Genomic DNA, 82,384 nt, shown 5'->3' on the forward strand with positions numbered 1-82,384 from the left:
GGTTACTTGGGGCTCTTCCAAGTGACTCGCCGTAAGGGCGAAACCAATAGCCGCCGTTACCGCAGCAATGGATATGCACCCCATCAAAAAACTCGTCAGCCGAAACACAGCCATCGCCGGCAAGCCGGCTCCTACAGGGAATGTTCGCTCCCCTCAAACCCGGCTTTCATGCTGCCGGGTATCACTGACAATCAACCCCCTGATCCCCTCAAACAACTCATCGCTCTGCGCCTCGGTGCAATCCTCGCCATAACGCTTACGCACCCCGTAATGACTCAGAATCAAATGCACATCCGCATGCAAACCATGCTGCTTCAGACAGTTCTCGACACATTGCAGCGGGCAACCATCCAGCGCAAAAATCCGCCGCCCCGACCGCGCCTTGTTGACCAGCGCGGCCACATGCCCGCCGACACCGGCAATGCAGGACATTTCAGCAACGCCACTGCGATCCAGGCGCACAGCCAATGTGTTGGCCAGTTGCGCAACATTGGAACAGCCGGAACAGGCATAGACCAGAGGCAAAGTCGAAGGGGGCATTGATGCTCTCCGTTGATGGGGTGTTCAAGTGTGCAAGGCACAGGGCATTGCGCATTGATGGCAGTCAATTCCGGTTACTGGAACGCCGCCAGGTCCTCTTCCGCGAGGATGCTGATGTGGCGTCGCTCCATGGCGATCAGGCCGCTGTCCACCAGTCGATGCAAAATCCGCGAAAAGGTTTCCGGCTGAATCCCCAGCTTCGACGCCACCAGGCGTTTGGACATCTGCAAGACAATCTGGCCGGTGACCGGGTTGCGTTCCTGAAACAGGAAATTGATCACCCGACGGCTCGCGCTCGCCATGGTCAAGGTGTCGATGTCCCGCAGCCGCAAGTGCAGGTGCACGCTCATACTCGCCAGAATCGCCAGGCAGACTTTCGGCTGGTCCTCCAGCGCATTGCGATAGTGGGTGCCCTCGATGCTGACCAGCACGCTGTCCTTCAACGCGGTGGCGCTCACCGGGTAGAGCCGGGCCTGGCTGAAAAGCAGCGCTTCGGCAAAGGTTTGTCCAGGCTGGATGATCTCCACCAGGTTTTCCTGGCCTTCGCCAGTGAGCCGGTACAACTTGACCTGGCCGCTGACCAGCAGAAAAAAGCGTTTGGCCGGATCGCCCTGATGCATGAGCGTGCTGTGACAAGGCAGGCGCTTGAGCATGGCCAGGGCACAGACTTCCTCGAAGACTTTCTCCGGCAATTGGCTGAACAGATGATGACGACGCAACGTTAAAACGATGGAAGGGTGGGTCAGCATGGCGTACCTCCGCTGACGGTCATAGTAGAGAGCGCAGGCCGGTTGACCTATGCCTCTGCAGGCCTACCTCCAAGGAGGCATGGCCGTCAACCCGCACTGCGCAGATGCTCCATGGCCCACACCGCCGCCTCGACCCGCGAGCGCAAACCGAGTTTGTGCAGCAGGTTCTTGACGTGAACCTTGACCGTCCCTTCGGTGATGCCCAGCTTGTGCCCGATGACCTTGTTGCTGAAGCCGCTGGCGATGGTTTTCAACACCTGGCGTTCGCGGTCGGTCAGTTCGACCACCGCCTGGCGTGGCGGCGAGCGCAACGCCTGGGCCATGACCTGGGTCAGGCCGGGGCTGATGACCAATGCACCGTCCAACGCTTCGCGGATGTACTGGATCAACAGTTCGGGCTCCATGTCCTTGAGCAGATAACCGTCGGCATCCAGGCGCAACGCGTCGCGAATATCGTCTTCGGCGTCCGACACGGTGAACAGCAACACCTTGCCGGTGTAGTGCATCGCGCGCAGTCGACGCAGGGTTTCAATGCCGTTCATTTGCGGCATGTTGTTGTCGAGCAACACCAGGTCCGGTTGCAGCGGTTCGATCAGGCTGAGTGCTTCTTCGCCGTGGTTGGCTTCGCCGACGATCAGGAAGTCATCTTCCAGTTCGAGCATTTGACGGATGCCGCGACGCATCATGGGATGGTCGTCTACCAGCAGGATTCTATGGTGTGGGGACGGGTTCATGTGACGCTACCTTCTGTGTGCTGTCCGAGAAATTCCGGGTGGAATTCCAGCTGGACGAGGGTGCCTTGAGGCTCCCTGGAAAATATGTGCAAGTGGCCGCGCAAGCTCCGCGCCCGCTCATCCATGATGTTCAGGCCGTGATGTTCGCGCTGGTCGACGTCGCCGCTGAAGCCGCGCCCGTCATCCTCGACCGAAAGCCTCACGGTTTCGCCGTCCTGACGCAGTTCCAGCCAGGCGTTTTGCGCGTGAGCGTGGCGCAGGCAATTGGAGAGCGCCTCGCGGGTGATCTGCAAAATGTGGATCTGCTCGCTGGCCGAGAGTTGAAAGGCCAGCGCATCGACGTGCAGGTGCACCTGGAATTCGCCGCGACGGGAGAATTCTGCGGCGGTGTCCTTGAGCTCCTGCACCAGCCCGGCATCGTGAATCTGCAAGCGGAAAGTGGTCAGCAGTTCGCGCAATTGGCGGTAGGCATTGTTCAGTCCTTCGCGCAGTTCGGCGGTGACGTTTTCCAGGGTCTGCACCGGTTCGCCCCGGCGCATCAGGGTCTGCATGCGGCTGACTTGCAGCTTCATGTAGGACAGGGCCTGGGCCAGTGAGTCGTGCAGTTCGCGGGCGATGATCGTGCGCTCTTCCAGCAACAGCAGCCGATGATCCTGTTCCCGTTGGCGCTTGAGTGAGAGCGAAGTGCCGATCAGGTTGGCCAGGGCCTGGATCAGTTGGGTTTCCCAGGCTTGCGTGGGGTGGCCGTCGACAAAGTAGGCCTTGAGTTCACCCAGTTCGCTGCCCTGGTTGCTGATGCTGAAGGATTGCGGTCTCGCGTCGTGGTGTTTCTGGCACGTGGCGCAATCGCTGCTGGCGCAGACGTCGCGGATGTTGGCGCCATGCAGGGCGATCAGTTGCTGGGCAGGCGCCTGCGCCTGGCCTTGCAAGCACAGCGACAGGCGCAGGCCCGGCAGGCGTTGCTGGAAGCGCCGGATCAACTCGTCCAGCCCTTCGGCATTGGCCAGGCGTGTGGCCAGGCTGCGACTGCTTTGATACAGCAACTCCAGCGCAGCGTTGGCCTGTTGCAGGTTCAGGGTTTTTTGCCGGACCTGACTTTCCAGCGTGCGGTGCGACTCTTCTATCGTTTCGGCCATGGCGTTGAAGCTTGTGGCCAACTGGCCCAGTTCGTCCTGGGACTGATGGTTGACCCGCACCTTGAAATCACCGCGTCGAAAGCGCTGGGTTGCGTCCACCAACTCCTTGAGGGGCGTGACGACGCCGTACTGCAACTCATACAAACCGATCAGCAGGACAATCATGGTGGTGAACAGCGCCATGCCCTGGATCACTTGTTGCCAGCCCTGCTTTTGCTCGCTCTGGCGCTGGAGCAGGCTGACGAACTGGTTCAGTTGCTCAACGAACGGCCGGGCCTGGGCTTGAAACGCCACGGCATCGCCGCGTTCCAGCGCCGGGCGCAACGCTTCGTTCCATTGTTGCTGGAGTTGCCCATAGCTGGTTTGCAACGCGGTGGTCGGGCCATCTTCCAGCACGGCCTTGAGTGACTGGCTGTTGAGGCGACGTTGCAGGCTGTCGGTGATGCCGATGATTTCTTCATCGGTGGCACCGGCGGCGAGTTTCCAGCTCAGGTGGTAGGTTTCCATGCGCACCGAGCCCGCGGTATTGATGGCGGCGGCATCGCCCTGGCTGAACCAGGCGATCAACCCGGCGCTCAACGAGCTGGCGAGCGCGAGCACGGCGATCAGGATCACCGCGAGCCCGGCGCGGGCGGGCAGGGAGCTGCGCAACCAGCGAATCATCGGCGCAGGTCCCGGGGGTAAAGCAGAAAGCAGAGCATGTACAGCTCCAGAGTGAGGTTGTTTGTTATGGCCTCTTCGCGGGCAAGCCTCGCTCCTACAGGTTAGGTATCGATCACTGAAACGCCGGCAACCTGTAGGAGCGAGGCTTGCCCGCGAAGGCGATCTAAAGAAAACCACCGATCCCGGGCGCGCTACCTCTAAAGAGTTGTCGACGGCTCCCTGTCGACAGAACACTGGGTGGAAAAAGTTAAAACGCTGATAAACAAGGGGTTTTAAGCATTCTCCGGTCTACCTCCTTGGAGGTAGGCAGTGCAAGCATAGGCTTGGGCCCGCTTGGGCTTCGTTGACGTGGATCAAGTTTTTACGGGGTTGCTCTCTCTAGTCTGCCGCCATGGCTAACTGACTGGAGAGCATTGTGACCCAACCCCGTGTACGACAAGGCTTGGTGCTGGGCATGAGCACGCTGGCCTTCACTGTATGTTTCATGGTCTGGATGATGTTTGCCGTGCTCGGTGTGCCGATCAAGGAACTGCTCCAGCTCAACGAAACCCAGTTCGGCCTGCTGGCCGCTACCCCGGTCTTGACCGGCTCGCTGGTGCGTTTGCCGCTGGGGCTGCTGACCGACCGCTTTGGCGGGCGCAGCGTGTTCTTTCTGCTGATGCTGTCTTGCGTCGCACCGCTGTACCTGATCAGCCACGCCACCGCTTATTGGCAGTTTTTGCTGCTGGGCCTGTTCGTCGGTTTGGCCGGCGGCTCGTTCTCGGTCGGGATTGCCTACGTCGCCAAATGGTTCGACAAAGAGAACCAGGGCTTCGCCATGGGCATCTTCGGCGCCGGTAACGCCGGGGCTGCAGTCACCAAATTTCTCGCCCCGGCCCTGATCGCCGTCGGCAGTTGGCAGCTGGTGCCGAAAGTCTTCAGCGCCATCCTCTTTATCACTGCGCTGTCGTTCTGGTTCCTCAGTGCCGAAAACAAGGACCACCGCAGTGCCTCGGGCGCCACGCTGCGTGAGCAACTGCGTTCGCTGAAAGATCCTGCGGTGTGGCGCTACTGCCAGTACTACTCGATCGTCTTCGGCGGCTATGTGGCCCTCGCGCTGTGGATGACCAAGTACTACGTGCAGGAATACGGTTTCAGCCTGCAAAGCGCGGCGCTGCTGGCGGCGTGTTTTTCCCTGCCCGGTGGCGTGCTGCGTGCCGTCGGTGGCTGGATGTCGGATCGCTGGGGCGCGCAAAGCGTGACCTGGTGGGTGTTGTGGGTCAGCTGGATCTGCCTGTTCCTGCTCTCGTACCCACAGACCCAACTGCAAGTGCAGACCATCAACGGCACCGTGGATTTCCACATCGGCCTCAATCCCGCGCTGTTCACCGTGCTGCTGTTCGTCATGGGCATTGCCTTCGCGTTCGGCAAGGCCTCGGTCTTCAAATACATCGCCAATGACTACCCGAAAAACATGGGCGCGGTGTCCGGCATCGTCGGTCTGGCCGGTGGCCTGGGCGGTTTCGTGTTGCCGATCATGTTTGGCGCCCTGGTGGACCTCACCGGCGTGCGCTCGTCCTGCTTCATGTTGATGTACGGCGTGGTCTGGGTCTCCCTCACCTGGATGTACTTCAGCGAAATGCGCAAAAGCCCGGTGCTTGGTAAAGCGCCGACGCTGACCCCGTCCCCGATTTCCAGCATTGCCCAAGGAGAACAACATGTCCGTTCTGCAAAAGCCTGATAAAGGGCCGGTCATTCATGACTGGCGCCCCGAGGACCCTGCGTTCTGGGGAAGCAGCGGCAAACAGACCGCCACGCGCAACCTGTGGATCTCCATTCCCGCGCTGCTGTTGGCCTTCGCGGTGTGGATGGTCTGGAGCACGGTGATCGTGCGCCTGAACGCCATCGGCTTCACCTTCACCACCGACCAGTTGTTCTGGCTGGCGGCGTTGCCGGGCCTGTCCGGCGCGACCTTGCGCGTCTTCTATTCCTTTATGGTGCCGATCTTCGGTGGCCGGCGCTGGACCGCCCTGAGCACCGCATCGTTGCTGGTGCCATCGATCTGGATGGGCTTCGCGGTGCAGGACCCGGGCACCCCGTACAGCGTGTTTGTATGGATTGCCTTGCTCTGCGGTTTTGGCGGCGGCAACTTCGCCTCGAGCATGTCCAACATCAGCTTCTTCTATCCAAAGTCCCAGCAAGGCACGGCCCTGGGCCTCAACGCCGGGTTGGGTAACCTGGGCGTCTCGGTGATGCAGTTCTGCGTACCGCTGGTGATCACTTTCGGCGTGTTCGGCGTCATGGGTGGAAATCCGCAAACCCTGCCGGACGGTGGCCAATTGTGGCTGCAGAACGCCGGGTTCATCTGGGTGCCGTTCATTGTCCTGGTGACGGTGCTGGCCTGGTTCGGCATGAACGATTTGTCCAGTGCGCGGGCCTCGTTCAGCGAGCAAGCGGTGATCTTCAAACGCAAGCACAACTGGCTGATGTGCTGGTTGTACCTGGCGACCTTCGGTTCGTTCATCGGTTTTTCCGCTGCGTTTCCATTGCTGATCAAAACCTCGTTCCCTGATGTGATCGCACTGAAATTCGCCTTCCTCGGCCCGTTGGTGGGTGCGCTCGTGCGTCCATTGGGCGGCTGGCTGGCGGACAAGCTCGGCGGCGCGAAAGTGACCTTGTGGAACTTCGTCGCGATGATCGTGATGGTCTTCGGCGTCATGCACTTCCTGCCGCAGAACGGTACAGGCGGCAACTTCTACGGCTTCCTCGGCATGTTCATGCTGCTGTTCATCACCACCGGCGTGGGCAACGGCTCCACCTTCCGCATGATCCCGGTGATCTTCCGCACCCAGCATGAAAAAGCCGCTGCCGGAAAATCCCCGGCCGTACGCGAACAAGCACTCAAGAATGCCGGCAAAGAGTCCGCCGCCGTCCTGGGCTTCAGTTCGGCCATGGGCGCCTTCGGTGCGTTCTTCATTCCCAAATCCTTCGGCACTTCGATGGCCCAGACCGGCGGACCGGAGATGGCCTTCTACATGTTCGTCGGTTTTTACCTGAGCTGCATCGTCGTGACCTGGTGGTGGTACGCGCGCAAAGGCGCTGCGACACCCTGCTGAGACGACCCGAATCCAACCATTGCGTGGGCGGGGCACAGAACCCCGCAGCAAGCCTGAGAGGACTACACCGTGAGTCATTTACTGGATCAATTGCGGTTTTTCAATCGCAAGCAAAACGAGTTTTCCGAGGGTCATGGAGAGACCCGCAAAGAGTCGCGCGACTGGGAGAACGTCTACCGTTCGCGCTGGCAGTACGACAAGATCGTGCGTTCCACCCACGGGGTGAACTGCACCGGGTCTTGCTCGTGGAAGATCTACGTGAAGAACGGCCTGATCACCTGGGAAACCCAGCAGACCGACTACCCGCGTACCCGCAACGACCTGCCCAACCATGAGCCTCGTGGCTGCCCGCGCGGCGCCAGTTACAGCTGGTACATCTACAGCGCCAACCGGCTCAAGTACCCGAAAATCCGCAAGCCGTTGCTCAAGCTCTGGCGCGATGCGCGCCAGACCATGGCGCCGGTCGAAGCCTGGGCCAGCATTGTCGAGGACAAGGCCAAGGCCGACTCCTATAAAAGCAAGCGCGGCATGGGCGGCTTCATTCGTTCCAGCTGGGACGAAGTCAACGAGATCATCGCGGCGTCCAACGTCTACACCATCAAACAGTACGGCCCCGACCGGATCGTCGGGTTCTCGCCGATCCCGGCCATGTCGATGGTCAGCTACGCCGCAGGTTCGCGTTACCTGTCGCTGATCGGCGGCGCCTGCCTGAGCTTCTACGACTGGTACTGCGACTTGCCACCGGCCTCGCCGATGGTTTGGGGCGAACAGACCGACGTGCCGGAATCGGCCGACTGGTACAACTCCAACTACATCATTGCCTGGGGCTCCAACGTTCCGCAGACCCGTACCCCCGACGCGCACTTCTTCACTGAAGTCCGTTACAAGGGCACCAAGACCGTGGCGATCACCCCGGACTATTCGGAAGTCGCCAAGCTCACCGACCTGTGGCTGAACCCCAAGCAGGGCACCGACGCGGCGCTGGCGCAAGCCTTCAACCATGTGATCTTCAAAGAATTCCACCTGGATAAACCGAGCGCCTATTTCACTGATTACGCCAAGCGCTTCACCGATCTGCCGGTGCTGGTGCTGCTCAAGCAAATGGCCGACAAGGCGCCGGGCGCCGGTTACCAGCCGGACCGCTTCCTGCGCGCCAGCGACTTGACCGACAACCTCGGCCAGGAAAACAACCCGGAATGGAAAACCATCGCCCTGGATACCAGCGGCGAACTGGTGTCCCCTCAGGGCTCCATCGGTTATCGCTGGGGCGAGAAGGGCAAGTGGAACATTCTGCCGCGTGAAGGCGGCGAAGGTCGCGAGATCGATCTGAAACTGAGCCTGATCGGCGATGACGTGGCCGAAGTGGCGTTCCCGTATTTTGCCGGCGAGTCTCACGAGCACTTCCAGCACGTGGCCGGCGATGCCGTGCAATACCGTCGTGTGCCGGTGCACAGCCTCGTTCTGGCTGACGGCAGCGTGGCCAAAGTCGCCACCGTGTTCGACCTGTCGGCCGCTAACCTGGCGATCGACCGTGGCCTGGGTGGCGAAAACGTCGCCAAGGATTACAACGACGCCTCGGTGCCCGGCACCCCGGCCTGGCAGGAGCAGATCACCGGCGTCAGCCGCGAGAAAGCGATCCAGATTGCCCGTGAGTTTGCCGATAACGCCGACAAGACCAAGGGTCGCTCGATGATCATCGTCGGCGCGGCGATGAATCACTGGTACCACATGGACATGAACTACCGCGGGCTGATCAACATGCTCATGCTCTGCGGGTGTGTCGGCCAGACCGGTGGCGGTTGGGCGCACTACGTCGGCCAGGAAAAACTCCGTCCGCAATGCGGCTGGCTGCCCCTGGCGTTCGGCCTGGACTGGAACCGTCCGCCACGGCAAATGAACGGCACCAGCTTCTTCTACGCCCACAGCTCGCAGTGGCGCCACGAGAAGATGAGCATGCACGACGTGCTCTCGCCATTGGCCGACAAGTCGCAATTCCCCGAGCATGCGCTGGACTACAACATCCGCGCCGAACGCGCCGGCTGGTTGCCTAGCGCACCACAACTCAACACCAACCCGCTGCACATTTGCCGTGATGCCGCTGCTGCCGGCATGGAACCGAAAGATTACGTGGTCAAGTCGCTGCAGGACGGTTCGCTGCGCTTCTCTTGCGAGCAACCGGACAGCCCGGTGAACTTCCCGCGCAACATGTTCATCTGGCGCTCCAACCTGCTGGGCTCCTCGGGCAAGGGCCACGAGTACATGCTCAAGTACCTGCTCGGCACCAAGAACGGGGTGATGAACGAAGACATCGGCCAGGTCGGCGACTGCAAACCGGAAGAAGCCGAATGGGTGGACGAGGGCGCCATCGGCAAGCTCGATCTGGTGACTACGCTGGACTTCCGCATGTCCTCGACCTGCGTCTATTCCGACATCGTCTTGCCGACCGCGACCTGGTACGAAAAAGACGACATGAACACCTCGGACATGCACCCGTTCATTCACCCGTTGTCGGCCGCGATCGACCCGGCGTGGGAATCGCGTTCCGACTGGGAAATCTACAAAGGCATCGCCAAGGCGTTTTCCAGCATGGCCGAAGGGCACCTGGGCGTCGAAAAGGATCTGGTGACCATTCCGCTGATGCACGACAGCGTCGGCGAACTGGCCCAGCCGTTTGGCGGCACCGACTGGAAAAGCGAAGGCGTGGCACCGGTGCCGGGTAAAAACGCACCGAACCTGCACGTGGTCGAGCGCGACTACCCGAACATCTACAAGCAGTTCTCGTCCCTCGGGCCATTGCTGGAGAAACACGGCAACGGCGGCAAGGGCATCAACTGGAACACCGAAGCCGAAGTGAAGTTCCTCGGTGAGCTCAACCACCACGAACGGGACGCTGGCATCAGCCACGGCCGTCCGAAAATCGACTCGGCCATCGATGCAGCGGAAGTGATCCTGTCGCTGGCACCGGAAACCAACGGCCACGTAGCGGTCAAGGCCTGGGCCGCGCTGTCGGAATTCACCGGCATCGACCACAGCCATCTGGCGGTGGGCAAGGAGCATGAGGCGATTCGCTTCCGCGACATCCAGGCGCAGCCACGCAAGATCATTTCCAGCCCGACCTGGTCGGGGCTCGAAGACGATCACGTCAGCTACAACGCCGGTTACACCAACGTTCATGAAGCCATTCCATGGCGCACCATCACCGGTCGCCAGCAGTTCTACCAGGATCACCCGTGGATGCAGGCGTTCGGCGAGCAGCTGATGAGTTACCGGCCGCCGGTCAACACCCGGACCATCGCCGGGGTGAAAGGCAAGCGCAGCAACGGCCACAAGGAAATTGTCCTGAACTGGATCACGCCGCACCAGAAGTGGGGCATCCACAGCACCTACAGCGACAACCTGTTGATGCTGACTCTCAGCCGTGGCGGCCCGATTGTCTGGCTCTCTGAGAACGACGCGAAAAGCGCCGGCATCGAGGACAACGACTGGATCGAGTGCTTCAACGCCAACGGTGCGCTGACCGCCCGTGCGGTGGTCAGTCAGCGGGTCAAGGACGGCATGGTGATGATGTACCACGCCCAGGAACGGATCGTGAACGTGCCCGGATCGGAAACCACCAAGACCCGTGGCGGCCACCACAACTCGGTGACCCGCGTCGTGCTCAAACCGACCCACATGATCGGTGGCTATGCCCAGCAGGCCTACGGTTTCAACTATTACGGCACGGTCGGTTGCAACCGCGACGAGTTCGTCGTGGTGCGCAAAATGTCCAAAGTCGACTGGCTCGATGGTTCGTCCGGTGATGACCTGCCGCGTCCTCTGCCGACCGATATCGAGGAGAACTGAGATGAAGATTCGCTCACAAATCGGCATGGTGCTGAACCTGGACAAGTGCATCGGTTGCCACACTTGCTCGATCACCTGCAAAAACGTCTGGACCAGCCGTGAAGGCATGGAATACGCCTGGTTCAACAACGTCGAAAGCAAACCCGGGATCGGCTACCCGAAAGAATGGGAAAACCAGGACAAGTGGAAGGGCGGCTGGATCCGCAATGCCAACGGCTCGATCAACCCACGCATCGGCGGCAAGTTCCGCGTGTTGGCCAACATCTTTGCCAACCCGGACCTGCCGAGCCTCGACGACTACTACGAGCCGTTCGACTTCGATTACCAACACCTGCACACCGCACCGCTGGGCGAGCATCAGCCTACGGCGCGCCCACGCTCGCTGGTCTCCGGCAAGCGCATGGAGAAAATCGAGTGGGGCCCGAACTGGGAAGAAATCCTTGGCACTGAATTCGCCAAGCGTCGCAAGGACAAGAACTTCGACAAGATCCAGGCGGACATTTACGGCGAGTACGAAAACACCTTCATGATGTATTTGCCGCGCCTGTGCGAGCACTGCCTCAACCCGGCGTGTGCGGCATCGTGCCCGAGCGGGGCGATCTACAAGCGTGAAGAAGACGGCATCGTCCTGATCGACCAGGAAAAATGCCGTGGCTGGCGCATGTGCATCAGCGGCTGCCCGTACAAGAAAATCTACTTCAACTGGAAAAGCGGCAAGTCCGAGAAGTGCATTTTCTGCTACCCGCGTATCGAAGCCGGGATGCCGACCGTGTGCGCCGAAACGTGCGTCGGTCGTATCCGTTACCTCGGCGTGTTGCTGTACGACGCCGACCGCATCAGCGAAGTGGCGAGCACCGCCAATGAGCAGGATCTGTACGAGAAACAACTGGAGATCTTCCTCGACCCGAATGACCCGGCGGTGATCCGTCAGGCCCTGGCAGACGGTGTGCCGCAGTCGGTGATCGATTCCGCCCAGCGTTCGCCGGTCTACAAAATGGCCGTGGACTGGAAGCTCGCGCTGCCACTGCACCCGGAATACCGCACCTTGCCGATGGTCTGGTACGTACCGCCACTGTCGCCGATTCAAAACGCCGCAACTGCTGGCACCGTCGGCATGAACGGGGTGATTCCGGACGTCGACAGCCTGCGTATTCCACTGAAGTACCTGGCCAACCTGCTGACTGCCGGCGATGAAAAACCGGTCAAGCGTGCGTTGAAACGCTTGCTGGCGATGCGTGCCTACAAGCGTTCCGAGCAAGTCGATGGCGTGCAAGACCTGCAAGTGCTGGCGGACGTCGGTTTGAGCGTGGACCAGGTCGAGGAAATGTACCGCTACCTGGCCATCGCCAACTATGAGGACCGTTTTGTGGTACCGACCGCCCACCGCGAAGACGCCATGAGCGACGCCTTTGCCGAACGCTCCGGTTGCGGTTTCAGTTTCGGCAGCGGTTGCAGCGGCAGCTCCGACACCAACATGTTCGGCGCGAAAAAGGCCAACCGTCGCGACGTCCTGAAAACCGTGCAGTTGTGGGAGGAATGAGCATGCAAATTCTCAAAGTGATTTCGCTGCTGCTCGATTACCCGACTGAAACGCTGATCAGCGGCCGCGACGAACTGGAGCAGGCGATCATTCAGTCGCGGGAAATCAGCCCGAAGCAGCGCGGTGCGTTGTTCGAGTTGCTGGAGCTGATCTGCGCCAATGACCTGATGGACGGGCAGGAGCACTACGGTGCGCTGTTCGGTCGGGGGCGCGCGCTCTCGTTGCTGTTGTTCGAACACGTGCACGGTGAGTCCCGCGACCGTGGCCAGGCCATGGTCGACATGATGGCGCAGTACGAAGACGCCGGTTTTGCCATCGGCGTCAAAGAGCTGCCGGACTACATCCCGCTGTACCTGGAATTTCTGTCCACTCGCGAAGACATCGAGGCCCGCGAGGGCCTGGCGGATGTCTCGCACCTGCTGGCCTTGCTCGCGGCGCGTCTGGAGGAGCGTGAAAGCGCCTACGCCAGTTGCTTCCGGGCGCTGCTGCAGATTGCCGGCTCCGAACCGCATCAGGCCGTGGCCGACCTGCGTGAGCAGGTCGCGGCGGAAGTGCGCGACGACTCGCTCGAAGCCCTCGACAAGATCTGGGAAGAGGAGGCCGTGGACTTTCTCCAGGCCGAACAGCAGGACCGTTGCGGTTCGCTGCCAAGCGCACCGGGCAAGGCCCGGGAAGAAAGCGCGGTGCCGTTGCACTGGGTGGATTTTCAGCATGAAGGACTGGCCGCCGCGCCAGCCCAGGAGGTAGGCAATGTCTAAATGGAACCTGTTGTTGTTCGGGATTTATCCCTATATCGCTTTGGCCATTTGCCTGATCGGCAGTTGGGCTCGCTTCGACCTGTCGCAGTACACCTGGAAGGCGGGCTCCAGCCAAATGCTCAATCAGCGCGGCATGCGCGTGGCGAGCAACTTCTTCCACATCGGTGTGTTGTTCGTGCTGGCCGGGCATTTCGTCGGCCTGCTGACGCCCGCGTCGGTTTATCACCATGTCATCAGCACTGAGAACAAGCAGTTGCTGGCGATGGTGTCCGGCGGGTTCTTCGGCCTGTTGTGCCTGATCGGCCTGCTGATGCTGGTCAACCGGCGCCTGAGCGACCCTCGGGTCCGCGCCACGTCCAGTACGTCGGACATCCTGATTCTGCTGGTGCTATTGGCGCAGTTGCTGCTCGGCCTGCTGACCATCGTTGCGTCCACCGCGCACATGGACGGTTCGGTGATGGTGATGCTCGCCGACTGGGCGCAGAACACCGTGCTGTTGCGGCCGACGGAAGCGGCGGCCTCCATCGCGCCGGTCGGGCTGACCTACAAGCTGCACGTGTTCCTCGGCCTGACCCTGTTTGTGCTGTTCCCCTTCACCCGTCTCGTACACGTGATCAGTGCACCGGTCTGGTACCTGGGACGCCGTTATCAAATCGTTCGGCAGAAATTCTGAGGAGACAATCATGTCAGGTGGATGTGGATGTGGCGGTGGTAACGGCGGCAGCGGTGGCTGCGGATCTTCCAAACAAGTAGAGGTTGCGGTGCCGGACGATGTCGCACCGTTTGAAGAGCTCGCGGTTGAGCCTCCGGCGGCCGATGACGCGCCCGCGCAGTTGATCGCCAGCAGTGAGCAGGAGTGGCCGATCATCAGCGTCAACGAGGTGGTGATCACCCCGGAAGCGATGGCCCAGGAGCTGCAATATCACCCGGCCGAAAGCCGCGAAGAGGCGGTGTATCTGGCCGCCAAGGCGCTGGTGATCCGCGAGTTGTTGCAGCAGCGCATTGCCGAACTGGGCGTGTCGCTGGAGGTCGGTGCCGGTGAGAACGAAGAGGAAGCCGCCACGCGCTTGTTGCTCGAACGCGAGGTGATCGTGCCGCAATGCGACGAGCAAACCAGCCTTCGTTACTACGAAAACAATCGCGGGCGCTTTCACAGCGCGCCGTTGCTGGCGGTGCGGCACATCCTGCTGGAATGCGCGCCGGACGATGCCGAGGCTCGCGAGCTGGCGCATGCCCAGGCAGAAATCCTGCTGCAACGGCTGGAAGATTTCCCCGGCAGCTTCGCCGAGCTGGCGGTGAAATATTCGGCCTGCCCGTCGAAGGCACAAGGCGGTTCTCTGGGGCAGATCAGCAAAGGCCAGACCGTGCCGGAACTGGAGCGGCAGCTGTTCACGCTGGCACCGGGGCTGGCCAGCAAACCGTTGGAAAGTCGTTATGGCTGGCATGTGGTCAGTGTCGATCAGCGGATCGAAGGCATGCCGTTGCCCTATGAAGCGGTGTCGACGGCAATCCGCACGCAGTTGCAGCAGGGCGTCTGGCAAAAGGCCCTGGTGCAATACCTGCAAACCCTGATTGGCGCGGCGGATGTTCGCGGTATCCATTTGCAGGGCGCTGACTCACCGCTGGTGCAGTGAGCCTCAAGGCTAACCGGGAGATGTGATGAACGCTGTGATGCAGGATGGTTTTGGGCGGCAGATCGATTATCTGCGGATGTCGGTGACGGACCGGTGTGATTTTCGTTGTGTGTATTGCATGGCGAAAAACATGACCTTCCTGCCGCGTCAGCAGGTGCTCACGCTGGAGGAATTGCAGCGCCTGGCAACGTTGTTCGTTGGCCTGGGCGTGCGCAAGATTCGCCTTACCGGCGGCGAGCCGTTGATCCGTCCCGGCATTGTCGATCTGTGTCGCAACATCGCCGCGTTGCCCGGTTTGCGCGAACTGGTGATGACCAGCAACGGCTCGCAGCTGGGCCGCCTGGCGCGGCCGTTGGTGGAGGCGGGTGTTAAACGGATGAACATCAGCCTCGACAGCCTGGACGCGCAGAAATTTCGCGCGATCACCCGCAACGGCGATCTCGATCAGGTGCTGGGCGGCATCGAAGCGGCGCGGGATGCGGGGTTTGAGCGAATCAAGCTCAACTGCGTGGTGATGAAGGGGCGCAATTTCGATGAGGTCCCGGCGCTGGTGCAATACGCTATCGACCAGCGCATCGATATCAGTTTTATCGAAGAAATGCCGCTGGGCGATGTCGGGCGATCTCGGGGCGAATCGTTTTGTTCCAGTGATGACGTGCGCACGTTGATTGCTCAGCGTCATCGCTTGCTCGACAGTACGGAAAACAGCGGCGGGCCGGCGCGTTATGTGCGCCTGGAACGCCATCCCGAGACCCGGATCGGTTTCATTTCACCCAACAGTCACAACTTCTGCGGTACTTGCAACCGGGTGCGGATGACCGTGGAAGGCAAGCTGCTGTTGTGTCTGGGGCAGGACGATGCGCTGGATTTGAGAGGGTTGCTGCGGCGTTATCCGCTGGATGATCAGCCGGTGATCAATGCGGTGCAAAAGGCTTTGCGCGGTAAACCGCTGCGCCATGATTTCACTCCGGAGGGGGACGTGCAGATTGTTCGGTTCATGAATATGAGTGGTGGTTGAGCAAGTCTGTGAAGCAGAAAACCCACTGTGGGAGCGAGCCTGCTCGCGATGGCTTTGTGTCAGGCGGTCGGTTTTTTGAGGGTGTACATATCCATTCCTGCGGTAACGGCCGCTAATGGTTTCGCTTTTACAGCGAGTCACTTGGAGAAGCGCCAAGTAACCAAGCGCTTTTGCCCCTGTCGTTCGGTGCCTCGCTAATGCTCGGCATGCCCTCGCTCCGGTCCTGCTCCGTGGGCCCGCCGCGATCGGCCATCCTTGGCCGTGCGCGGCTAACCCGGCATCCATGCCGGGTTGCCCACTGCGCAGAACCTGCGCTCAGCCTCTCGAGGGGGCGACTACCGCCACAGCCGCCGAGGCGGCCTGAAAGCCGACCTGGCTCTTTGGGGGTACGCGTTGTCCTTCTCTGATGCGTTCACTCATTCCCGACATGTACACCAATCCCCTGTAGGAGCCGGCTTGCTGGCGATAGCGTCGTTTCAGGCGATAGGTGTGTCGACTGACCCACCGCTATCGCCAGCAAGCCGGCTCCTACGCGGGATTGGGTTCACACGATTCAAAATTGTAGGAGCCAGCTTGCTGGCGATGGACGTCAACGATAACGCGGGCTGTCTGAATGAACGCGGTGTCTAGACGACTTTCGCCGGCAAGCTGGCTCCTACAGGGAATCGCGTTTGCTTTTGATTTTCACCACTCATCAGGCCGAGCGTTAGCTCGCCTTCAGCTTTTGATCTGGCTTTTGAGGTACACGCCCCCTCGAGAGGCCGAGTGGAGGTTCTGCGTAGTGGGCAACCCGGCATGGATGCCGGGTTAGCCGCGCACGGCCATGGATGGCCGATGGCGGCGGGCCCACGGAGCAGGACCGGAGCGAGGGCATGCCGAGCCACAGCGAGGCACCGAACGAAAGGGGCAAGAGCCCTTGGTTACTTGGGGCTCTTCCAAGTTACTCGCCGTAAGGGCGAAACCAATAGCCGCCGTCACCGCAGAAATGGATATGCCCCCAGATCAAATCCCGCCCAGCTACCGCATTCACAACATCCGCTTCTTCTTGCGCCGAGCCCACTGCCGACTCACCCACCACCGCCAATACATCATCACCAGGCAATAAGCGAGGGCCCCCAACACCAGCCCCACCACAACCGACCCCAGCAAAAACGGCTGCCACAGCGTAGACAGCTCCCCGCTGATCCACTCCCAGGTCAACTCATCCGGCAGATGACGAGCCGGGACATCCATCAACCACGCCCCGGTCTGATACGTACAAAAAAACACCGCAGGCATAGTGATCGGATTAGTCAGCCAGACCAGACTGACCGCAATCGGCATATTGCCGCGTACGACAATGGCCAGAACCGCCGCCACCAGCATCTGCAACGGAATCGGCAGGAACGCCGCAAACAAACCCACCGCCATCGCCCGTGCGACCGAGTGACGGTTGAGGTGCCAGAGGTTCGGGTCATGCAACAGCGTGCCGAGAAAGCGTAAGGATTTGTGTTCCCTGATGCTGATCGGGTCTGGCATGTAACGTTTGAATAAGCGCCGGGGCATAGGGCTTCTCGGTCGGTTAAGGCGGCAAGTATGTCTGGATTCTATGAGCCGCCTATTCAGACTTTGTGACAATTAATAACGATGCACGTGCCGCGCGCCGGCTATGCCTAGGAGGGGACTCTCAAGGACGGGCGTATGCGCACAGGGATGATGGCGCTGGCGTTGGGTCTGCTGGCCCTGCGTTTTTTGCCGGTATTACCGCCGGTCTGGTTATGGCTGGTGTTGCCCGTAACGGGTTTGATGGCGCTGCCGTTTCGCACGTACCCATTGGCGTTTTTTCTGTTCGGCATCAGTTGGGCCGGCGCAAATGCGCAGTGGGCGCTGGATGATCGTTTGTCAGCGAATCTCGATGGCGAAACCCGTTGGGTCGAAGGGCGGGTGACCGGTTTGCCGCAGAACAATGACGGTGTTGTGCGTTTCGAACTGGCAGACGTCCGGTCGCGACAGGCCAGGGTGCCGCAACGGATGCGCCTGGCCTGGTATGACGGACCGCCGGTCAACAGTGGTGAACGCTGGCGGCTCGCGGTGAAGCTGAAACGTCCTGCCGGGCTGCTCAATCCTCATGCCTTCGATTACGACGCCTGGCTGCTGGCACAACGCATCGGCGCTACCGGAACGATCAAGGACGGTGAGCGGCTCAGGGAAGCCCGATGGGCCTGGCGCGACAGCATCCGCCAGCGTTTGCAAACCGTGGATGCCCAAGGGCGAACCGGCGCGTTGATTGCGCTGGTGCTGGGGGATGGCGCCGGGCTGAGTCGTGAGGATTGGCAGGTGCTGCAAGACACCGGCACCGTGCATTTGCTGGTGATTTCCGGACAGCACATCGGTTTGCTGGCGGGGGTGGTTTACCTGCTGATTGCCGGGCTCGCTCGTTATGGGTTGTGGCCGAACCGCTTGCCGTGGCTGCCATGGGCCTGTGCACTGGCATTCGCCGCCGCCCTTGGTTACGGACTGCTGGCGGGGTTCGAAGTACCGGTGCGGCGGGCCTGCGTGATGATCGGCCTGGTGCTGTTGTGGCGCCTGCGATTTCGTCACCTCGGCGCCTGGTGGCCGCTGTTGCTGGCGCTCAACGCTGTTTTGTTGCTGGATCCGCTGGCGAGCCTGCAACCGGGTTTCTGGCTGTCCTTCGCCGCAGTGGCGGTGTTGATCTTCACCTTCGGCGGTCGCTTGGGGCCGTGGCGATGGTGGCAAACCTGGACCCGTGCTCAGTGGCTGATCGCGATCGGCCTGGGCCCGTTGCTACTGGTGTTGGGATTGCCGATCAGTCTCAGCGGGCCGGTCGCCAATCTGCTGGCGGTGCCCTGGATCAGTTTGCTGGTATTGCCACCGGCCTTGCTGGGAACCCTGTTGTTACCGCTGCCTTATGTGGGCGAGGGCTTGTTGTGGCTGGCGGGTGGTCTGATCGACTGGCTGTTCAAGGGCCTTGGGTTGATGGCCGGTCAATTGCCCGCGTGGGTGCCCGTGGCGATTCCATTGTCGATATGGGCACTGGGCATGCTCGGCGCGTTTCTGCTGTTAATGCCTCGCGGTGTACCGCTGCGCCCGCTGGGTTGGCCGTTGTTGCTGTTGCTGGTTTTTCCACCACGGCCACTTTTGCCAGAGGGCATCGCCGAAGTCTGGCAACTGGATGTCGGCCAAGGGTTGGCGATTCTGGTGCGAACTCGCCATCACACGCTGCTGTATGACACCGGACCACGCTTCGGCGACTTCGATCTAGGCGAGCGAGTGGTCCTGCCAGCGTTGCGCAAACTCGGCGTGAGCGAACTCGACCTGATGTTGATCAGCCATGCCGACGCCGATCATGCCGGTGGTGCGCGAGCGGTTGCCAATGGTTTGCCGATAAAGCTGGTGCTCAGCGGTGATCCCTTGGCGCTGCCCGCCGAATTGCACGCCGATGCCTGCGAGAGTGGCCAGCAATGGACCTGGGACGGCGTGAGGTTTCAGCTCTGGCAATGGCCTTCGGCCATGGACCGCAATCAAAAATCCTGCGTGCTGCAAATCGAAGCCAATGGCGAGCGATTATTGCTGACCGGAGACATCGACAGCGCCGCCGAGCGTGCCCTGCTCGACAGCCCGCTCGCAGTGCCCACCGATTGGTTGCAGGCGCCGCACCACGGTAGCCGCAGCTCGTCGTCGATGGCGTTGCTCACTGCGTTGCAACCCAAAGCCGTGCTGATCTCTCGCGGCAACGGCAATTCGTTCGGTCACCCGCACCCCACGGTCATGGCCCGTTATAAAAAACGCGGTATGGAAATCCATGACAGCGCCGAGCAGGGCGCCATCCGTCTGCACCTCGGACGCTTCCATCCCCCGTGGACGATGCGTCAAGAACGGCGTTTCTGGCGTTCCACGCAATAACCGCGAGTTATGAAAGCCCGACCGGATGCGACATCACGGTCTTCGGTGCATCGACCCCCTATGTTAGAGTGGCGCACTTTTTCGAGGGGACTGTCACTGTGTGGGAATTGGTCAAATCCGGCGGCTGGATGATGCTGCCGATCATTCTGAGTTCCATCGCGGCCATGGCGATCGTCGCCGAGCGTCTCTGGACCCTGCGCGCCAGTCGTGTGACCCCGGAGCACTTGCTCGGGCAGGTCTGGGTGTGGATCAAGGACAAGCAACTCAATAAAGAAAAACTCAAGGAATTGCGCGCCAATTCGCCGTTGGGCGAGATTCTGGCGGCAGGCCTGGCCAACTCCAGACATGGTCGCGAGATCATGAAAGAGTGCATCGAAGAAGCCGCCGCGCGGGTGATTCACGAACTCGAACGCTACATCAATGCGCTGGGCACCATCGCCGCCATGGCGCCGTTGCTGGGTTTGCTCGGCACCGTGCTGGGCATGATCGATATTTTCAGCGCGTTCATGGGGACGGGCATGGGCACCAATGCCGCCGTGTTGGCCGGTGGTATTTCGAAGGCCTTGATCACCACGGCTGCTGGTCTGATGGTCGGTATCCCTGCGGTATTTTTCCACCGTTTCCTGCAACGCCGCATCGATGAGCTGGTGGTGGGCATGGAGCAGGAAGCGATCAAGCTGGTCGAGGTGGTACAGGGTGATCGTGACGTGGACCTGACCGAGGGCAAAAAAGCGTGAAATTCCGCCGCAAACCGCGGGAAACGGTCGACATCAACCTCGCGTCGCTGATCGACGTGGTGTTTATCCTGCTGCTGTTTTTCGTCGTGACCACTACCTTCACCCGTGAAACCCAGTTGCGCGTCGATCTGCCCGAAGCGGTCAGCGGTTCGCCTGCCGAAGACCAGCAGGTTAAACACCTGGACGTGGCCATCAGCGCCGAAGGCGTGTTCTCGGTGAACAATCAGGTCTTGCAGAAGAACGATCTGACCGCGCTCATGGACGCGTTGCAAAAAGAATCCAACGGTGACACCAACCTGCCGCTGTCGATCAGTGCGGACGGCAAGACCCAGCATCAATCGGTCATCACCGCCATGGACGCCGCCGGCAAACTCGGCTTCAGTCACCTGCGCATGACCACTGTCGAGGCGGCGCAGCCCGCGCCCTGATGGCCATGTCCGATCGCTTGCTCGCCGCGTGGTACCAAGGTCATCCGGCCCTGAAGCTGTTGCAGCCGCTGGAGTGGCTGTACCGGCGCGTGGTGATGAACAAGCGCAAACGCTTTCTGGCGGGTGAGGGCGAGATTTATCAGCCACCGGTGCCGCTGATCGTCGTCGGCAACATCACGGTGGGCGGCACCGGCAAGACGCCGCTGATTCTGTGGATGATCCAGCATTGTCAGCGCAGCGGTTTGCGGGTCGGCGTGGTCAGCCGTGGTTATGGCGCCAAACCGCCGCAACTGCCATGGCGCGTCGAGGCCGATCAAAGTGCCGACATCGCCGGCGATGAACCGCTGCTGATCGTCCAGCGTACCGGCGTTCCGTTGATGATCGACCCGGACCGCAGCAGTGCGGTCAAAGCGCTGCTGGCGAGCGAACCTCTGGACCTGATTCTCTCCGACGACGGCATGCAACATTACCGTTTGGCCCGCGACCTTGAACTGGTGCTGATTGACGCCGCCCGAGGCCTGGGCAACCAGCGCTGCCTGCCTGCGGGACCGTTGCGCGAACCGGTCGAACGCCTGCAAAGCGTTGACGCGGTGCTGTACAACGGCGCCACGGATGATCGCGACAACGGTTTTGCCTTCCAGCTGCAACCCACGGAACTGGTTAACCTGCACAGCGGCGAACGCCGTCCCCTCGACCACTTCCCAGCGGGCCAGGCGCTGCACGCCGTGGCCGGGATCGGCAATCCGCAGCGTTTCTTCACGACCCTTGAAACGCTACACTGGCAGCCAGTCCCGCATGCATTTGCCGACCACGCCGAGTACAGCGTGCAGGCCTTGAATTTCACACCGTCATTGCCGTTGGTGATGACCGAAAAGGACGCGGTGAAGTGCCGTGCCTTCGCCGCTGCCGATTGGTGGTACCTGGCGGTCGATGCTGCGCCATCGCCGGCCTTCGTGGCCTGGTTCGATACGCAGTTGATGCGCCTGTTGCCGGCTCGACTTTTGCCTTAAATCGTTTATATCCAGGGAATGCTCATGGACACCAAATTGCTCGACATCCTCGCTTGCCCGGTCTGCAAAGGCCCGCTCAAGCTCAGCGCCGACAAAACCGAGCTGATCAGCAAGGGCGCCGGCCTGGCGTACCCGATTCGCGACGGCATCCCGGTGATGCTCGAAACCGAAGCTCGTACCCTGACCACCGACGAGCGTCTGGATAAATGACCACAGCCTTTACCGTTGTCATTCCATCGCGTTACGCCTCGACCCGCCTGCCGGGCAAACCGCTGCTGCTGATCGCCGGCAAGCCGATGATCCAGCACGTCTGGGAACAAGCGTGCAAAAGCAGCGCCGAGCGTGTGGTGGTTGCCACTGACGATGCGCGCATTGTCGAGGCGTGCATCGCGTTTGGTGCCGACGTGGTGCTGACCCGCGAAGACCACAATTCCGGCACGGACCGTTTGGCTGAAGTCGCCGCGAAACTCGGTCTGGCGTCCGACGCGATCGTGGTCAACGTGCAGGGTGACGAACCGCTGATCCCGCCAAGCGTGATCGATCAGGTCGCGGCCAACCTCGCAGCCCACACTGAAGCGCGCATGGCCACGCTGGCCGAGCCGATCGAAGATGTCGAAACCCTGTTCAACCCCAACGTGGTCAAGGTGGTCAGCGACCTCAATGGCCTGGCGCTGACGTTCAGTCGTGCGACGTTGCCATGGGCTCGGGACGCGTTCGCGAAAAGTCGCGACGTGTTGCCGGAAGGCGTGCCGTATCGCCGCCACATTGGCATTTACGCCTACCGCGCCGGTTTCCTGCATGACTTCGTCAGCTGGGGCCCGTGCTGGCTGGAAAACACCGAATCCCTGGAACAGCTGCGTGCGCTGTGGCACGGCGTGCGGATTCACGTCGCCGACGCGCTGATCGCACCGCCCACCGGCGTCGATACGGCTGAAGACCTCGAGCGCGTTCGTCGCCTGCTGGAGGCCTGATGCGGGTTTTGTTCGTTTGCCTGGGTAACATCTGCCGTTCACCCACGGCCGAAGGTGTGCTGCGGCACAAATTGCGCGAAGCGGGGCTGGCCGATCAAGTCGAAGTCGCCTCCGCCGGCACCGGTGGCTGGCACATTGGCAAGGCTCCGGACAAACGCAGCCAGGCCGCGGCCAAGCTGCGCGGTTACGACCTGTCGATGCAGCGCGCCCAGCAAGTGACCCGCGCCGATTTTTCCACGTACGACCTGATCCTGGCGATGGACAACAGCAACCTGAGCGACCTCATGGCGCTGCAACCTGCCAAGGGCAAGCCCAAGGCCGAATTGGACCTGTTTCTGCGCCGCTACCAGTCGCCAGTCGATGAAGTGCCGGACCCTTACTACGATGGCAACCAGGGCTTTGAGCAGGTGCTCGACTTGATCGAAAGCGCCTGTGATCTGCTGGTGATCGAATTGAAGGGCCGGTTATGAGTTTGCAGGTTCAGCCACAGGTTTCGCTCAAGCCTTACAACAGCTTTGGCGTGGACGTTCAGGCGCGCTTGTTTGCCGAGGCTCACAGCGATGCCGACGTACGCGAGGCGCTGGCCTATGCGGTGGAGCATGACGTGCCGTTGCTGGTGATCGGTGGTGGCAGCAACCTGCTGCTGACCGCCGACATCCAGTCGCTGGTGTTGCGCATGGCCACCCGCGGGATTCGCATTTTGAGCGACGACGGCAGCAAGGTCGTGATCGAAGCCGAGGCCGGCGAGCCTTGGCATCCGTTCGTGCAACACACCCTGGCGCAGGGGTTGTCGGGTCTGGAAAACCTCAGCCTGATCCCCGGCACCGTCGGCGCGGCACCGATGCAGAACATTGGCGCCTATGGCGTGGAGATCAAGGACGTGTTCGCCGGCCTGACCGCGCTGGACCGCCAGACTGGCGAGCTGCGCGACTTCACGCTGGCCGAATGCAACTTCGCTTACCGCGACAGCCTGTTCAAACAGGAACCGGGGCGTTGGTTGATCCTGCGGGTTCGTTTCGCCCTGGACCGTGCCGAGCACTTGCATCTGGAGTACGGCCCGGTGCGTCAGCGTCTGACCGAGCAAGGCATCGATCACCCGACCGCCACCGACGTCAGCCAGGCGATTTGCAGCATCCGCAACGAAAAACTTCCGGACCCGGCGGTGCTCGGTAACGCCGGCAGCTTCTTCAAAAATCCCTTGGTCCCGGCTGCACTGGTCGCTCGGCTCAAAGGCGAATATCCGGACCTGGTGGCTTACGCGCAACCCGACGGGCAGATGAAACTGGCTGCGGGCTGGCTGATCGAGCGGGCAGGGTGGAAAGGTTTTCGCGAGGCCGACGCGGGCGTGCATAAATTGCAGGCGCTGGTGCTGGTCAACTACGGGGCCGCGACCGGTCTGCAGTTGCTGAACCTGGCACAGCGCATCCAAAAGGACATTTCAGAACGCTTCCATGTCGATCTGGAAATGGAGCCCAATCAGTATTGAGGCTACGCTTTCAAGGCTGATCTCAAAGCCCTGCACATCTTCGATTGTGCAGGGCTTTTTTGTTAATGCTGGGTTAACTTAGCCCCCTAACGATGCAAGCATTTGCTCCACCAAGGGCCCGATGCAGACATCTCCGTCCGCATAAGAGAGCCTCATTAGCCTGAGTCGATCTGCGTGATGCCAACCGCTAATCCCCCAGCGGCAGATTGCTCGACCCCATAACCCATACCACTATGCGGGCGTGCCCATGATTACCCTGAAACTCAATGGTCAAGACCATCAACTCGATGTCACCGAGGACATGCCGCTGCTCTGGGCCATCCGCGACGTGGCCGGTTACAACGGCACCAAGTTCGGCTGCGGCATGGGCCTGTGCGGCGCCTGCACCATTCACATCGAAGGCGCCCCGGCGCGCAGTTGCATCACGCCGATCGGCTCGGTAGTCGGTCAGAACGTCAGCACCATCGACAACCTGCACGCCGACCCGGTCGGGCAAATCGTGCAGCAAGCCTGGCTCGACACCGCCGTCGCCCAGTGCGGTTACTGCCAGGGCGGGCAGATCATGTCCGCCACGGCATTGCTCAAGACCAACCCGAACCCGAGCGACGAACAGATCGAAGAGGCGATGGTCGGCAATATTTGCCGTTGCGGCACCTACAACCGCATCAAGACCGCCATCCGCCAGGCATCCACTCACCTGAAGGAAGCCAAGGCATGAGCCAGTTCCCGAATGATTTCGCCCTGAGTAACCTCAGCCGCCGCGGCTTCCTCAAAGGCGTCGGTGCCACCAGTGCGCTGGTGGTCGCCGCGAGTTGGGGCTGGCAGGACGCGTTCGCAGCCGAGAAGGAAAAGAAATTCGGCGCCGAGGGCATGCTCAACGGCTGGATCGATGATCCGAAGGTGTACGTCAGCATCGCTGCGGATGGCACCGTGACCGTGGTTTGCAACCGTTCGGAAATGGGCCAAGGCGTACGCACCAGCCTGACCATGGTCGTGGCCGATGAACTTGAAGCCGACTGGGCGCAGGTGAAAGTGCAGCAGGCGCCGGGCGATGAAGTGCGCTTCGGCAACCAGGACACCGACGGTTCGCGCAGCATGCGCCACTGGTACGAGCCGATGCGCCGCTGCGGTGCAGCCGCGCGGACCATGCTCGAACAGGCGGCCGCCGAACAGTGGAAAGTCCCGGTCGGCGAGTGCCATGCGCAATTGCACAAAGTCATCCATAAACCGAGCGGTCGTGAACTGGGTTACGGTGCGCTCGCCGTCGCTGCCGGTGCGCTGGCGGTACCGGCACGTGACAGCCTGCGGCTCAAGGAACCGTCAGAATTCCGCTACATCGGCAAGGAAGGCACCAAGGCCATCGACGGTGCTGACATCGTCAACGGCCGCGCGATCTACGGTGCCGACGTGCATATCGACGGCATGCTTTACGCCGCAATTGCACGTCCGGCGGTGTACGGCGGCAAGGTCAAATCCGTGGATGACAGCGCGGCGCTGAAAGTCCCCGGGGTGGTCAAAGTCATCCAGATCGAAGGCCGTCCGCTGCCCTCGGAGTTTCAGCCGCTGGGCGGCGTGGCGGTGGTGGCCAGCAATACCTGGGCGGCGATCAAGGGTCGAGACGCGCTGAAAATCGAATGGGACGACGGCCCCAACGCCAGCTACGACTCGATCGCCTACCGCAAGGAAATTGAAGCGGCGTCGCTCAAGCCCGGCAAAGTGGTGCGCAATACCGGCAACATCGACCAGGCCATGAGCGGCGCCGACAGCACCCTCGAAGCCTCTTACTATCTGCCGCACCTGACGCAAGCGCCGATGGAGCCGATGGTCGCCATCGCCCGTTTCAAGGATGGCGTGTGCGAAGCCTGGGCGCCAAGCCAGGCGCCGCAGGTCACCCGTGAACGAATCGGCGAACGCCTGGGCATTCCGTTCGATAACGTCACCTTCCACGTCACCCTGCTCGGCGGCGGTTTCGGCCGCAAGTCCAAGCCGGACTTCATCATCGAAGCGGCGATCCTCGCCAAGGAATTCCCCGGTAAGGCGGTGCGGGTGCAATGGACTCGTGAAGACGACATCCACTGTTCGTATTTCCACACCGTCTCGGCTGAATACTTGAAGGCCAGCCTGAACAAGGACGGCCTGCCGTCGGGTTGGTTGCACCGCACGGTAGCGCCGAGTATCACCGCGCTGTTCGCGCCGGGCATGAACCATGAGGCCGCTTTCGAGCTGGGCATGGGCTTCACCAACATGGCTTACGCGATCCCCAACGTGCGCCTGGAGAACCCGGAAGCGGCGATTCATACGCGGGTCGGCTGGTATCGCTCGGTGTCGAACATTCCTCACGGCTTCGCGATCCAGTGCTTTGTCGATGAGTTGGCGCACAAGGCCAAACAGGATCCGCTCAAGTACCAGATCAAATTGCTCGGCCCGGACCGTCAGATCGATCCGCGTACGTTGAGTGAAGAGTGGAACTACGGCGAGTCGCCCGAGCGTTACCCGATCGATACCGGGCGCATGCGCACTGTCCTTGAAACCGCCGCGAAAGCTGCGGGTTGGGGCCGAGAGTTGCCGAAGGGCCGAGGCCTGGGACTGGCGGTGCATTACAGCTTCGTCACTTACGTGGCGGCGGTGATCGAAGTCGAAGTCAAAGATGACGGCACGTTGATCGTGCACAAGGCCGATATAGCGGTGGATTGCGGTCCGCAGATCAACCCCGAGCGAATTCGCTCGCAGTTCGAAGGCGCTTGTGTGATGGGGCTGGGCAACGCGGTGCTGGGCGAGATCAGTTTCAAGGACGGCAAGGTCCAGCAAGACAACTTCCATATGTACGAAGTGGCGCGCATGTCCCTGGCGCCGAAGGAAGTTGCCGTGCATCTGGTCACGCCGCCGGGCGTGGTGCCGTTGGGCGGTGTCGGTGAACCTGGCGTGCCGCCGATTGCGCCGGCGCTGTGCAATGCGATTTTCGCCGCCACCGGCAAACGCATCCGCAACTTGCCGGTTCGTTATCAACTGCAAGGTTGGCAGAAGGCCGAGGCTTGATGGACAGCGTCGATCTGAATGTCCTGCGCAGCGTGCTGGAATGGCGCCGCGCCGGTCAGCGAGTGGTGTTGTACAGCGTGGTCCAGACCTGGGGCACCGCGCCCCGGGCGCCTGGCGCGATGTTGGCCTTGCGCGAAGACGGGGTGGTGATCGGTTCGGTGTCTGGTGGTTGTGTCGAGGATGACTTGATAGCCCGGCTGCACGATGGCCGGATTCCGGCTGACGGGCCGCCGGTGCAGTTGATCACTTATGGCGTTACTCGCGAGGAGGCCGCACGGTTTGGTTTGCCGTGCGGCGGCACGTTGCGCCTGACCGAGGAGCGAGTCGGCGACCCGGCTTGGGTTGCCGGGTTGCTGGCGAGTTGCGAGGCCCATGAAATCACGGCGCGCTCGCTGGATATCGCGAGCGGTGAAGTGACGTTGCAGCCGGCGACCAAGAACGATGCGCTGAGTTTTGACGGCACCACGCTGCGCGCCATTTACGGTCCGCGTTGGCGGTTGTTGTTGATCGGCGCGGGGCAATTGTCCCGTTATGTTGCCGAGATGGCGCGGCTGCTGGATTTCGAAGTGCTGATCTGCGATCCACGCACCGAGTTCGTCTACGGCTGGGAAGAACAGCACGGGCGCTTCGTATCCGGTATGCCGGACGAAGCGGTGCTGAACATCCAGACCGACGAACGTACGGCCATCGTCGCGCTGACTCACGATCCGCGCCTGGATGACATGGCGTTGCTGACGGCGCTCGATTCCAGGGCGTTTTACGTCGGTGCGCTGGGTTCGCGGGTCAACAGCCTGAAGCGCCGGGAAAACCTCGCTCAGCTAGGCTTGTCCCAAGAGGCCATCGAGCGCTTGCACGGCCCGATAGGCCTGCACATCGGCAGCCATTCCCCGGCGGAAATCGCCTTGTCGCTGCTGGCGGAAATTGTCGCGATCAAGAACGGCGTCGAGCTGAAACAGAAGAAGCCGTTGCAGGAGGAGGCATGAGCGGGCCAATCGGCGTCATCGTGTTGGCGGCGGGGCAGGGCACTCGGTTTCGACAGGTGGCGGGTGCCGACAGGGACAAGTTGTTGGCGGACTGTACGGGACGCGATGGCGGCGTTCGTTCGGTGATCGAGCAGGTGTTGGTGAGTTTGCCGGCCACGCTGGCGAAACGCGTGCTGGTGACGACCGAAGATCGCCCGCAAGTGATTCGCATGGCCAAGGCTTATGGTTTCGAGATTGTGCTGATCGAATCCTCCGGCATGGGCGACAGCATTGCGGCTGGGGTGGCAGCGTGTCCGCAACTCGGTGGCTGGTTGATTGTGTTGGGGGATATGCCGTTCATTCTGCCGTCGACGGTTGAACAGGTGTTGGCGGGGTTTTCTGATGATGGGATCAGTGTTCCGGTGATGAATGGCGAATACGGCCATCCGGTTGGTTTCGGGCGAACGTTTGGACCGGGGTTGATGGCGTTGTCGGGTGATCGCGGGGCCAAGCCGTTGTTTGCGTCGGCGCGGGTGGTTGAGGTGGCGGTCGAGGATGCCGGGGTGTTGTGGGATGTGGATGTGCCTGAGGCGTTGGTTTTCGCCTGATCCTCCGCCTTCGCGGGCAAGTCGGATCGCCGCACCGCACGCTCCTACAGTGATCGGCGGAAAACCTGTAGGAGCGAGGCTTGCCCGCGAAGAACGATAACGCGGTCTAACTGTGGAACCGCCGGCATAAAAAAAGCCCCGCCTGGGTTACCAGGCGGGGCTTTTTAGTGGCCGATGGAATCAGACGAGGGGTTTAGGCTCGTGCTCTTTTTCCTGGGCTTGCTCGTGTTGCTCTACCGCTTCCTGAACGGAGCGTGGAGCTTCGTCGATCACGGAGTCAGCGGGCTCGGCAGCCACTTCAGCAGCCGGGGCAGGAGCAGCCTCGACGACTTCAGCAACAACCGGTGCCACTTCGACAGCGACCGGAGCAGCAGCGGCAGCCAGTTCGGCTTCCTTCTGCAGGCGCTCTTCTTCACGCTTGCGACGACGCACTTCACGCGGGTCGTTAGGTGCGCGGCCACTTGGTGTCAGGGCGCTGGCCGGGGCAGCTTCAACCACTGGTGCAGCCACTTCGGCGACAACAGGGGCTTCAACAACCGGAGCCACTTCTGGTTCGGCAGCCACAACAACAGGCTCGACAACCGCAACTTCAGCGATTGGTGCTGGCGTTTCGACCGCTACCGGCTCGGCAACCCAGTTGAAAGCGGTTTGCTCTTCGCGAACTTCACGAACGGTTTCGGTCACGGTTTCAGCGACGGTTTCAACAACCGGCTCTGCAACCACGGCAGGCGTTTCAGCAACGACGGCAGGCTCGGCGGCAGCTTCGACTTCAGGCTGTGCTTCACGAACCGGAGCCACTTCGACTTCTGGAGCGGCAGTTACTTCTACAGGCGTGGTCGCTTCAACGACTGGCGCTTCGACTGGAGCAGTTTCCAGTGTGGCGGCAGTGGCGCGTTCGGCTTGCTCGTTGGCCTGTGCTTCGGCCGGAGCGCTGATCACGGTGCTGGCAACGGCTGCGGTAACAGCCAGGCCTGCGGCCAGATCGGCAGCGCTTGGTGCTTCGGCGCCTTCGTTACCTTCGGCGGACTCGGATTCTTCCGAACCTTCGATCACGTTGCCGTTGGCATCGCGTTGACGCTCGCGACGGTTGCTGCGACGACGCTGGCCACGGGAGCGGCGGCGTGGACGATCGCCTTCGGCGCCTTCCTGACCGTCTTCCTGCAGTTGCTCTTCGTTGCCAGTCAGCTCTTCTTCAGCAACGGCGGCAGCGGCTTGCTCGGCGCGTGGTTGACGCTCCTCACGCGGTGGACGTGGCGCACGCTCTTCACGTGGCTGACGAGCTGGACGCTCTTCAGCAGCAGCGGTAGCGGCAGCAGCAGCAGCAGCAGCCGGAGCAGCGGCGTCGAGTGGTTCACGCAGTTCACGAACGCGTTCTTCACGCTCGCCACGTGGCTTGCGATCTTCACGAGGCGCGCGCGGTGCACGTTCTTCGCGAGGGGCGCGTGGTGCACGCTCTTCACGTGGAGCGCGTTCTTCGCGAGCGACTGCCGGGGTTTCTTCACGGGCTTCGCGTGGCTCACGTGGTGCGCGTTCTTCACGCGGTGCACGTTCCTCACGAGGCTTGCGTTCTTCATCGCGGCGACCGTTACGGTTGCGGCTCTGCTGACGACCGTTGCGACGCTCTTCGTTGCGGGCCGGGCGCTCGGTGGTCGCTGGTTTTTCAACCACAACCGGAGCAGCAGGCTCTTCTTTGGTAGCGAACAGGCTGACCAGCGATTTCACCAGGCCTTTGAACAGGCTTGGCTCTGGCGCGGCGGCTGGTGCAGCAACCGGTGCGGCGACGACTTCGGTCGGAACCGGAGCGTTGGCGCGGGCCGGCGCAGTCTTGACCGCGGCTTCCTGGCGAACCAGGGTGCGGGTCGCAGCGGCTGGCTGGACTTCTTCGACTTCAGCAGCGGCAGCAGCGATTTCGTAGCTGGACTGGTTGATGCTGGCTTCCGGGCTGTCATCACGCAGGCGCTGAACTTCGAAGTGCGGCGTTTCGAGGTGATCGTTCGGCAGAATGACGATGCGGGCACGGGTGCGCAGTTCGATCTTGGTGATCGAGTTGCGTTTTTCGTTAAGCAGGAAGGCTGCGACCGGAATTGGCACTTGTGCGCGAACTTCGGCGGTGCGGTCTTTCAGGGCTTCTTCTTCGATCAGGCGCAGGATTGCCAGCGACAGCGATTCAACATCACGGATGATGCCGGTGCCGTTGCAACGCGGGCAAACGATGCCGCTGCTTTCGCCGAGCGATGGACGCAGGCGCTGACGGGACATTTCCAGCAGGCCGAAGCGCGAGATGCGGCCAACCTGCACGCGAGCGCGGTCGGCTTCCAGACATTCGCGGACTTTCTCTTCCACGGCGCGCTGGTTCTTGGCAGGGGTCATGTCGATGAAGTCGATGACGATCAGGCCGCCGATGTCGCGCAGGCGCAACTGACGGGCGATTTCTTCGGCGGCTTCAAGGTTGGTCTGCAGGGCGGTTTCTTCGATGTCGCTGCCTTTGGTGGCGCGCGCCGAGTTGATGTCGATGGACACCAGGGCTTCGGTCGGATCGATAACGATGGAACCACCGGAAGGCAGTTCGACGACGCGCTGGAAAGCGGTCTCGATCTGGCTTTCGATCTGGAAACGGTTGAACAGCGGAACGCTGTCTTCGTACAGCTTGATCTTGCTGGCGTACTGCGGCATCACCTGGCGGATGAAGGTCAGGGCTTCGTCCTGGGCTTCAACGCTGTCGATCAGCACTTCGCCGATGTCCTGGCGCAGGTAATCGCGGATGGCGCGGATGATCACGTTGCTTTCCTGGTAGATCAGGAATGGCGCGGAGCGATCCAGCGAGGCTTCTTTGATGGCGGTCCAGAGTTGCAGCAGGTAATCGAGGTCCCACTGCATTTCTTCGCTGCTGCGGCCCAGGCCGGCAGTGCGCACGATCAGACCCATGTCGGCTGGTGCTACCAGACCGTTCAGGGCTTCACGCAGTTCGTTGCGCTCTTCACCTTCGATGCGACGGGAGATACCGCCGGCACGCGGGTTGTTCGGCATCAGGACCAGGTAACGACCGGCCAGGCTGATGAAGGTGGTCAGGGCTGCGCCCTTGTTGCCACGTTCTTCTTTTTCGACCTGAACGATGACTTCCTGGCCTTCGCTCAGGACGTCTTTGATGTTGACGCGGCCTTCAGGGGCTTTCTTGAAGTATTCGCGGGAGATTTCTTTGAGGGGCAGGAAGCCGTGGCGCTCGGAGCCGAAATCGACAAAGGCAGCCTCAAGGCTTGGTTCGATGCGAGTAATCCGGCCTTTATAGATGTTGGCCTTCTTCTGCTCGCGTGCACCGGATTCGATGTCCAGGTCGTAGAGGCGTTGGCCATCTACCAGTGCAACACGCAACTCTTCGGGTTGAGTTGCGTTAATCAGCATTCTTTTCATGTAGTACCGTCGGTTTCCGGGCTGCCGGAAACGGCGTTCGGCACACACGACTTCTCATGGTCGGTGTCAGGTGCGTCGGGAGTGGTTGGCCATTCCCGTGTCTAGCGAAGTCCGGCCAATGTGGGCCTTCGTCGCGACGTACGCGTCCTGCTTGCTGTGGCTACTTAAGCACTCAGTCAGGAGGAGGAATCAACCGGCGGCTGTGGACGAGATGAAGCGTCTTGATAAAGCCTATTGCTACACAGTCCAGCGGTTGTGCATCTCCACCCTACACGTATCCCTGATAATTCGGGTGCTGCCGCGCGCAGAATCCGCAGCGGGTTGGCATTTACCGTGAGCTCCGAAAGGGGAGGTCACGCATCATGGCTAATTTAGGCGTTGTTTCCGAAGCGTTCGCTCGGGGTCATTCGCAGCTGACTGCACTTTGTGAACTGGCCGTGAATATGGGCTCGCGTAGCGAGTGAAAACTCTGCTTTGCGGCGTGATTCAGGCCTCATGTCACCTGCGCTCGTTACACCTGCAAACTCCACCGTTACGTAGCGAAAGCGCCGTAGGACGGCCTCGCGTCCTGGTGAATTGCATTGGTCAGGGCCGGTTTTTGACCGTTTGTCCGCTGTCCAGGCCGCTTTTGGCGGCGTTCGCGACTATAGCAGTAATGATTAAGTGCTTCAATTCCATAAAAAATTGATATCATCCGCGCCATGACGACTACTGCCCCCTCGACCCCAGGCGTACAACTGCTTGAGGTCTCGCCGGAATATGCCGGCCAACGTATTGATAACTTCCTTCTCGCTCGGCTCAAAGGCGTGCCCAAGACCTTGATTTACCGCATTTTGCGTAAAGGCGAAGTGCGAGTGAACAAAGGCCGGATCAAGCCCGAATACAAGCTGCAGGCGGGCGATATCGTGCGCGTGCCGCCGGTTCGCGTGCCTGAACGCGACGAGCCCGTGCCGCTGGCCCAGGGCCTGCTGCAGCGGCTCGAAGCCTCGATTGTCTATGAAGACAAAGCGCTGATCGTGATCAACAAGCCTTGCGGCATTGCGGTTCACGGCGGCAGCGGCCTGACTTACGGCGTGATCGAAGCCTTTCGTCAGTTGCGTCCGGATTGCAAGGAGCTCGAGCTGGTTCACCGCCTTGACCGTGACACCTCCGGCCTGCTGATGATCGCCAAGAAACGCAGCATGCTGCGTCACTTGCACACGGCCTTGCGCGGTGATGGCGTGGACAAGCGCTACATGGCGCTGGTTCGCGGCAACTGGGCGGCATCGATCAAGCAAGTCCGTGCATCGCTGGGCAAGAGTAATCTGCGTTCCGGCGAGCGGATGGTCGAGGTCGACGAGGAGGAGGGCAAGGAATCGGTGACCGTGTTCAAGGTCCTGCGTCGATTCGGCGACTTTGCCACCTTGATCGAGGCCAAGCCGATCACTGGCCGGACTCACCAGATTCGCGTTCACACTTTGCACGCCGGGCATTGCATTGCCGGCGACACCAAGTACGGCGATGACGATTTCAGCAAGGAAATCCGCGATCTGGGCGGCAAGCGCCTGTTCCTGCATGCGTACATGCTGACCGTGCCGCTGCTGGATGGCGGCGAACTGAAGTTGCAGGCGCCTGTCGACGAGATGTGGGCCAAGACTGTGGAGCGCCTGAGTGCACCCCTCTGATTACAAGCTGCTGATTTTCGATTGGGACGGCACGCTGGCTGATTCCATTGGTCGGATTGTCGAAGCAATGCACGTAGCGTCCGAGCGTTCCGGTTTTCAGTTGCGCGATGACTTTGCTGTCAAAGGCATCATCGGCCTGGGTTTGCCGGAAGCGATTCGCACGTTGTACCCCGAGATCAGCGATACCGAACTGGTGGCGTTTCGCGAGCATTATGCGGACCACTACATTGCCTCTGAAGCCGTGCCTTCGCCGTTGTTCGAAGGGGTTGTCGAGTCGATGGAGGCGTTCCGCGCCGAGGGTTATCATTTAGCCGTTGCTACCGGCAAGGCGCGTCGCGGACTGGATCGGGTGCTGAAGGCGCACGGCTGGGAAGATTATTTCGACATCACCCGTGCCGCCGACGAAACCGCCAGCAAACCCCATCCACTGATGCTTGAGCAGATCCTCGCCCATTGCGAAGTTCGCCCGGAGCAAGCGTTGATGGTTGGCGATTCGTCATTCGACCTGCAGATGGCGCGCAACGCCGGCATGGATTCGGTGGCGGTCAGCTACGGCGCGCAATCGATTGAAGCGCTGAAATTGTTCGAGCCGGCGCTGGCCATTGATCGTTTTTCAGAATTGCATGCCTGGCTGAGTCAGCGGGCTTAATACGTTTTTGCCGGGGTAGATGGTCATGACCGACGAATGGAAAGCGCCCGCCAAGCCGAGCGCAGAGAGCGGTGACGAAAAAAGCTGGAAGCTGCTGGAAAAGACCCTGCTCGCCAGCGTGCAGGAGCAGCGTCGGTCGCGTCGCTGGGGGATTTTCTTCAAATTGCTGACCTTTGTGTACCTGTTTGGCGCACTGGTGCTGTTTACGCCGTTGATGGATATGGAAAAAGCCGCCACTCGCAGCGCCAATTACACTGCGCTGATCGAAGTGACGGGCATGATCGCCGACAAGGAGCCCGCCAGTGCTGACAACATCGTCGGCAGCCTGCGTGCTGCCTTCGAAGATAAGAAGGTCAAGGGTGTCATCCTGCGCATCAACAGTCCGGGCGGCAGTCCGGTGCAGTCCGGCTACGTGTATGACGAGATTCGCCGGTTGCGCGGCCTGAACCCGGACACCAAGGTTTACGCGGTAATCTCCGATCTGGGGGCTTCCGGTGCTTATTACATCGCCAGTGCGGCGGATCAGATCTATGCCGACAAGGCGAGCCTGGTGGGTTCCATTGGCGTGACGGCGGCCGGTTACGGGTTTGTCGGCACCATGGAGAAGCTGGGTGTCGAGCGTCGGACCTATACGTCGGGCGAGCACAAGTCGTTCCTCGATCCGTTCCAGCCGCAGAAGCCTGAGGAAACCCGGTTCTGGCAGGGCGTACTCGATACGACGCACCAGCAGTTCATCAACAGCGTCAAGACGGGTCGTGGCGACCGACTCAAGGACAAAGAGCATCCGGAGTTGTTCTCCGGGTTGGTCTGGTCCGGTGAGCAGGCGCTGCCGCTGGGGTTGATCGATGGTCTGGGTAATGCCAGTTCGGTAGCGCGAGATGTGATTGGCGAGAAAGAGCTGGTGGACTTCACCGTTCAGGAATCGCCGTTCGATCGCTTCTCGAAGAAACTGGGTGCCAGCGTGGCTGAGCAGTTGGCGATGTGGATGGGCTTCCAGGGTCCGTCGCTGCGCTGATCTTCCGGCTACATAAAAAAACCGGCCCAAGTGGCCGGTTTTTTGTTGGCGCCCACATCCTGTAGGAGCCGGCTTGCCGGCGATGGCGTCCTCAAGATCGGTGAAAGACTCGGCAGCCGTCAGGGGATTTGCACCCCTTCAGCCAATAGCATGTCGATCAGGCGAATCAGCGGCAGGCCGATCAGGCTGGTGGCGTCAGGGCCTTCGGTGCGCTGAAACAGGCTCACCCCCAAACCTTCGGCCTTGAAGCTGCCAGCGCAATCGTAGGGCTGTTCGGCGCGCAGGTAGCGTTCGATGCGTGCGGTGTCGAGTGTGCGCATGTGTACGGTGAACGGCACGCAGTCGACCTGGCAGTGTCCTGTCTGGCTATTGAGCAGGGCCAGGCCGGTCAGAAAGGTTACGCTGGCGCCGCTTGAGGCCAGCAACTGCTCGCGAGCCTTTTCGAAGGTGTGGGGTTTGCCGATAATGCGCTCGCCGAGCACTGCAACCTGGTCAGAGCCGATAATCAGATGGGCGGGGTGGTTTCCGGCAAGAGCCCGGGCTTTTTCTTCGGCGAGGCGCTTTACCAGTTCGACGGCTGCTTCATTCGGCCGATGACTTTCGTCGATGTCCGGCGAGCTGCAGGTGAACGGCAGCTGCAAGCGGGCCAGCAATTCCCGGCGATACACTGAGCTTGAAGCGAGTAATAAAGGCAGCATGCGCATCTCCAGAAGACAGGCGCGAATTCTAGCGAGGCTTCCAGGTGACGGACAGGGCTGAATTTCCTTTGACATGGCTGGGTGCATCCCTATAATGCTGCGCCTATGTTGAATGACCCGATTCCACCTCACGTTGACCCGCGCAAATTGGCTGACCGTGGCACCACCCTTCAAGGTGAACTGCTGCTGGCCGATTTGGAGAGACTCTGCGACCCGCTTTCCGACAATGTCGGTACGGTGCAGGCTAAATTCGTTTTTGAACGAGATGAACGTAAGTCTGTGGTAATCCACAGCTTTATCGACACCGAAGTCAAAATGGTTTGCCAGCGTTGTCTTGAGCTGGTCACCCTGCCGATCCACAGCGAATGCAGTTATGCTGTGGTGAAGGAGGGTGCGAATACCCAGTCGTTGCCGAAAGGTTATGACGTGCTGGAACTGGGCGAAGATCCTTTGGATCTGCAGTCACTGATCGAGGAGGAGCTTCTGCTCGCCTTGCCCATTGTGCCTGCTCATCATCCGGAAGAATGCCAGCAGCCGGCGGGTCTCGATGAGCCCGAACCGAGCGAGGACGAGGTAACGCGGTCCAACCCGTTCAGTGTATTGGCGCAGTTAAAGCGTGACCCAAACGTTTAGGAGTTAATCAATTATGGCTGTTCAGCAGAACAAAAAATCCCGCTCCGCCCGTGACATGCGTCGTTCGCACGACGCTCTCGAGGCTAGCACCCTGTCTGTAGAAAAAACCACCGGTGAAGTTCACCTGCGTCACCACGTATCGCCAGAAGGCGTATACCGTGGCCGTAAAGTGATCGACAAGGGCGCTGACGAGTAATCACTTGTCCGCTCAAGTCATCGCGATTGACGCAATGGGCGGGGACTTCGGTCCCCGCAGCATTGTTCAGGCCAGCCTCGCTTGTCTGATTGCTACACCCTCGCTGCACCTGACCCTTGTCGGTCAACCCTCCCTTCTTGAAGAATTGATCGCTGGCCAATCGGCTGTGGATCGCTCGCGCCTGTCGATTACCCCGGCATCCGAAGTGATCACCATGGACGAAAAACCTGCCCAGGCCTTGCGTGGCAAGCCGGATTCGTCGATGCGCGTGGCGCTTGAGTTGTTGCGTGATGGCAAGGTTCAGGCCTGCGTCAGCGCCGGCAATACCGGCGCGCTGATGGCCTTGTCACGGTTCGTGCTCAAGACCTTGCCGGGCATTGATCGGCCGGCCATGGTCGCGGCGATTCCGACGCAGAAGGGTTACTGTCAGTTGCTCGACCTGGGCGCCAACGTCGATTGCAGCGCCGAGCATCTGCTGCAGTTTGCGGTGATGGGCTCGGTCGCGGCGCAAACCCTGGGCATCGTTCGTCCACGGGTCGCATTGCTGAACATCGGCACCGAAGACATCAAGGGCAATCAGCAGGTCAAGCTGGCGGCGACCTTGTTGCAGAGCGCTCGCGGCATCAACTACATCGGTTTTGTCGAAGGTGACGGTTTGTACCGTGGCGAGGCGGATGTGGTGGTGTGCGACGGTTTTGTCGGCAATATTTTGCTCAAGTCCAGTGAAGGTCTGGCGACCATGATTGCCGGGCGAATTGAAGCGCTTTTCAAAAAAAACCTCGCATCGAAAATGGTGGGCGCCCTGGCGCTGCCGCTGATGAAGCGTCTTCAGGCTGATCTGGCGCCTGCTCGGCATAACGGCGCAAGCTTCCTCGGGTTGCAGGGGATTGTGGTGAAAAGCCACGGTTCGGCAGGGGTTCAGGGCTTCCAGAGTGCGATTCAGCGGGCCTTGATCGAGATCCAGGAAAACCTGCCGGAACGCATTCACGGTCGTCTGGAGGATTTGTTGCTTTAGGCGTTTTCGTCGGACAATGCTTAAATGTGACCGCTCAGTTCAATTTGCCATCCAACTGTCAGTTTCTTGCGTCCCCCAAGCGGGACGTCAATTCTCCGACGACAAGATCATTAGGGGCTTGTTACATGTCTGCTTCCCTCGCATTCGTCTTTCCAGGACAGGGTTCGCAGTCCCTCGGCATGCTGGCCGAGTTGGGCGCGCAACATCCGGTGGTCCTCGAAACATTCAAAGAAGCATCCGACGCGCTCGGTTACGACCTGTGGGCACTGACCCAGCAAGGGCCGGAAGAGCAACTCAATCAAACCGATAAAACCCAGCCGGCCATTCTGACCGCCTCGATCGCCTTGTGGCGTCTGTGGCTGGCGGAAGGTGGTGCGCGTCCGGCTTACGTTGCCGGTCACAGCCTGGGCGAGTACAGCGCCCTGGTCGCTGCGGGCAGCCTGAGTCTGGGCGACGCGGTGAAACTGGTGGAGCGTCGCGGTCAGTTGATGCAAGAAGCCGTTCCGGCCGGGCAGGGCGGTATGGCTGCCATTCTCGGTCTGGACGATGCTGACGTACTGGCAGCCTGTGCCGAAGCGGCGCAAGGCGAAGTGGTCAGCGCAGTCAATTTCAACTCTCCGGGTCAAGTCGTGATCGCCGGTGCCAAGGCTGCGGTCGAGCGCGCCATCGAAGGCTGCAAGGCTCGTGGTGCCAAACGCGCCATGCCGTTGCCGGTCAGCGTACCGTCCCATTGCGAGCTGATGCGTCCAGCCGCCGAGCGTTTCGCCGAGTCGATCGCTGCGATCAACTGGCAGGCGCCACAGATTCCTGTGGTACAAAACGTCAGCGCGAACGTGCCGGCCGATCTCGAAACCCTCAAGCGCGATCTGCTTGAGCAGCTCTACAAGCCTGTGCGCTGGGTTGAATCGGTCCAGGCGCTGGCCGCCAAGGGCGCGACCCAGTTGGTCGAATGCGGCCCCGGCAAAGTGCTGGCAGGCTTGAACAAACGCTGCGCCGAAGGCGTGTCGACATCCAACCTCAATACCCCAGACGCCTTCGCTGCCGCCCGTGCAGCGTTGGCCTGAATCAGGAGAAGCTTGCATGAGTCTGCAAGGTAAAGTTGCACTGGTCACCGGTGCGAGCCGCGGTATCGGCCAGGCCATCGCCCTGGAACTGGGTCGTCAGGGCGCCATTGTTGTGGGCACCGCGACATCCGCCTCGGGTGCCGAGCGCATCGCCGCTACCCTGAAAGAAAACGGTATTCAAGGCACTGGCCTGGAACTGAATGTCACCAGCGACGAATCCGTTGCCGCTGTGCTGGCGAGCATCCAGGAGCAGTTCGGTGCGCCGGCGATCCTGGTCAACAATGCCGGCATCACCCGCGATAACCTGGTGATGCGCATGAAAGACGACGAGTGGCATGACGTCGTCGATACCAATCTGAACAGTCTGTTCCGCCTGTCCAAGGGCGTTCTGCGCGGTATGACCAAAGCCCGTTGGGGACGAATTATCAGTATTGGCTCGGTTGTGGGTGCCATGGGCAACGCAGGCCAAGTAAACTACGCTGCCGCCAAGGCAGGTCTGGAAGGTTTCAGCCGTGCTCTGGCGCGTGAAGTCGGTTCGCGTTCGATTACGGTAAACTCGGTGGCCCCTGGGTTCATCGACACCGATATGACCCGCGAACTGCCCGAGGCACAGCGTGAAGTCTTGCAGGCGCAAATTCCGCTGGGTCGTCTGGGGCAAGCTCAAGAGATCGCGTCTGTGGTCGCTTTTCTTGCATCCGACGGTGCGGCTTACGTTACTGGGGCTACAATCCCGGTGAACGGCGGGATGTACATGAGTTAAATGTGACGGGTTGCTTCAAAAAAATGTCATACGAGCTGTCTAAAATCCGTTATAAAGCTGCAATCTATTTATAGGCAGAGGGTCACGGGGTTTGAGGAGTGAAGCTTTCAGTTGAAAAACTGAAAAGTCTTTCTATACACTTACCCACTGGCCAGCTGCCTGAATTTGTCCATTAGGAGTGAAAACAAGGTATGAGCACCATCGAAGAGCGCGTCAAGAAAATCGTTGCTGAGCAACTGGGCGTTAAAGAAGAAGAAGTGGTCAACACTGCTTCCTTCGTTGAAGACCTGGGTGCCGACTCCCTTGACACCGTTGAGCTGGTGATGGCTCTGGAAGAGGAATTCGAGACCGAAATCCCTGACGAAGAAGCTGAGAAGATCACTACTGTACAAGCTGCAATCGACTACGTTACTAGCCACCAGGCGTAATAGTTTGTAATCGTTGCTTGCTGTCATGGAAAAACCGCACTGCCATCATGGCGTGCGGTTTTTTCTTTAGGCCTGATGCAAAGTCGTCATTTGAAAAAGGAGAGTGCTGTGTCGCGTAGACGCGTCGTAGTCACCGGTATGGGTATGTTGTCGCCACTGGGCACGGATGTGCCGAGCAGTTGGCAGGGCATTCTGGCTGGCCGTAGTGGCATTGGTCTGATCGAACACACCGACCTTTCTGCCTATTCCACCCGTTTTGGCGGCTCGGTAAAGGGCTTCAATGTCGAGGAATATCTGTCGGTCAAGGAAGCTCGCAAGCTCGACCTGTTCATTCAGTACGGTCTGGCCGCAGGTTTTCAGGCGGTGCGTAACGCCGGTCTTGAAGTCACCGACGCCAACCGTGAGCGCATCGGCGTGGCCATGGGTTCGGGTATTGGCGGTCTGACCAATATCGAAGAAACCAGCCGCACGCTGCATGATTCCGGCCCACGACGGATCTCTCCGTTTTTCGTGCCTGGCTCGATCATCAATATGATTTCCGGTTTCCTGTCGATCCACCTGGGTGCACAGGGACCTAACTACGCCATCGCCACCGCGTGCACCACCGGTACGCACTGCATCGGCATGGCAGCCCGCAACATCATGTACGACGAAGCCGACGTGATGATTGCCGGCGGCGCCGAGATGGCCGCTTGCGGTCTGGGCATGGGCGGCTTCGGTGCCTCCCGCGCGCTGTCGACCCGCAACGACGAGCCGACCCGCGCCAGCCGTCCATGGGACAAGGGCCGTGACGGCTTCGTCCTGTCCGACGGTGCCGGTGCGCTGGTGCTTGAAGAGCTGGAACACGCCAAGGCTCGCGGCGCAACCATCTACGCCGAGCTGATCGGCTTTGGCACCAGTGGCGATGCCTACCACATGACGTCGCCGCCGGCTGACGGTGCGGGTGCTGCTCGTTGCATTTCCAACGCCCTGCGCGATGCGAAGATCAATAGCGATCAAGTCCAGTACATCAACGCCCACGGTACGTCGACTTCGGCCGGCGACCTTGCCGAAGCTTGCGCGATCAAGTCGGTGTTCGGCGATCACGCCTACAAGCTGGCGGTCAGCTCGACCAAGTCCATGACCGGTCACCTGTTGGGTGCGGCGGGCGCAGTCGAGGCGATCTTCAGTGTGCTGGCGATCAATAGCCAGGTGGCACCGCCGACCATCAACCTCGACGAGCCGGACGAAGGCTGCGACCTGGACTTCGTGCCGCACACCGCGCGCAACATGGACATCGATGTGGTCCTGTCCAACTCCTTCGGGTTTGGCGGTACCAACGGCTCGCTGGTGTTCCGCCGGTTCGCTGACTGATGGACAGCTGGGTCGACGGTCAGCCGGCTGACGCTCTGTCGCTGAAGGATCGCGGCCTGGCTTACGGTGATGGTCTGTTCGAGACCATTGCCGTGCGGAACGGGCAGCCGCTGTTGCTGGACCGGCATCTGTCGCGCCTGGCGCAAGGCTGTTCACGCCTGGCGATCACGGCCGATCACGCGCTGATCCGCAGCGAGCTGCTGGCCTACGCCGCAGCACTGGGCGAGGGCGTGCTCAAACTCATCCTCACCCGCGGCGACAGCCTGCGCGGTTACGCGCCCGACCCTGCGGCCCAGGCCCGACGCATTCTTCAGGGCAACCCACCTGCCGCTTACCCTGTCATACATGCGGAGCAGGGCGTTCGCCTGTTTCCTTGCGCCACACGACTGTCCAGACAACCCTTGCTCGCCGGGCTCAAACACCTGAACCGTCTTGAGCAAGTCATCGCCCGTTCCGAATGGCAAGACACCGAGCATGCCGAAGGCTTGATGCTCGATCAGGCCGGGCGGGTGATCGAAGGTGTGTTCAGCAATCTGTTCCTGGTCCGCGATGGTGTGTTGATCACTGCCGATCTCAAGCGCTGCGGTGTGGCCGGCGTGATGCGCGCCGAATTATTGTTTCAAGCCGAGTCGCTGGGGATTCCCACGCAAATCACCGACATTACCCTCGAACAGCTGCAATGGGCTGATGAGGTCTTTATCTGCAACAGCGTGTATGGCGTTTGGCCGGTGCGCGCCTATGCAGCTCTGAGCTGGCCGGTTGGGCCGCTCACCCGTAAACTCCAAACCATTGCCCGCGCGCTACTGGATGCTTGATACGTGAGACGTAAATTCTTGCTGCTGCTGGAAACCGGACTGGTTCTGGCAGGGCTGTGTCTGGGCGCTTCGGCCTGGAAGATTCATTCGGCGCTGGAACAGCCGCTGAACATTACCCAGGAACAACTCCTGGAAGTGCCCAAAGGCACGACACCCACCCGCACTTTCTATCGACTCGAAGCCGATGGCGTCATCAAGGACGCTTTCTGGTTGCGTGTGTACTGGCGCTTCAACCTGGCCGGGCAACCGTTGCACAAAGGTGAGTACCGCATGCAGCCCGGCATGACGGTAGAAAACCTGATCGACCTGTGGAAACGCGGGGAAATGGTGCAGTACAGCCTGACGCTGGTTGAAGGCTGGAATTTCCATCAGGTGCGTGCCGCGCTGGCCAAGGATGAAAAACTTGAGCAGACGCTGAACGGCTTGAGTGATAGCGAAGTGATGGACAAGCTCGGTCACGCCGGGATCTTTCCGGAAGGGCGATTCTTCCCGGACACCTACCGTTTCGTGCGAGGCATGACCGATGTCGAGCTGCTGAAAAAAGCCTACGACCGCCTCGACGAAGTCCTTGCCAAGGAGTGGGGGCAGCGCGCGGCTGACGTGCCATACACCGAACCCTATCAGGCGCTGATCATGGCCTCGCTGGTGGAAAAGGAAACCGGCGTACCGCAAGAGCGTGGCCAGATCGCTGGCGTGTTCGTGCGGCGCATGGAAATGGGTATGCTGTTGCAGACCGATCCGACCGTGATTTACGGCCTCGGTGATCGCTACAACGGCAAGTTGACCCGCGCCCATCTCAAGGAAGCGACCCCTTACAACACCTACGTGATTAGCGGCCTGCCGCCGACGCCGATCGCGATGGTCGGTCGCGAAGCGATCCATGCGGCACTCAACCCGGTGGCCGGCAACAGTCTGTATTTTGTCGCGCGCGGCGATGGCAGCCACGTGTTCTCCGATGATCTGGATGCTCACAACAGCGCGGTGCGTGAATTTCAGCTCAAGCGTCGCGCCGATTACCGCTCCAGCCCGGCGCCGGTCACCGCGCCAGAGGCGACGAATGAGCAGGCTCCGATCCCGGCGGCTTCGCCTGACCCGGCCCCGGAGGCGTTGGCACCAGTGACGCCGCCAGAGCCGGCTCAAGAAACGATTCAAGAACCTGCTAAAGAGCCCGCTGCTGCACCCGCGCCCGAATCGGATGCAACCGCGCCGCAAAGCCCGCAATGATTCTGACTAAGGACTGCCTGTGACTGGCTTGTTTATTACCCTGGAAGGCCCCGAAGGCGCCGGCAAGAGTACCAATCGCGAATACCTCGCCGAGCGCCTGCGCGCCGCCGGTATCGAAGTGGTGCTGACCCGCGAGCCGGGCGGCACGCCTTTGGCCGAGAAGATCCGCGAGGTGCTGTTGGCGCCAGTCGAGGAGGCCATGGACCCCGACACCGAGCTGTTGCTGGTGTTTGCCGCGCGCGCCCAGCATCTGGCCGGCGTGATCCGCCCGGCGCTGGCCCGTGGCGCGGTGGTGTTGTGCGATCGCTTTACTGACTCGACCTACGCCTATCAGGGTGGCGGTCGCGGTTTGTCGCTGGAACGCATCGCTACGCTGGAAAGCTTCGTTCAGGGCGAGTTGCGCCCGGACCTGACGCTGATTTTCGATCTGCCCGTGGAAGTGGGTCTCGCCCGCGCCAGCGCTCGCGGTCGTCTGGATCGCTTTGAGCTCGAAGGCCGGACGTTTTTCGATGCGGTGCGCAGTGCGTTCCTCAAACGCGCTAAAGCCGACCCGGCGCGATATGTGCTGGTCGACGCCGCCCAGCCGCTGGCGCAGGTTCAACAGTCGCTGGACGCCTTGTTGCCGCGTCTGCTGGAGCTGACCCGTGGCTGAAGCCTATCCGTGGCAGGACAACCTCTGGCAGCAGTTGGCAGGTCGCAAACAACATGCGCACGCCTATCTGCTGCACGGCCCGGCCGGGATCGGCAAGCGAGCGCTGGCCGAGCGCCTGATGGCCAGCCTGCTGTGCCAGCGCCCGACCGCACAGGACGCTTGCGGTGAATGCAAATCCTGCCTGCTGCTCAAAGCTGGCAGCCACCCGGACAACTACATCCTCGAGCCGGAAGAAGCCGACAAGGCGATCAAGGTCGATCAGGTCCGCGAGCTGGTCAGCTTCGTGGTCCAGACTGCGCAGATGGGCGGGCGCAAAGTGGTGTTGATCGAGCCGGTCGAGTCGATGAACATCAACGCCGCCAACGCCTTGCTCAAAAGCCTTGAAGAGCCGTCCGGCGATACGGTGCTGTTACTGGTCAGTCACCAGACCAGTCGACTGTTGCCCACCATCAAAAGCCGCTGCGTGCAGCAAGCCTGTCCACTGCCAAGCGAGGCCATGAGCCTTGCGTGGCTGGCCAAGGTGTTACCGGACAGCTCGGAAGAAGAGCGCGTCGAACTGCTGACCCTCGCCGCCGGCTCACCGCTGGCGGCGGTGAATTTGCAGGCCCAGGGCGTGCGCGAGCAGCGGGCGCTGGTGGTCGACGGTGTGAAGAAGTTGCTCAAGCAGCAGCAATCGCCGACGCAACTGGCCGAAGGCTGGAACGCGATTCCGCTGTTGTTGCTGTTTGACTGGTTCTGCGACTGGTCGAGCCTGATTCTGCGGTATCAGCTGACTCAGGATGAAGACGGGCTGGGATTGGCCGATATGCGCAAGGTGATTCAATATCTGGCGCAGAAAAGCGCTCAGGACAAAGTCCTGAACATTCAGGACTGGATCCTCGCCCAGCGCCAGAAAGTCATGAGCAAGGCCAACCTCAATCGGGTGCTGTTGCTTGAAGCGCTGCTGGTGCAATGGGCGTCATTGCCTACCCAGAAGTGACCGACTGGGCCTATCCTCTGAACATCAGCAGTGGAGGTCAGCATGAATGAAGCCGTCAATCCGGGGCCGCGCAACGGCATTTTGTCCCTGACCATCAAGGACAACTCCGTGCTCTACGCGGCCTACATGCCCTTCATCAAGAACGGTGGCCTGTTTATCCCGACCAACAAGAGCTACAAGTTGGGCGATGAGGTATTCATGCTGCTGAACCTGATGGACGAGCCGGAGAAAATTCCGGTCGCCGGCAAGGTTGCCTGGATCACCCCCAAAGGCGCGCAAGGCAACCGGGCCGCTGGCGTCGGCGTGCAGTTCAACGACGGTGATGACACCGCGCGCAGTCGAATCGAAACCCACCTGGCCGGAGCCCTGAAGTCCGACCGTCCCACTCATACGATGTAAGTTGCAGCCCTTTTTATGCTCGTAGATTCCCATTGTCACCTTGATCGCCTTGACCTCGCCGCCCATGACGGCTCGCTGGATGCCGCACTCGACGCGGCCCGCCAGCGCGGGGTAGGGCACTTTCTGTGTATCGGCGTCAGTGTCGACAACGCCGCCGACGTCAAAGCCCTGGCCGAACGTTATGACGATGTCGACTGTTCGGTCGGCGTGCACCCGCTGGACGTGCAGCCGGGTGCTGCGCCAGCGCTGGATTGGCTGCTGCAGGAGCTCAACCACCCGCGTGTGGTCGCGATTGGTGAAACCGGCCTGGATTACCACTACGAGCCTGAAGCGGCGGAGTTGCAGCAGGAGTCGTTTCGCCTGCACCTGCAAGCTGCGCAGCAGACCGGCAAACCGGTGATCATTCACACGCGCGGTGCCCGGGCGGACACGCTGAACCTGCTGCGCGAGGCCGCGTTGCCCCAGGCCGGCGTTTTGCATTGCTTTACCGAAGATTGGGACATGGCCAAAGCGGCGCTGGACATGGGTTATTACATTTCCCTGTCGGGCATCGTCACTTTCCGCAATGCCGATGCGCTGCGTGACGTGGCCAGTAAAGTGCCTGCCGACCGATTGCTGGTGGAAACCGACTCGCCGTACCTGGCGCCGATCCCTTATCGCGGCAAGCCGAACCTGCCGCAATATGTGCGGGAAGTGGCAGAGTTTCTGGCAATGCTACGCGGTGAATCCTACGAGCGATTTGCCGCGCAGACGACCGAGAACTTCAAGCGACTGTTCCCGCTGGCGCATGTGAAAGGTTAAATCGCAGGCAAAAAAAACCCGGGTTCTGGGGGGTGAATCCGGGTTAAGACCATTAGGAGTAAAACAATGGTACGCGGTCCGTTGGTACCAATATCGACGCGGCACTTGGGGGAGATGCCCCGCCGACAGTTGAAGTATTGATCAGTATTGCGCTGAGTCCAGTTTACCGGCCCAGGTTTTTAAACAATTTTGGAATACAGGCGCTTCGGAAGAGTTCTCATTAAAAGCTGGTGCTGACAGAATTCATCTAGAAACACAGATATGGAAGGATGATCCGTGCATTTTGCCGCAAGTTAGGCATAATACGCGGCTTCGAATTTTGACCCCGACAGACCTTTTCTTATGCATAAAGAACCTCGTAAGGTCCGTGAATTTCGTCGCCGTGAGCAAGAAATTCTCGATACCGCGCTCAAGCTGTTCCTCGACCAAGGTGAAGACAGTGTCACCGTCGAGATGATTGCTGATGCCGTCGGTATCGGCAAAGGCACAATCTACAAGCACTTCAAATCCAAGGCGGAGATCTACCTGCGCCTGATGCTCGATTACGAGCGCGATTTGAACGAGCTGTTGCATTCGGCCGATGTCGACAAGGACAAGGAAGCGCTGTCCCGGGCCTACTTCGAATTCCGCATGCGCGATCCGCAACGTTACCGCTTGTTCGATCGCCTGGAAGAAAAGGTGGTCAAGGGCAATCAGGTGCCGGAGATGATCGAGGAGCTGCACAAGATTCGCGCCTCGAACTTCGAACGCCTGACCCTGCTGATCAAGGGCCGGATCAGCGAAGGCAAGCTCGAAGACGTGCCGCCTTACTTCCATTACTGCGCATCCTGGGCGCTGGTGCACGGCGCCGTGGCGCTGTATCACTCGCCGTTCTGGAGCAATGTGCTGGAAGATCAGGAAGGCTTCTTCCAGTTCCTGATGGACATCGGCGTGCGCATGGGCAACAAGCGCAAGCGCGACACCGACACGCCGAGTAGCTGAGTCATTCAGTTGCCTTATTGCGCCATGATTTCGCTATATGGCGCAGTACCTCAGTAATATACTCAGGCATGGGACTTGCTAAAACTTGATTTGTGAGTCAAGTTTTACGTCGTCCGAATTCCTTGTGCCGGAGTGACCATGATCGTTGACCGTCAAGGCAGGCGTTTTCGTAATCTGCGAATCAGCCTGACCTCCGCCTGCAATTACGCCTGTACCTACTGCGTGCCTAACGGCAAGCGGCTGGTCGCTGCGCAGGATGAACTGTCGGCTGAGGCCATGGCACGCGGCGTTGCCTACTTGATCGAGGCGGCGGGGATCGAACGACTGCGCATCACCGGCGGTGAGCCGTTGGTCAGCCCCAAACTCGAAGCCTTCATGACCGCCGTCGGGCAGATGGGTCTGCAAGACATCAGCCTGACCACCAATGGTCAATTGCTGGCGAAAAAACTGCCCCTGCTGGTCGATGCCGGCATTCGTCGCATCAACGTTTCCCTCGATACCCTGGATGCCGGCGCATTCCGCAGCATTGCTCGCGGCGGCGATCTGGCGACTGTGCTCGATGGCATGGACCAGGCCAGCGCCGCCGGCATGAAGATCAAGGTCAACATGGTGCCGTTGCGCGGGCAGAACCTCGATCAGGTGATGCCGCTGCTCGATTATTGCCTGGAACGCGGTTACGAGTTGCGCTTCATCGAGCTGATGCGCATGGGCCACCTGGCCAGCGACAACAACGCATTCCTGCAACAATTCGTCAGCCTTCAGCAACTGCTGAGCTTGATCGGTGATCGCTATGAGTATCTCCAGGCCGATGCGCCGGTTGACGCCACGGCGGTGCGCTATGAAATTCCGGGGCAGGGCTATTTCGGGGTAATCGCCAACGAAAGTGTTCCGTTCTGTCGAACCTGTTCGCGGCTGCGCCTGTCTTCAACCGGGTGGCTGCATGGCTGCCTGTCGTCGAGCAACCGTCACTATGTCGGCGATCTGCTGGACAAACCGCGCCATCAGGCATTGCCGGCGTTGCAGCGACTCTTGGTGAAGGCCTTGGGTGACAAGCAGGAAGTGGCGTTTTCCGGTGGTGCGACCGTGATGAAGATTATCGGCGGCTGATCGGGCCTCTTCGCGGGCAAGCCTCGCTCCTACAGGATGGTTGTTGGCACAATTTTGTGAACGACATAAACCTGTAGGAGCGAGGCTTGCCCGCGAATGCGTTCGAACAGGCAACGACGTTCTGGAGCTGGCGCGGAAGCTGCATCCCATGGCCATTCGCCGGTTTTCCGTCACCGGCCTCTGGAGGGTAGGATGCGTAGCCTGGTTTTGCTGCTGGCCGTTTTGGCGCTTGGTGGCTGCATGAATGTCAGCGATATGGCTGAAGAAGCTCGCTACCACATGAGCGACGTGGGGCTGCTTGACCACAGCGACAGCCGCCGCGTGCACAACCTGCGCATTCAGCCGGATTCGTTCGTCTATATCGCCCAAGGCGCCTTTGTGCCGCCGGGCAGTGCGGTCTACCCGCGACCTAACGTGATCGCCGAAGTCGCCTTCGACGGTTTTATCGAATACTTCCCGATGGTCCGCCGTGCACGCACGCCGGAAGGCCTCGACCAGGCCATGGGCGAAGCCCGTGCGGTCGGTGCGCATTACCTGCTCTACACCCGTTTCGCCAAGACTGACGACCGTATCGGCAACACGGACGAATGGCTCGATCAGGAAGCCGTGGATCGTCTCGGTATCGACTCTGGCGTGATTCAGATCATGTTGATCGAGACCAGCACCCAGTATTTGATTGATACTGCACGTATCAAGAGTCGTGGCGGTTTACTGACGTTCTACGACAAAAAACCTGAAGACCTGATGGGCCCGCCGCTGCGGCAATACGCGCGCAGCCTGCTGGGGTTCAGCGACCAGTAATTCCAAGGAGAACGCCATGAGTGGCCCGCAAAAAGCCAACGACCTGTTGGGGCAAATCCCCAAGACCCAAGGCTTGCCACCGGTCCACTTGTGGAACCCCGACTTCTGCGGCGACATCGACATGCGCATCGCCCGCGACGGCACCTGGTATTACCTAGGCACGCCGATCGGGCGCAAGCCGATGGTCAAACTGTTCTCCACCATCATTCGCCGCGACGGCGATGATTATTTCCTCATCACCCCGGTCGAGAAAGTCGGCATCAAGGTTGACGACGCTCCGTTCGTGGCGATTGCCGTGGATGTTGAAGGCAAGGGTGAAGCCCAGGTCTTGCGCTTCACCACCCATGTGGATGAAACCGCCGAGGCCGGTGCCGACCATGCGATCCGCGTGGTGATTGACCCGGTGACACAGGAGCCTGCGCCTTACGTGCATGTGCGCACCAATCTCGAAGCGCTGATTCATCGCAATGTGTTTTACCAATTGGTGGAGCTGGCGGTGACTCGTGAAATCGATGGGCAGCGTTGGCTGGGCGTATGGAGCGGCGGCATCTTCTTCCCCATCGGCCTTGAGCCGTAACACATATCCCTGTGGGAGCGAGCCTGCTCGCGATGGGGGCATAACATTAATATCAATGTTGTCTGTAACGCCGCCATCGCGAGCAGGCTCGCTCCCACATTGGTTTTATGTGCTTTTCAAAAAATCAAATTGACACCCAATCGTATGATGATTAGCGTGGGCAACCATCGCGAACGGCATTGTGCCGTCCCTGCATCGAGGTGCCCATGTCCAGCAGTTTTCACGCATCGACGGTCGATTGGCTGGGTTGCTGGATTGCGGCGGGCCAGGTAAAACCCGGCGAAACCCTAAAGGTTGAGGCTGACCTGGGCGAGCAGCTCGGCGTCAGCCGCACCGTCATCCGCGAAGCCATCAAAACCCTGGTCGCCAAAGGCATGCTCGAAGTCGGGCCGAAGGTTGGCACGCGGGTATTGCCGGTGCGGCGCTGGAACCTCTTCGATCCGCAAGTCGTCGGCTGGCTGTCCCGCAGCGGCCTGCCGGAAAACTTCGTCGACGACCTCCTCGATTTACGCCGCACCATCGAGCCGATGGCCGTGCGCTGGGCCTGCGAGCGAGCGACCGTCGAGCAGGTGCAGGCGGTGCTTCAGGCCTATAACGCGCTGGAGCGAGCGGTGCACAGCGGCATCGATTACAACCGCGCCGACCAGTTTTTCCACGAGTGCATCCTCGCGGCCAGCCACAATCAATTCATCGAACAAATGGTCCCGGCCCTCGGCGCGTTGCTGGCGGTGTCTTTTGAAGTCTCCGCCGCCGATCCGGACGAACTGCGCCGCACGCTGCCGATTCACAAGGACATGGCCGACGCCATCGCCGCCCGCGACGCGGCACGCGGTGTGTGGGCTTGCATGACGCTGATCGACAACGCCGACCTGGCCATCAAACGTTTCTACCCAAAAGTCATGGCCGACAAAAAAGCCGGCTGATCACACTAATCCCCTGTGGGAGCGGGCTTGCTCGCGAAGGCGGTGTGTCATTCAACGTCAATGTCGTCTGACACGACCTCTTCGCGAGCAAGCCCGCTCCCACATAAAACAAGAACAACGCAGGAGGTTTCATGGAATGGACCGCAGTCACCGGACACCGGGCACGCCTCGGCGAAGGCCCGTTCTGGGATGCGCCGACGCAAGCCCTCTATTGGGTGGATATCGCCGGCAAACAGGTACTGCGCCTGATCGGTGCCAACGTGCAGATCTGGCAGATGCCCGAGCACGTGTCGGCTTTCATTCCCTGCGAAAGCGGCGATGCGCTGGTGACGTTGAGCAGTGGCGTGTATCGGCTCGATCTGGATTCACCAGGCCTTGAGCCACGGCTGACCTTGTTCTGCGTCGCGGACCCGCAGCCGGGCAATCGCGGCAACGAAGCCCGTTGCGATGCCCAGGGGCGACTCTGGCTCGGCACCATGCAAAACAACATCGGCGAAAATGGCGAAGACCTGCCCGTTGTGCGGCGTTCCGGCGGCTTGTTTCGTATCGACCGCGATGCCCGGGTCACGCCGCTGCTGCGCGGTTTGGGCATTCCCAACACGTTGTTGTGGAGCGATGACGCCACCACGCTTTATTTCGCCGACAGCCTGGATGGCACGCTCTACCAGCATTTTATCCGCACCGACGGCGGCCTCGATCCCGCGCTGGTCTGGTTCGGCCCGCATCAACGTGGCGGCCCCGACGGCTCGGCGATGGATGCCAGAGGTTATATCTGGAACGCGCGCTGGGACGGCAGCTGCCTGATCCGGCTGACACCGGATGGGTATGTCGATCGCATCATCGAATTGCCAGTCAGTCGCCCGACCAGTTGTGTCTTCGGCGGCGCCGACCTGAAAACCCTCTACATCACCAGCGCTGCGAGCCCGCTCAACCATCCGCTGGACGGCGCGGTGTTGTCGATCCGGGTCGATATACCAGGAAAACCCTGTACGAGATTTGCCGATTAAATCCCAAAATATGGGATGTAAAATTATATATTGAGATTATTTGGTGGTCGGGTTTATAGTCGGCTCCAATCAGTTACACGCACTCACACTTAAAAAAACAAAACAGGTGAAGTGATGCAGCGATTTTCCAACACGTTTTTTGGCCGGACATCGACAGATGCCCGGTTTTTGTCGTGCCCGCGAAAGGGAGTGCTGATCCATGGCTGAAGCGCTCTCCCTGCCTACGGTGCCCGAACCGCCGAAGGGCGAGCGCCTGAAAAACAAGGTCGTGCTGCTGACCGGCGCCGCTCAGGGCATTGGCGAGGCGATTGTTGCGGCCTTCGCTTGCCAGCAAGCCAGGCTGATCATCAGCGACATCCAGGGCGAGAAAGTCGAAAGCGTCGCGGCGCATTGGCGCGCCCAAGGCTTCGATGTTCAGGCGATCAAGGTTGACGTATCCAATCAACAAGACCTGCACGCGATGGCAAAAAGGGCCGTCGAGTTGCATGGCCGCATCGACGTGCTGGTCAACTGCGCCGGCGTCAATGTGTTCCGCGATCCGCTGGAAATGACTGAAGAAGACTGGCGCCGCTGCTTCGCCATCGACCTCGATGGCGCCTGGTTCGGCTGCAAGGCGGTGTTGCCGCAGATGATCGAGCAGGGCGTCGGCAGCATCATCAATATCGCCTCGACCCATTCCACGCACATCATTCCCGGCTGCTTCCCGTACCCGGTGGCCAAGCACGGTTTGCTCGGCCTGACCCGCGCACTGGGCATCGAATACGCGCCGAAAGGCATTCGCGTCAACGCCATTGCACCGGGCTACATCGAAACCCAACTGAACGTCGATTACTGGAACGGTTTTGCCGACCCGCAGGCCGAACGTCAGCGCGCTTTCGATTTGCATCCGCCGCGGCGCATTGGCCAACCGATTGAAGTGGCAATGACGGCAGTCTTCCTGGCCAGCGATGAAGCGCCGTTCATCAACGCCTCGTGCATCACCATCGATGGTGGGCGCTCGGTGATGTACCACGACTGAATAACCGGGGTTTCAGGCGCGGAATTACGCCTGAAATCCAATCATCATACGATATGACTATTTGCTACAACGTTTGCACCGGCTTTGAAAAATAACGCTCAAAAAAAATAACAAGGAGTCAGCTTATGAATCGTCGTCGTGGGATCCGTTCCCTGTGCTGTGCCGCTTTGGCGGTCACCGCGGTCAGCCTCAGCAGCAGCTTGCTGGCGGCCGAGGAAGTGAAGATCGGTTTTCTGGTCAAGCAGGCGGAAGAGCCCTGGTTCCAGACCGAATGGGCCTTCGCCGAAAAGGCCGGCAAAGAGAAAGGCTTCAAGGTCATCAAGATCGCCGTGCCGGACGGCGAGAAAACCCTGTCCGCCATCGACAGCCTGGCTGCCAACGGCGCCAAGGGCTTCGTGATTTGCCCGCCGGACGTGTCCCTCGGCCCGGCGATCATGGCCAAAGCCAAACTCAACGGTTTGAAAGTGATTGCCGTGGATGACCGTTTCGTCGATGCCAGCGGCAAGTTCATGGAAGACGTTCCCTACCTCGGCATGGCGGCGTTCGAAGTCGGCCAGAAGCAGGGCGCGGCGATGGCCGCCGAAGCGAAAAAACGTAACTGGGACTGGAAAGACACTTACGCGGTCATCAACACCTACAACGAACTCGACACCGGCAAGAAGCGCACCGACGGTTCAGTCAAAGCGCTGGAAGACGCCGGCATGCCAAAAGACCACATCCTGTTCTCGGCCCTGAAAACCCTCGACGTGCCGGGCAGCATGGACGCCACCAACTCGGCGCTGGTGAAACTGCCGGGCGCGGCGAAGAACCTGATCATCGGCGGCATGAACGACAACACCGTGCTGGGCGGCGTACGCGCCACCGAGAGCGCCGGTTTTGCTGCGGCCAACGTGATCGGCATCGGCATCAACGGCACCGACGCCATCGGCGAACTGAAAAAGCCCAACAGCGGCTTCTTCGGCTCGATGCTGCCAAGCCCGCACATCGAGGGTTACAACACCGCCAGCATGATGTTCGAGTGGGTCACCACCGGCAAAGAGCCGGCGAAGTACACCGCCATGGACGACGTGACCCTGATCACGCGCGACAACTTCAAGCAGGAACTGGAAAAGATCGGCCTCTGGAACTGAGGCGCGGTTGATTTCATCGGCGGCCCTGGCGACGGGGCTGCCTGATCTGTGTGATGAGGTGTTTTATGCACGCGCAAGTACAGACACAACACGACAGCGTTGGCGGCAGCCTGCGCTTCAACGGGATCGGCAAGACCTTTCCCGGGGTAAAGGCGCTGGACGGCATCAGCTTCGTCGCCCATCCGGGACAGGTTCATGCCTTGATGGGTGAGAACGGCGCCGGCAAATCGACCCTGCTGAAAATCCTCGGCGGCGCCTACACGCCGAACAGCGGCGACCTGCAGATCGGCGAGCGAACGATGGTCTTCAAATCCACCGCCGACAGCATCGGCAACAAGGTGGCGGTGATCCATCAGGAATTGCACCTGGTGCCGGAAATGACCGTGGCGGAAAACCTGTTCCTCGGTCATTTGCCTGCCAGTTTCGGCCTGATCAATCGCAACGCACTGCGACAACAAGCGCTGGCCTGCCTCAAGGGCCTGGCCGATGAAATCGATCCGCAGGAGAAGGTCGGGCGCCTGTCCCTCGGTCAACGGCAACTGGTGGAAATCGCCAAGGCATTGTCCCGTGGCGCGCATGTGATCGCGTTCGACGAACCGACCAGTAGCCTCTCGGCGCGGGAGATCGATCGCTTGATGGCGATCATCGGGCGCCTGCGCGACGAAGGCAAAGTGGTGCTTTACGTCTCCCATCGCATGGAAGAAGTGTTCCGCATCTGCAACGCGGTGACGGTGTTCAAGGACGGCCGCTACGTGCGCACCTTCGAGGACATGAGCGAGCTGACCCACGATCAATTGGTCACGTGCATGGTCGGGCGCGACATTCAGGACATCTACGATTACCGCCCGCGCAAGCGTGGCGCGGTGGCGTTGAGGGTCGACGGTCTGCTCGGGCCGGGCTTGCGTGAGCCGGTGAGTTTCGATGCGCACAAAGGCGAAATTCTCGGGCTGTTCGGCCTGGTGGGAGCTGGGCGAACCGAGCTGTTCCGTATGCTCAGCGGCCTTGAGCGCAACACCGCGGGGCGCCTGGAATTGCGCGGTCATGAACTGAAACTGCGTTCACCCCGCGATGCGATTGCCGCCGGCATTCTGCTGTGTCCCGAGGACCGCAAGAAGGAGGGCATCATGCCGCTCTCCAGCGTTGCCGAGAACATCAACATCAGCGCGCGCGGCGCCCATTCCACCTTCGGTTGCCTGTTGCGCGGCCTGTGGGAGAAGGGCAACGCCGACAAGCAGATCAAGGCGCTGAAAGTGAAGACGCCCAGCGCGGCGCAGAAAATCATGTACCTGTCCGGCGGCAATCAGCAGAAGGCGATTCTCGGCCGCTGGCTGTCGATGCCGATGAAAGTGCTGCTTCTGGATGAACCGACTCGCGGCATCGACATCGGCGCCAAGGCCGAGATTTACCAGATCATCCATAACTTGGCTGAAAGCGGCATCGCGGTGATCGTGGTGTCCAGCGACCTGATGGAAGTGATGGGTATTTCCGACCGCATCCTGGTGCTCTGCGAAGGCGCGATGCGCGGCGAACTGTCCCGTGACGAGGCCAACGAATCCAACCTGCTGCAACTGGCTTTGCCGCGCCACCGTGCTGACGGCGTGGCGAACTGAGAGGTGACTATGATGACAACCCAAAACAACGCTCTGCCCACCCAGCGCAAACCTCTGGACCTGCGGCGCTTTCTCGATGACTGGGTGATGCTGCTCGCGGCCGTCGGGATCTTTGTGCTCTGCACCTTGCTGATCGACAACTTCCTTTCGCCGCTGAACATGCGCGGCCTGGGCCTGGCGATTTCCACCACCGGGATAGCCGCGTGCACCATGTTGTATTGCCTGGCGTCGGGGCATTTCGACTTGTCGGTGGGCTCGGTGATTGCCTGTGCCGGCGTGGTCGCGGCGGTGGTGATGCGTGACACCGACAGCGTTTTTCTCGGTGTGGTGGCGGCGCTGTTCATGGGCTTGATCGTCGGGCTGATCAACGGGATCGTGATCGCCAAGCTGCGGGTCAATGCATTGATCACTACGTTGGCGACCATGCAGATCGTTCGCGGTCTGGCCTACATTTTTGCCAATGGCAAAGCGGTGGGCGTGTCGCAGGAGTCGTTCTTCGTCTTCGGTAACGGCCAGTTGTTTGGCGTGCCGGTGCCGATCCTGATCACCATTGCCTGCTTCCTGTTTTTCGGCTGGTTGCTGAATTACACCACCTACGGGCGCAACACCATGGCCATCGGCGGCAACCAGGAAGCGGCGCTGCTGGCCGGGGTCAACGTTGACCGGACCAAGATCATCATCTTCGCCGTGCACGGTGTGATCGGGGCGTTGGCCGGGGTGATTCTGGCGTCGCGGATGACTTCCGGCCAGCCGATGATCGGGCAGGGTTTCGAGCTGACGGTGATCTCGGCGTGTGTGCTTGGCGGGGTTTCGCTCAGTGGCGGGATCGGCATGATCCGGCATGTGATCGCCGGGGTGTTGATTCTGGCGATCATCGAGAATGCGATGAACCTGAAGAACATCGATACGTTTTATCAGTACGTGATTCGTGGTTCGATCTTGCTGCTGGCTGTGGTTATCGACCGCCTGAAACAGCGCTGAGATTTTTGTTGTCTGTGCTGGCCCCTTCGCGGGCAAGCCTCGCTCCTACAGGTTATGTGTCGTGCACGGATTACGCGACTGACATATAACCTGTAGGAGCGAGGCTTGCCCGCGAAGGCGGTCTGACTGATTCACCTCGCGACCGCATCCTTCCGTCACTCCCCCTAAATATGTCTTGCCTGTTACAAGTCGTTTCGGGTATCAATTTGTACATGATTAGACAGGTACGATTTGACAAGAAACAACGGGTGGTCGACGAACTCATCCGGCGCATTGAAAGCGGCCTCATGGAGGACGGTTTTCAGTTGCCGGGCGAGCATCAGTTGGCTCAAGAATTCAAAGTCAGCCGAGGTACGCTGCGTGAAGCCCTGGCCGAATTGAAACGGCGCAACTACATCGCGACGCAAAGCGGTGTCGGTTCCATCGTCACGTTCGACGGGGTGGTGCTCGATCAGCGTAGCGGTTGGGCGCAGGCGCTGGCCGACAGCGGGGCGCTGATCAATACCGAAGTGCTGCGGCTCGAGGCGGTGACTCGCCCCGACCTGCTGCCGCGTTTCGGCACTGACCAATTCATCACCCTCGACCGCCGCCGTCGTTCCACCGACGGCAAGCTGGTTTCCCTCGAACGCTCATTGATGCCCGCCACCGGAGGCCTGGAAAGCCTGCCGCGTGTCGGCCTGATCGACAATTCCCTGACCATCACCCTGGCCGCGTACGGCTACATCGGCGAGCGCGGCGATCAATGGATCGGCGCCGAACCCTTGAACGCCGAAGATGCCGAGCTGCTCGGTCGTCCGGTCGGCACGGTGTTCCTCAAAGCCTTGCGCACTACCTACGACCGGCAGAACCGCTTCATGGAGCAGGTTGAAAGCCTGCTCGATCCCGTGCACTTTCGCCTGCACCTGCAATTTGGAAACCCACAATGACCGCGCTCAATCGTGCACTGGGCGCGTTTTACGGACTGGCCCTGGGCGATGCGCTGGGCATGCCGACGCAATCGCTGAGCCGCGCCGTCATCAAGGCGCGTTTCGGTGAAATCACCGATCTGCAAGACGCCGGCCCCAATCAACCGATTGCGGCCAACATGCCTAAAGGCTCGATCACCGACGACACCGAACAGGCGATTCTGGTCGGTCAGTTGTTGATCGACGGCAAGGGCAGGATCGAACCGTCGGTACTGGCGCAACGGCTGATCGAATGGGAAGCCGCGATGCAGGCCAAGGGCTCGCAGGATTTGCTCGGGCCGTCGACCAAACGGGCGATCGAGATGATCCTCGCCGGTCATTCGCCGGAAGAAGCGGGGCGCTACGGCACCACCAACGGCGCGGCGATGCGCATCACGCCGGTCGGCATTTCGGCGGATGTCCGCGATCCCGAGCGTTTCATCAACGCCGTGGTGCAGGCCTGCCAGGTCACCCACAACACCACGCTGGGCATCTCCAGCGCGGCGGCGGTGGCGGCGGTGGTCTCGGCCGGCATCAACGGCATGGACCTCGGCGAGGCATTGAACCTCGGCCAGCAAATCGCCCAGCAAGCGGAAAGCCACGGCCATTGGGTCGCGGGCGGACGCATTGCCTCGCGCATCAGTTGGGCGCGGACGATCAGCGTCGACAGCGACAAGGCGATGCTGGCGGACTTGATGTACGACGTGATCGGCACGTCGGTGGCTTCGCAGGAGTCGGTGGTGGTTTCGTTTGCCCTGGCGCAGCAAGTGGCCATCGGTGAAATAAATGCCTTCGACGCGCTGTGCATGGCCGCAGGTCTGGGGGGCGACACCGACACCATCGCGGCGATTCTGGGGGCCATGCTCGGGGCTTGTCTGGGGCTTGAGAGTTGGCCGGTGGCGATGATCGACAAGGTTAAAATCGTCAATGGATTGGATTTAGAGCCATTGGTAAAAGGACTGTTGGCTCTGCGCTGACTGTGCCGACGCCATCGCGAGCAGGCTCGCTCCCACAGGATTGGGAACACTGCAGATCACTGTGGGAGCGAGCCTGCTCGCGATAGGCGCGCCGCTTATTTGAATTGATAACCCCGCAATGGATCGCACTGACTTGGCCAGGACAGCCGGGATGTTGTTTTCGTCTTCCGTCATTGCCCATAACCACAACAAAGGCAACAGGAGCATTTCACATGAGTTCATCGAACGCCGGGCAAAGCGCCGGGCAACTGGAAACCCGTGGCATCGAGCCGGTGCCGGAAGCCGAATGCAACGGGCATCCGCTGCAGCTGTTCTGGGTCTGGTTCGCCGCTAACATTTCCATCCTCGGCCTGCCGCTCGGCGCTACGCTGGTGGCGTTTCGCGGGTTGGCGATCTGGCAGGCGATCATCGTCGCGATCCTCGGCGCTGCCGGTTCCTTTGCGGTGGTCGGGATCATTTCCATCGCCGGTCGCCGTGGCCGGGCACCGAGCCTGACGCTGTCGCGGGCGATTTTCGGCGTACGTGGCAATATCGGCCCGACCCTGGTTTCGTTGATGTCGCGGCTGGGTTGGGAAACCGTCAACACCACCACCGCCGCGTTCGTGTTGCTGTCGCTGTGCTCGATCCTGTTCGGCTCGCCGGTGGAAGCCAAAAGCGCGCCGGTGCTGACCCTGATCTTCATCGCGATTTTCGTGCTGCTGACCTTGTCGGTGTCCGGCCTCGGTCACGCGACGTTGCTGGTGATTCAGAAGTGGGCGACTTATGTATTCGGCGCGCTGAACATTCTGGTCGGCGGTTTCCTCTGCGCCACCATCGACTGGAGCGCCGTGTTCAACGCCACGCCTGCACCGCTTAGCGCAATGATCATCGGCGTCGGCACCATGGCCGCCGGCACCGGGATCGGTTGGGCCAACGCCGGCGCGGACATGTCGCGTTATCAGCATCGCAGCGTCAAGGCGGCACGTCTGGTGGCTTCCGCCGCGTTTGGTGCGGGGATCCCGCTGGTGTTGCTGATCACCCTCGGCGGCCTGCTGTCGGTGGGCAACAACGACCTGGCGTCGGCCACTGACCCGATCATCGCAATCCGCGACATGCTGCCGACCTGGATGGCCGTGCCGTACCTGATCACCGCGTTCGGCGGCTTGCTGCTGTCGAACAACCTGTCGGTGTATTCCGCAGGCTTGACCACGCTGACCCTCGGCCTGAAGGTCAAGCGCGTCTACGCCGTGGTGGTCGACATCGTCGCGATTTTCGCCGGTTCGATTTACTTCATGCTGATCGCCGACAGTTTCTACGGCCCGTTCATCACCTTCATTTCGCTGCTGGCCGTGCCGATCACGGCGTGGGTCGGGATCTTCGTCGTTGACCTGATTCATCGCCATTACTACAGCCCCAAAGACCTGCTGGACGTCAGCCCGAGCAGCGCCTACTGGTATCGCGGCGGCGTCGAGTGGCGTGCTTTCGGTGCGTGGGCCCTGGCGATCGTGCTGGGTTTCAGCTTCACCACCATTGGCACCACCGAACAAACCGTCTGGTTCCGTGGGTTCCTCTCCGACTCGTGGCTGGGCCATAACGGCCTCGGCTGGATCGTGACGTTCCTGGTCGCCGGCGGGATTTATTTTGTACTCGGCGGGGCCAGGGATCGCCGCGCTGCGTCGCTCGAGAATGCTCATGCCTAAGATGTTGCACACCGGCCAGGTCATCATCGACCTGGTCATGGCCGTGGATAAACTGCCTCAAGCCGGCGGCGACGTACTGGCGCAATCCGCCAGTTTTGAAGCGGGTGGCGGGTTCAATGTGATGGCCGCCGCTCAGCGTAATGGCTTGCCGGTGGTTTACCTGGGCCGTCACGGCAACGGTCGTTTCGGCGACCTGGCGCGTGAGGCGATGAAGGCTGAAGGCATTCGCATCGGCATTGCTCACAGTGCTGAACGAGACACGGGGTTGTGCGTGGCGATCACGGACGCCTCGGCTGAACGTAGTTTTGTTTCCTACATCGGCGCCGAAGGTGAAGTGTCCGCAGAGGATTTGAACAGCGTAGCGGCGCAGGCGGGCGACTATGTCTACGTCAGCGGCTACAGCCTGTTGCATGTCGGCAAGGCTCAGGCGCTGGTGGATTGGGTGTTGGCGTTGCCGAGTGCGGTCAACGTGGTGTTCGACCCGGGCCCGCTGGTGGAATCACCCGATGCGCCGTTGATGCAGGCGTTGTTGCCGCGCATCGATGTGTGGACCAGCAACAGCGTCGAGGCGCTGCGGTTTACCGGGGCGTCGGACATTGCCGAGGCGCTGGATCGACTGACCGATCATCTGCCGTCGAAGGTGTTGATGGTGGTCCGCGACGGTCCGCAAGGGTGCTGGATTCATCAGCATGGCGAGCGTCAGCACGTGCCGGGTTTCAAGGTTGAGGCGGTGGACAGCAACGGCGCCGGGGATGCCCATGCCGGGGTGTTTGTGGCCGGGTTGGCGCGAGGGTTGTCTGCGGGTGAAGCGGCGCGGCGGGCGAATGCGGCAGCGGCGCTGGCGGTGACTCGGTGGGGGCCGGCGACTTCGCCTGGGGCGGATGAGGTGGATGCGTTGATCAGCAAGACTTTCGGCGCCTGATTTGACGTCTTCGCGGGCAAGTCGGGTCGCCGCATCGCTCGCTCCTACAGGAATCACGCGATCCTTGTAGGAGCGAGGCTTGCCCGCGAAGGGGCCCTCAAACGTTTACACGTCCAGCTTGCGCGCCACCTCAACCCCAGCCGCACCAAGCTTGATCGGTTTTCATCGACGTTCATGGATACTGATGAACGACGAACGGTTCAGGCTTCTTGCAACGTTTTGACCGTGTAGCGGCGCCAGATCAGGCGGCCCACGGTGATCAGCCAGTTCAACAGCGCCACGGCGAGAACGGTGAGCAACAGTGTCGCCATCCCGTGTTCGACGATGATCTTCCCGGCCAGCAACGGAAAGCCGAACACACCAATGAAGTACGACAGGCTGAACAGCAGCAACGCTTGCGCGGTGGTGCCGTGCGGCGCTTCATTCGCCGCCAGGCCATTGATCACCGAATACGTCAGCCCGTAACCGACCCCGAGCATCATCGCCGCGAGCACGTAGCTCAAGCCGCTGTCGACCACGAAACCGAACATCACAATCGAAACCATCATCAGTCCCGACAACAGGCAAGACGCGCGGAACGGATCGCGCTTGACCACGAATCCGGCAATCACCATCCGGCTGCTGATCGCCGCGCCCATGAAGCCGAAAAAGAACAGCGAGTAATCCAGCGAACGAGACGCCGCGTAGCTGGTTTGGAAGCTCGACAGACCACCGAACACACAGCCGCCGAGGCCGACCATGAGGATCGGGAACACTGCGCGGGACGACAAAATCTGCCGGGTTGCGCGCCAGGAAATGCGTGCGACCGCAGCGGTCGGCGAGGGCGCTTTTTTCAGCTGCGCGTCCAGGCGCCAGAACAGTAAAACGCCGATCAGGCTGGCCAGCGCCGCGAGGTAAAACGCCGCCGTTACGGGATAGCCCAGCGCACTGGCCGCGCGGCCCAGCAACGGACCGCTGCCGATCCCGGTCATCATGCTGCCCGACAGCAGCGCGAAATATCTGGCCCGTTGGGCAGGCGTCACAAGGCTCGCGACGATGATCGGCCCGAGCGTATAGAAAACGCCCCAGCCCAAACCCAGCAGCAAGCCGAAAAACAACAGCAGATGGCCGAAGCCCGGCGTCAGTGCAAAACCCAGGCTGGCCGCCACCAGCAGCACGCCGAACAGCGCAATCGAACGCGCCGCGCCAAGCCAGTCGGACAAGTGCCCGGAAACGATCACCGCCGCAAACGTACTGAGCATCGCCGCCGAAATCACGCTCCCGGCATCGTGTTCATTGCCGCCGCGCGAGCCGATCAACAGCGACAGCAAAAACGTCGAGCCATAGGACAGCGACAGCAAATAACTGGCGAGGCAAAACAGGCCGAACAGTTTGCTGGAGACCTGAGGTGGAGCAGTAGACATGACGCGCTTCCTTGACCCGATAACGGAGAGTGTCATCTATCTATCATGCAAGGCGCCGATGTTAGGTCTGAGGTTATCGATTCCAGGGTTAGTAGTGGGCGGAGTAATGCACTCAGCCGATGCCGATTTCTTCCTTGAATAGCTCCATGAAATTTTTCAAACGTTCATGCCGGATGCGGGCCAGGCGTTGCCCGGTGAGGGTCTGGAAGCCGTCTGCCAAGTGCAGCAGCTTGGTCTGGAAATGATCGAGGCAAAAGCGCTTGTCATCGTATTCCCGCGCATTCGCTTCCGGGTCTTGTGGGTCATACAGCGCGCTACCCATGCGACCGGCGATGTAAAAGGTGCGCGCAACGCCGAGCATGCCAAGGGAATCGAGACGGTCGGCATCCTGCATGATTTTCGCTTCGAGGGAACTTGGAGTGATGTTGGCAGAAAAGCTGTGGGCCTCGATGGCGTGTACAACGGCGCTGATTTTTGCGCTGGGCCAGTGCATGTCGGTCAACACTGCAGAGGCCTTCTCGGCTGCCAGCCGCGATGCTTGCGAACGCAACGGCGAGTTCTTCTCCACCGACACGCAATCATGCAAAAGCACCGCTGCCAGCAGCACTTCAATATCGCCACCTTCCTCAGCATGAAGAGTGCGCACGTTGTGCCAGACCCGCTGCAGGTGCGACAGATCGTGGGCGCCGTCTTCCGAGGGTTCCAGTGCGTGGGGCAGCAACCTGGCGGCGAGGATTGGCAGCGGCGCGAAAGCATCAGTCGTCATAAACGTCCTGTTAAGTGAAAACGGTTGGGGCAGCGGTTCCACATCCTCCATAGATCAGCTTTGAATTTCCAGTGTGACGAGCGTTGCGCGCCGACTTAGTATGGCGTTTTCCACTTTTGACGAAGGCACGTCCATGACGATCGAAATCCGCCCGGCGACCCCCAGCGATGCTCCGCAAATCCTCGCGTTCATCACTGAACTGGCCGATTACGAACGTGCCCGCCACGAAGTCATCGCCAGCGTCGCCGACATCGAGCGCAGCCTGTTCAGCGAAGGCGCCACCGCCCACGGCCTGATCTGCCTGCGCGACGGTTTGCCGATCGGCTTTGCGGTGTTCTTCTTCAGCTATTCCACCTGGCTCGGCAGCAACTGCCTGTACCTCGAAGACCTCTACATCACTCCCGAGCAACGCGGTGGCGGCGCCGGTAAAACCCTGCTGCGCCACTTGGCGAAAATCGCCTGCGCCAATGATTGCGGGCGTTTTGAGTGGAGCGTGCTGGACTGGAACAAACCGGCTATCGAGTTCTATAAATCCTTGGGGGCGCAGCCTCAGGAGGAGTGGGTGCGGTATCGGATGGATGGCGCGGTGCTAAGGGATTTTGCCGCGGGCAATTGATCGTTTAAAGGATCGCAACCCTCGGTGGCTCCTAATGGGGGAGCTGCCGAGGGCTGCGATCTTTTTTTGGTTAGATCCCAAAATATGGGATGTATATTTATATATTGAGATTTGATCGTGTCAGGGTTTATAGTCCAGCTCACTCACTGCCAATAAACAAAACAGGTGAAGCGATGCTGGCGCAATTGATCGCGCTCGATTGGGGGACAACCTCATTACGTGCTTACAAACTCGCCGCAGGTGGCCAGGTGCTCGAACAGCGTTCGCTGTCATCGGGAATCATGCAGCTGCCCCGGACGCCGCGAATCATTAACGGTCTGGCATGCACCGACGGTTTTGAACTGGCCTTTGACGAGGCCTGCGGTGACTGGCTCGATGAGCAACCCGGTTTGCCGGTGATTGCCTGCGGCATGGTCGGCAGTGCGCAAGGCTGGCGCGAAGCGGCCTACCGTGACACGCCGGCAAACGTTGCCAATCTCGGAACCTCCCTACAAACCATTCGCAGTCTTCGCGGTGTCGATGTGCATATCGTGCCGGGCGTGATTCAGCGTTCGCGCCTGCCGAACGTGATGCGCGGTGAAGAAACCCAGGTCCTCGGCGTGCTGCAAAACCTGGCGGGCGGGGCGGGCAGCGATCTGTTGATCGGCCTGCCGGGCAGCCATTCGAAATGGGTGGAAGTGGCCGATGGCTGCATCGTGCATTTCGACACCTTCATGACCGGCGAAGTCTTTGCCGTGCTCAGCGAACACAGCATTCTCGGGCGCACCCAGCAACGCGGTGGGTCTTTTGATGGCGACGCGTTTGACCGTGGCGTGCAAGTGGCCCTGTCGGCGGACGGCGAAATCGGCCCGCTGTCGACGCTGTTCAGTGCCCGCAGCCTCGGGCTGACCGGCGAACTGAGCGGCAGTGCGCAACCGGATTATTTGTCCGGCCTGTTGATCGGTCATGAGCTGTCGGCGCTGGCCACGGTTCAGCGGCGTCGGCGCAACAGCGTTCATCTGCCGTCGATCATTCTCATCGGCAACTCCCAACTCTGTGCCCGTTACAGCCGGGCGCTCGCCGCCTGCGGTTTTGCCCGAGTGACGCTGGCCGAACAGGCCACCGAACGCGGGTTGTGGCAACTGGCGCTTGCCGCCGGGCTGATCACTCCAAACCCATCCCGTTAAACCTGACTGGAGGTCTGACATGCTCAAACAAGCATTGGCGCAAAACGGTCTGATCGCAATCCTGCGTGGCCTGCGCCCGCAGGAAGCGGCGGCTATCGGAGAAGTCCTTTATGCAGCCGGATTTCGCGTCATCGAAGTGCCGCTCAATTCCCCCGAGCCGTACGAAAGTATCCGCATCCTGCGCAGTACCTTGCCTGCCGATTGCCTGATCGGCGCGGGCACGGTGCTGACGCCGGAACAGGTCGAGCAAGTGAAAGCCGCCGGCGGGCAGGTCATCGTCATGCCCCACAGCGATCCCAAAGTGTTGCGCGCCGCGAAGGCCGCCGGGTTGTTCCTGTCGCCTGGCGTGGCGACGCCGACCGAAGCGTTCGCTGCATTGGCTGAAGGCGCGGACGTGCTGAAGATGTTCCCCGCCGAGCAAATGGGCCCGGCGGTTGTAAAAGCCTGGCTGGCGGTGTTGCCCGCCGGGACGATTCTGGCGCCGGTGGGCGGGATCACCCCGGAGAACATGCAGGTGTTTATCGATGCGGGCGTGAAGGGCTTCGGCCTCGGGTCCGGGTTGTTCAAACCGGGCATGACGGCGGCGCAAGTGGCGTCCAACGCCAAGGCCTACGTCGCTGCATGGAACGCTCTGCGTTAAGACTTTTTTGGCGCCGAGCGCGCTGCATCTAACAAGAGAGAGAAGAGATGAAAATCACCAAACTGACCACCTTCATCGTTCCGCCGCGCTGGTGCTTCCTGAAAGTGGAAACCGACGAGGGCGTGACCGGTTGGGGCGAACCCGTGGTCGAAGGTCGTGCCCATACGGTGGCGGCTGCCGTTGAAGAATTGTCCGACTACCTGATCGGCAAAGACCCACGCAACATCGAAGACATCTGGACCGTGTTGTATCGCGGTGGCTTCTACCGGGGCGGTGCGATCCACATGAGTGCGCTGGCCGGTATCGACCAGGCGTTGTGGGACATCAAGGGCAAGGCCTTGGGTGTGTCGGTCAGCGACCTGCTCGGTGGTCAGGTGCGCGACAAGATTCGTGTCTATTCGTGGATTGGCGGTGACCGTCCGGCAGACACCGCGCGCGCCGCGAAAGAAGCGGTCAGCCGTGGTTTCACCGCCGTGAAAATGAACGGTACCGAAGAGCTGCAGTTCCTCGATTCCTTCGAGAAAGTCGACCTGGCCCTGGCCAACGTCGCCGCCGTGCGTGATGCGGTCGGCCCGAACGTGGGTATCGGTGTGGACTTCCATGGCCGGGTGCACAAACCCATGGCCAAGGTGCTGATGAAGGAACTCGATCCGTACAAACTGATGTTTATCGAAGAGCCGGTGCTCAGCGAAAACTACGAAGCGCTGAAGGAGCTGGCGCCGCTGACCAGCACACCGATTGCCCTCGGTGAGCGTCTGTTCTCGCGTTGGGATTTCAAGCGCGTGCTCAGCGAAGGTTACGTCGACATCATCCAGCCGGATGCTTCTCATGCCGGTGGCATCACCGAGACTCGCAAGATCGCCAACATGGCCGAAGCCTACGACGTAGCGCTGGCGCTGCATTGCCCGTTGGGGCCGATTGCGCTGGCGGCGTGTCTGCAACTGGATGCGGTTTGCTACAACGCGTTCATCCAGGAACAGAGCCTGGGCATCCACTACAACGAGAGCAACGACCTGCTGGATTACGTCAAGGATCCGCGGGTGTTCGATTACGACAAAGGCTTCGTGAAGATTCCGAACGGCCCAGGCCTGGGGATCGAGATCAACGAGGAGTACGTGATCGAACGCGCGGCGGTCGGGCATCGCTGGCGCAACCCGATCTGGCGCCATGCCGATGGCAGTTTTGCCGAGTGGTGAGTGATCGCTGACCCACCGCAAATCCCTGTGGGAGCCAGCCTGCTGGCGATTTGGTCGGCACATCCAGCATTCATGGTGACTGACCCAACGCGATCGCCAGCAGGCTGGCTCCCACAGGTTGATCTCCATGGACAGGGAGATCGGCATCATTCCAGTTCCACATCGACCTCAATAAACATAAGAAGAGGCATTCCCCATGCAACCGCAAACCCTCACCGGGCAGGCGTCGTTGGTGGCGCCCAGCCGCAAGCGTTTTTTCATCATGGTCCTGCTGTTTATCACCGTAGTGATCAACTATCTGGACCGCAGCAACCTGTCCATCGCCGCCCCGGCGCTGACCAGTGACCTGGGCATCGACCCGATCCACGTCGGACTGATTTTCTCCGCGTTCGGCTGGACCTACGCCGCCATGCAGATCCCCGGCGGCTGGCTGGTGGATCGTGTTCCGCCGCGCATCCTTTATAGCCTCGCCTTGCTGCTGTGGTCGATCGCCACGGTGATGCTCGGTTTCGCCGCCAGCTTCATTGCGCTGTTCGTCTTGCGCATGGCGGTCGGTGCGCTGGAAGCTCCGGCCTATCCGATCAACAGCCGCGTAGTCACCACCTGGTTCCCGGAGCGCGAGCGCGCCACGGCCATTGGTTTCTACACCTCCGGCCAGTTCGTCGGATTGGCGTTCCTGACGCCGGTACTCGCCTGGTTGCAGCATGAATTTGGCTGGCACATGGTGTTCGTCAGCACCGGTGCGGTGGGCATTCTCTGGGCGGTGATCTGGTACGCGGTGTATCGCGAACCGCGGGATTTCAAAGGCGCCAACGACGCTGAAATCGACCTGATCCGCGAAGGCGGCGGGCTGGTGGATATTCAGGCCGAGCAAGCGAAGGTCAAGGCGAAATTCAGCTGGACCGACCTCGGCATCGTCCTGACCAAGCGCAAGTTGTGGGGCATTTACCTTGGCCAGTTCTGCCTCAACTCGACGTTGTGGTTTTTCCTGACGTGGTTCCCGACCTACCTGGTGAAGTACCGCGGCATGGATTTCATCAAGTCCGGCCTGCTGGCATCGTTGCCGTTTCTCGCCGCTTTCGTCGGCGTACTCTGTTCCGGGTTCTTCTCCGACTTCCTGATCCGTCGCGGCTACACGGTGGGTTTCGCCCGCAAGTTGCCGATCATTGGCGGCTTGCTGATTTCCACCTCGATCATCGGCGCCAATTTCGTCGAGTCGACGCCGCTGGTGATTGCCTTCCTCGCCTTGGCGTTCTTCGGCAACGGTCTGGCTTCGATCACCTGGTCACTGGTTTCAACGCTGGCACCGGCACGCTTGTTGGGGCTGACCGGCGGGGTGTTTAACTTCATCGGCAACCTGTCAGCGATTGCCACGCCGATTGTCATCGGTTTCCTCGCCAGCGGCGATTCGTTCGCTCCAGCGATCACCTACATCTCGGTTCTGGCGTTGTTGGGGGCGCTTTCCTACATTCTGCTGGTCGGGAAGGTCGAGCGTATCAAGTTGTAGTCGTAGCCGTCGGGCGACCATAATGCCGCCCGTTCACTCGCTCAACGGTAAAGGCTGGATATGCAGGAAGACGCCCCAAAAATCGCCAAGGACGCCGCGCCGACCGGCACTCAGACCCTGCTTCGCGGTCTGGGTGTGGTTCAGGCCGTGGCCAGTGGCGCCCGCGATCTCAAGGAAATCGCCCGGTTGATCGGCACGACGCGCAGCACCACCCATCGTCTGGCCAGTTGCCTGGTGGACGAGCGTTATCTGCGCGTGGTGCCGCAAGTCGGGTACTTGTTGGGGCCGAAGCTGATCGAGCTGGGCTTTCAGGCGCGTGAGGAATTGCCGCTGGTCACGTTGGCCGGTCCGTATCTGGATGAGTTGTCGGCGTTGACCGGCGATACCATTCACCTGGCGATTCGCGAGGGCGACGAGGTGCTGTACCTGCACAAGAATCCGGGGCGCAATGGTCCGGAAATGCGTTCGCGGGTTGGCCACCGCATGCCGTTGGCGCGCACCGGGATCGGCAAGGCGCTGATGCTCGATGACACGCAGGAAGAATGGCAACGGCTGTACGAAGTCAGCCTGCCGGCGGGTGGGAAAAATCAGTTCTGGCCACAGCACCCGGAGCAATCCTGGGAGCAGTTTCAACAGCGCATGATTGAGTACGTGGCGGGCGGTTACGCCTTCGACCTGGAAGACAACGAACCGTCGATCCGCTGCGTAGCGGCGCCGATCCGCGACGCGAGCAAGCGCATCGTCGCCGGCATCAGCATCGCCAGCACCGTGCCGTACATGCCGCTGGAAAAAATGGCCGAGCTGATTCCCCTGATCAAAGGGGTCACGGCCCGGCTTTCGGCGGAACTCGGCTTGAAGGTCTAGACCTTCAGCGTTGCCATGTCGATGACGAAGCGGTATTTCACGTCACCGGCGATCATGCGTGCGTAAGCCTCGTTGATCTGGCGGATGTCGAGCATTTCGATGTCGCAGGTGATGTTGTGCTCGGCGCAGAAATCCAGCACTTCCTGGGTTTCTGCGATGCCGCCGATCAGCGAGCCGGCCAGCACCCGGCGGCCGAGTACCAATTTGGCCGCGTGGACCGGTGGATCAATCGGTTCAATCAACCCCACCAGAATGTGCACGCCGTCGAAACGCAGCGTGTCGAGGTAGGGATTGAGGTCGTGCTGCACCGGAATGGTGTCCAGCAGGAAGTCGAAATGGCCGGCAGCGGCTTTCATCTGCTCGGCATCGGTGGACACGATCACATGGTCCGCGCCCTGACGACGACCTTCTTCAGCCTTGCTTGCCGAACGGGTGAACAGCGTCACTTCCGCGCCCATAGCCTTGGCAAACTTGATGCCCATGTGGCCGAGGCCGCCCATGCCGAGAATCCCGACCTTGTCGCCCGCTTTCACGCCGTAGTGCTTGAGTGGCGAGTAAGTGGTGATGCCGGCGCAGAGGATCGGCGCGGCGCTGGCCAGGTCAAGTTTTTCCGGGATGCGCACCACGAAGTGCTCGCTGACCACGATGCTGTCGGAGTAACCGCCCATGGTGTTGCTGCCATCGACCCGGTCGGGTGTGGCGTAGGTCATGGTCGGGCCTTCGAGGCAATATTGTTCGAGGTTGGCCTGGCAAGCCTCGCAGCTGCGGCACGAATCGACCATGCAGCCGACGCCGACCAGATCGCCGACTTTATGCTGGGTGACATTCGCACCGATGGCGGTCACTTTGCCTACGATCTCGTGGCCGGGCATCAGCGGGTAAACGGCAATGCCCCACTCATTGCGCGCCTGATGGATGTCGGAATGGCAGACGCCGCAGTAGAGAATCTCGATCGCCACGTCGTCGGCACGCGGGCTGCGGCGTGCGAATTTCACGGGGGCAAGGGGAGTGGTGGCCGACTGGGCGGCATATCCGATGGCGGTGTACATGGTGGACCTCGCAAAAAGCAGTGACAGGTGAGGCGGCGCATTCTGGGCGCCGTACCATTACGCGGCCATGGCGATTCCTCCGGGTGTCATGCCTATTCCTCCGGCATCTGCGTTCGTTGGGTCCAATGGGCAATCAGACCTGCGATGATGCTTTCATCCCTTTTTCCGTGATTATTTTGTGAAGAGCTCCCATGTTGTTGACCCGTCATCTCGATGCCAATGCCACGCTGGTTTCGCTGATTGAGCCACTGGCGACCCGCGACGGTTTCACCCAGACCGGGTTGCCCGGTGTGCAAGTTCTGCGCGCCAGTTGTGACGTCGCCCGTGGCCCGCATATTTATGAACCGAGCCTGATGATCATCGCCCAGGGCAGCAAACTGGCGTATCTGGGGCCGCGAACCCTGGAATACGGCGCCGGGCATTACTTGATTCAAGCGTTGCCGGTGCCGTTCGAGTGCGAAACCTTTGCCTTGCCGAATGCGCCGCTGCTCGGGGTTTCCGTGGCGATTGACCGGGTGCTGCTGGGTGAATTGGTGTTGGCGATGGGACTGGCGCCGGGGCGGCACATTGCGGCGCAGACGCCGGAGTCGATGACCTCGGTGGTGCTCGACGACGGCATGCGCGGATGTGTGGAGCGGTTGTTGCGTTGTCTGCACGATCCTCTGGAGGCGCGGATCATGGGGCCGTCACACCTGCGCGAGTTGTTGTTCGTCGCGTTGCGCGGGCCGCAGGCGGATGTGTTGCGCGCGCTGGTGGAACAGCAGGGGCAGTTCGCCCGTGTCGCGGCGTCGATCAGCCATTTGCATGCGCACTACGCCGAACCCTTGAACGTCGAGACCCTGGCCAGTTGCGCGAACATGAGTGCGTCGACTTTTCATGAGCATTTCAAGCGCAGCACGTTGTTGTCGCCGGTGCAGTATTTGAAGCGATTGCGCTTGCTCAAGGCGCAGACGTTGCTGGTGGCGGAGGGCTTGGGCGTGGCGCAGGTGGCGCATCGGGTCGGGTACCAGAGCACGTCGCAGTTCAGTCGGGAGTACAAGCGCTACTTTGAGCGTAATCCCGGTGATGAGCGCGCTGCCTGAACCGTTGCGAACCCCTGTAGGAGCCGGCTTGCCGGCGATAGCGGCGTGCCAGACACCGATAATGCCGAATGACACACCGCCATCGCCGGCAAGCCGGCTCCTACAGGACAGTGTTGGGGTATGAATTGCGGGCAACAAAAAGGCCCCCATTTAGGGAGCCTTGATGTTCAGCGAATCAACTTACATATTCGGGTAAGTCGGGCCGCCAGCACCTTCCGGCGCCACCCAGGTGATGTTCTGTGCAGGGTCCTTGATGTCGCAGGTCTTGCAGTGAACGCAGTTCTGGGCGTTGATCTGGAAGCGCTTCTCGCCGTCTTCCTTGGTGACCACCTCATACACGCCGGCCGGGCAGTAACGCTGGGCAGGTTCATCGTACATCGGCAGGTTCTTGGCGATCGGGATGCTCAGGTCGGCCAGCTTCAGGTGGCAAGGCTGTTCTTCTTCGTGGTTGGTACCGGAGATGAACACCGAGCTGAGTTTGTCGAAACTGATTTTGCCATCCGGTTTCGGGTAGTCGATCTTCTTGCAGTCGGCCGCGAGTTTCAGGCAAGCGTAATCCGGCTTGGTGTCGTGCAGGGTGAACGGCAGTTTGCCGCCGAAGATGTTCTGGTCCAGCCAGTTGAAACCACCGCCGACGATGGCGCCGAACTTGTGGATCGCCGGGCCGAAGTTGCGGCTGGCGAACAGCTCGTCGTAGAGCCAGCTCTTCTTGAACGCGTCGACGTAAGTGGTCAGTTCTTCGGTGCCGTCCTTTTCAGCGAACAGCGCCTCGGCCACGGATTCAGCGGCGAGCATGCCGGACTTCATCGCGGTGTGGCTGCCTTTGATCTTGGCGAAGTTCAGGGTGCCGAGGTCGCAACCGATCAGCGCGCCGCCCTTGAAGACCATTTTCGGCAGCGAGTTCAGGCCGCCCTTGCAGATGGCGCGCGCGCCGTAGCTGATGCGCTTGCCGCCTTCCAGGTACTGCTTGAGCACCGGGTGATGCTTGAGGCGCTGGAACTCGTCGAACGGCGACAGGTAGGTGTTGCTGTAGGACAGATCAACGATCAGGCCGACCACCACCTGGTTGTTTTCCAGGTGATAGAGGAACGAGCCGCCGGTGTTCTCGGTGCCCATGATGTCCAGCGGCCAGCCGGCGGTGTGCACCACCAGGCCTGGCTGATGTTTGGCCGGGTCGATTTCCCAGATTTCTTTCAGACCGATGCCGTAGTGCTGGGCGTCGGCTTCGCTGTCGAGGTTGAAGCGCTTGATCAACTGCTTGCCGATGTGGCCACGGCAACCTTCGGCGAACAGTGTGTACTTGCCGCGCAATTCCATGCCAGGGGTGTACAGGCCTTCTTTCGGATTGCCTTCGCGGTCAACGCCCAGATCACCGGTGATGATCCCGCGCACCACGCCGTTCTCGTCGAACAGTGCTTCCTGCGCGGCGAAGCCCGGGTAGATTTCCACGCCCAGGTTCTCGGCCTGCTGAGCCAGCCAGCGGCACAGGTTACCCAGGGAGATGATGTAGTTGCCTTCGTTGTGCATGGTCTTGGGCACAAAGAGGTCGGGAATCTTCTGCGCGCTGTCGGCGTTCTTGAGAACGAAGATGTCGTCGCGGGTGACCGGCGTGTTCAGCGGCGCGCCAAGTTCTTTCCAGTCCGGGAACAATTCGTTCAGGGCGCGTGGTTCGAACACGGCACCGGACAGGATGTGAGCACCCACTTCGGAGCCTTTTTCGACCACGCAGACGCTGATTTCCTTACCGGCTTCAGCAGCCTTTTGCTTCAAGCGGCAGGCGGCGGAAAGACCAGCGGGGCCGGCACCGACGATGACCACGTCGAATTCCATGTATTCGCGTTCCACAGGTTATCTCCTACTCAAGGCTCAACAGTTTTTTTTCTAATTGGAGGTTTGGTGTCGCATCCATGAATTCCTGCACAAGGCAGGAAGAGGACAATCGATGAACCACCTTTCTCTTTGGGTGGCGCATTATATCTACACCACTCTTAGCGTCCAATACAAACGTTTGTTTGAATCGGCTCAAAGCCAGAGAAATCAAAGTCACGCGGCTTATGACTGGCCATTTTGCCGTATTGACCGGAATAGGCGTTCCGGTCAAGATACGGTCGGTTTTGCGCTCGCCGTAGGCTGACTGTTGGTTTCAAGAGCACCTCTAAAGACAGGGCGATGGCAGTACAAGGTGATGTGCAGCGCAGTGTTGGCGCGCAGTTTACACGCCACGATATTTAATGACTTGTTGGTCACCACTGACGAACGGTCATCAACGTCATGAGCGATGGTCACTTGACACGTATGCCGGCGTTTTTAGAGGTGCCCTTGCGCCCGATGAGCATCAACCGCCAGGTTCGCCTAGGCGACTTTCTTTTCACCGGAGAGTAACGAGGAATCCATGAAGGTTCTTGTAGCTGTCAAACGCGTTGTGGATTACAACGTCAAGGTTCGCGTCAAGGCGGACAATTCCGGCGTCGACCTCGCCAACGTGAAGATGTCGATGAACCCGTTCTGCGAAATCGCAGTGGAAGAAGCCGTACGCCTGAAAGAGAAAGGCGTTGCGACTGAAATCGTCGTCGTCTCCATCGGCCCGTCCACCGCTCAAGAGCAACTGCGCACCGCGCTGGCTCTGGGTGCCGACCGCGCCATCCTCGTCGAATCCGCTGAAGATCTGACTTCCCTGGCCGTTGCCAAGCTGCTCAAAGCCGTTGTCGATAAGGAGCAGCCTCAGCTGGTGATCCTCGGCAAACAGGCCATCGACAGCGACAACAACCAGACTGGCCAGATGCTCGCTGCATTGAGCGGCTACGGTCAGGGCACCTTCGCGTCCAAAGTCGAAGTGTCCGGCGACAGCGTTGCCGTGACCCGCGAAATCGACGGCGGCGCGCAGACAGTTTCCCTGAAACTGCCGGCCATCGTCACCACCGACCTGCGTTTGAACGAGCCGCGCTACGCGTCCCTGCCAAACATCATGAAAGCCAAGAAGAAGCCTCTCGAAGTGCTGACTCCGGACGCTTTGGGCGTTTCTACCGCCTCCACCAACAAGACCGTGAAAGTCGAAGCGCCTGCTGCACGCAGCGCGGGTATCAAGGTCAAGTCGGTGGCTGAACTGGTCGAGAAACTGAAAAACGAAGCGAAGGTAATCTAAATGACTATCTTGGTTATTGCTGAACACGACAACAAAGTGCTGGCCCCGGCCACGCTGAACACCGTGGCCGCTGCTGCCAAAATCGGCGGCGACATCCACGTGCTGGTTGCAGGTCAGGGCGCTGGCGCCGTGGCTGAAGCCGCTGCGAAAGTAGCTGGCGTGGCAAAAGTGCTGGTGGCCGACAACGCCGCCTACGCTCACCAACTGCCGGAAAACGTCGCGCCACTGGTTGCCGAGCTGGGCAAGGGCTACAGCCACATCCTGGCTGCCGCCACTTCCAACGGCAAAAACATCCTGCCGCGCGTTGCCGCTCAGCTGGACGTTGACCAGATCTCCGAGATCATCTCGGTTGAAAGCGCTGACACCTTCAAGCGCCCGATCTACGCCGGTAACGCCATCGCTACCGTTCAGTCGAACGCTGCGGTCAAAGTGATCACCGTGCGTGCCACCGGTTTCGACCCGGTTGCCGCTGAAGGCGGTTCGGCTGCCGTTGAAGCAGTTGCTGCTGCGCACAACGCCGGCACTTCGAGCTTCGTCGGTGAAGAACTGGCCAAGTCCGATCGTCCGGAACTGACCGCTGCCAAGATCGTCGTTTCGGGCGGTCGCGGCATGCAGAACGGCGACAACTTCAAACACCTGTACGCCCTGGCCGACAAGCTGGGCGCTGCCGTCGGTGCTTCCCGCGCCGCGGTCGACGCAGGTTTCGTACCCAACGACATGCAGGTCGGTCAGACCGGCAAGATCGTTGCTCCACAGCTGTACATCGCGGTCGGTATCTCTGGCGCGATCCAGCACCTGGCCGGCATGAAAGACTCCAAAGTGATCGTCGCGATCAACAAGGACGAAGAAGCGCCGATCTTCCAGGTGGCCGATTACGGCCTGGTGGCGGACCTGTTCGAAGCCATCCCTGAGTTCGAGAAGCTGGTCTAATCCAGCCGCTTGACCTATAAAGAGCCCGACCTTTTGGTCGGGCTTTTTTTTGCTCTTCTGTAGGAGCCGGCTGGCTGCGGGCGGCTCCTACAGGGGATATAACCGGGTTTGAGTGGAGTGTATTGCCATGGATCTGCATCGAGTGTTCGGTTGGTCATTGCTGCTGGGGCTGACGCTGTTGCCGACGCTGTCCATCGCAGCGGGCAAGTGTGAGCGACTGGTGGTCACCGGCAGCTCGGATGCGCCGCCGTATCTGTGGCAGGACCCGCAAAACCCCAAGCACCTGATCGGTGCCAGCGCCGACCTGCTGCAACAAGTAGCAGGGCAGTTGGGCATCAAGGTCGAGATGCTCTATGCCGGCAAACGCGCCCAGGCGCTGGAGGAAGTGCGCAGTGGGCGCATGGACATGCTGGCCGACGCGCCGTTGACGGTCAGTGAGCTGGAAACCCTGGATTACATCCATCCGCCGTTGCTGGAAAACGATTACCTGGTCTGGACCCGAAAAGACTCGCCACTGATCTACAACCAGGCGCAGGACCTTCACGGTCATCCCGGCGCGTTGTCGGAAAAGTCTCGAATGACCTCGGAATTCGCTACGTTTGCCGAGCAGCAATTGACCCTCGTACGCACTCCAAACCTGACCCAGGCCCTTCAGAAATTGCTGTTGGGGGAAGTGGAATTTGTCCTCGCCGGACGCTATTCGGGCATGGCAGCCGCACAGGCCCTGAGCATGGCCAATGACCTCGTCGCGCGCCCGCAGCCGGTCGACAAACCCGGCCTGTTCCTCGCGGTTTCCCATAACTCTGCCTGCAACGATCCGTGGTTGCGCGGACAGCTGGCTAAAAAGATGACAGAATTGCCCGCGTCCGGACTGACGGAAGCCGTGCTGCAACGCAATATCGAGCGCTGGAAAGCGCAGCAACAGCAGCCACAGCAACCACCCGCCAGTACCCCAAAACAGTAGGGATTTTTAGTGAGTATTCGACCTCTTTTCGCTGCCCTGGCCGTTCTGGCTCTGGCGGGTTGTGCAGCCGATCCGGCGCCGAATGAACAAATACGCCTGACCGAACAGGTGCTCGTGCAAGCCAAAGCCGTGGGGGCCACCGCGGACGACGTGCCTGAAATGAAACTGGCCGAAGATAAATTCGCCCGTGCCCAAGGTGATATGGCCGATCAGTCTTACAAGCATGCACGCATGCGCGCCGAACAGGCCGAACTTGACGCGCGCCTGGCCGAAGCCAAGGTCCTGACGCTCAAAAGTGAAGAGAAGCTGGATCTTCTCAACACCCGCATCACTCGATTGCGCAAGCAAGTGGGAGACGCACAATGAACCTCACGTCCAAAGCTATCGGCGGCTTGATCCTTGTTGGTTGTGCGAGTCTCTATGGCTGCGCCGGTCAGCACAGTGAAGCCGCGTTGCAAGAAGCGGGTGCCGACTTTCAGAAGGTGAAAGAAGATTCCAACGTGCTGCGAATCGCGCCGAAAGACGTGATCCGTGCCGGTGAATCCCTGGCCCGTGCCGATCGACTGTCCAGCTACTGGGGCAGCGGGTCCGACGTACTGCATTACGCCTACCTGAGCCGGCGCTACAGCGAAATCGCTCGGGAACACACCAATCAGGTACTCAACGAAGAGCGCGCGGCGAAGCTCGAACTGGAGCGCCAGCGCCTGCAACTGGCCCTGCGCGAATCCAAACTGCTGAGCGTGCAGCAACAGGGCAAGTGGCTTGAAGAGCAGATTGTTGCGCTGGCCACGACCCAGACTGACCGTGGCCTGGTGATGACCCTCGGCGACGTGTTGTTCGACACCGGCGAAGCGGAGCTGAAAAACTCGGCGAACCGCGTGGTATTGAAGATCGTGCAATTCCTGCAACTTAATCCCAAGCGCGTCGTGCGCATCGAAGGCTACGCCGACAGCACCGGCGGCAAGCAGGAAAACCTCAAACTGTCCCGTGACCGTGCGCAATCGGTGGCGGACGTGTTGACGGACCTGGGCATCGACGAAAAACGCATTAAGGTCGAAGGTTATGGCGACGAATACCCGGTAGACGCGAACGCCTCGGAACGGGGCCGGGCGCAGAACCGTCGGGTGGAAATTGTGTTCTCCGACGAAAAAGGCCTGCTCGGCGCTGCCCGGTAATAGCGGATTCCGATTGAAACCACATACTCTGTAGGAGCCGGCTTGCTGCGGGCGGCGTTCCGACGATGGCATCACTTCGGTTCGTCTGAAACACCGCGGTGATGCTATCGCCAGCAAGCTGGCTCCTACAAACCCGGGCTGCCCGTCAGCGCCGGGTTTTTTTTCGCCTGCCAACTGCTCCGCGTTTTCAGTAAAAAGCAGTACAGATTTTGCTGACACTGCACTGTACCGTCGACTATTGTGGCAACTGTCCCCGTACACTTCTAAACTGTTCCGGTATTGTTTCACACAAGAATAAAATGCCCGTGAAATCGAGTGCTGCGTCATGACCAATCTCTTGCTCTACCAACGTATTGCTCAACAACTGGCCGAAGACATCCGTCGTGGGGTCTATCAGCCGGGGGAGCGCGTGCCTTCGGTGCGCAAGATGAGTTCGCAGCTCAACGTCAGCCATGCGACGGTGTTGCAGGCGTATGCCAATCTCGAAGATCAGGGGCTGATCCGTGCCCGGCCGCAGTCGGGTTACTACGTGCACCAGACGCCGGCCCTGACTGCGCCGACGCCGGACATCGCCCGGGTCGAACGTCCCGGCCTGGTCACCCGCAGCAGCATCATTCAACAAGTGTTGGTCGAATCCCGTCGTGAGGGCGTGTTTCCCTTGGGCGCGGCGGTGCCGAGCGTCGATTACCTGCCGGTGCGGGCGCTGCATCAGCAGTTGGCCAAAGTCACCCGATTCCATAGCCCGCGGGCATTCAGTTACATGTTCAGCCCCGGTTTTGAACCGTTGCGGCGGCAAGTGGCAATTCGCATGCGCGATGCCGGCGTGGTGGTCGATCCGTCGGAAGTGGTAATCACCCACGGCTGCGTCGATGCCTTGCAGATGTCCCTGCGCGTGCTGACCCGGCCGGGCGACTTGATCGCCGCCGAGTCGCCAACCTACTACGGGTTGCTGCAACTGGCCGATCTGCTGGGCCTGAAAGTCATCGAGATCCCCAGCGATCCGGCCACCGGCATGAGCCTGGAAGCCTTGCAACTGGCAGCGAATCAGTGGTCGATCAAAGCGCTGGTGCTGACCACGCGCCTGAGCAATCCGCTGGGCGGCACCATGCCCGAAGAGCGGCAGAAACAACTGCTGCGCCTGGCCTCGGATTTCGATATTCAGGTGGTCGAAGACGATATCTACGGCGAACTGATGTTCGAGCAGGGCCGCACCAAGGCACTCAAGGCTTACGACCGGCTGGATCGAGTGATCTACTGCTCAAGCTTCTCCAAGACCCTGTCTCCGGGTGTGCGGATTGGCTGGATGATTGCCGGCAAATACCAGCAGGAAATCCAGCGCTTGCAGACCTTCAGCACGCATTCGGCTTGCAGCGTTACGCAGATGGGGATCGCGGCGTATCTGGAAAATGGCGGTTACGACCGGCATTTGCGCTACATCCGTCAGGAGTACCGCAAAAATCTCAGCGCTTTCCAGCTCGCGGTACAGCAGTATTTCCCGGAAGGCACGCAGATGACCCGGCCGACCGGCGGCTTCATTCTGTGGGTGAGTCTGCCGGGGCGGGTCAATACACAAGAACTTCATGTGCGCGCGTTGCAGCAAGGCATCAGCATCGCACCGGGGCTGATTTTCAGTAACACCGAGCAGTTCAATCACTGCATTCGGCTCAACTGCGGCATTCCCTGGAATCGCGAAGCCGAGCGTGCGTTGATGACCCTGGGCATGCTGGCTACCCAGCTTTGCCAGGAGATGGCCGGCGGAATATGACGGGCGGGCGGGTAATTCCTGCCCGAGCTTGTCATGTCGCGTCCAACGAGCGAGCATATGGCCCTCTGCCGATAGCGCCGTTCCCCGTTGGATCCATGAAACCGATTTTTCCTGCCGCCTGGTTGTCGATCTGCCTGTTGATAACCTTCAATTCGGAAGGCGTCCTGGCGGCTCCCGTTCAGGAAAAACCGGCCGCCAGCGCGACATCGAAAAAACCGGCACCGGCAAAAAAAGCCACGCCGGTCAAAAAGAAAGCGGCTACGCAGAAAAAACGTTCACCCATTGCCTCCAAATCGAAACCGGCCAGTGAAGTGGTGAAAACCAAACTGCCTTCGGCTGACCTGGATTTGAGCTTGCCTGAGGAAATGGCCGAAGAGTTTAAGCCGGTCGGTACAGTTCCATTGCCCCGGCACGACGCCGTGTTGCCGCAAATGTTCGGTGAGAAGGCTGGCAGCTCTCCGTTCCAGCTCAACGGACGACTGATCAGCAACGAAATGAAGTTGCAACTGCGTAACGAAGAGCGTCGGGAAGTCGAGGGCGCGGCGCTGGAATTGGAGTTCAAGCAGTAAATCCTTCCTCGGCGTGACCCGCAGGCCAGACGCTTTGTCGGAGACTGGTCAGTCACGCTGGTTTGAGCGTAAAAACCCGGCGACAGGTAATTTAAAACAACTGTTTTAGCGGTTACTCTGTGCCCCGTCCTTTAACACATCACCCGTCGCGAGGAGCTCGTCGTCATGAAATGCCGTGAAGGCTGTGGCGCCTGTTGCATTGCCCCTTCCATCAGTTCTCCGATTCCCGGTATGCCCAATGGCAAAGCCGCCGGAGAACGTTGCGTTCAACTCTCTGCCGAAAACCTGTGCAGTATTTTCGGCCAACCGGAACGTCCGGCCGTGTGTTCGGCGTTTGAAGCCGACGTCGAAGTTTGCGGAAGCAGCAGTGACGAAGCGATCAGATTACTGGGCTGGTGGGAGCAGATGACGGCGGCGTGATGTGTCAACGAACGGAACTTCAACAATAAGGAATAAGATTATGGGTTCGCTGCATCGTATGGCTGTGCTGTGTGGTTTGACGGTTTTGCTGGCGACTGCCACCGCACAGGCCGAAGACTGGAAGGTGGCCAAGAATGAAGACGGCATCAAGGTGTCCTTGAGTGAAGTGGCCGGCTCTGACTACAAGGCTTATCAGGGCGTTACCCTGATGAAAACCACCATGGCCAAATTGCGCGCACTCCAGGAAGACGTGGCGGGCGCCTGCTCGTGGATTCACGAATGCAAGCAGCAGAAGCTGCTCAAGCATGAAGGCGATCAGAGCTGGACCTACACCCAGTTCAATACCCCATGGCCGGTGACTGCGCGTGATTCGGTGCTGCATATCACGACTACTGTAGGCGCCGATGGCAGTCTGACCCGTAAGCTTGAGGGTGTGCCGAAGTATATTCCTGAGGAAAAGGGTTTTGTGCGGGTTGCCAAGGTTGATGGGTTCTGGAAGTTCGTGCCCAAGGGTGACCAGATTGAAGTGACCTATCAGGTTCACACTGAGCCGGGTGGTAGCGTGCCTTCGATGATTGCCAACAAGTTTGTGGTTGATGCGCCGTTCAATACCTTGAAGGCCCTGAAAGAGCGTGCCGAGAAGTAATCGCTTTGTTTCTTTCTATAAAAAGCCCTGATTTGATCGGGGCTTTTTTTTGCGGGTTTGTTTGATTGGTGTGCATATCCGTTGCTGTGGTCATGGCGGCTTATGGTTTCGCTTTTACAGCGAGTCACTTGGAAAAGCCCCAAGTAACCAAGGGCTCTTGCCCCTTTCGTTCGGTGGCTCGCTAATGCTCGCCATACCCTCGCTCCGGTCCTGCTCCGTGGGCCCGCCGCCATCGGCCATCCATGGCCGGGGGCGGCTACCGCGGCATCCTTGCCGCGGTGCCCACTGCGCAGAACCTCCACTCGGCCTCTCGAGGGGGCGCTCAGATCAAAAGCGGAAGGCGAGCTAACGCTCGACCTGATGAGTGGTGGAAATCAAAAGCGTACGCGATTCCCTGTTGGAGCCGGCTTGCTGGCGATGGCGTCCGTCCAGTCAATAAACAGGTGACTGACCCACCGCTATCGCCGGCGAGCCGGCTCCTACAGTTGATCGTATTCATCCTGACACCTATGCATTTCCCCTGTAGGAGCCAGCTTGCTGGCGATGGCGTCCGTTCAATCAATAAACAGGTGACTGATCCACTGCTATCGCCGGCGAGCCGGCTCCTACAGTTGATCGTATTCATCCAGACACCTATGCATTTCCCCTGTAGGAGCCAGCTTGCTGGCGATGGCGTCCGTCCAGTCAATAAACAGATGACTGATCCACCGCTATCGCCGGCAAGCCGGCTCCCACAGTTGATCGTATTCATCCAGACACCTATGCATTTCCCCTGTAGGAGCCAGCTTGCTGGCGATGGCGTCCGTTCAATCAATAAACAGGTGACTGACCCACCGCTATCGCCGGCAAGCCGGCTCCCACAGTTGATCGTATTCATCCAGACACCTATGCATTTCCCCTGTAGGAGCCAGCTTGCTGGCGATGGCGTCTGTCCAGTCAATAAACAGGTGACTGATCCACCGCTATCGCCAGCAAGCCGGCTCCTACAGTTGATCGTATTCATCCAGACACCTATGCATTTCCCCTGTAGGAGCCAGCTTGCTGGCGATGGCGTCTGTCCAGTCAATAAACAGATGACTGATCCACCGCTATCGCCAGCAAGCCGGCTCCTACAGGGGGAATGTGCAAACATCCAAGACTAGTGCAGCCACCACAGTGCGGGAGAGTGCACACGACTGAGGAGCCAGGTCGGCTTTCAGGCCGCCTCGGCGGCTGTGGCGGTA

At 60.4% G+C, this 82,384-nt stretch carries 77 protein-coding genes; 66 read left to right on the forward strand and 11 right to left on the reverse strand.

The genetic code is table 11. The features are described 5' to 3' along the window. Positions 1 to 153: 153 nt before the first annotated feature. The 4 genes from J4E42_RS23255 to J4E42_RS23270 form a co-directional block, all read right to left on the reverse strand. Entirely contained in the window at positions 154 to 540 is a 387-nt protein-coding gene (locus J4E42_RS23255; protein WP_207286272.1) for a putative zinc-binding protein, read from the reverse strand. A 74-nt stretch (positions 541 to 614) separates the two neighbouring features. Beyond that, complete coding sequence (locus J4E42_RS23260) at positions 615 to 1,289, reverse strand: Crp/Fnr family transcriptional regulator (RefSeq protein WP_008030978.1); 675 nt, start codon at positions 1,287 to 1,289, stop codon at positions 615 to 617. 86 nt (positions 1,290 to 1,375) lie between these two features. Beyond that, positions 1,376 to 2,023 (reverse strand): two-component system response regulator NarL, encoded by a 648-nt coding sequence (gene narL / locus J4E42_RS23265; RefSeq protein WP_192226472.1) that lies wholly within the window; start codon positions 2,021 to 2,023, stop codon positions 1,376 to 1,378. Continuing rightward, entirely contained in the window at positions 2,020 to 3,822 is a 1,803-nt protein-coding gene (locus J4E42_RS23270; RefSeq protein WP_207286273.1) for a HAMP domain-containing protein, read from the reverse strand. Before J4E42_RS23270 ends, narL begins: the two co-directional genes overlap by 4 nt. A gap of 415 nt (positions 3,823 to 4,237) precedes the next feature. Here J4E42_RS23270 and J4E42_RS23275 point away from each other — a divergent pair, with 415 nt between their 5' ends. From J4E42_RS23275 to moaA, 8 genes are all read left to right on the forward strand, one after another. Continuing rightward, entirely contained in the window at positions 4,238 to 5,542 is a 1,305-nt protein-coding gene (locus J4E42_RS23275) for a nitrate/nitrite transporter (RefSeq protein WP_207286274.1), read from the forward strand. Further along, entirely contained in the window at positions 5,520 to 6,917 is a 1,398-nt protein-coding gene (locus J4E42_RS23280; protein WP_192418225.1) for a NarK family nitrate/nitrite MFS transporter, read from the forward strand. The genes J4E42_RS23275 and J4E42_RS23280 overlap by 23 nt, the downstream gene beginning before the upstream one ends. A 69-nt stretch (positions 6,918 to 6,986) precedes the next feature. Next, positions 6,987 to 10,760, forward strand: coding sequence for a nitrate reductase subunit alpha (locus tag J4E42_RS23285; protein ID WP_008043732.1), 3,774 nt, complete (start codon positions 6,987 to 6,989; stop codon positions 10,758 to 10,760). A 1-nt stretch (position 10,761) separates the two neighbouring features. Further along, entirely contained in the window at positions 10,762 to 12,300 is a 1,539-nt protein-coding gene (gene narH, locus J4E42_RS23290) for a nitrate reductase subunit beta (RefSeq protein ID WP_008030993.1), read from the forward strand. A 2-nt stretch (positions 12,301 to 12,302) separates the two neighbouring features. Further along, complete coding sequence (narJ, locus tag J4E42_RS23295) at positions 12,303 to 13,058, forward strand: nitrate reductase molybdenum cofactor assembly chaperone (protein ID WP_207286275.1); 756 nt, start codon at positions 12,303 to 12,305, stop codon at positions 13,056 to 13,058. Continuing rightward, positions 13,051 to 13,731, forward strand: a complete 681-nt coding sequence (gene narI / locus J4E42_RS23300; protein WP_008030998.1) for a respiratory nitrate reductase subunit gamma — start codon at positions 13,051 to 13,053, stop codon at positions 13,729 to 13,731. Before narJ ends, narI begins: the two co-directional genes overlap by 8 nt. Before the next feature lie 10 nt (positions 13,732 to 13,741). Further along, positions 13,742 to 14,692: a peptidylprolyl isomerase gene (locus J4E42_RS23305; protein WP_207286276.1), complete on the forward strand. Its 951-nt coding sequence runs from the start codon at positions 13,742 to 13,744 to the stop codon at positions 14,690 to 14,692. A 25-nt stretch (positions 14,693 to 14,717) separates the two neighbouring features. Continuing rightward, positions 14,718 to 15,710 (forward strand): GTP 3',8-cyclase MoaA, encoded by a 993-nt coding sequence (gene moaA / locus J4E42_RS23310; RefSeq protein WP_008031001.1) that lies wholly within the window; start codon positions 14,718 to 14,720, stop codon positions 15,708 to 15,710. Positions 15,711 to 16,736: 1,026 nt separating this feature from the next. Here moaA and J4E42_RS23315 read toward each other — a convergent pair. Further along, positions 16,737 to 17,255 (reverse strand): DUF2062 domain-containing protein, encoded by a 519-nt coding sequence (locus tag J4E42_RS23315; RefSeq protein ID WP_008031552.1) that lies wholly within the window; start codon positions 17,253 to 17,255, stop codon positions 16,737 to 16,739. 135 nt (positions 17,256 to 17,390) lie between these two features. On the opposite strand from J4E42_RS23315, the gene J4E42_RS23320 reads away from it, so the two are divergent. From J4E42_RS23320 to J4E42_RS23375, 12 genes are all read left to right on the forward strand, one after another. After that, positions 17,391 to 19,613, forward strand: a complete 2,223-nt coding sequence (locus tag J4E42_RS23320) for a DNA internalization-related competence protein ComEC/Rec2 (RefSeq protein ID WP_207286277.1) — start codon at positions 17,391 to 17,393, stop codon at positions 19,611 to 19,613. 98 nt (positions 19,614 to 19,711) lie between these two features. After that, complete coding sequence (locus J4E42_RS23325; RefSeq protein WP_008045105.1) at positions 19,712 to 20,350, forward strand: MotA/TolQ/ExbB proton channel family protein; 639 nt, start codon at positions 19,712 to 19,714, stop codon at positions 20,348 to 20,350. Next, positions 20,347 to 20,778 carry a biopolymer transporter ExbD gene (locus tag J4E42_RS23330; RefSeq protein WP_008031559.1) on the forward strand — a complete coding sequence of 144 codons (432 nt, stop codon included), beginning with the start codon at positions 20,347 to 20,349 and terminating at the stop codon, positions 20,776 to 20,778. The genes J4E42_RS23325 and J4E42_RS23330 overlap by 4 nt, the downstream gene beginning before the upstream one ends. After that, positions 20,778 to 21,788, forward strand: a complete 1,011-nt coding sequence (gene lpxK / locus J4E42_RS23335; RefSeq protein WP_008031560.1) for a tetraacyldisaccharide 4'-kinase — start codon at positions 20,778 to 20,780, stop codon at positions 21,786 to 21,788. Before J4E42_RS23330 ends, lpxK begins: the two co-directional genes overlap by 1 nt. Before the next feature lie 24 nt (positions 21,789 to 21,812). Next, positions 21,813 to 21,998, forward strand: coding sequence for a Trm112 family protein (locus J4E42_RS23340; protein ID WP_007945752.1), 186 nt, complete (start codon positions 21,813 to 21,815; stop codon positions 21,996 to 21,998). Beyond that, positions 21,995 to 22,759 (forward strand): 3-deoxy-manno-octulosonate cytidylyltransferase, encoded by a 765-nt coding sequence (kdsB, locus tag J4E42_RS23345; RefSeq protein WP_008045101.1) that lies wholly within the window; start codon positions 21,995 to 21,997, stop codon positions 22,757 to 22,759. Before J4E42_RS23340 ends, kdsB begins: the two co-directional genes overlap by 4 nt. After that, entirely contained in the window at positions 22,759 to 23,229 is a 471-nt protein-coding gene (locus J4E42_RS23350; RefSeq protein ID WP_207286278.1) for a low molecular weight protein-tyrosine-phosphatase, read from the forward strand. Before kdsB ends, J4E42_RS23350 begins: the two co-directional genes overlap by 1 nt. Continuing rightward, a complete protein-coding gene (gene murB / locus J4E42_RS23355; RefSeq protein WP_008031565.1) occupies positions 23,226 to 24,245 on the forward strand; it encodes a UDP-N-acetylmuramate dehydrogenase in 1,020 nt (339 codons plus the stop codon). The genes J4E42_RS23350 and murB overlap by 4 nt, the downstream gene beginning before the upstream one ends. A 247-nt stretch (positions 24,246 to 24,492) precedes the next feature. Further along, positions 24,493 to 24,963, forward strand: coding sequence for a (2Fe-2S)-binding protein (locus tag J4E42_RS23360; protein ID WP_008031566.1), 471 nt, complete (start codon positions 24,493 to 24,495; stop codon positions 24,961 to 24,963). Next, on the forward strand, positions 24,960 to 27,281 hold the full coding sequence (locus tag J4E42_RS23365; protein WP_207286279.1) for a xanthine dehydrogenase family protein molybdopterin-binding subunit: 2,322 nt from the start codon (positions 24,960 to 24,962) through the stop codon (positions 27,279 to 27,281). The genes J4E42_RS23360 and J4E42_RS23365 overlap by 4 nt, the downstream gene beginning before the upstream one ends. Beyond that, positions 27,281 to 28,264 carry an XdhC family protein gene (locus J4E42_RS23370; RefSeq protein WP_008031568.1) on the forward strand — a complete coding sequence of 328 codons (984 nt, stop codon included), beginning with the start codon at positions 27,281 to 27,283 and terminating at the stop codon, positions 28,262 to 28,264. The genes J4E42_RS23365 and J4E42_RS23370 overlap by 1 nt, the downstream gene beginning before the upstream one ends. Continuing rightward, complete coding sequence (locus tag J4E42_RS23375) at positions 28,261 to 28,851, forward strand: NTP transferase domain-containing protein (RefSeq protein ID WP_207286280.1); 591 nt, start codon at positions 28,261 to 28,263, stop codon at positions 28,849 to 28,851. Before J4E42_RS23370 ends, J4E42_RS23375 begins: the two co-directional genes overlap by 4 nt. Before the next feature lie 180 nt (positions 28,852 to 29,031). On the opposite strand, the gene rne is transcribed toward J4E42_RS23375, so the two are convergent. After that, a complete protein-coding gene (gene rne / locus J4E42_RS23380) occupies positions 29,032 to 32,259 on the reverse strand; it encodes a ribonuclease E (protein WP_207286281.1) in 3,228 nt (1,075 codons plus the stop codon). 701 nt (positions 32,260 to 32,960) lie between these two features. Here rne and rluC point away from each other — a divergent pair. From rluC to sppA, 3 genes are read left to right on the forward strand one after another with little or no spacing between them, the layout of a single operon-like run. Continuing rightward, positions 32,961 to 33,923, forward strand: a complete 963-nt coding sequence (rluC, locus tag J4E42_RS23385; protein ID WP_207286282.1) for a 23S rRNA pseudouridine(955/2504/2580) synthase RluC — start codon at positions 32,961 to 32,963, stop codon at positions 33,921 to 33,923. Next, positions 33,910 to 34,572: an HAD-IA family hydrolase gene (locus J4E42_RS23390; RefSeq protein WP_008040896.1), complete on the forward strand. Its 663-nt coding sequence runs from the start codon at positions 33,910 to 33,912 to the stop codon at positions 34,570 to 34,572. Before rluC ends, J4E42_RS23390 begins: the two co-directional genes overlap by 14 nt. 25 nt (positions 34,573 to 34,597) lie before the next feature. Next, the gene (gene sppA, locus J4E42_RS23395) at positions 34,598 to 35,587 is read left to right on the forward strand and encodes a signal peptide peptidase SppA (RefSeq protein ID WP_008031583.1); all 990 of its coding nucleotides are present in this window, start codon (positions 34,598 to 34,600) and stop codon (positions 35,585 to 35,587) included. Positions 35,588 to 35,706: 119 nt separating this feature from the next. On the opposite strand, the gene J4E42_RS23400 is transcribed toward sppA, so the two are convergent. Further along, the gene (locus tag J4E42_RS23400) at positions 35,707 to 36,285 is read right to left on the reverse strand and encodes a nucleoside triphosphate pyrophosphatase (protein ID WP_207286283.1); all 579 of its coding nucleotides are present in this window, start codon (positions 36,283 to 36,285) and stop codon (positions 35,707 to 35,709) included. Between the two features lie 105 nt (positions 36,286 to 36,390). On the opposite strand from J4E42_RS23400, the gene J4E42_RS23405 reads away from it, so the two are divergent. The 27 genes from J4E42_RS23405 to J4E42_RS23535 all read left to right on the forward strand — a co-directional run bounded on the left by J4E42_RS23405 (position 36,391) and on the right by J4E42_RS23535 (position 61,261). Further along, positions 36,391 to 36,918 (forward strand): YceD family protein, encoded by a 528-nt coding sequence (locus J4E42_RS23405; protein ID WP_008031588.1) that lies wholly within the window; start codon positions 36,391 to 36,393, stop codon positions 36,916 to 36,918. Positions 36,919 to 36,931: 13 nt separating this feature from the next. Beyond that, entirely contained in the window at positions 36,932 to 37,114 is a 183-nt protein-coding gene (gene rpmF, locus J4E42_RS23410; RefSeq protein WP_003179396.1) for a 50S ribosomal protein L32, read from the forward strand. Positions 37,115 to 37,118: 4 nt separating this feature from the next. Next, positions 37,119 to 38,129, forward strand: coding sequence for a phosphate acyltransferase PlsX (gene plsX / locus J4E42_RS23415; RefSeq protein ID WP_081500214.1), 1,011 nt, complete (start codon positions 37,119 to 37,121; stop codon positions 38,127 to 38,129). Positions 38,130 to 38,254: 125 nt separating this feature from the next. Beyond that, positions 38,255 to 39,193 (forward strand): ACP S-malonyltransferase, encoded by a 939-nt coding sequence (fabD, locus tag J4E42_RS23420; RefSeq protein ID WP_192227907.1) that lies wholly within the window; start codon positions 38,255 to 38,257, stop codon positions 39,191 to 39,193. Between the two features lie 16 nt (positions 39,194 to 39,209). Then, entirely contained in the window at positions 39,210 to 39,953 is a 744-nt protein-coding gene (gene fabG, locus J4E42_RS23425; RefSeq protein ID WP_008040890.1) for a 3-oxoacyl-ACP reductase FabG, read from the forward strand. Between the two features lie 191 nt (positions 39,954 to 40,144). Then, entirely contained in the window at positions 40,145 to 40,381 is a 237-nt protein-coding gene (gene acpP, locus J4E42_RS23430; RefSeq protein ID WP_003175607.1) for an acyl carrier protein, read from the forward strand. 108 nt (positions 40,382 to 40,489) lie between these two features. Continuing rightward, on the forward strand, positions 40,490 to 41,734 hold the full coding sequence (fabF, locus tag J4E42_RS23435; protein ID WP_008031595.1) for a beta-ketoacyl-ACP synthase II: 1,245 nt from the start codon (positions 40,490 to 40,492) through the stop codon (positions 41,732 to 41,734). Next, the gene (gene pabC, locus J4E42_RS23440) at positions 41,734 to 42,549 is read left to right on the forward strand and encodes an aminodeoxychorismate lyase (protein WP_207286284.1); all 816 of its coding nucleotides are present in this window, start codon (positions 41,734 to 41,736) and stop codon (positions 42,547 to 42,549) included. Before fabF ends, pabC begins: the two co-directional genes overlap by 1 nt. A 3-nt stretch (positions 42,550 to 42,552) precedes the next feature. Further along, complete coding sequence (gene mltG / locus J4E42_RS23445; protein ID WP_207286285.1) at positions 42,553 to 43,773, forward strand: endolytic transglycosylase MltG; 1,221 nt, start codon at positions 42,553 to 42,555, stop codon at positions 43,771 to 43,773. Positions 43,774 to 43,792: 19 nt separating this feature from the next. Beyond that, positions 43,793 to 44,425: a dTMP kinase gene (gene tmk / locus J4E42_RS23450; RefSeq protein WP_008040886.1), complete on the forward strand. Its 633-nt coding sequence runs from the start codon at positions 43,793 to 43,795 to the stop codon at positions 44,423 to 44,425. Next, positions 44,418 to 45,404, forward strand: a complete 987-nt coding sequence (locus J4E42_RS23455; protein ID WP_207286286.1) for a DNA polymerase III subunit delta' — start codon at positions 44,418 to 44,420, stop codon at positions 45,402 to 45,404. Before tmk ends, J4E42_RS23455 begins: the two co-directional genes overlap by 8 nt. Positions 45,405 to 45,446: 42 nt before the next feature. Further along, positions 45,447 to 45,803: a PilZ domain-containing protein gene (locus tag J4E42_RS23460; RefSeq protein ID WP_008031608.1), complete on the forward strand. Its 357-nt coding sequence runs from the start codon at positions 45,447 to 45,449 to the stop codon at positions 45,801 to 45,803. Positions 45,804 to 45,818: 15 nt separating this feature from the next. Beyond that, a complete protein-coding gene (locus J4E42_RS23465; protein WP_008040884.1) occupies positions 45,819 to 46,604 on the forward strand; it encodes a TatD family hydrolase in 786 nt (261 codons plus the stop codon). Positions 46,605 to 46,946: 342 nt separating this feature from the next. Beyond that, positions 46,947 to 47,585: a TetR/AcrR family transcriptional regulator gene (locus J4E42_RS23470; RefSeq protein WP_008031613.1), complete on the forward strand. Its 639-nt coding sequence runs from the start codon at positions 46,947 to 46,949 to the stop codon at positions 47,583 to 47,585. Between the two features lie 138 nt (positions 47,586 to 47,723). Then, positions 47,724 to 48,692 (forward strand): GTP 3',8-cyclase MoaA, encoded by a 969-nt coding sequence (locus J4E42_RS23475; protein ID WP_150631722.1) that lies wholly within the window; start codon positions 47,724 to 47,726, stop codon positions 48,690 to 48,692. A 192-nt stretch (positions 48,693 to 48,884) separates the two neighbouring features. After that, the gene (locus tag J4E42_RS23480) at positions 48,885 to 49,493 is read left to right on the forward strand and encodes a DUF4823 domain-containing protein (protein ID WP_008040882.1); all 609 of its coding nucleotides are present in this window, start codon (positions 48,885 to 48,887) and stop codon (positions 49,491 to 49,493) included. A 16-nt stretch (positions 49,494 to 49,509) separates the two neighbouring features. Further along, positions 49,510 to 50,070, forward strand: a complete 561-nt coding sequence (locus J4E42_RS23485; RefSeq protein ID WP_207286287.1) for a DUF1285 domain-containing protein — start codon at positions 49,510 to 49,512, stop codon at positions 50,068 to 50,070. A 206-nt stretch (positions 50,071 to 50,276) separates the two neighbouring features. After that, a complete protein-coding gene (locus J4E42_RS23490; RefSeq protein ID WP_008031621.1) occupies positions 50,277 to 50,993 on the forward strand; it encodes a FadR/GntR family transcriptional regulator in 717 nt (238 codons plus the stop codon). Positions 50,994 to 51,124: 131 nt separating this feature from the next. After that, positions 51,125 to 52,000 (forward strand): SMP-30/gluconolactonase/LRE family protein, encoded by an 876-nt coding sequence (locus J4E42_RS23495; protein WP_008040879.1) that lies wholly within the window; start codon positions 51,125 to 51,127, stop codon positions 51,998 to 52,000. A gap of 199 nt (positions 52,001 to 52,199) precedes the next feature. After that, complete coding sequence (locus tag J4E42_RS23500) at positions 52,200 to 53,018, forward strand: SDR family oxidoreductase (protein ID WP_207286288.1); 819 nt, start codon at positions 52,200 to 52,202, stop codon at positions 53,016 to 53,018. 125 nt (positions 53,019 to 53,143) lie between these two features. Then, positions 53,144 to 54,148 carry a substrate-binding domain-containing protein gene (locus J4E42_RS23505; protein ID WP_008031628.1) on the forward strand — a complete coding sequence of 335 codons (1,005 nt, stop codon included), beginning with the start codon at positions 53,144 to 53,146 and terminating at the stop codon, positions 54,146 to 54,148. Positions 54,149 to 54,213: 65 nt separating this feature from the next. Beyond that, complete coding sequence (araG, locus tag J4E42_RS23510; RefSeq protein ID WP_207286289.1) at positions 54,214 to 55,758, forward strand: L-arabinose ABC transporter ATP-binding protein AraG; 1,545 nt, start codon at positions 54,214 to 54,216, stop codon at positions 55,756 to 55,758. 12 nt (positions 55,759 to 55,770) lie between these two features. Then, the gene (araH, locus tag J4E42_RS23515) at positions 55,771 to 56,739 is read left to right on the forward strand and encodes an L-arabinose ABC transporter permease AraH (protein WP_032828927.1); all 969 of its coding nucleotides are present in this window, start codon (positions 55,771 to 55,773) and stop codon (positions 56,737 to 56,739) included. 212 nt (positions 56,740 to 56,951) lie between these two features. Further along, positions 56,952 to 57,665, forward strand: a complete 714-nt coding sequence (locus J4E42_RS23520; RefSeq protein WP_032828923.1) for a GntR family transcriptional regulator — start codon at positions 56,952 to 56,954, stop codon at positions 57,663 to 57,665. After that, the gene (locus J4E42_RS23525; RefSeq protein ID WP_207286290.1) at positions 57,662 to 58,660 is read left to right on the forward strand and encodes an ADP-ribosylglycohydrolase family protein; all 999 of its coding nucleotides are present in this window, start codon (positions 57,662 to 57,664) and stop codon (positions 58,658 to 58,660) included. The genes J4E42_RS23520 and J4E42_RS23525 overlap by 4 nt, the downstream gene beginning before the upstream one ends. A 212-nt stretch (positions 58,661 to 58,872) precedes the next feature. Further along, on the forward strand, positions 58,873 to 60,339 hold the full coding sequence (locus tag J4E42_RS23530; RefSeq protein WP_008031640.1) for a cytosine permease: 1,467 nt from the start codon (positions 58,873 to 58,875) through the stop codon (positions 60,337 to 60,339). Further along, the gene (locus tag J4E42_RS23535) at positions 60,332 to 61,261 is read left to right on the forward strand and encodes a PfkB family carbohydrate kinase (RefSeq protein ID WP_207286291.1); all 930 of its coding nucleotides are present in this window, start codon (positions 60,332 to 60,334) and stop codon (positions 61,259 to 61,261) included. Before J4E42_RS23530 ends, J4E42_RS23535 begins: the two co-directional genes overlap by 8 nt. 200 nt (positions 61,262 to 61,461) lie before the next feature. On the opposite strand, the gene J4E42_RS23540 is transcribed toward J4E42_RS23535, so the two are convergent. Together J4E42_RS23540 and J4E42_RS23545 are read right to left on the reverse strand one after the other, a co-directional pair. Beyond that, entirely contained in the window at positions 61,462 to 62,664 is a 1,203-nt protein-coding gene (locus J4E42_RS23540) for an MFS transporter (RefSeq protein WP_008040871.1), read from the reverse strand. 112 nt (positions 62,665 to 62,776) lie between these two features. Continuing rightward, positions 62,777 to 63,430, reverse strand: a complete 654-nt coding sequence (locus J4E42_RS23545; protein WP_008040870.1) for an HD domain-containing protein — start codon at positions 63,428 to 63,430, stop codon at positions 62,777 to 62,779. Between the two features lie 133 nt (positions 63,431 to 63,563). Here J4E42_RS23545 and J4E42_RS23550 point away from each other — a divergent pair, with 133 nt between their 5' ends. From J4E42_RS23550 to J4E42_RS23575, 6 genes are all read left to right on the forward strand, one after another. Continuing rightward, complete coding sequence (locus tag J4E42_RS23550) at positions 63,564 to 64,046, forward strand: GNAT family N-acetyltransferase (RefSeq protein ID WP_008034765.1); 483 nt, start codon at positions 63,564 to 63,566, stop codon at positions 64,044 to 64,046. Positions 64,047 to 64,219: 173 nt separating this feature from the next. Further along, entirely contained in the window at positions 64,220 to 65,212 is a 993-nt protein-coding gene (locus tag J4E42_RS23555; protein ID WP_207286292.1) for a 2-dehydro-3-deoxygalactonokinase, read from the forward strand. A 19-nt stretch (positions 65,213 to 65,231) separates the two neighbouring features. Beyond that, entirely contained in the window at positions 65,232 to 65,852 is a 621-nt protein-coding gene (locus tag J4E42_RS23560) for a 2-dehydro-3-deoxy-6-phosphogalactonate aldolase (protein ID WP_008032870.1), read from the forward strand. A 47-nt stretch (positions 65,853 to 65,899) separates the two neighbouring features. Continuing rightward, positions 65,900 to 67,048 (forward strand): galactonate dehydratase, encoded by a 1,149-nt coding sequence (gene dgoD, locus J4E42_RS23565; RefSeq protein WP_007903915.1) that lies wholly within the window; start codon positions 65,900 to 65,902, stop codon positions 67,046 to 67,048. A gap of 196 nt (positions 67,049 to 67,244) precedes the next feature. Beyond that, positions 67,245 to 68,555, forward strand: a complete 1,311-nt coding sequence (locus tag J4E42_RS23570; RefSeq protein ID WP_008032871.1) for an MFS transporter — start codon at positions 67,245 to 67,247, stop codon at positions 68,553 to 68,555. Positions 68,556 to 68,615: 60 nt separating this feature from the next. After that, positions 68,616 to 69,419, forward strand: a complete 804-nt coding sequence (locus tag J4E42_RS23575) for an IclR family transcriptional regulator (protein WP_008032872.1) — start codon at positions 68,616 to 68,618, stop codon at positions 69,417 to 69,419. Here the strand turns inward: J4E42_RS23575 and J4E42_RS23580 are convergent. After that, complete coding sequence (locus tag J4E42_RS23580) at positions 69,416 to 70,468, reverse strand: NAD(P)-dependent alcohol dehydrogenase (protein WP_207286293.1); 1,053 nt, start codon at positions 70,466 to 70,468, stop codon at positions 69,416 to 69,418. The genes J4E42_RS23575 and J4E42_RS23580 overlap by 4 nt on opposite strands. A gap of 191 nt (positions 70,469 to 70,659) precedes the next feature. Here J4E42_RS23580 and J4E42_RS23585 point away from each other — a divergent pair, with 191 nt between their 5' ends. Next, the gene (locus J4E42_RS23585; RefSeq protein ID WP_207286294.1) at positions 70,660 to 71,550 is read left to right on the forward strand and encodes an AraC family transcriptional regulator; all 891 of its coding nucleotides are present in this window, start codon (positions 70,660 to 70,662) and stop codon (positions 71,548 to 71,550) included. 180 nt (positions 71,551 to 71,730) lie between these two features. Here the strand turns inward: J4E42_RS23585 and J4E42_RS23590 are convergent, their stop codons facing one another. Continuing rightward, positions 71,731 to 73,395: an electron transfer flavoprotein-ubiquinone oxidoreductase gene (locus J4E42_RS23590; protein WP_032829072.1), complete on the reverse strand. Its 1,665-nt coding sequence runs from the start codon at positions 73,393 to 73,395 to the stop codon at positions 71,731 to 71,733. A gap of 547 nt (positions 73,396 to 73,942) precedes the next feature. On the opposite strand from J4E42_RS23590, the gene J4E42_RS23595 reads away from it, so the two are divergent. The 9 genes from J4E42_RS23595 to J4E42_RS23635 all read left to right on the forward strand — a co-directional run bounded on the left by J4E42_RS23595 (position 73,943) and on the right by J4E42_RS23635 (position 81,161). After that, positions 73,943 to 74,692, forward strand: a complete 750-nt coding sequence (locus J4E42_RS23595) for an electron transfer flavoprotein subunit beta/FixA family protein (RefSeq protein WP_007942046.1) — start codon at positions 73,943 to 73,945, stop codon at positions 74,690 to 74,692. Beyond that, on the forward strand, positions 74,693 to 75,622 hold the full coding sequence (locus J4E42_RS23600) for an electron transfer flavoprotein subunit alpha/FixB family protein (RefSeq protein ID WP_008040866.1): 930 nt from the start codon (positions 74,693 to 74,695) through the stop codon (positions 75,620 to 75,622). Between the two features lie 127 nt (positions 75,623 to 75,749). Further along, entirely contained in the window at positions 75,750 to 76,586 is an 837-nt protein-coding gene (locus J4E42_RS23605; RefSeq protein WP_207286295.1) for an ABC transporter substrate-binding protein, read from the forward strand. Between the two features lie 9 nt (positions 76,587 to 76,595). After that, positions 76,596 to 76,952, forward strand: coding sequence for a DUF4398 domain-containing protein (locus J4E42_RS23610; RefSeq protein WP_008040864.1), 357 nt, complete (start codon positions 76,596 to 76,598; stop codon positions 76,950 to 76,952). Further along, entirely contained in the window at positions 76,949 to 77,761 is an 813-nt protein-coding gene (locus J4E42_RS23615) for an OmpA family protein (protein ID WP_008040863.1), read from the forward strand. The genes J4E42_RS23610 and J4E42_RS23615 overlap by 4 nt, the downstream gene beginning before the upstream one ends. A 325-nt stretch (positions 77,762 to 78,086) precedes the next feature. After that, positions 78,087 to 79,526, forward strand: coding sequence for a PLP-dependent aminotransferase family protein (locus tag J4E42_RS23620; RefSeq protein WP_207286296.1), 1,440 nt, complete (start codon positions 78,087 to 78,089; stop codon positions 79,524 to 79,526). 95 nt (positions 79,527 to 79,621) lie between these two features. Further along, entirely contained in the window at positions 79,622 to 80,095 is a 474-nt protein-coding gene (locus J4E42_RS23625; RefSeq protein ID WP_207286297.1) for a translation initiation factor 2, read from the forward strand. Between the two features lie 165 nt (positions 80,096 to 80,260). Next, positions 80,261 to 80,515: a YkgJ family cysteine cluster protein gene (locus tag J4E42_RS23630; protein WP_207286298.1), complete on the forward strand. Its 255-nt coding sequence runs from the start codon at positions 80,261 to 80,263 to the stop codon at positions 80,513 to 80,515. 40 nt (positions 80,516 to 80,555) lie between these two features. Then, positions 80,556 to 81,161, forward strand: coding sequence for an START domain-containing protein (locus tag J4E42_RS23635; RefSeq protein ID WP_008040859.1), 606 nt, complete (start codon positions 80,556 to 80,558; stop codon positions 81,159 to 81,161). Positions 81,162 to 82,384 lie beyond the last annotated feature (1,223 nt).

Source organism: Pseudomonas sp. FW300-N2A2, assembly GCF_017351735.1.
Lineage (GTDB): Bacteria > Pseudomonadota > Gammaproteobacteria > Pseudomonadales > Pseudomonadaceae > Aquipseudomonas > Aquipseudomonas migulae.

Coding starts and splice junctions, on each gene's coding strand:
- J4E42_RS23255 (WP_207286272.1), bottom strand. CDS start 540: ATGCCCCCTTCGACTTTGCCTCTGGTCTATGCCTGTTCCGGCTGTTCC.
- J4E42_RS23260 (WP_008030978.1), bottom strand. CDS start 1,289: ATGCTGACCCACCCTTCCATCGTTTTAACGTTGCGTCGTCATCATCTG.
- narL (WP_192226472.1), bottom strand. CDS start 2,023: ATGAACCCGTCCCCACACCATAGAATCCTGCTGGTAGACGACCATCCC.
- J4E42_RS23270 (WP_207286273.1), bottom strand. CDS start 3,822: ATGATTCGCTGGTTGCGCAGCTCCCTGCCCGCCCGCGCCGGGCTCGCG.
- J4E42_RS23280 (WP_192418225.1), top strand. CDS start 5,520: ATGTCCGTTCTGCAAAAGCCTGATAAAGGGCCGGTCATTCATGACTGG.
- narH (WP_008030993.1), top strand. CDS start 10,762: ATGAAGATTCGCTCACAAATCGGCATGGTGCTGAACCTGGACAAGTGC.
- narJ (WP_207286275.1), top strand. CDS start 12,303: ATGCAAATTCTCAAAGTGATTTCGCTGCTGCTCGATTACCCGACTGAA.
- narI (WP_008030998.1), top strand. CDS start 13,051: ATGTCTAAATGGAACCTGTTGTTGTTCGGGATTTATCCCTATATCGCT.
- J4E42_RS23305 (WP_207286276.1), top strand. CDS start 13,742: ATGTCAGGTGGATGTGGATGTGGCGGTGGTAACGGCGGCAGCGGTGGC.
- moaA (WP_008031001.1), top strand. CDS start 14,718: ATGAACGCTGTGATGCAGGATGGTTTTGGGCGGCAGATCGATTATCTG.
- J4E42_RS23315 (WP_008031552.1), bottom strand. CDS start 17,255: ATGCCCCGGCGCTTATTCAAACGTTACATGCCAGACCCGATCAGCATC.
- J4E42_RS23320 (WP_207286277.1), top strand. CDS start 17,391: ATGCGCACAGGGATGATGGCGCTGGCGTTGGGTCTGCTGGCCCTGCGT.
- lpxK (WP_008031560.1), top strand. CDS start 20,778: ATGGCCATGTCCGATCGCTTGCTCGCCGCGTGGTACCAAGGTCATCCG.
- J4E42_RS23340 (WP_007945752.1), top strand. CDS start 21,813: ATGGACACCAAATTGCTCGACATCCTCGCTTGCCCGGTCTGCAAAGGC.
- kdsB (WP_008045101.1), top strand. CDS start 21,995: ATGACCACAGCCTTTACCGTTGTCATTCCATCGCGTTACGCCTCGACC.
- J4E42_RS23350 (WP_207286278.1), top strand. CDS start 22,759: ATGCGGGTTTTGTTCGTTTGCCTGGGTAACATCTGCCGTTCACCCACG.
- murB (WP_008031565.1), top strand. CDS start 23,226: ATGAGTTTGCAGGTTCAGCCACAGGTTTCGCTCAAGCCTTACAACAGC.
- J4E42_RS23360 (WP_008031566.1), top strand. CDS start 24,493: ATGATTACCCTGAAACTCAATGGTCAAGACCATCAACTCGATGTCACC.
- J4E42_RS23365 (WP_207286279.1), top strand. CDS start 24,960: ATGAGCCAGTTCCCGAATGATTTCGCCCTGAGTAACCTCAGCCGCCGC.
- J4E42_RS23370 (WP_008031568.1), top strand. CDS start 27,281: ATGGACAGCGTCGATCTGAATGTCCTGCGCAGCGTGCTGGAATGGCGC.
- J4E42_RS23375 (WP_207286280.1), top strand. CDS start 28,261: ATGAGCGGGCCAATCGGCGTCATCGTGTTGGCGGCGGGGCAGGGCACT.
- rne (WP_207286281.1), bottom strand. CDS start 32,259: ATGAAAAGAATGCTGATTAACGCAACTCAACCCGAAGAGTTGCGTGTT.
- rluC (WP_207286282.1), top strand. CDS start 32,961: ATGACGACTACTGCCCCCTCGACCCCAGGCGTACAACTGCTTGAGGTC.
- sppA (WP_008031583.1), top strand. CDS start 34,598: ATGACCGACGAATGGAAAGCGCCCGCCAAGCCGAGCGCAGAGAGCGGT.
- J4E42_RS23400 (WP_207286283.1), bottom strand. CDS start 36,285: ATGCTGCCTTTATTACTCGCTTCAAGCTCAGTGTATCGCCGGGAATTG.
- J4E42_RS23405 (WP_008031588.1), top strand. CDS start 36,391: ATGTTGAATGACCCGATTCCACCTCACGTTGACCCGCGCAAATTGGCT.
- rpmF (WP_003179396.1), top strand. CDS start 36,932: ATGGCTGTTCAGCAGAACAAAAAATCCCGCTCCGCCCGTGACATGCGT.
- fabD (WP_192227907.1), top strand. CDS start 38,255: ATGTCTGCTTCCCTCGCATTCGTCTTTCCAGGACAGGGTTCGCAGTCC.
- fabG (WP_008040890.1), top strand. CDS start 39,210: ATGAGTCTGCAAGGTAAAGTTGCACTGGTCACCGGTGCGAGCCGCGGT.
- acpP (WP_003175607.1), top strand. CDS start 40,145: ATGAGCACCATCGAAGAGCGCGTCAAGAAAATCGTTGCTGAGCAACTG.
- pabC (WP_207286284.1), top strand. CDS start 41,734: ATGGACAGCTGGGTCGACGGTCAGCCGGCTGACGCTCTGTCGCTGAAG.
- J4E42_RS23460 (WP_008031608.1), top strand. CDS start 45,447: ATGAATGAAGCCGTCAATCCGGGGCCGCGCAACGGCATTTTGTCCCTG.
- J4E42_RS23465 (WP_008040884.1), top strand. CDS start 45,819: ATGCTCGTAGATTCCCATTGTCACCTTGATCGCCTTGACCTCGCCGCC.
- J4E42_RS23470 (WP_008031613.1), top strand. CDS start 46,947: ATGCATAAAGAACCTCGTAAGGTCCGTGAATTTCGTCGCCGTGAGCAA.
- J4E42_RS23475 (WP_150631722.1), top strand. CDS start 47,724: ATGATCGTTGACCGTCAAGGCAGGCGTTTTCGTAATCTGCGAATCAGC.
- J4E42_RS23480 (WP_008040882.1), top strand. CDS start 48,885: ATGCGTAGCCTGGTTTTGCTGCTGGCCGTTTTGGCGCTTGGTGGCTGC.
- J4E42_RS23485 (WP_207286287.1), top strand. CDS start 49,510: ATGAGTGGCCCGCAAAAAGCCAACGACCTGTTGGGGCAAATCCCCAAG.
- J4E42_RS23490 (WP_008031621.1), top strand. CDS start 50,277: ATGTCCAGCAGTTTTCACGCATCGACGGTCGATTGGCTGGGTTGCTGG.
- J4E42_RS23495 (WP_008040879.1), top strand. CDS start 51,125: ATGGAATGGACCGCAGTCACCGGACACCGGGCACGCCTCGGCGAAGGC.
- J4E42_RS23500 (WP_207286288.1), top strand. CDS start 52,200: ATGGCTGAAGCGCTCTCCCTGCCTACGGTGCCCGAACCGCCGAAGGGC.
- J4E42_RS23505 (WP_008031628.1), top strand. CDS start 53,144: ATGAATCGTCGTCGTGGGATCCGTTCCCTGTGCTGTGCCGCTTTGGCG.
- araG (WP_207286289.1), top strand. CDS start 54,214: ATGCACGCGCAAGTACAGACACAACACGACAGCGTTGGCGGCAGCCTG.
- araH (WP_032828927.1), top strand. CDS start 55,771: ATGACAACCCAAAACAACGCTCTGCCCACCCAGCGCAAACCTCTGGAC.
- J4E42_RS23520 (WP_032828923.1), top strand. CDS start 56,952: ATGATTAGACAGGTACGATTTGACAAGAAACAACGGGTGGTCGACGAA.
- J4E42_RS23525 (WP_207286290.1), top strand. CDS start 57,662: ATGACCGCGCTCAATCGTGCACTGGGCGCGTTTTACGGACTGGCCCTG.
- J4E42_RS23530 (WP_008031640.1), top strand. CDS start 58,873: ATGAGTTCATCGAACGCCGGGCAAAGCGCCGGGCAACTGGAAACCCGT.
- J4E42_RS23535 (WP_207286291.1), top strand. CDS start 60,332: ATGCCTAAGATGTTGCACACCGGCCAGGTCATCATCGACCTGGTCATG.
- J4E42_RS23540 (WP_008040871.1), bottom strand. CDS start 62,664: ATGTCTACTGCTCCACCTCAGGTCTCCAGCAAACTGTTCGGCCTGTTT.
- J4E42_RS23545 (WP_008040870.1), bottom strand. CDS start 63,430: ATGACGACTGATGCTTTCGCGCCGCTGCCAATCCTCGCCGCCAGGTTG.
- J4E42_RS23550 (WP_008034765.1), top strand. CDS start 63,564: ATGACGATCGAAATCCGCCCGGCGACCCCCAGCGATGCTCCGCAAATC.
- J4E42_RS23555 (WP_207286292.1), top strand. CDS start 64,220: ATGCTGGCGCAATTGATCGCGCTCGATTGGGGGACAACCTCATTACGT.
- J4E42_RS23560 (WP_008032870.1), top strand. CDS start 65,232: ATGCTCAAACAAGCATTGGCGCAAAACGGTCTGATCGCAATCCTGCGT.
- dgoD (WP_007903915.1), top strand. CDS start 65,900: ATGAAAATCACCAAACTGACCACCTTCATCGTTCCGCCGCGCTGGTGC.
- J4E42_RS23570 (WP_008032871.1), top strand. CDS start 67,245: ATGCAACCGCAAACCCTCACCGGGCAGGCGTCGTTGGTGGCGCCCAGC.
- J4E42_RS23575 (WP_008032872.1), top strand. CDS start 68,616: ATGCAGGAAGACGCCCCAAAAATCGCCAAGGACGCCGCGCCGACCGGC.
- J4E42_RS23580 (WP_207286293.1), bottom strand. CDS start 70,468: ATGTACACCGCCATCGGATATGCCGCCCAGTCGGCCACCACTCCCCTT.
- J4E42_RS23585 (WP_207286294.1), top strand. CDS start 70,660: ATGTTGTTGACCCGTCATCTCGATGCCAATGCCACGCTGGTTTCGCTG.
- J4E42_RS23595 (WP_007942046.1), top strand. CDS start 73,943: ATGAAGGTTCTTGTAGCTGTCAAACGCGTTGTGGATTACAACGTCAAG.
- J4E42_RS23600 (WP_008040866.1), top strand. CDS start 74,693: ATGACTATCTTGGTTATTGCTGAACACGACAACAAAGTGCTGGCCCCG.
- J4E42_RS23605 (WP_207286295.1), top strand. CDS start 75,750: ATGGATCTGCATCGAGTGTTCGGTTGGTCATTGCTGCTGGGGCTGACG.
- J4E42_RS23615 (WP_008040863.1), top strand. CDS start 76,949: ATGAACCTCACGTCCAAAGCTATCGGCGGCTTGATCCTTGTTGGTTGT.
- J4E42_RS23620 (WP_207286296.1), top strand. CDS start 78,087: ATGACCAATCTCTTGCTCTACCAACGTATTGCTCAACAACTGGCCGAA.
- J4E42_RS23625 (WP_207286297.1), top strand. CDS start 79,622: ATGAAACCGATTTTTCCTGCCGCCTGGTTGTCGATCTGCCTGTTGATA.
- J4E42_RS23630 (WP_207286298.1), top strand. CDS start 80,261: ATGAAATGCCGTGAAGGCTGTGGCGCCTGTTGCATTGCCCCTTCCATC.
- J4E42_RS23635 (WP_008040859.1), top strand. CDS start 80,556: ATGGGTTCGCTGCATCGTATGGCTGTGCTGTGTGGTTTGACGGTTTTG.